The organism is Mycobacterium sp. ITM-2016-00317 (assembly GCF_002968295.1).
Classification (GTDB): Bacteria; Actinomycetota; Actinomycetes; order Mycobacteriales; family Mycobacteriaceae; genus Mycobacterium.
In genome coordinates, this window is the sequence record NZ_CP134399.1 from 969,793 (window position 1) to 1,085,135 (window position 115,343).

Annotated in this window: 79 protein-coding genes, 1 tRNA gene, 9 pseudogenes and 1 riboswitch (2 of these 90 only partly in view); of the genes and pseudogenes, 39 read left to right on the plus strand and 50 right to left on the minus strand. The window is 70.1% G+C overall.

From position 1 onward, the window contains the following. Positions 1–242: the 5' portion of a hypothetical protein gene (locus C6A87_RS04640; protein WP_311116196.1), read on the minus strand. Its footprint begins 49 nt before the window's first position; the window shows 242 of its 291 coding nt (coding positions 1–242); it begins with the start codon at positions 240–242; its stop codon lies off the left edge, out of view. Positions 243–284: 42 nt separating this feature from the next. Continuing rightward, positions 285–1,760: an EspA/EspE family type VII secretion system effector gene (locus C6A87_RS04645; protein ID WP_311116197.1), complete on the minus strand. Its 1,476-nt coding sequence runs from the start codon at positions 1,758–1,760 to the stop codon at positions 285–287. 242 nt (positions 1,761–2,002) lie between these two features. Between C6A87_RS04645 and C6A87_RS04650 the strand changes: the two genes are divergently transcribed. After that, complete coding sequence (locus tag C6A87_RS04650; RefSeq protein WP_311116198.1) at positions 2,003–4,156, plus strand: EAL domain-containing protein; 2,154 nt, start codon at positions 2,003–2,005, stop codon at positions 4,154–4,156. Positions 4,157–4,166: 10 nt separating this feature from the next. Here the strand turns inward: C6A87_RS04650 and C6A87_RS04655 are convergent. From C6A87_RS04655 to C6A87_RS04685, 7 genes and pseudogenes are all read right to left on the minus strand, one after another. After that, positions 4,167–5,173, minus strand: a pseudogene (locus tag C6A87_RS04655) (LacI family DNA-binding transcriptional regulator). 30 nt (positions 5,174–5,203) lie between these two features. After that, on the minus strand, positions 5,204–6,439 hold the full coding sequence (locus C6A87_RS04660) for an alpha-hydroxy acid oxidase (protein WP_311116199.1): 1,236 nt from the start codon (positions 6,437–6,439) through the stop codon (positions 5,204–5,206). Next, complete coding sequence (locus C6A87_RS04665) at positions 6,436–7,917, minus strand: rhamnulokinase family protein (protein WP_311116200.1); 1,482 nt, start codon at positions 7,915–7,917, stop codon at positions 6,436–6,438. The genes C6A87_RS04660 and C6A87_RS04665 overlap by 4 nt, the downstream gene beginning before the upstream one ends. A gap of 28 nt (positions 7,918–7,945) precedes the next feature. Beyond that, the gene (locus tag C6A87_RS04670) at positions 7,946–9,982 is read right to left on the minus strand and encodes a bifunctional aldolase/short-chain dehydrogenase (protein ID WP_311116201.1); all 2,037 of its coding nucleotides are present in this window, start codon (positions 9,980–9,982) and stop codon (positions 7,946–7,948) included. A 3-nt stretch (positions 9,983–9,985) separates the two neighbouring features. Continuing rightward, positions 9,986–11,143, minus strand: coding sequence for an L-rhamnose isomerase (gene rhaI / locus C6A87_RS04675; RefSeq protein WP_311116202.1), 1,158 nt, complete (start codon positions 11,141–11,143; stop codon positions 9,986–9,988). A gap of 5 nt (positions 11,144–11,148) precedes the next feature. Then, complete coding sequence (locus C6A87_RS04680; RefSeq protein WP_311116203.1) at positions 11,149–12,468, minus strand: MFS transporter; 1,320 nt, start codon at positions 12,466–12,468, stop codon at positions 11,149–11,151. Positions 12,469–12,482: 14 nt separating this feature from the next. Next, a complete protein-coding gene (locus C6A87_RS04685; protein ID WP_396837069.1) occupies positions 12,483–12,806 on the minus strand; it encodes an L-rhamnose mutarotase in 324 nt (107 codons plus the stop codon). A gap of 224 nt (positions 12,807–13,030) precedes the next feature. Between C6A87_RS04685 and C6A87_RS04690 the strand changes: the two genes are divergently transcribed. Together C6A87_RS04690 and C6A87_RS04695 are read left to right on the plus strand one after the other, a co-directional pair. Beyond that, entirely contained in the window at positions 13,031–13,909 is an 879-nt protein-coding gene (locus C6A87_RS04690; protein ID WP_311116205.1) for a formylglycine-generating enzyme family protein, read from the plus strand. Between the two features lie 78 nt (positions 13,910–13,987). Next, the gene (locus C6A87_RS04695) at positions 13,988–14,740 is read left to right on the plus strand and encodes a hypothetical protein (protein WP_311116206.1); all 753 of its coding nucleotides are present in this window, start codon (positions 13,988–13,990) and stop codon (positions 14,738–14,740) included. Here C6A87_RS04695 and C6A87_RS04700 read toward each other — a convergent pair. Continuing rightward, the gene (locus C6A87_RS04700; RefSeq protein ID WP_311116207.1) at positions 14,733–16,454 is read right to left on the minus strand and encodes a fatty-acid--AMP ligase; all 1,722 of its coding nucleotides are present in this window, start codon (positions 16,452–16,454) and stop codon (positions 14,733–14,735) included. The two genes, C6A87_RS04695 and C6A87_RS04700, sit on opposite strands and share 8 nt — an antisense overlap. A gap of 362 nt (positions 16,455–16,816) precedes the next feature. Between C6A87_RS04700 and C6A87_RS04705 the strand changes: the two genes are divergently transcribed. Beyond that, the gene (locus C6A87_RS04705; RefSeq protein WP_311116208.1) at positions 16,817–18,991 is read left to right on the plus strand and encodes a molybdopterin-dependent oxidoreductase; all 2,175 of its coding nucleotides are present in this window, start codon (positions 16,817–16,819) and stop codon (positions 18,989–18,991) included. A gap of 3 nt (positions 18,992–18,994) precedes the next feature. On the opposite strand, the gene C6A87_RS04710 is transcribed toward C6A87_RS04705, so the two are convergent. After that, positions 18,995–19,258 carry a hypothetical protein gene (locus tag C6A87_RS04710; protein ID WP_311116209.1) on the minus strand — a complete coding sequence of 88 codons (264 nt, stop codon included), beginning with the start codon at positions 19,256–19,258 and terminating at the stop codon, positions 18,995–18,997. 58 nt (positions 19,259–19,316) lie between these two features. Then, positions 19,317–19,432: riboswitch (cobalamin riboswitch) on the plus strand. A 42-nt stretch (positions 19,433–19,474) separates the two neighbouring features. Between C6A87_RS04710 and C6A87_RS04715 the strand changes: the two genes are divergently transcribed. From C6A87_RS04715 to C6A87_RS04730, 4 genes are read left to right on the plus strand one after another with little or no spacing between them, the layout of a single operon-like run. Then, the gene (locus C6A87_RS04715; protein ID WP_311116210.1) at positions 19,475–20,500 is read left to right on the plus strand and encodes an ABC transporter substrate-binding protein; all 1,026 of its coding nucleotides are present in this window, start codon (positions 19,475–19,477) and stop codon (positions 20,498–20,500) included. Next, positions 20,497–21,510 (plus strand): ABC transporter substrate-binding protein, encoded by a 1,014-nt coding sequence (locus C6A87_RS04720; RefSeq protein ID WP_311116211.1) that lies wholly within the window; start codon positions 20,497–20,499, stop codon positions 21,508–21,510. Before C6A87_RS04715 ends, C6A87_RS04720 begins: the two co-directional genes overlap by 4 nt. Further along, positions 21,507–22,532, plus strand: a complete 1,026-nt coding sequence (locus tag C6A87_RS04725; protein WP_311116212.1) for an iron chelate uptake ABC transporter family permease subunit — start codon at positions 21,507–21,509, stop codon at positions 22,530–22,532. The genes C6A87_RS04720 and C6A87_RS04725 overlap by 4 nt, the downstream gene beginning before the upstream one ends. Further along, positions 22,529–23,362: an ABC transporter ATP-binding protein gene (locus C6A87_RS04730; protein WP_311116213.1), complete on the plus strand. Its 834-nt coding sequence runs from the start codon at positions 22,529–22,531 to the stop codon at positions 23,360–23,362. Before C6A87_RS04725 ends, C6A87_RS04730 begins: the two co-directional genes overlap by 4 nt. Here C6A87_RS04730 and C6A87_RS04735 read toward each other — a convergent pair. The 4 genes from C6A87_RS04735 to C6A87_RS04750 all read right to left on the minus strand — a co-directional run bounded on the left by C6A87_RS04735 (position 23,359) and on the right by C6A87_RS04750 (position 27,103). Next, the gene (locus C6A87_RS04735; RefSeq protein ID WP_311116214.1) at positions 23,359–24,864 is read right to left on the minus strand and encodes a hypothetical protein; all 1,506 of its coding nucleotides are present in this window, start codon (positions 24,862–24,864) and stop codon (positions 23,359–23,361) included. The two genes, C6A87_RS04730 and C6A87_RS04735, sit on opposite strands and share 4 nt — an antisense overlap. A 91-nt stretch (positions 24,865–24,955) precedes the next feature. Beyond that, complete coding sequence (locus C6A87_RS04740; RefSeq protein WP_311116215.1) at positions 24,956–25,534, minus strand: TetR family transcriptional regulator; 579 nt, start codon at positions 25,532–25,534, stop codon at positions 24,956–24,958. Between the two features lie 147 nt (positions 25,535–25,681). Further along, positions 25,682–26,260 carry a TetR family transcriptional regulator gene (locus C6A87_RS04745; protein WP_311116216.1) on the minus strand — a complete coding sequence of 193 codons (579 nt, stop codon included), beginning with the start codon at positions 26,258–26,260 and terminating at the stop codon, positions 25,682–25,684. A gap of 138 nt (positions 26,261–26,398) precedes the next feature. Then, the gene (locus C6A87_RS04750) at positions 26,399–27,103 is read right to left on the minus strand and encodes an ergot alkaloid biosynthesis protein (RefSeq protein WP_311116217.1); all 705 of its coding nucleotides are present in this window, start codon (positions 27,101–27,103) and stop codon (positions 26,399–26,401) included. Positions 27,104–27,334: 231 nt separating this feature from the next. Between C6A87_RS04750 and C6A87_RS04755 the strand changes: the two genes are divergently transcribed. Beyond that, positions 27,335–28,834 carry a SulP family inorganic anion transporter gene (locus C6A87_RS04755; protein WP_311116218.1) on the plus strand — a complete coding sequence of 500 codons (1,500 nt, stop codon included), beginning with the start codon at positions 27,335–27,337 and terminating at the stop codon, positions 28,832–28,834. A gap of 27 nt (positions 28,835–28,861) precedes the next feature. Here the strand turns inward: C6A87_RS04755 and ilvD are convergent, their stop codons facing one another. Beyond that, on the minus strand, positions 28,862–30,703 hold the full coding sequence (gene ilvD, locus C6A87_RS04760) for a dihydroxy-acid dehydratase (protein ID WP_311116219.1): 1,842 nt from the start codon (positions 30,701–30,703) through the stop codon (positions 28,862–28,864). Between the two features lie 89 nt (positions 30,704–30,792). Here ilvD and C6A87_RS04765 point away from each other — a divergent pair, with 89 nt between their 5' ends. Beyond that, entirely contained in the window at positions 30,793–31,617 is an 825-nt protein-coding gene (locus C6A87_RS04765; protein WP_311116220.1) for a helix-turn-helix transcriptional regulator, read from the plus strand. Here C6A87_RS04765 and selD read toward each other — a convergent pair. Next, complete coding sequence (selD, locus tag C6A87_RS04770) at positions 31,614–32,618, minus strand: selenide, water dikinase SelD (protein ID WP_311116221.1); 1,005 nt, start codon at positions 32,616–32,618, stop codon at positions 31,614–31,616. The two genes, C6A87_RS04765 and selD, sit on opposite strands and share 4 nt — an antisense overlap. A gap of 40 nt (positions 32,619–32,658) precedes the next feature. Here selD and C6A87_RS04775 point away from each other — a divergent pair. The 3 genes and pseudogenes from C6A87_RS04775 to C6A87_RS04785 all read left to right on the plus strand — a co-directional run bounded on the left by C6A87_RS04775 (position 32,659) and on the right by C6A87_RS04785 (position 35,777). Further along, a tRNA-Sec gene (locus C6A87_RS04775) sits at positions 32,659–32,753 on the plus strand. A gap of 62 nt (positions 32,754–32,815) precedes the next feature. Beyond that, on the plus strand, positions 32,816–34,096 hold the full coding sequence (selA, locus tag C6A87_RS04780; protein WP_311116222.1) for an L-seryl-tRNA(Sec) selenium transferase: 1,281 nt from the start codon (positions 32,816–32,818) through the stop codon (positions 34,094–34,096). Beyond that, positions 34,087–35,777 (plus strand): annotated as a pseudogene (locus C6A87_RS04785) (SelB C-terminal domain-containing protein). Before selA ends, C6A87_RS04785 begins: the two are co-directional and overlap by 10 nt. Here the strand turns inward: C6A87_RS04785 and C6A87_RS04790 are convergent. Then, entirely contained in the window at positions 35,771–36,784 is a 1,014-nt protein-coding gene (locus C6A87_RS04790) for a TerC family protein (protein WP_311116223.1), read from the minus strand. The pseudogene C6A87_RS04785 and the gene C6A87_RS04790 sit on opposite strands and share 7 nt — an antisense overlap. Positions 36,785–36,951: 167 nt before the next feature. On the opposite strand from C6A87_RS04790, the gene C6A87_RS04795 reads away from it, so the two are divergent. From C6A87_RS04795 to C6A87_RS04820, 6 genes are all read left to right on the plus strand, one after another. Beyond that, positions 36,952–37,101 carry a hypothetical protein gene (locus tag C6A87_RS04795; RefSeq protein WP_311116224.1) on the plus strand — a complete coding sequence of 50 codons (150 nt, stop codon included), beginning with the start codon at positions 36,952–36,954 and terminating at the stop codon, positions 37,099–37,101. Positions 37,102–37,176: 75 nt separating this feature from the next. After that, positions 37,177–40,443, plus strand: a complete 3,267-nt coding sequence (gene fdh / locus C6A87_RS04800) for a formate dehydrogenase (RefSeq protein ID WP_311116225.1) — start codon at positions 37,177–37,179, stop codon at positions 40,441–40,443. Then, the gene (locus C6A87_RS04805; protein ID WP_396837001.1) at positions 40,440–41,402 is read left to right on the plus strand and encodes a 4Fe-4S dicluster domain-containing protein; all 963 of its coding nucleotides are present in this window, start codon (positions 40,440–40,442) and stop codon (positions 41,400–41,402) included. The genes fdh and C6A87_RS04805 overlap by 4 nt, the downstream gene beginning before the upstream one ends. Before the next feature lie 77 nt (positions 41,403–41,479). After that, a complete protein-coding gene (gene nrfD, locus C6A87_RS04810) occupies positions 41,480–42,406 on the plus strand; it encodes an NrfD/PsrC family molybdoenzyme membrane anchor subunit (RefSeq protein ID WP_311116226.1) in 927 nt (308 codons plus the stop codon). 28 nt (positions 42,407–42,434) lie between these two features. Beyond that, the gene (locus C6A87_RS04815) at positions 42,435–43,364 is read left to right on the plus strand and encodes an NAD(P)/FAD-dependent oxidoreductase (protein WP_311116227.1); all 930 of its coding nucleotides are present in this window, start codon (positions 42,435–42,437) and stop codon (positions 43,362–43,364) included. Positions 43,365–43,373: 9 nt separating this feature from the next. Beyond that, positions 43,374–43,919, plus strand: coding sequence for a YceI family protein (locus tag C6A87_RS04820; RefSeq protein ID WP_311116228.1), 546 nt, complete (start codon positions 43,374–43,376; stop codon positions 43,917–43,919). A gap of 95 nt (positions 43,920–44,014) precedes the next feature. Here the strand turns inward: C6A87_RS04820 and C6A87_RS04825 are convergent, their stop codons facing one another. After that, a complete protein-coding gene (locus C6A87_RS04825; RefSeq protein ID WP_311116229.1) occupies positions 44,015–45,607 on the minus strand; it encodes an MFS transporter in 1,593 nt (530 codons plus the stop codon). A 294-nt stretch (positions 45,608–45,901) separates the two neighbouring features. On the opposite strand from C6A87_RS04825, the gene C6A87_RS04830 reads away from it, so the two are divergent. Genes C6A87_RS04830 through C6A87_RS04855 form a run of 6 tightly spaced genes read left to right on the plus strand, consistent with a single transcriptional unit; the run spans position 45,902 to position 55,242 of the window. After that, positions 45,902–47,164: a hypothetical protein gene (locus tag C6A87_RS04830; protein WP_311116230.1), complete on the plus strand. Its 1,263-nt coding sequence runs from the start codon at positions 45,902–45,904 to the stop codon at positions 47,162–47,164. Then, entirely contained in the window at positions 47,161–48,129 is a 969-nt protein-coding gene (locus tag C6A87_RS04835; RefSeq protein WP_311116231.1) for a glutamate ABC transporter substrate-binding protein, read from the plus strand. The genes C6A87_RS04830 and C6A87_RS04835 overlap by 4 nt, the downstream gene beginning before the upstream one ends. 2 nt (positions 48,130–48,131) lie before the next feature. Further along, on the plus strand, positions 48,132–50,276 hold the full coding sequence (locus tag C6A87_RS04840; RefSeq protein ID WP_311116232.1) for a tetratricopeptide repeat protein: 2,145 nt from the start codon (positions 48,132–48,134) through the stop codon (positions 50,274–50,276). Next, positions 50,273–52,546 carry an ATP-binding protein gene (locus C6A87_RS04845; RefSeq protein ID WP_311116233.1) on the plus strand — a complete coding sequence of 758 codons (2,274 nt, stop codon included), beginning with the start codon at positions 50,273–50,275 and terminating at the stop codon, positions 52,544–52,546. Before C6A87_RS04840 ends, C6A87_RS04845 begins: the two co-directional genes overlap by 4 nt. After that, complete coding sequence (locus C6A87_RS04850) at positions 52,546–53,649, plus strand: response regulator (protein ID WP_311116234.1); 1,104 nt, start codon at positions 52,546–52,548, stop codon at positions 53,647–53,649. The genes C6A87_RS04845 and C6A87_RS04850 overlap by 1 nt, the downstream gene beginning before the upstream one ends. A gap of 9 nt (positions 53,650–53,658) precedes the next feature. Further along, positions 53,659–55,242, plus strand: a complete 1,584-nt coding sequence (locus tag C6A87_RS04855; RefSeq protein ID WP_311116235.1) for a peptide ligase PGM1-related protein — start codon at positions 53,659–53,661, stop codon at positions 55,240–55,242. A 34-nt stretch (positions 55,243–55,276) separates the two neighbouring features. Here C6A87_RS04855 and C6A87_RS04860 read toward each other — a convergent pair whose 3' ends face one another. Further along, the gene (locus C6A87_RS04860; RefSeq protein WP_311116236.1) at positions 55,277–57,355 is read right to left on the minus strand and encodes an MFS transporter; all 2,079 of its coding nucleotides are present in this window, start codon (positions 57,353–57,355) and stop codon (positions 55,277–55,279) included. A gap of 143 nt (positions 57,356–57,498) precedes the next feature. Here C6A87_RS04860 and C6A87_RS04865 point away from each other — a divergent pair, with 143 nt between their 5' ends. After that, positions 57,499–58,152, plus strand: coding sequence for a TetR/AcrR family transcriptional regulator (locus C6A87_RS04865; protein WP_311116237.1), 654 nt, complete (start codon positions 57,499–57,501; stop codon positions 58,150–58,152). Between the two features lie 14 nt (positions 58,153–58,166). Here the strand turns inward: C6A87_RS04865 and C6A87_RS04870 are convergent, their stop codons facing one another. Beyond that, positions 58,167–58,790 carry a helix-turn-helix domain-containing protein gene (locus tag C6A87_RS04870; protein ID WP_311116238.1) on the minus strand — a complete coding sequence of 208 codons (624 nt, stop codon included), beginning with the start codon at positions 58,788–58,790 and terminating at the stop codon, positions 58,167–58,169. Between the two features lie 369 nt (positions 58,791–59,159). Here C6A87_RS04870 and C6A87_RS04875 point away from each other — a divergent pair, with 369 nt between their 5' ends. Both C6A87_RS04875 and C6A87_RS04880 read left to right on the plus strand, forming a co-directional pair. After that, on the plus strand, positions 59,160–60,002 hold the full coding sequence (locus C6A87_RS04875; RefSeq protein WP_311116239.1) for an NAD(P)H-binding protein: 843 nt from the start codon (positions 59,160–59,162) through the stop codon (positions 60,000–60,002). After that, entirely contained in the window at positions 59,999–60,421 is a 423-nt protein-coding gene (locus C6A87_RS04880; RefSeq protein WP_311116240.1) for a pyridoxamine 5'-phosphate oxidase family protein, read from the plus strand. Before C6A87_RS04875 ends, C6A87_RS04880 begins: the two co-directional genes overlap by 4 nt. Before the next feature lie 17 nt (positions 60,422–60,438). Here the strand turns inward: C6A87_RS04880 and C6A87_RS04885 are convergent, their stop codons facing one another. The 4 genes from C6A87_RS04885 to C6A87_RS04900 all read right to left on the minus strand — a co-directional run bounded on the left by C6A87_RS04885 (position 60,439) and on the right by C6A87_RS04900 (position 67,065). Next, positions 60,439–63,801 carry an ATP-binding protein gene (locus C6A87_RS04885; protein ID WP_311116241.1) on the minus strand — a complete coding sequence of 1,121 codons (3,363 nt, stop codon included), beginning with the start codon at positions 63,799–63,801 and terminating at the stop codon, positions 60,439–60,441. After that, positions 63,794–64,492, minus strand: a complete 699-nt coding sequence (locus C6A87_RS04890; protein ID WP_311116242.1) for a DUF4194 domain-containing protein — start codon at positions 64,490–64,492, stop codon at positions 63,794–63,796. Before C6A87_RS04890 ends, C6A87_RS04885 begins: the two co-directional genes overlap by 8 nt. After that, positions 64,489–65,937 (minus strand): DUF3375 domain-containing protein, encoded by a 1,449-nt coding sequence (locus tag C6A87_RS04895; protein WP_396837004.1) that lies wholly within the window; start codon positions 65,935–65,937, stop codon positions 64,489–64,491. Before C6A87_RS04895 ends, C6A87_RS04890 begins: the two co-directional genes overlap by 4 nt. A gap of 198 nt (positions 65,938–66,135) precedes the next feature. Further along, the gene (locus tag C6A87_RS04900) at positions 66,136–67,065 is read right to left on the minus strand and encodes a nitronate monooxygenase (protein ID WP_311117819.1); all 930 of its coding nucleotides are present in this window, start codon (positions 67,063–67,065) and stop codon (positions 66,136–66,138) included. 59 nt (positions 67,066–67,124) lie between these two features. Between C6A87_RS04900 and C6A87_RS04905 the strand changes: the two are divergent. Together C6A87_RS04905 and C6A87_RS04910 are read left to right on the plus strand one after the other, a co-directional pair. Beyond that, a pseudogene (locus tag C6A87_RS04905) lies at positions 67,125–67,870 on the plus strand (alpha/beta fold hydrolase). 5 nt (positions 67,871–67,875) lie between these two features. After that, the gene (locus C6A87_RS04910; protein WP_311116243.1) at positions 67,876–68,511 is read left to right on the plus strand and encodes a DUF1345 domain-containing protein; all 636 of its coding nucleotides are present in this window, start codon (positions 67,876–67,878) and stop codon (positions 68,509–68,511) included. A 4-nt stretch (positions 68,512–68,515) separates the two neighbouring features. Here C6A87_RS04910 and C6A87_RS04915 read toward each other — a convergent pair whose 3' ends face one another. From C6A87_RS04915 to C6A87_RS04925, 3 genes are all read right to left on the minus strand, one after another. After that, positions 68,516–69,973: an aldehyde dehydrogenase family protein gene (locus C6A87_RS04915; RefSeq protein ID WP_311116244.1), complete on the minus strand. Its 1,458-nt coding sequence runs from the start codon at positions 69,971–69,973 to the stop codon at positions 68,516–68,518. Then, complete coding sequence (locus C6A87_RS04920; protein ID WP_311116245.1) at positions 69,970–70,893, minus strand: zinc-binding dehydrogenase; 924 nt, start codon at positions 70,891–70,893, stop codon at positions 69,970–69,972. The genes C6A87_RS04915 and C6A87_RS04920 overlap by 4 nt, the downstream gene beginning before the upstream one ends. A 63-nt stretch (positions 70,894–70,956) precedes the next feature. Next, positions 70,957–71,775: a CHAD domain-containing protein gene (locus C6A87_RS04925; protein ID WP_311116246.1), complete on the minus strand. Its 819-nt coding sequence runs from the start codon at positions 71,773–71,775 to the stop codon at positions 70,957–70,959. A 42-nt stretch (positions 71,776–71,817) separates the two neighbouring features. Between C6A87_RS04925 and C6A87_RS04930 the strand changes: the two genes are divergently transcribed. Continuing rightward, complete coding sequence (locus tag C6A87_RS04930; protein ID WP_311116247.1) at positions 71,818–72,495, plus strand: DUF6766 family protein; 678 nt, start codon at positions 71,818–71,820, stop codon at positions 72,493–72,495. On the opposite strand, the gene C6A87_RS04935 is transcribed toward C6A87_RS04930, so the two are convergent. Genes C6A87_RS04935 through C6A87_RS04950 form a run of 4 tightly spaced genes read right to left on the minus strand, consistent with a single transcriptional unit; the run spans position 72,492 to position 76,795 of the window. Continuing rightward, positions 72,492–72,647, minus strand: a complete 156-nt coding sequence (locus C6A87_RS04935; RefSeq protein ID WP_311116248.1) for a hypothetical protein — start codon at positions 72,645–72,647, stop codon at positions 72,492–72,494. The two genes, C6A87_RS04930 and C6A87_RS04935, sit on opposite strands and share 4 nt — an antisense overlap. Before the next feature lie 39 nt (positions 72,648–72,686). Further along, positions 72,687–73,715 (minus strand): beta-eliminating lyase-related protein, encoded by a 1,029-nt coding sequence (locus C6A87_RS04940; protein ID WP_311116249.1) that lies wholly within the window; start codon positions 73,713–73,715, stop codon positions 72,687–72,689. 57 nt (positions 73,716–73,772) lie between these two features. Beyond that, complete coding sequence (locus C6A87_RS04945; protein ID WP_311116250.1) at positions 73,773–76,115, minus strand: AAA family ATPase; 2,343 nt, start codon at positions 76,113–76,115, stop codon at positions 73,773–73,775. Beyond that, complete coding sequence (locus tag C6A87_RS04950) at positions 76,112–76,795, minus strand: TVP38/TMEM64 family protein (RefSeq protein ID WP_311116251.1); 684 nt, start codon at positions 76,793–76,795, stop codon at positions 76,112–76,114. The genes C6A87_RS04945 and C6A87_RS04950 overlap by 4 nt, the downstream gene beginning before the upstream one ends. 38 nt (positions 76,796–76,833) lie before the next feature. Here C6A87_RS04950 and C6A87_RS04955 point away from each other — a divergent pair, with 38 nt between their 5' ends. The 3 genes and pseudogenes from C6A87_RS04955 (at position 76,834) to C6A87_RS04965 (ending at position 81,398) form a co-directional block, all read left to right on the plus strand. Continuing rightward, a complete protein-coding gene (locus C6A87_RS04955; RefSeq protein ID WP_311116252.1) occupies positions 76,834–77,451 on the plus strand; it encodes a hypothetical protein in 618 nt (205 codons plus the stop codon). After that, positions 77,451–80,575: pseudogene (locus C6A87_RS04960) on the plus strand (helicase HerA domain-containing protein). Before C6A87_RS04955 ends, C6A87_RS04960 begins: the two are co-directional and overlap by 1 nt. Beyond that, positions 80,559–81,398, plus strand: a complete 840-nt coding sequence (locus C6A87_RS04965; RefSeq protein WP_311116253.1) for a sulfurtransferase — start codon at positions 80,559–80,561, stop codon at positions 81,396–81,398. Before C6A87_RS04960 ends, C6A87_RS04965 begins: the two are co-directional and overlap by 17 nt. Before the next feature lie 7 nt (positions 81,399–81,405). On the opposite strand, the gene C6A87_RS04970 is transcribed toward C6A87_RS04965, so the two are convergent. Then, positions 81,406–82,167 carry an SDR family NAD(P)-dependent oxidoreductase gene (locus C6A87_RS04970; protein WP_311116254.1) on the minus strand — a complete coding sequence of 254 codons (762 nt, stop codon included), beginning with the start codon at positions 82,165–82,167 and terminating at the stop codon, positions 81,406–81,408. A 10-nt stretch (positions 82,168–82,177) separates the two neighbouring features. Next, positions 82,178–83,190 (minus strand): annotated as a pseudogene (locus C6A87_RS04975) (acetamidase/formamidase family protein). An 87-nt stretch (positions 83,191–83,277) separates the two neighbouring features. Here C6A87_RS04975 and C6A87_RS04980 point away from each other — a divergent pair. Together C6A87_RS04980 and C6A87_RS04985 are read left to right on the plus strand one after the other, a co-directional pair. Continuing rightward, positions 83,278–83,694 carry a pyridoxamine 5'-phosphate oxidase family protein gene (locus C6A87_RS04980; protein ID WP_311116255.1) on the plus strand — a complete coding sequence of 139 codons (417 nt, stop codon included), beginning with the start codon at positions 83,278–83,280 and terminating at the stop codon, positions 83,692–83,694. 35 nt (positions 83,695–83,729) lie between these two features. Next, positions 83,730–84,572: a DUF4344 domain-containing metallopeptidase gene (locus C6A87_RS04985; RefSeq protein ID WP_311116256.1), complete on the plus strand. Its 843-nt coding sequence runs from the start codon at positions 83,730–83,732 to the stop codon at positions 84,570–84,572. 6 nt (positions 84,573–84,578) lie between these two features. Here the strand turns inward: C6A87_RS04985 and C6A87_RS04990 are convergent, their stop codons facing one another. Then, complete coding sequence (locus C6A87_RS04990) at positions 84,579–85,589, minus strand: esterase family protein (protein ID WP_396837070.1); 1,011 nt, start codon at positions 85,587–85,589, stop codon at positions 84,579–84,581. Between the two features lie 151 nt (positions 85,590–85,740). Next, positions 85,741–88,209 (minus strand): glycogen/starch/alpha-glucan phosphorylase, encoded by a 2,469-nt coding sequence (locus tag C6A87_RS04995; RefSeq protein WP_311117820.1) that lies wholly within the window; start codon positions 88,207–88,209, stop codon positions 85,741–85,743. Positions 88,210–88,433: 224 nt separating this feature from the next. Between C6A87_RS04995 and C6A87_RS05000 the strand changes: the two genes are divergently transcribed. Further along, positions 88,434–90,347 (plus strand): diguanylate cyclase, encoded by a 1,914-nt coding sequence (locus C6A87_RS05000; protein WP_311116258.1) that lies wholly within the window; start codon positions 88,434–88,436, stop codon positions 90,345–90,347. Here C6A87_RS05000 and C6A87_RS05005 read toward each other — a convergent pair. The 5 genes and pseudogenes from C6A87_RS05005 to C6A87_RS05025 all read right to left on the minus strand — a co-directional run bounded on the left by C6A87_RS05005 (position 90,276) and on the right by C6A87_RS05025 (position 95,976). After that, positions 90,276–91,298: an NAD(P)/FAD-dependent oxidoreductase gene (locus C6A87_RS05005; protein ID WP_311116259.1), complete on the minus strand. Its 1,023-nt coding sequence runs from the start codon at positions 91,296–91,298 to the stop codon at positions 90,276–90,278. The genes C6A87_RS05000 and C6A87_RS05005 overlap by 72 nt on opposite strands. Further along, the gene (locus C6A87_RS05010; RefSeq protein ID WP_311116260.1) at positions 91,295–91,813 is read right to left on the minus strand and encodes an isoprenylcysteine carboxyl methyltransferase family protein; all 519 of its coding nucleotides are present in this window, start codon (positions 91,811–91,813) and stop codon (positions 91,295–91,297) included. The genes C6A87_RS05005 and C6A87_RS05010 overlap by 4 nt, the downstream gene beginning before the upstream one ends. Before the next feature lie 4 nt (positions 91,814–91,817). Next, positions 91,818–92,891 (minus strand): 3-oxoacyl-[acyl-carrier-protein] synthase III C-terminal domain-containing protein, encoded by a 1,074-nt coding sequence (locus C6A87_RS05015; RefSeq protein WP_311116261.1) that lies wholly within the window; start codon positions 92,889–92,891, stop codon positions 91,818–91,820. Further along, a pseudogene (locus tag C6A87_RS05020) lies at positions 92,888–95,171 on the minus strand (MMPL family transporter). The gene C6A87_RS05015 and the pseudogene C6A87_RS05020 overlap by 4 nt, the downstream one beginning before the upstream one ends. A 73-nt stretch (positions 95,172–95,244) precedes the next feature. Continuing rightward, positions 95,245–95,976 carry a M15 family metallopeptidase gene (locus tag C6A87_RS05025; protein WP_311116262.1) on the minus strand — a complete coding sequence of 244 codons (732 nt, stop codon included), beginning with the start codon at positions 95,974–95,976 and terminating at the stop codon, positions 95,245–95,247. A 122-nt stretch (positions 95,977–96,098) separates the two neighbouring features. On the opposite strand from C6A87_RS05025, the gene C6A87_RS05030 reads away from it, so the two are divergent. Beyond that, entirely contained in the window at positions 96,099–96,359 is a 261-nt protein-coding gene (locus C6A87_RS05030; protein ID WP_311116263.1) for a hypothetical protein, read from the plus strand. An 8-nt stretch (positions 96,360–96,367) separates the two neighbouring features. Here C6A87_RS05030 and C6A87_RS05035 read toward each other — a convergent pair. From C6A87_RS05035 to recC, 7 genes and pseudogenes are all read right to left on the minus strand, one after another. Beyond that, positions 96,368–97,572, minus strand: a pseudogene (locus tag C6A87_RS05035) (SfnB family sulfur acquisition oxidoreductase). Continuing rightward, entirely contained in the window at positions 97,569–98,738 is a 1,170-nt protein-coding gene (locus C6A87_RS05040; protein WP_311116264.1) for an LLM class flavin-dependent oxidoreductase, read from the minus strand. The pseudogene C6A87_RS05035 and the gene C6A87_RS05040 overlap by 4 nt, the downstream one beginning before the upstream one ends. A 145-nt stretch (positions 98,739–98,883) precedes the next feature. Beyond that, positions 98,884–101,604, minus strand: coding sequence for a cation-transporting P-type ATPase (locus C6A87_RS05045; RefSeq protein ID WP_311116265.1), 2,721 nt, complete (start codon positions 101,602–101,604; stop codon positions 98,884–98,886). A gap of 42 nt (positions 101,605–101,646) precedes the next feature. After that, positions 101,647–104,036: pseudogene (locus C6A87_RS05050) on the minus strand (YbhN family protein). Positions 104,037–104,228: 192 nt separating this feature from the next. Beyond that, positions 104,229–105,884 (minus strand): exodeoxyribonuclease V subunit alpha, encoded by a 1,656-nt coding sequence (recD, locus tag C6A87_RS05055; RefSeq protein WP_311116266.1) that lies wholly within the window; start codon positions 105,882–105,884, stop codon positions 104,229–104,231. Continuing rightward, on the minus strand, positions 105,881–109,180 hold the full coding sequence (gene recB / locus C6A87_RS05060; RefSeq protein WP_311116267.1) for an exodeoxyribonuclease V subunit beta: 3,300 nt from the start codon (positions 109,178–109,180) through the stop codon (positions 105,881–105,883). Before recB ends, recD begins: the two co-directional genes overlap by 4 nt. Then, positions 109,177–112,426, minus strand: a pseudogene (recC, locus tag C6A87_RS05065) (exodeoxyribonuclease V subunit gamma). Before recC ends, recB begins: the two are co-directional and overlap by 4 nt. 96 nt (positions 112,427–112,522) lie before the next feature. Here recC and C6A87_RS05070 point away from each other — a divergent pair. Beyond that, positions 112,523–113,626, plus strand: a complete 1,104-nt coding sequence (locus C6A87_RS05070) for an NAD(P)/FAD-dependent oxidoreductase (protein ID WP_311116268.1) — start codon at positions 112,523–112,525, stop codon at positions 113,624–113,626. On the opposite strand, the gene C6A87_RS05075 is transcribed toward C6A87_RS05070, so the two are convergent. After that, a complete protein-coding gene (locus tag C6A87_RS05075; RefSeq protein ID WP_311116269.1) occupies positions 113,604–114,596 on the minus strand; it encodes a magnesium transporter CorA family protein in 993 nt (330 codons plus the stop codon). The two genes, C6A87_RS05070 and C6A87_RS05075, sit on opposite strands and share 23 nt — an antisense overlap. Positions 114,597–114,603: 7 nt before the next feature. Further along, positions 114,604–115,343: the 3' portion of an MSMEG_0565 family glycosyltransferase gene (locus C6A87_RS05080; RefSeq protein ID WP_311116270.1), read on the minus strand. It continues 355 nt past the right edge of the window; 740 of the gene's 1,095 nt are visible here — the last part of the coding sequence; its start codon lies off the right edge, out of view; the stop codon is at positions 114,604–114,606.

The following is a 115,343-nucleotide window of genomic DNA, read 5'->3' on the forward strand; positions in this document are numbered from 1 at the left end:
CCCACCGGCACGATCCCGGTGAGCGGGGCCAAGATCAATCCAGCGCCACGACAACGCTTTTCAGCGGAACCGCCGCGCCGGTAGAGAAGCACCCCGATCGTCAGCAGCGTGGCGCCCACAACCGCGACCGCCACCCACGCGGCGACCGCCCCGTCGGACGCGATCAGCGTGTAGACGGTCACCGCCCAGAACGCCGCCCCCGCCAGCGCCCCGATCACTGCCGCACGCGTCCAGTCGATCACCGCATCAGCCTTCCCATCCGTGGATTGTAGGTACTTCACGCGTCAGCGACCCGGGAGAAACTCGGTGCCCTGCAGCGGTGTGTACACCCGCACCGCCGGTGCCTCACCGGCCGGGCCGAACGGGGTGAAGTTCCCCGGCGGCACGACCGACATCGGCGGCGTCACCGGCACCGGAGCAGGCTCAGCCACGCCCGGTATCGAAGGCGGAACGATCTGCGGAACAACGCTGTTGAAGCTCGGCACCACGGTCGGATCGCCGACGTCCTTGTCGAACGGCAGACCGGCCAGCGGTCCGGCGGCGTTGTCGAAGAACGTCGGCCACTCCTGCAGCAGCGTGGTCGTCGTCCCGGCGCGGTCGCTGTAGGCCTCCAGCGCGGGGAACGTCGTCACGTCATCGCCGCCCATCCGGGGGCCGGTGTCCGACGGGACGATGCCCAGCGCGCCGTTCACGCTGATACCCGATCCCTTGGCCAGACCCTCACCGCCCGGCGAGAACGGATCCGCAGCGTTGTACCGGATCAACACCCCGCCGTCGGAGGTCTGCACCGCACCGATCGACGGCGTGCCCGTGCGCACCTGCCCGGTGTCCACGTTGATCGACGGGTTCTGCCGCGCCACCACGATGCCGTTGTCGAAGTCGGTGTAGATCGCGACCCGCGACGCCTCCGGCCCCGCAGTGGGGGAGAAGCCCCGGTTGTCCCCGAGGTTGTTGTCGTAGGGCGGTAATCCCGCCGTCGGTGCCCACACGTCCTCGCTCGGGATGAACAGATTGGTGCGCACCACCCCCTGTCCGGGCACCGGTTCGATCCGGCCGACCACGACGTTGGCCTCCACGCCCCGGTATTTGGGGTCGTAGCTGTGCGGGTCGAGGGCCGAGGCCGTCAGCCAATCGCTGTCGCTGACCGGGTTGCGCCCGAACACCTCCCGGAACGCGGCGACCTGGTTCTCGGTGCGTTCGGACTCGTCGAGTGCGTCACTGCCGGGTGCCGGGGTCTCCGGCGGGCCGCCGAACTTCTGGCCCGCCCCCAGCGCCTGGAACTCGCCGCCGATGGTGGCGATGGAGCCGCCGACGGTGTTCAGCTCGGCGTTGGCTCGGGTGAGGACCTCGGCGACCTCCGTGAGCCCCCTCTGCACGATCGGCGCCATCATCAGCTCTCCGGCCCGGTTGCGCGGCAGGCTCGCCGCGGCCGCCATCACCCACTCGCGGATCGCGTCCAGGTTCTGCCGCCCGGCTGTCACGATGTGCGCTGACCGGTCGACCTGTTCAGCCAGCCGTTGGTCGAGCGCGCCCAGTTCACGGACGACGCACTGGTGGTCGGTATTCGTCCTGCCGTACGCCGTGGCCGCCCCACCGGACCAGTGCCCGGCGGGCGAGGCCCGGTCGAGCTCGTCGGTCAACCGCTGCAGAGCAAAGCTGTGGTCGTAGGACGCACCCGGCTGCGGGGTGCCGGATCCGAAGGTCGCCCGCGCCTTGGCCCACGTCGACAGGAACGCCCCGAGTGCGCTCACCCCTGCCATGATTCTCATTATCGGCCCGCTCCGGCACCGGCGGCCGCACCAATCTGGAACTGTTCTGAAGCTTGCTGGATCTCCCTCGCGGGGCCGTGAAGTGACGCAACGTTCGACCGATAGCCGGGGTCAACCGTTACGTCGATCAAGGATTTGACCAGCTCATCCAACATCACGTCATGGTTACGTCATTGAAACGGGAACGGTCGTTAGGCGGCAGTGGGTTATTAACACATCTATTATTTTTTGAAATGTGGGTCGAACAGGTGCCGGGGCACCTCTCCGGGGACGAACCGGAGATCCCCGTCGATCTCGTTCGAACACTGCTGGGCGTGCTGCGGCAACGCCTCGGACTGGACGCCGCGTGGCTCTCCGTCTTCGAGGACGGCATGCAGGTGATCGAGGTACTCGACGGCAACGCCACTGATCTCGGCGTTTCCCCAGGTCAGCGCTACCAGTTGTCCGAGTCCTACTGTGTGCGCGTCATCAACGGCCGGCTCCCGGCGGTCATCCCCGACACCTCGGCCGACCAGATCACCGCCGCGTTGCCGATCACCCGCGACTCGGGTCTGGGCGCCTATGTCGGTGTGCCGGTGCTCGGTGAGGCCGGCGCGACGGTCGGCATGGTCTGCGTGGTGAGCCGCGAGGCGAAGCCCGACCTCGCCGAGGAAGACCTGCGCATCGTCAAACAGGTCGCCGATCTGATCGGCACCCTGATCGACTCGCCGCCCGGCAGCGCCGACCCCACCGTCGAGCAGCGCAAGGCGATCCGGCGGGTGGTGTCGGAACGGGACTTCGAGGTCGTCTTCCAGTCCATCCATGACGCCTCCTCCGGCAAGGTGGTCGGCGTCGAGGCGCTCGCCCGCTTCCCGTGCGAACCGTTCCGGCCCGACAAGTTCTTCGAGCAGGCCGCCCTGCAAGGGCTCGGCATCGAGCTGGAGACGGCGATCGTCAGCCGGGTGCTGACGTTGATCCCGCAGCTTCCCGAGGACGCGTTCGTGGCGATGAACATCTCCCCGGCCGCGGCGCTGGCCGTGCCCTGGCATGAGCTGCTCGCCGATGTGGACCCGTCGCGCATCGTCCTGGAGATCACCGAGCACGATGCCGTCCCGAATTACGGGGCGCTCGACGACGCGCTCGACGAGTGCCGGGCGCGCGGTATGCGGGTGGCCATCGACGACGTCGGCGCGGGTTTCGCCTCGTTCTCCCATGTCCTGGAATTGGCCCCCGAGTTCGTCAAGATCGACCAGTCGATCACCCGGCATATCGACGTCGACGACGCCCGCCGCAGACTGGCGCAGGCCATCGCGCAGTTCGCCGGTCAGATCGGGGCGACGGTGATCGCCGAGGGTGTGGAAACCCAGGGGGAACTCGACGCCGTCGTCGCCTCCGGTATCAGTTGGGCGCAGGGTTACTGCCTCAGTCGGCCCAAGCCGCACACTCACGGCTTTCGCGTCGCGCAGGCGACCGCCGCGCCAGTGGAATCCGCGCCCACCGCGGTAGATCTGTTGGGGGAGCGGCCCTTCGAACTGGCGCTGGCGCATTCACCGATCGGGATGGCCGTCGTCGGCCTGGACGGCAAGTTCCTGCGCACCAACCGGGCGCTGCGCACGATGCTGGGATACAGCCGACGGGCGTTGGCGGAGCTCACTTTTCAGGAGATCACCCACCCCGACGATCTGGACTCCGATCTGACCCTGGTCGCCGAGTGTCTGGCCCGTCGCCGCCGCTCGTACCGCATCGACAAGCGGTACATCGCCGCCGACGGGCACGTCGTGTGGTGCGCGCTGACCGCCGTGCTGGTGCACGCCCCGCGGGACCGCCCGCTGTGCTTCGTCTCCCAGATCGTCGACGTCACCGCCGAGCGTGTCCGCGCCGCCGACCTGGCCCGGCAGGCGGCCACCGACCCGCTGACCGCGATCGCCAACCGGTCCGCCGGCTGGAGCAGGCTCGAAGAGCTCGACGCCAACGACGACGGCTACGGCGTGTTGTTCTGCGACATCGAACGATTCAAGTCGATCAACGACAGTCGCGGCCACCACGCCGGCGATCAACTCCTCATCGAAGTCGCCACCCGACTGCTCGCCGCCGTCGGGGACGAGCACCTCGTGGTCCGGTGGGGTGGTGACGAATTCCTGGTCATCACCGACATCGTCGACGACCACGAGCTGGGCCTGCTGGCCGCGCAGATCGCCGGGCAGCTCGGCGCCGAACCCATCGCGCTGACTGGTGGCACGACGGTGCCGGTGACCCTGACCATCGGCGTCGCCGCCCACCGCCCGGGTGACGGCCGAAGCGTCGACGCCGTCCTCGACCGGGCCGACCATGCCATGTACGAACAGCGGCGCCGGCACCGGAACACCCACTGGTACGCGCGCGCCGACGCGATCGGGATGGCGGAGTAGCGGGTCGGCTTCAGGACGCCGACGTGCTCTGGCGCACCACGAGCTCCGGTGCGAACACCGGGTGTTCCGGGTCGCGTTCGGCCGAGCCGGCGGCTGCCACCAGCAGGTCGACCGCGGTGGCCCCGATCAGCGCGGTGGGCTGGCGGATCGACGACAGCGGCACCACCGACGCCCGGGCGAAGTCGATGTCGTCGTAGCCGATCAACGCGATGTCGTCGGGCACCCGCAGCGCGCCGAGCATGGTGAGCGCCTGCAGCACACCGATGGCCACCAGGTCATTGGCGCAGAACACCCCGTCGGGGCGGTCGGCGGGCGCGCGCTGGTGTAGCTGTTCGCCGACGCTGCGTCCATCCAGCACGCCCAGCGCGGGGGTCTCGATCACCTCCAGCCGCGCATCGGACACCTCGTCGACCGCCTGCCGGGCGCCGCGCAGCCGGTCGGCGACCTGCCGCAATCCCAGCGGGCCGCCGACGAACGCGATGCGCCGCCGGCCGGTGTCGAGCAGGTGGCGCGTCGCGAGCCGGCCCCGGCCACGTCGTCGACCGCGACGGAGTCGAAGTCCGTGCCGGTGCCGTCGCGGTCGACCAGCACCACCGGGGTGCCCCGCCGGCGCAGCGCGACCAGCCGGTCCAGATCCTCGCCGAGCGGCGACACCATCAGACCGAAGACCCGCTGCTCGGTGAAGACGTCGACGTAGGCATGTTCCCGGGACTCGTCGCCGTCGGAGGTGCCCAGCAGCACGGTGAGCTGCTGCTGCGCGGCTTGGCGCTCGGCCGCCCGGGCGATGTCGGTGAAGAACGGGTTGCCGATGTCGAGCACCACCAGCCCCACACAGCGCGACCTGCCCGCACGCAGCTGCCGCGCCGCGTCGTTGCGCACGAAGCCGAGTTTGTCGATCGCGGCGTGCACCCGCGCGACCGTGGCGGGTGACACCTTCTCCGGCGAGTTCAGCACGTTGGAAACGGTGCCCAGCGATACCGACGCCGCGGTGGCGACGTCCCGCATGCTCACGGCCATGCGCCCATCACACCAGACCGGGCTCGGGGGTCAGGGCCGGGGACGCGGGATCAGTCGTTCGAACTGCGTGACGTGGCCGGGTTCCAGTTGGTCCAGCGAGTTGACCCCGAGGAGCCGCATCGTGCGGCTGATCTGCTCGGCCAGGATCGTGATGGCCCGGTCCACACCGGCCTCACCGCCGGCCATCAGGCCGTACAGGTAGGCCCGCCCGACCATGGTGAAGCGCGCCCCCAGCGCGATCGAGGCCACGATGTCGGCCCCGGACATGATGCCGGTGTCGAGGATGATCTCGGTGCGCTCACCCACCGCCGCAGCGACATCCGGCAGCAGGTGGAACGGGATCGGTGCCCGATCCAATTGGCGGCCACCGTGATTGGACAACACCAGACCGTCCACGCCGAGGTCGGTGACCGCGATCGCGTCCTCCACCGTCTGGATGCCCTTGACCACGAGCTTGCCCGGCCACTGGGACTTGATCCAGGCCAGGTCCTCGAACGTGACGGTCGGGTCGAACATCGTGTCCAGCAGCTCGGCGACGGTGCCCGACCAGCGGTCCAGCGACGCGAACGCCAGCGGTTCGGTGGTCAGGAAGTCGATCCACCACTGCGGGCGGGGGATCGCGTTGAGCACGGTCTTCGCGGTCAGCGCAGGCGGGATCGACATGCCGTTGCGCTTGTCGCGCAGCCGCGCACCGGCGACCGGCACGTCGACGGTGACCAGCATCGTGTCGAAGCCCGCCGCCGCGGCGCGCTCGACGAGCGCCATCGAGCGGTCCCGGTCCTTCCACATGTAGAGCTGAAACCAGTTGCGGCCGTGCGGGTTCGCAGCCTGCACATCCTCGATGGAGGCTGTGCCCATGGTGGACAGTGAGAACGGGATGCCCGCGCGGGCGGCGGCGTGGGCGCCTGCGTACTCGCCCTCGGTCTGCATCATCCGGGTGAAGCCGGTGGGCGCGATGGCGAACGGCAGCTCCGACCGGCCGCCCAGGATGGTGCAGCTGGTGTCGACCTTGGACACGTCGCGCAGGATCGACGGGTGGAACTCGATGTCCTGGAATGCCTGCCGGGCCCGCGCGATGGACAGTTCGGCCTCGGCGGAACCGTCGGTGTAGTCGAACGCGGCCCTGGGGGTGCGGCGCTTGGCGATGGCGCGCAGGTCCTCGATGGTCAGCGCCCTGTCCAGGCGGCGTTTCCTCGCATCGAACTCGGGCTTCTTGAACTGCATCAGCGGGGCGAGGTCCCTGACGCTGGGTACACGACGTTTCATCGGACTACCTTTCGCGCCCCCACCGGTTCGATGCCGGCCCGGATCCGGGACGTGCGGGGGACGTAGCGTTGTGCCGGGAAGCTGGTGGCCACCTTGCGCCGCAATTCTTCCAGATCCCCGCGGACCGCACCGTGCGCACGGGCGGTGACCAGCACGTTTCCGATCGCGGTGGCCTCCACCGGGCCCGCCAGCACCGGCAGCCCGAGCTGGTCGGCGGTCAGCTGGCACAGCAGCCGGTTCTGCGAGCCGCCGCCGACGAGGTGCACCGTGCGCACAGCGACCCCGGACAGCTCGGCGGCCTGCCGGACCCCGTCGGCGAACGCGACGGCCAGACTCTCCACGATCACCCGGACCAGCTCGGCCCTGGTCACCGGCACCCGCAACCCGCGCTCGTCGTACCACTGGCGGATCCGGGCCGGCATGTCACCGGGCGCGGCGAACCGCGCGTCGGCGGTGTCGAAGACGTCGAAGCGCGACGGCACCTCGGCGGCCTGGGCCAACAGCTCGGACAGGCCGGCCCGGTAGCCGTCGCGCTCGAACTGGCGGACGGTCTCGCTGAGCAGCCACAGACCCATCACGTTGCGCAGGTAACGGATGCGGTCGTCCGCCCCCACCTCGTTGGTGAAGTTCGCGGCCCGGCCGGCTTCGCCGAGCACCGGCCGCGGCAGTTCGACACCGACCAGAGCCCATGTCCCGCAGGAGATGTAGGCCGCCGAGCTCGGGTCCATCGGCACTGCCGCGACCGCCGAGGCGGTGTCGTGCGAGGCGGTGGTGGTCACCGAGGTCCCCAAGGTGAGGCCGAGGGAGTCGGCCAGGTCGGGCAGCACCGGACCCAGCGGGGTGCCGGGGTCGACGAGCGCGGGGAACAGGCCGGGCGGCAGGCCCAGCGCCTCGCACAGATCGTCGTCCCAGAATCCGTCGCTGTGCAGCAGACCGGTGGTCGAGGCGTTGGTCCGTTCGGTCACCTCGCGGCCGGTCAGCCAGTACCCGATCAGGTCGGGGATCAGGAGCGCGCGCTCGGCCAGTGTCAAGAGGTCGCCGTGCCGCTCCGCGGCGAGCTGATAGAGCGTGGTGAACGGCAGGAACTGTAAGCCGTTGCGTTGATACAGGTCATGAGGATCGATCCGGGCGTGGACGTCGTCGACGCCCGTCTGGCAGCGGGCGTCGCGGTAGTGGTACGGCAACCCGAGCAGGGTCCCGTCCCGCAGCAGCGCGTAGTCGACGGCCCACGAGTCCACCGCGACGGCAACCAGGTTCTCCGAGAAGCGGGCGGCCTCGCGCAACCCGGCGCAGGCCTGCTGGAACAGGGCAGGGACGTCCCAGTGCATCGCGGTGCGGCGGCCGTTCCACAGGTGCACCGGGTCGTTCGGGAAGCGGCTCACCTGCGCCAGCTCGATGTGGTGCCGGCTGATGTCGGCAAGCATCACCCGGCCGCTGGTGGCACCGAGGTCGACGGCGGCGAACTGCGCCGAACTCATCGCCGCTGCCTTCTCTTCGCGCGAGCGCTCATCGCAAGAAGGCCGCGGCGACCCCGGCGTCGACCGGCACATGCAGCCCGGTGGTGTGCGAGAAGTCCGACGTGCACAGCGCGAACGCGGCGTTGGCGATGTGTTCGGGCAGCACCTCCCGTTTGAGCAGCGTGCGCTGGGCGTAGAACGCGCCGAGGTCCTCCTCGGCCACGCCGTACACCGCGGCCCGCTGCGCTCCCCAGCCGCCGGCGAAGATGCCGGAGCCGCGGACCACGCCGTCGGGATTGATCCCGTTGACCTTCACCCCGTGTGCGCCCAGTTCGGCGGCCAGCAGCCGGACCTGGTGCGCCTGATCGGCTTTCGTGGCCGCATAGGCGATGTTGTTGGGTCCGGCGAACACCGAGTTCTTCGACGAGATGTAGATGATGTCCCCGCCGAGCTTTTGGTCGATGAGCGCGCGGGCCGCCGCCTTGGACACCAGGAACGAGCCTCGGGCCATCACGTTGTGCTGCAGGTCCCAGTCCTCGACCGTGGTGTCCAGCAACGACTTCGACAATGACAGCCCGGCGTTGTTGACCACGATGTCGATGCCGCCGAACTCGAGCACCGTGGCGTCGACGGCAGCCTGGACCGCGGCCTCGTCGGTCACGTCGGCGGCGACGCCGATCGCCACGTCGCTGGAGCCGATCTCGGACGCAGCCTCCTCGGCCTTCCCGGCGTCGAGATCGGCGATCACCACGCAGGCGCCTTCTGCGGCCAATCGGGTGGCGATGGCCTTGCCGATCCCCGACGCGGCACCGGTGACCAGTGCGATCCGGGTGGCCAGCGGCTTGGGCTTGGGCATTCGCGCGAGCTTGGCCTCTTCCAGGGCCCAGTACTCGATGCGGAACTTCTCGGCCTCGTCGATCGGCGTGTAGGTGGAGACCGCCTCGGCGCCGCGCATGACGTTGATCGCGTTGAGGTAGAACTCGCCGGCCACCCGCGCGGTCTGCTTGTCCTTGCCGTAGCTGAACATGCCGACCCCGGGGATCAGCACGATCGCTGGATCGGCACCGCGCATCGCCGGGCTGTCGGCGGTCGCGTGGCGTTCGTAGTAGGCGCGGTAGTCCTCGCGGTACTGCGTGTGCAGCTCGGCGAGGCTTCTCTTGCACTCCTCGACGGTGGCGTCGGCCGGCAGGTCCAGCACCAGCGGCTTGACCTTGGTGCGCAGGAAGTGATCGGGGCAGCTGGTGCCGAGTGCGGCCAGCCGTGGGTGCTCGGCGCCTTCGAGGAACTCCAATACCGCTGCGGTGTCGGTGAAGTGGCCGACCTGCGGATGGTCGGTGCTGGCCAGACCGCGCAGGAACGGGGCCAGCGCGGCGGCCTTCGCGCGCCGCTCGTCGTCGGGCAGGGCGGCATAGCCGGGCAGCGGCGGCCCGAACGGCTCGTCCTTGCCGGTGGTCGCAATGAACTCGGCGGCGCTCTTGATGATCTCCAGGGAGTGCGCCTCGGCCTGCTCGGAGGTCTCGCCCCAGGCGGTGATGCCGTGGCCGCCCAGGATGCAGCCGATGGCCCGCGGATTGCGTCGCTTGATCTCGGCGATGTCCAGCCCCAGCTGGAAGCCGGGGCGCCGCCATGGCACCCACACCACCCGGTCTCCGAAGATCTTCTGCGTCAGGGACTCTCCGTCGGCGGCCGTCGCGATCGCGATGCCGAAGTCGGGGTGCAGGTGGTCGACGTGTGCGGCGTCGACCAGGCCGTGCATCGCGGTGTCGATCGACGGCGCCGCACCGCCCTTGCCGTGCAGGCAGTAGTCGAACGCCGCGACCATCTCGTCCTCACGGTCGACTCCGGGGTAGACGCCGACCAGCGCACGCAACCGGTCCAGCCGCAGCACGGCCAGTCCCTGCTCGGTCAACGTCCCCAGATCGCCGCCGGAGCCCTTGACCCACAGCAGGTCGACGTCCTGGCCGGTGACCGGGTCGATCCCGGTGCCCTTGGCTGAGGTGTTACCGCCGGCGTAGTTGGTGTTCTTCGGATCCCTGCCGAGCCGGTTGGACCGGGAAATGAGTTCGGCGACAGTGTCGTTGCTCATGTGTCATGCTCCCCAGGAGGATTGAGTACCGCCGACGCGCTCGGCGTTGACGCGTTGCTGGTAGCCGCTGTCTCGGAACGCCGTCATCGGGTTTTCCGGCAGCCCCCGTTCCGCGCGCCACTCGGCCAGCGCCGGGCGGACGTCGGTGTAGAACGCGTCCATCAGGATCGCGTTGGCGGCCAGCACATCTCCGTCATCCTGCGCGCGGCGCAGCGCGTCGGTGTCGACGAGCAGTGCTCTGGCCGTCATCTCCTGGACGTTGAGCACCGAGCGGATCTGGCCGGGAATCTTGTCCTCGACGTTGTGGCACTGGTCGAGCATCAGTGCGACCGGCGAGTTCCGGTCGAGGGCGCCGCCGCGGATCACCTCGAACATGATGCGGAACAACTGGAACGGGTCGGCGGCTCCGACGATCAGGTCGTCGTCGGCGTAGAATCGCGAGTTGAAGTCGAACGAGCCGAGCTTGTTCAGACGCAGCAGCTGCGCGACGATGAACTCGATGTTGGTGCCCGGCGCGTGGTGGCCGGTGTCCAGGCAGACCATCGCGCGTTCGCCCAGTGCGGACACGTGCGCGTACGAGGTGCCCCAGTCCGGCACGTCGGTCATGTACATCGCGGGTTCGAAGAACTTGTACTCCAACACGAGTCGCTGGTTCGCACCGATGTGCTGGTAGATCGCGGCCAGCGATTCGGCCAGCCGGTCCTGGCGGGAGCGGATGTCACCCTGGCCGGGATAGTTGGTGCCGTCGGCGAGCCAGATCTTCAGATCGCGGGAACCGGTCTGGTTCATCACCTCGATGCAGTCGAGGTGGTGGTCGATGGCCTTCTGCCGCACGGTCTTGTCGGTGTGGGTGAGGCTGCCGAACTTGTAGGCGTCGTCCTGGAAGGTGTTGGAGTTGACGGTGCCCAGTCGCAGGCCGAGGTCCTGCGCGTAGCGGGCCAGGGCGGGGTAGTCCTCGACCTGATCCCACGGAATGTGCAGGGCCACCGTCGGGGCCAGTCCGGTGAGTCGGTGCACCTGTGCCGCGTCGGCGATCTTCTCCCGGATGTCGCGCGGGGTGCCGGGTGTGCCGAAGACCTTGAACCGGGTGCCGGAGTTGCCGAAAGCCCAAGAGGGGAGCTCGATGTCGAGATTGTCCAGAACGGTGTCGGTGAAGTTCATGATCCTCAGACGGTCGAGGTGGACGGTGTGGCCGCGGACGGACTCACCGGTGCGCCGTAGCGTTCGTTCTCGATCTGCTGCAACGTCTTGCCCTGGGTCTGCGGAGCCCAGACCGCGCCGATGATCAGCGCGACGGTGAGCAGCCCGACGAGCAGGACGCCGACCCAGGTCAGGCCGATCACCGCGAGCATGGTGGGGAAGAAGTAGCTGAGTAGTCCGGTGGCGGTGCGCACGACGAAGAACATCGTGCCCTGGGCGCTGGCGCGGTACGGCGTGGCGAACAGTTCGCTGGCCCACAGGCTGTAGAAGGCCTGGCAGCCGATGCCCGCCGACACACCCCACAGGATCGCGAAGATCAGCATCGTGCTGATGCCGTTGTCGGTGAAGGCCACCAGCACGATCCAGCCGGCGATGCCCAGCGCGGCGCCGAACACGTAGAGCAGCCGCTGGGACACCCGGTCGGCGTACCGCATGAAACCGAAATACGTTGCGGCGACGGTGCATCCCCACACCAGCACCTGCAACAGGTTCTGTTGCACCGGGCTGTGCAGGCCGGCGGTGTCGTACACGCGGGGCATGAAGATGCCTGCCTGGCCGGCGACGGTGTTCCAGAACAGGTAGATGCCGCCGAGGAACAGCAGCGAGGTGATGTTGACCTTCTTGGAGAACAGGCCGCGCAGGCCCCGCTCGCCCACCCGGTTGGAGAGCTCCCGGCTCTCGTTGACCGCTTCGTCCTTCCATATCTGCGATTCCTGCAGGCCCTGCCGAACCCACCACACGATGCCGGCGACGACGAACAGGTGCAGGAAGATCAGTCGCGAGCCGAGCAGTTCCAGCGGCGCCAGCGCGGCGGCCAGCGCGAAGCCGATGAACGGGCCGACCGACCAGGCCAGCTGGGCGGTGCCGACGTGCTTGGCGCGCTCGACGGAGGGCGCCTGCTCGGCGATGTAGGTCCAGGAGGCGGGCACGCCCGCGCCGACGGCGATGCCGGTGATGATGAAGGCCGCGAGCAGCATCGTGTAGTTGGCCGCGCAGGCGGCCAGCAGCACGCCGGCCATGTAGACCAGCAGGTCGTAGGTGTAGATGGCCTTGCGGCCGAACCGGTCACAGAGCGGGCCGCCGAGGATGGCGCCGATCGCGGCGCCGAACGCGTTGGCGCTCAGCGCGGCGAGCAGTCCGACGGCGAAGTTGCTGATGCCGAACTCGTGCTGCCAGAACCCGAGGCTGGTGGCGATCGCGATGATCGAGCCGGCCTCGATGTAGTTGGACATGGCGACCGCGATGGTGGCGCGCCAGCCGGTGGTGGAGCGTGCTCCGATCTTCATGGGCTTCCTCGGGTTCAGGGGAGGTGGAAGTACTGGGTGAGCTGGTGTCGGACGGTGTCGGGGTTGGCGCCGCCGGCGTCTGTGGGGCCGGATGCCGCGGGCTGGAAGTACTCCGACATCTGCGCCTGCCAACGTTCGTTGACCGCGGTTTCTGCCATCTGCGCGGAGGCGCGCGTGAAGTCGTCGGTCTCCAGGTAGCCGACCACCATGCCGTCCTCAGGCCGGAGGAACAACGAGTAGTTCCGCCATCCGGTGGTCCGCAGGGCGTCGAGCATCTCCGGCCACACGTCGTCGTGAACGGCCAGGTAGTCCTCGACGCGGTCGGGCTTGAGGTACATCACGAAGCACACGCGTTCCACGGTGTCCGGCACTGCCCCTCCTCGCCGTTTGTGTTCTGAAACGTTTCAAAATGTGATGGCGGCTACGTTACGACGGTGGATGTGGTGCGTCAATAGGCACATCGACGGAGCCGCGGCAGACACGCGGCCGGCGACGCGGCGCCAGCCCCAGAACCAGTCGCCGCGCCGGCCGTCGTCGTTCCCCGAACGCCTAACCTGGCTGGGTGCTTACTGAACTGGTCGAGTTGCCCGGTGGCTGGTTCCGCATGGGATCGGTCGACTTCTACCCCGAAGAGGCCCCGGTGCATTCGGTGTCGGTGGCGCCGTTCGCCATCGAGCGGCATCCGGTGACCAACGCACAGTTCGCCGAATTCGTCTCGGAGACGGGCTATCTCACCGTCGCCGAGCGTGAGCTCGACCCGGCCGACTTTCCCGGTGTACCACCGGCCGAGCTGATGCCCGGCGCGTTGGTGTTCCGGCCCACACCGGGTGCGGTGGACCTGCGCGATTGGCGCCAGTGGTGGACCTGGGAGCCCGGTGCGTGCTGGCGGCGCCCGTTCGGGCCGGGCTCATCGTCGGAGGACCGGCCCGACCATCCCGTGGTGCAGGTCGCCTACCCGGACGCGGCGGCGTATGCGCGCTGGGCGGGACGCCGGCTGCCCAGCGAGGCCCAGTGGGAGTACGCCGCGCGCGCCGGTGCGACGACGGTCTACGCGTGGGGCGACGACGTGCGCCCCGACGGGCAGCTGATGGCCAACACCTGGCAGGGCCGCTTCCCGTACCTCAACGAGGGCGCGCTCGGCTGGAGCGGCACCTCCCCGGTCGGCACCTTCCCGCCCAACGGGTTTGGGCTGCTCGACATGATCGGCAACGTGTGGGAGTGGACCACCACCCCGTACAGCCGCCACCACCGACTCGATCAACCCGCCGCGGGGTGCTGTCCGACACCACTGCCGGCAGGCGACCCGACGCTGCACCAGGCGCTCAAAGGCGGGTCACACCTGTGTGCGCCGGAGTACTGCCACCGCTACCGGCCCGCTGCACGCTCGTCCCAGTCTCAGGACAGCGCCACCACGCACATCGGGTTCCGCTGCATCGCCTGACCATCGGGGCACGGTGTCCACGGGCAATCCGACCACTGTCGAGCGGGGGTGGTGCCTGCCCCGAGTAGCGTCCCCACCATGAACGACGGACGCAGGCGCCGCAAAGCCAAGCAGATGCGCCGCGACGCCCAGCGGTCGACCGGGAAGGAACCCGGATCCCCTGCGGAGACACTGCTCGTCGACGAAGTGCACCGGGCGTTGGCCGGTCATCCGCTGGATCTTCTGGGGGTGGTGAGCATGCTCATCGAGGCGACCAAGCCCGCCCCGGCGGGCTGGCTGCCGCCGGACGAACAGCGGGAGTCCGTCGATCTGGCCCGGCTGCTCGACGGCTTCCTCCACACGCCGGCCCACGAGACGACCGCACTGCTGGCGGTGCTGGCCGAGGTTCTCGACGATCCGGAGCTGCGGACGCAGTGTCGCCGGGAGGTCGACGCACGCCGTGACACCGTGCCCCGGTGGCTGGCCGATCTGTCCGCCGTCGAGGTGTACCGGGCGGTCCGGGTGACCCACGCGCCGGGTGCCGATGAGGACGTGCTGATCGGGGCCAGGCTGGCAGACGGCGACGAACTGACGTGCGCCGTGTCGATCGACCGCGACGCCTCGGGAATGGTCAAAGACGCTTTCCTGGTACCTGATTCGATCGGCTCCGTGCTCCGTACCGCCGAGGAACGCAACACCGACCCGGACACCCGTTTCGCCGACATGGCCCTCGTCGATGCGCGGACGTGGCTCGAGCGCGGTCTGGCGCGGACACCGGTCGTCCTGGAGGTGTCAGACACGTGGCCGGCCTGCAGGCCGATCGTGCAGTGGTTGACCCGGCGGATCAGCTGACGTCGGACCGCTGAAACTCGCCGTCTTGATACATCTGGGCGCTGGTCACGCGGCGCACCTTGCCGCTGGTCGTCAACGGCAGCGCGCCGCGCGCGACCAGGACCGCGTCGGCCAGATGGACGTTGTGCTTTTGCGAAAGCACGGCACGCAGTTGCTGTTTGAGCGCGCCCAGTTGACTCGGGTCCATCTGGCTGCGCAGCTCGGCGATCACCACCAGCTTCTCGCCGACGCCGTCGGGGACCGACACCGCCGCGACCCGACCCCCGGTCAGCTCCTGCACGGTCGCCTCGATGTCGTCGGGATAGTGGTTGCGCCCGTCGATGATCAACAGATCCTTGGTGCGGCCGACGAGGAACAGCTCGTCGTCGAACATCACCCCGAGGTCACCGGTGCGCAGCCACGGTCCCTTCGGCGTGCCCGCCGACGGGTGGGCGAGGTGCCCGGCGAAATGCTGGGCGGTCAACTGCGGGTTGTGCCAGTAGCCGCCCGCCACCTGCGGCCCGTGCAGCCACACCTCGCCGATGGTCGCGGCCGGGTTCTCCGTGTACGTCTGGGGATCGACGATCCGCACCGTCGTCGACCGCGGCACGCCGAGGCCGATGTGCTCGGACCCCGACCCGTCCGCGCAGCGCTCGGCGTGTCCGATCGCCAGCTTCTCGTAGTCGAACCACACCGACGTCGGCGCCTGCCCGCCCGCCGACGAGGTGATGTACACCGTGGCCTCGGCCAGCCCGTACGAGGGCCGCATCGCCGACTCGGGCAGGCCGAGCGGGCCGAAACGCTCGTTGAAGCGGCGCACCGTGGCGCCGTGTACGCGCTCGGCGCCGTTGATCATCACTACCACCCCGCTCAGGTCAAGGACGGTGAGCTCGTCGTCCGTGGTCCGCTTCACCGCCAGGTCGTAGGCGAAGTTCGGCGCGGCAGTGAACGTGTGCGGGTACGCGGCCAGATGCCGGATCCAGCGCGCCGGCTTCTGCATGAACGCCACCGGGCTCATCAGCACCGTGGTGCGGCCCAGTCGCATGCCCAGGAACACCCCGGTCAGCAGACCCATGTCGTGGTAGAGCGGCAGCCACGTCACGATCGTCAGATCCGGCGGCGGCGCGTCGTACGCCTCGAAGTAGTCGGGGACGATCTGCTCCATGTTCTCGAAGATGTTCCGGTGGGTCACCACCACACCCGCGGGCCGACGGGTGGAACCGGACGTGTACTGGATGTAACCGGCCTTGGGCAGCGCGACGGGCGTCGGTCCGGCCGGGATGTCGAAGTCCAGAGCGTCGACCTCGACGAACTTCGGGGCCTGTCGGTTGGTCGCGGTCCCGTACCTGCGGATGTCCTCGATGACGTCGGACGTCGTCAGCACCGCGACCGGGGTGGCGTCCTCCATCACGCCCGCGATGCGCTCGTCGTGCCGGCGAAACATCGGCATCGACAGCGGGACCGCGATGAGGCCTGCCTGGATGGCGCCCAGAAACGCGACGATGTAGTCGAGGCTCTGCGGCGCCAGAATCACCGCCCGGTCCCCGGGGCGGCCGATGTTCGCCAGCTTGTCGGCCACGACGCCGACCCGCTCGTGCAGTTCGGACCAGGTTAGGTGTTCGGTGACTCCTGCGGGGTCGAAGTCGTAGTCGACGAACGTGTACGCGAGGTCGTCGGGCTGCTGCCGCGCGCGATCGGCTAATGCATCGGGAATCGAGACTGCAGTCGCTGACATCCGATAAACCCTCCATCGGAACGGTTGGCGGGATTGCCGGCATCGGTGCCCACCGTTTCGAAGCAGGGGCACAGGCGCCGAGTGTCGTCGCGCCTCGGGCTGGACGTGACCGCCCCCGAGTATGCGGACAAGTGCGCCACAGATCAGCGTTTTCACCGTTTTCGCAGTGCAACTACTTTTGTTGCTGCACAACGACTTATCTGTATCTGCACGTAAGCGCGCATAACCTCGCTGATTGACGTAGCTGTAAAAAATGGGGCGGGGGGCGACGGTCACGTCAACTTAATATCGACGAAATTGCGGTGCCACACTCGTGGCCTTCACTGAACGCGTCCGCAGCCCCCCGTCACGAGGACACCACCATGACGCTGGACGCCGTACCGACCTCCGCCAAGCCGCTGACGATCGTGCGCGGCGCCTGCCCCCACGACTGCCCCGACACCTGCGCGATGCTCTACCACGTCGAGGACGGCAAACTCGTTGACGTCAAAGGTGATCCGGACCATCCGATGACCCGCGGCGGGTTATGCGTCAAAGTCAAGAACTTCCACGAACACCACTACCAGTCTGACCGGCTCCTCTACCCGATGCGCCGGGTCGGCGCCAAGGGCGCCGGCGAGTTCGAGCGCATCAGCTGGGACGCGGCGCTCGCCGAGATCAAATCCCGTTGGACGTCGATCATCGACGAGTACGGCAGCCAGGCGATCATGCCGCACGCCTACCTCGGACACCAGGGCGTGCTCAACGGGCTGACCTCGGGGGACGCGTTCTTCAACCGGCTGGGCTCGACGGTCGCGGAGAAGACCTACTGCGAGTCCGGTTCGTCCACCGCCTGGCACATGACCGTCGGCGGCAGCGGCGGGCTGGACGTCGAATCGATGGCGTACTCGAAGTACATCATCGTCTGGGGCATGAACATGACCAGCACCAATCTGCACGGCTGGCCGTTCCTGTTGGAAGCCCGCAGGAACAACGGCGCCAAGATCGTCGTGATCGATCCGGTACTCAACCGCACTGCACGGCAGGCGGATTGGCACATCCCGATCCGGCCCGGCACCGACGGTGCGTTGGCGATGGGGATGATCCACGAGATCATCGCCCAGGGCCTCGCCGATACCGACTACATCGAGCGCTACACCGTCGGCTACGACGAACTCGCCGCTCGCGCCGCGAACTACCCGCCCGAACGCGTCGAGGAGATCACCGGCATCCCCGCCGGCGACGTCCGCAAGCTCGCCTACGAATACGCCACCAGCCAGCCGGCGGCCATCCGGCAGGGTGTCGCGCTGGAACGCAGCCGCGGTGGCGGACAGGCGATCCGGGCCATCACCTGTCTGCCCGCACTCGTCGGGGCGTGGCGGCATGTCGGCGGCGGCACGATGGAGATGCCGATCTGGGAGTTCCCCACCAAGTTCGACGCGATCTGCAAACCGGAGTGGATCCCCGAAGGCACCCGCGTCGTCAACGAACTCGACCTCGGCATGGCGCTCACCGGTGAGATGGAATTGGACCCACCGATCAAGTCGCTGTTCGTGTACAACTCCAATCCGGTCTCCCAAGGGCCCGCGCAGCAGAAGACCATGCGGGGGCTGATGCGCGATGACCTCTTCACCGTCGTCAGTGAGCATTTCATCACCGACACAGCCAAGTTCGCCGATCTGCTGCTCCCGGCCACCATGCAGGCCGAGCAACTCGACATCATGGTGACCTGGGGCCACCTGTACCTCTCGCTGAACCAGCCCGCGATCGAGCCACCCGGGGAGTGCGTGCCCAACGTGGAGCTGTTCCGGCGGCTGGCCAAGACGATGGGGTTCCAGGACGACTACTGGGACCGCACCGACCGGGAGATGCTGATCGACTTCCACGACTGGGATGCCCCGGCGCTGAACGGCATCACCTACGAGAAGCTCGAAGAGGTCGGCTGGATGCGGTTGAACGTCGGCACCCCCGACACCCGCGCCCCGCACGCCGAAGGGAACTTCCCGACGCCGTCGGGCAAGTGCGAGTTCAAATCCAGCCTCGCCGAAGGCGGAAACTTCGTCGTCCCCGTGTGGCGGTCGATGTACGAGGGGATGCAGCCCGGCGGCTATGTGGACCCGGTGCCGGACTACGTCCCGCCGTTCGAGTCTCCGCAGTCCAACCCCGAACTGGCGCAACGGTACCCGCTGTCGATCATCTCACCGAAACCGCACGCGTTCCTCAACAGCCAGTACGGCAACGCCGCGGACAAGCAGCAGATCCAAGGCGGTCAGCGGGTCTTCATCCACCCCGCCGACGCGGCCGAGCGCGGCATCGCCGAGGGCGAGGTGGTGCGCGTCTTCAACGACCGCGGCTCCTTCCAGGGGCCGGCGGCCTACGAGCCGGGACTGATGCCCGGCCTGGTGATGGCCAACGTCGGACACTGGCAGGGCAAGACGTCGGGCACCACGGTCAACGCGATCACCGCGGACCGGCACTGCGGCCTGGGCAACGCCGGCGTTTACGGCGACAACCTCGTCGAGGTCGAGAAGCTCGAGGAGCAGTCCGTCGCCGGCTGAGCGCTACGCCCGCGACACCACAGCCAGAACCTCGGCCAGCTCACGGTCGAAGTAGTACACCTGCTGCAGCGCGGTGAGCCGGGACAGCAGTTCATCCGGTAGGGCCGCGTGCGCGCGGGCAGCCGACTTCAGCGCGATGACCATCGCGTCGTTGTAGTCGCCGACCCCCAACCGCACGAACGCGGTGTTCCGTTCCTCCGGGGTCAGCCACGGCCGGCAGTGGTCCACCAGATCCCAAGCTGCGATGCCCAACTCGGAACTGTCCATACCGCCATCTTCGGTCACCGGGAGTCGCCGCGCTCGGCGAGGTGTCCGGACGTCGGGAAGCTTTTGTTACAGTGCCGGGCGAGATGTCGGGAATCCGGTGCGAATCCGGGACTGACGCGCAACGGTATGGGCCATTCGGGCTCGAGTCCGACCGCCGGCATTTCGGACCATGTCGGCTGGCTCCGCGAACGAGCCTGGCACCGAAGGAAATGCACCGTGCGCTCTGTTGCCGCGTTATTGATCCTGTTCTTCTCGTGCGTGGCATGCGCCCGCGACGACGGCCCGGCCCCCGCCCCCGCCACCGCCGGTACGGAACCGGGCCGCACGGTCTACCCGCTGACCCTGGACAACTGCGGGGTACAGGTCACCTTCGACGGGCCTCCGCAGCGCGCGGTGTCGCTCTACCAGGCCTCCACCGAGATCCTGCTGTCGCTGGGGCTGGCCGAGCGCATGGTCGGCACGTCGACCTGGTTCGATCCGGTCCTGCCGCAGCTGGCCGCAGGGAACGCGAAGGTCCCGAGGCTGGCCGACAACGACCCGTCGCTGGAGACCGTCCTCGACGCCGATCCCGACCTGGTGACCTCGGCCAGCGCGCACACCTTCACACCCGCCGTCGTCGCCGAGCGCAGCCGCTTCGCCGAGCTCGGCATCCCCACCTACCAGTCACCGTCGGTGTGCGTGGGCGCGGAGGTCAACGGCGAGCAGGTCACTCGCACCGAACCGCTGCGCATCGACACGCTGTTTCAGGAGATCACCGAGCTGGCGCAGATCTTCGACGTCCAGCAGCGCGGCGCGGACCTGGTCGCCGAGTTGCAGCAGCGGCTGGACACGGTGCTCCAGGAGGACAGCGACGGGCCACAGCCGACCGTGGCGTTCTGGTTCTCCGGTGTGAAGACGCCCTACATGGCCGGATGCTGTTCGGCGCCGGGCATGTACGCCGAGATCGTGGACGCCGCCAACGTGTTCGCCGACGCCCGCGAGGACTGGCCCGAGGTGAGCTGGGAGGCGGTCGCCGACCGCGACCCCGACGTGTTGGTGCTGGCCGATCTGAGCCGCCAACGCATCGAAGGCGACTCGTTGGCCACCAAGAAGGAGTTCCTGCAGAGCAACCCCGTGACCCGCAGCATGACCGCGGTGCGGGAGCAGCGCTACGTGGTGCTCACCGGATCCGAGCTGGATCCGGGGATCCGGGAGGTCGACGCCGTCGAGAAGCTGGCCGCCGGACTGGACCAGCGCCGATGAAGCGCGCACTCGTGGCGGTGGCGGCGATGCTGGTCGCCGCGGGCTGCAGCACAGCGGACACTCCGGCTGCCGGCACCGCCGAGGCCGCCGACTACCCCCGCACCGTGCACAACTGCGGTCGCGATGTCGTCGTCGACGCGCCGCCGCAGCGCGCGGTGTCACTCAACCAGAGCTCCACCGAGATCCTGCTGTCACTGGGGTTGGCCGACCGCCTGGCCGGCACCGCCACCTGGACGGACCCGGTACGGGAGAACCTGGCCGCCGACAACGCGACGGTGCCGCGCCTCGCCGACAACAAGCCGTCGCTGGAGACGGTGCTCGACGTCGACCCCGACCTGGTCACCGCGTCGTTCGTCGGCACGCTGGGCGCGGGCGGGGTGGCCGAACGCGACGAGCTGGAGAACCTCGGAGTGCCCACCTACATGTCGCCGAGCGACTGTGAGGGCAAGGTCGTCACCGGCGAGGACGGAGAGCGGTCCACCCCGCTGACCATGGACCTGATCTACCGCGAAATCACGGACCTGGCCGAGATTTTCGATGTCCGCGAGCGCGGCGACCAGCTGGTCGACGAGCTGCGGCAACGTCTCGACGCTGTCACCCCGGTCGCGTCCGGCGTCGACGCCGCGTTCTGGTTCTCCGACACCCGCACGCCGTACATGGCCGGCTGCTGCGGCTCGCCGGGGGTGATCGCCGCCCACACCGGGCTGCGCAACGTGTTCGACGACACCCGGCAAGAGTGGCCACAGGTCAGCTGGGAGACCGTCGCCGACCGCGACCCCGACGTGCTGGTGCTCGCCGACCTGAGCCGGCGCACCATCGACGGCGACGCGCTGGACTCGAAAATCGCTTTCCTGGAATCCAACCCGGTGACCAGCCAGCTCAGCGCGGTACGCGGACGGCGGTACCTGGTGGTCAACGGCGCCGACCTGAACCCGTCGATCCGCACCGTCGACGGTGTGGAGAAGGTCGCCGCGGGCTTGAACCGGTTCGGTTTCCCGGCCGCGAGGTGAGGACCCGGCCGTGGCTGTTGCCGGCGCTGTGGGTGTCCGCCGGGGTGCTGCTGGTCCTGTCGGGCGCGGTCGCGATCACCATCGGGCCGGCGGCGATCTCGGTCTCCGATGTCTACGCGGTCGTCGTCCATCATCTGGGCGGCCTCGCCTCCGGGGTGTCGCGGCTGCAGGACGGCATCGTCTGGCAGCTGCGGCTGCCGCGTGCCGTGCTGGCCGCGCTCTGCGGGGCCGGGCTGGCACTGTGCGGGGCGATTCTGCAGTCGCTGCTGCGTAACCCGCTGGCCGACCCGTTCGTGCTGGGCGTGTCGTCCGGAGCGTCCACCGGGGCGGTGCTGGTCGCCGTGCTCGGGGTCGGCGGCGGCGCGCTGACCCTGTCCGGCGGCGCCTTCATCGGCGCGGTGGTGTCGTTCGGGTTGGTGCTGTCGCTGGCCCATTTCGCCGGCGGCGGCACCGACCGGGTGGTGCTCGCCGGGGTGGCAGGCACCCAATTATTCTCAGCCCTGACCTCTTTCGTGGTGTTGTCCTCGGCGAACGCCGAACAGACCCGCGGGGTGCTGTTCTGGCTACTGGGCTCGCTGTCCGGGGCGACCTGGACGGATGTGCGGCTCTGTGCGGTGGTGATCGGATTCGGTCTGGTGTGCTGCCTGCTGCTGGCGCCGACGATGGACGCGTTCGCGTTCGGCCAGGACGCCGCGGCCACGCTCGGAGTGTCGGTGCAGCGCACCCGCGCGGTGCTGCTGGTGCTCACCGCGCTGATGACCGCAACGGTCGTCGCCGCCGCGGGAGCGATCGGCTTCGTCGGACTGGTCCTGCCGCACGCGGCCAGGTTCCTGGTCGGGCCGGGGCACGCCCGCCTGCTGCCGACCGTCGCGCTGCTGGGCGCGATCTTCATGGTGTGGGTGGATGCGGTGGCCCGCACCGTGTTCGCGCCGCAGGAGCTGCCCACCGGTGTCGTCACCGCGCTGGTGGGGGTGCCGGCGTTCGCGTTGATCCTGTTCCGCCGGCGACGTGTCCCGTCATGACACTGCGCGCAGTCGAGGTGACCTGGACACGGTCGGGCAAGGTGGTGCTCGACGCCGTCACCGTCGACCCCCGGCCGGGATCGGTGGTCGGTCTGCTGGGTCCCAACGGATCCGGGAAGTCCTCCCTGCTGCGGATCATGGCCGGGCTCGACACCCCGGATTCCGGCCGGGTCGAGCTGCACGGCCGACCGATCACCGGTGTGCGGCGCAGGGAGGTGGCCCGCAGCGTCGCGATGGTCGGACAGCACGCCGACACCGAACTCGACATCTGTGTCGAAGACGTGGTGCGGCTGGGCCGGTTGCCGCACCGGTCGCTGTTCGGCGCGGACCCCGACGCGGACCTCGCAGTAGGTGACGCGCTGGCCGCGACAGGGCTGTCAGATATGCGGGAGCGCTTCTGGCACAGCCTTTCCGGTGGGGAACGGCAACGCGCGCAGATCGCCCGCGCGCTGGCCCAACGGCCGACCGAGCTGCTGCTCGACGAACCGACCAATCACCTCGACATCGCCCACCAGCTGGAAATCCTGTCTCTGGTAGGGCGATTGGACGTCACCGCGGTGATCGCGCTGCACGACCTGAACCTGGCCGCGATGTTCTGCGACGAGCTCGTGGTGCTCACCGGTGGCCGGGTCGTCGCATCGGGCACCCCCGGCGACGTGCTGACCGAGGAACTGATCGCGACGGTGTACGGGGTCGGCTGCCGGATCGGGACAGACCGCGGGCGGCCGTTCATCCGGTTCGAACGCCCGCATTCCGCGGCGGCCACCGACCGGTCACCCGGCGTTCCTCCAGCGACCTCCCTGCCCGATCAGGCAGGCCATGGCCGCTAGCGGCAGGCGGTGTTGCCGGCGCCGGCAATGGCCAGGAATGTGATGGTGGCCGGTTCCAGGCGGACCTCACCGGCCTCGATCGGGGCACCGGCCGGCTGCGGCAGTGAATCGTCGGGGCCGAGCTCGAGCACCGTGCCGTTGAGCGCGACAGTCATGGAGTCGAGCGGATCGGCGGACAAGGTGTAGCGCTGGGCAACCTGCGGCAGGGTCAGCTGGTGCGACGTGTCGCGGTCGGTGTTGATCGCCAGCACTGTCACGCCGCCGGGGGTGTCACGTTGGCAGTGGGCGTAGACCCGCAGGCCACTATCGGCAGGCACCCCGGAATCGAGCACGGTGACGCCCATCAGTCTGCGCCACAGCAACGCCGCCCAATAGGTGGGTTTCGGGGTGAAATCGTTTTCGTCGACTAGTGCGTAGTCGCTGGATTCCAGCGTGTTGTGCATGACCACCTGAACCCCTTCGCGGGCCAGCAGACCCAACTGGTCCACATACCGGAAGCTGTCTAAAAACGTTCCCGCCCAGGGATTGCCGCCGCAGGCGGCGTCGGCCACCTCGGTCAGCCACATCGGCTTCCCGGGCTCGAAGAGGTCCCGCAGGCCGGCATAGAAGGCCCGGGTTTCGTTGGTCCGGTTCAGGAACTCCGCCGAGAGTGCTTCGTCGCGCGTGGTCTGCGGCAGACCCGCCGACGCACAGCGCTGCGATCCGGCGTTGTAGTGGTGGTAGGAGAATCCGTCGACACCCGGGCCCGCGGCCGCCAGCATGTCCTCGCTGGTGATCATCCCGGCAGCGGCGAAAAGGTCACCGAGATTCGCGCCGGCCGCGCCCCACGACGCGGGTGCTTCACCGACGGAACCTGGGCCCAGGATGGTCGTACCCGGGCTCGCTTGTTCGACGAAGGCCTTGAACAGCTTGAAATCTCGGCCGTAGGCGGCCGCGTCATAATTCCTGGGCGCCCCACCCATCGCAGCCGCGTTCGGCTCGTTCATGAACTCCGCAGCGGCGATCTCACCACCGACCGAGCGGGTGTAATCCAACCAGCGTCGCGCCAGCTCGGGTGTCCACGTTCCGGAGGCATCGCGCGCGCCGGGGCTGATCGCGAACGACGAGACGACCTTGGCGTCGACGCCGTCGGCGAACTCGATTACCCCGCGCCACTGGTCACGGGTCAGCACGCCGTTGAAGCCTTCGGGCGGTGCGACCGGCGGGTTGTCGGTGTCGGCGAAATAGGTGGAGTTGGCCCACGTTCCGCTGACCCGGACATACGCGGGCCCCAACGCTTCGGCCAGTACCCGTAACCGGGGGTTGCTCAGGTCTCGCGGCGGGCGGTACTCGAACAGGTCGGGATTCATGCCCGCAGGTGCATCCGCCGCGGCGGAGGAGGCGTTGGCTGCGGCGCCATAGGGTTTCCAGAACTCCGCACCGGTCACCGCGGCCATTTCGATGTTGTACGACTGAAAACGCTCGTCCACGGTGCCGATCCGCGGCATGCTCGATACGTCCATGCCATCCCCTGTCTGGGCTGTCCGGCGCCTGCCGTGCCGCCCACTTATCGCCAACGTAATCGCGCGGACCGGCGGGGGAGGCGATCGGTGGCTAGTGCAACCGTCTGTCGAGAATCTCCAGGTAGGCGGCCAGTGTGTCGTCAGGCAGCGGGGTGTTGTGCGCGGCGGCGATCAGCACGCCGACGATCGCCCCGGCGATCACCCGGCGCTCCATCTCGCCAGACGGTGTGTCGGGACGCTTGGTCAGACCCTCGGCGATGAGGTCGATCAGCCGGACGTACTCGGTGTAGATCAGCCCCCTGGCCTCCGGGACCGCGTACATCATCCGCTCGCCGGCGACCACGTCGTCGCGCTCCTCCTGTGACAGGCCCGAGTACACCGTGACGACGGCATGTCGGTAGGCCGCCACCACCGACAGTTCGGGCGGCGCGTCGACGAAGGCGCGGACGATCGGGGAGATCTTGTCGTCGGAGAGGAGCAACTTCTCCTTCACCCCGAAGTAGCGGTAGAAGGTGCGCGGCGAAATGTCGGCGGCCTCGGCGATCTGCTCGACCGTGGTGTTGGCATAGCCCTGCGCTTCGAACAGGCGGAAAGCCTCCCGGCGGATGGTCAGCCGGGTGCGGACCTTCTTGCGCGCTCGCAAACTCTGGGTGGGGTCCTGCGCTGACACCGGGTCGCCCTCCTCCCATCGATTGCATCCTCGCCGAGATGGGTCGAGATCAGATCTTCCCACCGTGTCCTGGGCTGCTGCCGCGAAATGCGACCGGCGTCATCCGACTAGTTCCCTCAGTCACGATGTGCGGCTCTGAGCGGGAGCTCAGGCCATTCGGGCGTCGAGAATGGCCAGCGCTTTCGACAACGCCTCATGGGGTAGCGGGGTGTTGTGCGACACCGCGATCAGCACACCGACGATCGCGCCGGCCAGCACACGTCGCTCGACGTCGTCGGCTTCGCCGCCGAGCCGGTCCCGCAGCACCTCGACGAGCGAGTCGATCAGCGCGATGTACTCGGCGTAGATGAGCCCACGCGCTTCGGGGACCTGATAGAGCAGCTGCTGTCCGGTCAGTGCGGCGTCACGCTGGTCAGCGGAGAGATTCCCGAACACCTCGTCGACGGCGTGCCGGTAGGCGGCGACGACGGTGAGCTCACGGGGCGCGTCGGCAAACGCCGCCACGATCGGCGCACTGTGGTCGTCGTTGACCAGCAGTGCCTCTTTGACACCGAAGTACCGGTAGAAGGTCCGCGGGGAAACGTCGGCCGCCGCGGCGATCTGCTCGATTGTCGTGTTCGCATAACCCTGTGCCTCGAACAATCGGAACGCCTGTTGGCGAATCGCCAGACGTGTCAGTGCCTTCTTGCGTTCTCGAAGGCTGCTGGCACGATCAGGTGCTGACACCTGACAAGTTTCCCTTATCAAACACCATTCGCAAAAAGCGGCAGTAATCCAATCGAGTGCATCGCGCAATTCGAAGACCCTGGAAAGTGCGACGAGCCAATACAACTGACTTGCCGCGCAACTGACGGTTCGACGGCTTCAGTGCACGATCTGCCGGCGTGCGCGGGCCAGAAACCTTCTCAGGCTTGTCGGCGGTCGCCCGGTGAGGTCGGCCACCGCGGTGGTGACGAAGTCCTGCTCGCCGGCGCGGATGCGTCCGTCCAGCGCGGCCAGCGCCGCGGCGTACTCGGCGGGATAGCCGGCCCCGGTGAGACGGGCCCCGAGTTCGACGGTGCTCAGATCGACGTGGCGCACCGGCTCCCCGATCGCCTCGGCCGCCAGCTCGGCGGCCTCCGGATAGGACAGTGCCTCCGGCCCCGTCAGCAACAGTTCCCCGCCCGCGTGCTGGGGACGGATCAGCGCCTGCACCGCGACGGCGGCGATGTCGGCCGCGTCGATGAACCCCAGCCGGCCGTCTCCGGTCGCGGTGAGCACCTCCCGGGACCGGCGGATTCCGTCGGCCAGCGGATGGTCGCCGACGAAAATCTGCATGAACCACGACGGCCGCAGCGCGGTGTACTCGGGGAGGAGCCGGGCGCCGAGGTCGTGGATCTCACCGAGCACCGGGTCGCCCCGCTCGACCGCCGACGAGCTCAACTGCACGACGCGGCGCACCCCCGCGGCCGCGGCCGACTCCAGCAACGGCCGCACCATGGGCAGTGGATCCGCCACGCCTACCGGCGCGACCAGGTAGATCGCGCCGACACCGGCCAGCTCGACCGCGTCGTCGACAGCGTGCTGCACGCCCTGGCTCAGCCCTGACGGTCTGACAGGTCTGACCGCGGGACAGCAAGTGTTCTGCGCCACAGGGTTTTCCGGATGTCGCGGGGATGCGAGTAGGGTGCCCATCGCGGGGGACGCCCGGCATCGTCCGGTGGTGTGACCCGATCGCGCTTCGAGTGCGCGCCCCGCACCCCACTTTTCGCGCAACGGTGCGCGGCTGATCGTGCCCGCGTCACGCGAAGGGACCTACCGATGGAGACGGCGGCGAAACCGACACCGCAACAGGAGCAGTCTGTGCTGGCCGCGCTGCGTTCCCCGCGCAGGCTGCGCACCGAGGTGCTCGCCGGCCTGGTCGTCGCGCTCGCGCTGATCCCCGAGGCGATCTCGTTCTCCATCATCGCCGGCGTCGATCCCCGCGTCGGCCTGTTCGCGTCGTTCACGATGGCGGTCACCATCGCGATCGTCGGCGGCCGACCGGCGATGATCTCGGCGGCCACCGGAGCTGTCGCGCTGGTGGTGGCCCCGCTGGTGAGCAGCCACGGCCTGGATTACCTGATCGCCGCGGTGATCCTCGGCGGCGTGCTGCAGGTGGTCCTCGGCGGTCTCGGGGTGGCGAGGCTGATGCGGTTCGTGCCCCGCAGTGTCATGGTCGGCTTCGTCAACGCGCTGGCCATCTTGATCTTCATGTCCCAGGTGCCGCATCTCGTCGGTGTGCCGTGGCTGGTCTATCCGATGGTCGCGGTCGGCGTCCTGCTCATCGCCGTGCTGCCGAAACTGACCACCGCGGTGCCTGCCCCGCTGGTGGCGATCCTGCTGCTGACCGTGGCCGCCGTCGGGTTCGGCTGGTCGGTGCCCGACGTCGGCGACGAAGGCCAACTCCCGTCCAGCCTGCCGTCGCTGCTTATCCCCGATGTGCCGCTGACCGTGGACACGTTGCGGGTGATCGCGCCCTACGCGTTGGCGGTTGCCCTGGTCGGGCTGCTGGAATCGTTGATGACGGCCAAGCTGGTCGACGACATCACCGACACCCACTCGGACAAGTCACGCGAGGCGGCCGGGCAGGGCGTGGCCAATATCGTCACCGGATTCTTCGGCGGCATGGGTGGGTGCGCGATGATCGGGCAGACGATGATCAACGTCAAGGTCAGCGGCGCCCGCACCCGGATCTCCACTTTCCTGGCAGGGGTTTTCCTGCTCGGCCTGGTCGTCGGATTGGGCGATCTGGTCGCGCAGATCCCGATGGCGGCGCTCGTCGCCGTGATGATCATGGTGTCGGTGGCCACCCTGGACTGGCACAGCATCCACCCGAAAACGTTGCGCCGCATGCCCAAGAGCGAGACCTTCGTGATGATCTCGACGGTCGCCGTCACCGTGGCGACCCACAATCTGGCCTACGGCGTGGCCGTCGGGACACTGGCGGCGATGGTGCTGTTCGCTCGCCGCGTCGCGCATTTCACCGAAGTCGTCCCCGTCGACAGCGCTGACGAGGACACCCGCGTCTATGTCGTGACCGGCGAGCTGTTCTTCGCCTCCAGCAACGACATGGTCTACCAGTTCGACTATGCGGGCGACCCCGACAACATCGTCATCGACATGAGCAACGCCCACATCTGGGATGCGTCCACCGTCGCCACCCTCGACGCGATCACCACGAAATACGCCGCGAAGGGCAAGTCGGTCACCATCATCGGGATGAACGACCCCAGCGCCGAGCGGCACGCACGGCTCAGCGGCCGGCTCACCGGTGAGTGAGCATCCGCAGGGTTGGACTACGCGGCGCTACACCGCGTCGACGTCGCGCACCGCGCCCTTGTCCGCCGACAGCGCCAGCGCGGCGTAGGCGCGCAGCGCCGCCGACACCACGCGCTGCCGGTCACGCGGCTTGTAGCCGCCCGCGACCTCCAGTGCGGCCCGGCGGCGGTCCAGTTCGGCGTCGGGCACGTCGACCTGGATCGTCCGGTGCGGGATGTCGATCGTGATCAGGTCGCCGTCCTCGACCAGCGCGATGATCCCGCCGGCCGCCGCCTCGGGGGAGACGTGGCCGATCGACAGCCCCGAGGATCCGCCGGAGAATCGGCCGTCGGTCACCAGCGCGCACACTTTGCCCAGCCCGCGGGCCTTCAGATACGAGGTCGGGTAGAGCATCTCCTGCATCCCCGGGCCGCCCTTGGGTCCCTCATAACGCACCACCACGACGTCGCCGGGCTGCACCCGTCCGGACAGGATCGCGTCGACCGCGTCCTCCTGGGACTCCACCACCAGCGCCGGGCCGGAGAACTTCAGGATCGACTCGTCCACACCGGCGGTCTTGACGATGCAGCCGTCGACCGACAGGTTGCCGCGCAGCACCGCCAGCCCGCCGTCCTCCGAATACGCGTGCCGCACATCGCGGATGCAGCCCTGCGCGGCGTCGGTGTCGAGTGAGTCCCACCGCTCCGACTGCGAGAACGCCGACGCCGACCGCACGCAGCCCGGCGCGGCGTGAAACATCTCGACAGCTTCCGGACTGGCCTGACCGCCGCGGATGTCCCAGCGGCGCAACCACTCCGCCAGCGACTGCGAGTGCACCGAGTGCACGGTCTCGTGCAGGTGCCCGCCCCGCCACAGTTCGCCGAGAATCGCCGGGATGCCTCCGGCGCGGTGCACGTCCTCCATCAGGTAGTGCCCGTTGGGCGCCACCTTGCACAGGCACGGCACCGCCCGACTGCGCTTCTCGATGTCTTCGAGCGTGTAGTCCAGTTCGGCCTCGCGCGCGGCGGCCAGCAGGTGGAGGATCGTGTTCGTCGACCCGCCCATCGCGATGTCCATCGCCATCGCGTTGTCGAACGCCTCACGGGTGGCGATCGCCCGCGGCAACACGCTGGTGTCGTCCTCGTCGTAGTAGCGCCGGCACAGGTCCATCACGGTGGCACCGGCGTTCTCGTACAGCGCGCGCCGTGCGGTGTGGGTGGCCAGCACCGACCCGTTGCCCGGCAGCGCCAGCCCGAGCGCCTCGGTCAGGCAGTTCATCGAGTTCGCGGTGAACATGCCCGAGCAGGAGCCGCAGGTCGGGCATGCCGACTCCTCGATGCGCGCCAGATCCGGGTCGGACACCTCGGTGCTGACCGCGTCGGCGATTGCGGAGACCAGGTTCAGCCGGGTGCGCACGGTGCCGTCCACCAGCACTGCGGTGCCGCCCTCCATCGGGCCGCCGGACACGAACACCGTCGGGATGTTCAGCCGCAGCGCAGCCATCAACATCCCGGGAGTGATCTTGTCGCAGTTGGAGATACACACCAGCGCGTCGGCGCAGTGCGCGTTGACCATGTACTCGACCGAGTCGGCGATCAGCTCACGCGAGGGCAGCGAGTACAGCATGCCGCCGTGGCCCATCGCGATGCCGTCGTCGACGGCGATGGTGTTGAACTCGCGCGGCACCCCGCCCGCGGCCTTGATCGCGTCGGAGACGATGCGGCCCACCGGCTGCAGATGGGTGTGGCCGGGCACGAACTCGGTGAAGCTGTTGGCGACCGCGACGATCGGCTTGCCGATGTCGGCGCCGTCCACTCCCGCGGCGCGCAGCAGCGCGCGCGCCCCCGCCATGTTGCGTCCGTGGGTGACCGTGCGGGACCTCAGCTCCATGGCCTCCACGCTGGGCCGTCGGCGGGTACCGGGGAAGACGGCGCTGATACTGGTATCGCCACCACCACCCTCGCCTACCCTCGGAAGTTGTGGACAGACGCGCGCAGCAACGGCTCGCCCTCGGCGAGTTCCTGCGCGCGCGGCGCCGCGCCGTCGTGAGGGCCGACGTCGGCCTGCCGGAGCTGCCACGGTCGCGCACCAGCGGACTGCGCCGCGAAGAGGTCGCGGTCCGGGCCGGGGTCAGTGTCACCTGGTACACCTGGCTGGAGCAGGGCCGCGACATCAACCCGTCCAAGCAGGTGCTCGACGCGGTCGCGCGTGCGCTGGGGCTCTCGGCCGCCGAGTACGAGTACGTGCTGGCGCTCGGCGGATACACCGTGGACCCCGCGATCTCCGAGGGCCCGCTGCCACCCCAGATCCAACGGTTCCTCGACGCGCTGGACGGCTATCCGGCGTTCGCGATCACCCCGGACTGGGGCATCGCCGCGTGGAACACGGCCTACGCGGCGCTGTACCCGAACATCGAGAAGGTACCGGCGGCCGACCGCAACCTGTTGTGGCTGGTGTTCATGGACCCGTACATCCGAGAACTGCTGCCCGACTGGGACTCCGACAGCCGGCGCTTTCTCGCCGAGTTCCGCGCCGACGCCGGACCGAGGGTGGGGGAGCCGTCCTACACCGCGCTGGTCGCCCGACTGTCCGAGAGCAGTGCGCATTTCGCCGCAGCCTGGCAGGCGGCCAACATCGAACGCTTCACCTCGCGCGAGCGGCTGTTCCACCACCCGGTGGCCGGGGAACTGCGCCTCGAACACCACCAGGTCGCACCCGTCGACGTGCCCGACATCCAGATCGTCGCCTACCTTCCGGTGCCGGGAACGGATGCGGCGCAACGACTTCGCGCGATGAAGGGTTAGCGCACCACGATCGTGTGCTCGCCTCGCGCGACCAGCTCGCCGATCACCGGCGCTCCCGGGATCTCGCCGGCGATCAGCAGCCCACCCGAGGTCTGGGCGTCAGCCAGCAGCAGCGCCTCGTCCTCGCCGACGGCGGACAGGTCGACGTGCGGGGACACCCAGTCCAGGTTGCGGCGGGTGCCGCCGCTGACGTACCCGTCGCGCAACGCTTCCCGGGCGCCGTCGAGGTAGGGGACCGCCGCCGCGTCGAGCACCGCCGTCACGCCGCTGGCGCGGGCCAGCTTGTGCAGATGCCCGAGCAGCCCGAAACCGGTGACGTCCGTGGCGCATTCGACGCCGGCCAGCAGCGCGGCCTCGGACGCTTCGGCGTTGAGGGTGGTCATCGCCTCGATCGCGTGGGCGAACCGCTCACCGGTGTTCTTGTGCCTGCTGTTGAGGACCCCGATGCCCAGCGGCTTGGTCAGCGACAGCGGGATGCCCGGCTTGCCTGCGTCGTTGCGCAGCAGCCGGTTCGGGTCGGCGATGCCCGTGACGGCCAGCCCGTACTTCGGTTCGGGGTCGTCGACGCTGTGCCCGCCCGCGAGGTGACAACCCGCCGCGGCGCAGACGTCCATGCCGCCGCGCAGCGTCTCGGCGGCCAACTCGAACGGCAGCACGTCGCGCGGCCAGCCGAGCAGGTTCACCGCGACCACCGGCCGTCCGCCCATCGCATACACGTCCGACAGCGCATTGGCGGCCGCGATACGGCCCCAGTCGTAGGCGTCGTCGACGACCGGGGTGAAGAAGTCCGTCGTCGCGATCAGCGCGGTGCCGTCTGAGATCCGCACCGCCGCCGCGTCGTCGCCGTCGTCGAGTCCGACCAACAGTTCGCCCAGCGGGTTCTGCGGTGTCGCGGCGGTCAGCCCCCGCACCACGTCTTCGAGTTCGCCGGGCGGGATCTTGCAGGCACATCCGCCGCCGTGGGCGAACTGGGTGAGGCGGAAATTCGCTGCGGAAGTCATGGCAACCATGCTGCCCTGTCATGATGGACGGATGGGTCAGGGAGGCGTTTTCGGTCTGGTGACCGGCACGATCTTCAAAATCGCTGAGCGGCAGATGCTGTCGCTGGCGGGTTCGATTCCCGTCCGCCTCCGCCATATCTCCCGTGAATCGGGCGCGCAATGCGACACGCAGGGTGCACCAACGCGCCGAAATCGCTATGGGCGGTGACCCACGGCGGCGGGTGCCGCGGACCGACGCGCTGCTGGCCGACCCGCGCCTGGCCGACGCCGAACACCGACTGGGCCGCACGCTGGTCAAGCGCGTGATCGCCGCCGCGCAGCAGCGGGCCAGGGACGGCGACATCGCCCCCGAGGATGTCGCCGACCACGCCGTGGCCGCACTGCCCGCCGGTGCCACCACCCTGAAAGCCGTCATCAACGCCACCGGCGTGGTGGTGCACACCAACCTCGGGCGGGCGCCGCTGTCGCAGGCCGCCATCGACGCGATCGTCACCGCCGCCGGCGCCACCGACGTCGAGTTCGACCTCGAGACGGGCCGGCGCGCCCGCCGGGGCCGCGGCGCGCTCACGGCGCTGGCCGCCGCCGTGCCGACCGCCCAAGGCGTGCACGTGGTGAACAACAACGCCGCCGCGCTGCTGCTGGCCGCGATGACGCTGGCACCCGGCAAGGAGATGATCGTCAGCCGCGGCGAGCTGATCGAGATCGGCGACGGCTTCCGGCTGCCCGCGCTGATGGAGTCCGCAGGCGCCCGCATCCGCGAGGTCGGCACCACCAACCGCACCCACCTGCGCGACTACGTCGACGCGATCGGCCCCGACACCGGGTTCGTGCTCAAGGTCCACCCGTCGAACTACCTGGTCAGCGGGTTCACCTCGGGAGTCTCGGTGCGCGAGCTGGGAGAGCTGGACACAAGGCTGGTCGTCGACATCGGCTCCGGGCTGCTCGCCCCGCACCCGCTGTTGCCCGACGAGCCCGACGCCACCACGGTGCTCGCCGACGGCGCCGACGTGGTCACCGCCAGCGGCGACAAGCTGCTCGGCGGCCCGCAGGCCGGTCTGCTGTTCGGCTCCGCCGAGGTGATCGAGCGGTTGCGCCGCCATCCCGCGGCGCGGGCGCTGCGGGTGGACAAGCTGACGCTGGCCGCACTGGAAGCCACGCTGGTAGGGCCACCGACCCCGGTCGCGCAGGCCCTCGACGCCGACGTCGGCGCGCTGCGGGCTCGCGCCGAGACGCTGGCCGCCGCGCTGCCCGACGCCGAGGCCGTCGCCTGTGTCGCCGCGGTCGGCGGTGGTGGCGCGCCCGGTGTCGAGTTGCCGAGCTTCGCGGTGAGCCTGCCCGAGCGGTACGCCGTGGCGTTGCGCGTCGGGGATCCCGCGGTGGTGGGCCGGCTGGAGAACGGCCGCTGCCTGCTCGACCTGCGCACGGTCGCGCCGGCGGACGACCAGCGGCTGCTGGAGGCCGTGCGGGCGTGTTCGTAGTCGCGACTGCCGGACACGTCGATCACGGCAAATCCACACTGGTGCAACGGCTTACCGGGAGGTGGCCGGACCGGCTGGCCGAGGAGCAGCGCCGCGGACTGACCATCGACCTGGGTTTCGCGTGGACGACGATCGGGGGACGGGAGATCGCGTTCGTGGACGTGCCGGGCCACGAGCGGTTCGTCGCGAACATGCTGGCCGGTGTCGGCCCGGTGCCCGCGGTGCTGATCGTGGTGGCCGCGACCGAGGGCTGGATGCCGCAGACCGACGAGCACATCGCCGCGCTGCGGGCCCTCGGTGTCGAGCATGTGCTGGTCGTCATCAGCAAGGCCGACCTCGCCGACCCGGCCCCGGCTGTCGCCGAGGTGCGGCAGCGGCTGCCCGAGGCGCCGGTGGTGCTCGGCACCGACCTGGACGCCGTCCGCACGCACCTCGCCGCGCTGGTCGATGCACTGCCGCCACCAGATCGCGACGCCGACGTCCGGCTGTGGGTGGACCGCGCGTTCACCGTGCGCGGCGCGGGCACCGTCGTCACCGGAACGCTGGCCGCGGGCACCCTGCGCGTCGGTGACGAGCTCGAGCACGCCGCCGGCGCGTCACCGTGCGGGGACTGCAGTCGTTGGAGCGGGACCGCACCGAGGTGGGCGCGGTGGCTCGGGTCGCGGTGAATCTGCGCGGGATGGACCGCCGCGACATCACCCGCGGCGACGCCCTGCGCACACCGGGGGCTTTCCTGGACACCGCCGAGATCGACGTCGCGTTGCGGGCGGCCGGGAAACTGCACGAGCAGTTGGTGCTGCACGTCGGGTCGGCGGCCGTGCCGGTGCGGGTCCGCCCGCTCGGCGACACCGTGGCGCGGCTACGCCTGACCCGTCCCCTGCCGCTGCGCATCGGGGACGTCGGGCTGTTGCGCGACCCCGGCGAACACCGCATCGCCGCCGGTGTGGACGTGCTCGACGTGCGGCCACCGGCGCTGCGTCGCCGCGGCGCGGCCCGTGCGCGGGCCGCCGAGCTCGCCACCGGACGGGTGGCCGCGCCGGTGTGCGCCCGGGCAGAAGAGTTGCGGGCCATGGGTTTCGACGCGTCCGGCCGCCGGGTCGGCGAATGGGTGGTCGACGAACAGTGGTGGGCGCAGCGGCGTCAACAAATGGTGACGGCCGTGGCACGGTGGTCGGCTGCCCACGACATCGCGGCCGGCGTCCCGATGGAAGAGCTGCGCCGCGAGATCGGCCTGCCCGCTGTCGAATTGCTGGCGCCGCTGGTGGCAGGCACCGGGCTGGAGCTGGCCGACGGACGGGTGCGTCGACCCGGCGGGCAGCTGCCCGACCGAGTCGACGAGGCGGTCCGGGCGATCGAGGAGCGGCTGGCGGTCGAACCGTTCCGCGCGCCGGACGCCGACGAACTCGCCGAACTGAAGCTGGGCACCAAAGAACTCGGTGCCGCGATCCGGGCCGGCCGGCTGACCAGGATCACCGACGGCGTGGTGCTGGGCCCCGAGGTCTACCGACGTGCCGCCGACGTGCTGAGGACGCTGCCGCAGCCCTTCACCGCCGCCGAGGCCAAGCGCGCGCTGAACACCACCCGCCGGGTCGCGATACCGCTGCTGGAAGGCCTTGACGCGCAACGGATCACCCGGCGCGAGGAAGACGGCACCCGGGTGCTCGTCGACGACACTCACTGAGCGGTGTCGGGCCGCTCCCGGTCCTTGCGGGAGGCGCGCAGCGAACCGGGGTGGGCCTTGGCCGTCGGATCCTTTCGCGTCTTGATCAGGCTGGCGACGGTGACGATCGCGAGGATTCCGATGATGACGACCAGGCTCAGATAGGTGTTGATCTCGGGGATGCTGGGGTTGATGTCGACATGCGCCCAGTGCAGGATCAGCTTCACACCGATGAACGCCAGGATGATCGACAAGCCCGTCGACAGGTACACCAGACGGTCCAACAGGCCCTTGACCAGGAAGAACAGCGCGCGGAGCCCGAGCAGCGCGAACGCGTTCGCGGTGAACACGATGTACGGCTCGCTGGTGACGCCGAACACTGCCGGGATCGAGTCGAGTGCGAACAGCAGGTCGACGCTGCCGATCGCGATCAGTACCGCCAGCAGCGGGGTGGCCATGCGCCGGCCTTCGCGGCGGGTCAGCAGCTTGCCGCCGTCGTACTCGTCGCTGATCGGCAGGATCCTGCGGGTCGCCCGGATCATGATGTTGTTCTCGACGTCGGGATCCTCGTCGCGGTGGCGGAACAACTGGATCGCGGTGTAGATCAGCAGCACGCCGAACAACAGGAACATGAACGAGAACATCGACAGCAGTGTCGCGCCGACCGCGATGAAGATCGCGCGCATGATCAGCGCCAGGATGATGCCGAACGTCAGCACCTTGTGCTGGTGCTCCTCGGGCACCGCGAAGGTCGCCATGATGATCACGAACACGAACAGGTTGTCGACCGACAGGCTCTTCTCCACGATGTAGCCGGCGAAGTACTGCGTGCCGAAGTCCCCGCCGTAGGCCATCGCGAACCACACGCCGAAGCAGACGGCCACCAGGATGTAGAACACCGACCAGGCGGTGGCCTCCTTGAAGCCGACCCGGTGCGGTCGCAGCGCGGCCAGAATCAGATCCGCCGCGAGCAGTGCGACGATCAACGCGATGGTCAGACCCCACGTCACCGCGCTGATGTCGAGCATGTCCGTGTGACTCCCTATCTGTCGGCCGGTTCGGCATCGTTCCGATGGCGGGTCAGGCGCACGCGGCCCTCGGTCCTTTGTACCTGCGGCTCTCAGGTGCTCGTGTCCGTCGCGCGGTAGATAGTCCGCTGAGCGGGTATGCCCAGCGAAACCCGAGGAGGATTCCCGTGACCCAGCCCGACCATGCGGAGAACACCGGCGACAATCTGCGCCGTGCAGCCGAAGTCCAGCAGCAGGCCCGCGACGGGAGCGCCGACGCCGACGCGATGAACGAACAGAGCGCACCGGTGGAGGGCCTGCCGGATTTCAACACCTAGGCCAGGTTGGATGTGTCCTTGCCGGGTATTCCGCGCCGACACGTCGTAACGTCGAACTGGCGGAAGGGGTGATCGGTGGACATCAGGAAGCTTCTCGAGTCGTGGCCGGTGTACCGGCAACTCACCGGCGGGGACAAACTCGGCCGCGGCAAGGCGGCACAGTCCCCGCGCAGCCTGACGCTGGCTCCGCGCACCGCGGAGGCCGACCATGTCACGCATTCGGTGTGCCCGTTCTGCGCGGTGGGCTGCGCGCAGAAGGTGTATGTCAAGGACGACAAGGTCATCCAGATCGAGGGCAATCCCGACAGCCCGATCTCCCGCGGCCGGCTGTGCCCCAAGGGGTCGGCGAGCACCCAACTTGTCACGGGCCCACAGCGGCTGACCAAGGTGCGCTACCGGCCGCCATATGCCCGCGAGTGGCAGGACCTGGATCTCGACACCGCGATGGACATGGTCGCCGACCGGGTGCTCGACGCCCGCGCCAAGAATTGGCAGGACTTCGACAAGGACCGGCACACGCTGCGCCGCACCATGGGCATCGCCGGCCTCGGCGGCGCCACGCTGGACAACGAAGAGAACTACCTGATCAAGAAGCTCTTCACCGCGCTGGGCGCCCTACAGATCGAGAACCAGGCGCGTATTTGACACAGCGCCACGGTTCCCGGTCTGGGGGCCTCCTTCGGTCGCGGCGGGGCGACGGATTACCAGCAGGACCTCGTCAACTCCGACTTCATCGTCATCATGGGCTCCAATATGGCCGAAGCCCATCCGGTCGGGTTCCAGTGGGTGATGGAGGCCAAGTCGCGGGGCACCGCCGTGGTGCACATCGACCCACGGTTCACCCGCACCAGCGCGCTGGCCGACCGGCACGTGCCGCTGCGCGCCGGCAGTGACATCGCGTTCCTCGGTGGGGTCATCAACTACATCCTGAGCAACGAGCTCGATTTCCGGGAGTACGTGACCGCCTACACCAACGCGTCCTTCCTCGTCGACGAACGCTTCGCCGACGCAGAGGATCTCGACGGCCTGTTCTCCGGCTACGACGACGCCACGGCGTCCTATGACCCGTCGACGTGGCAGTACCAGAGCACGGGTTCCGAGGAGGGCGGCGCCGAGGCCAAGGAGGAGAGCACCGCCTACGAATCGGGCTCCGGCGGACCGCCGATCGAAGGCGCCGCGGGTGACATCCCCAGCGACCCGACGCTGCAGGATCCGCGCTGCGTGTACCAGATCCTGAAACGGCATTACGCCCGCTACACCCCCGAGATGGTGGAGCGGGTGTGCGGCATCCCCGCCGACGTGTTCCTTGAGGTGGCCCGCAAGTGGACCCAGAACTCGGGGCGCGAAAAGACTGCCGCTCTGGTGTATTCGGTTGGCTGGACCCAGCATTCGATGGGCTCGCAGTTCATCCGCGCCGGCGCCATCATCCAGCTGCTGTTGGGCAACATCGGCCGGCCGGGAGGGGGCGTGTTCGCGCTGCGCGGCCACGCCAGCATCCAGGGCTCGACCGACATACCGACGCTGTTCAACCTGCTGCCCGGCTACCTCGCGATGCCCAAGGCCGGGCAGGAGACGCTGGCCGACTACCTCGACGACATCAAGGGCCGTAACCAGAAAGGCTTCTGGCACAACGCCGACACGTACATGGTGTCGCTGCTCAAGGAGTACTGGGGCGACGCGGCGACCCCGGACAACGACTACTGCTTCGACTACCTGCCGCGCATCAGTGGCGACCACGGCACCTACCGCACGGTGATGGACATGGTGGACGGCAAGGTGTTCGGCTACTTCCTGCTCGGCCAGAACCCCGCCGTCGGCTCGGCGCACGGCAGGCTCCAGCGACTCGGGATGGCCAACCTGGACTGGCTGGTGGTGCGCGACCTCGTCGAGATCGAGAGCGCGACGTTCTGGAAGAACGGGCCCGAGGTGGAGACCGGTGAGATCAACCCGGAAACCTGCCGCACCGAGGTGTTCCTCTTTCCGGCCGCCTCGCACGTCGAGAAGTCCGGCACGTTCACCCAGACCCAGCGCATGCTGCAATGGCGTGACCAGGCGGTCGAACCGACCGGTGACGCGCGCAGCGAGCTGTGGTTCTTCTACCACCTGGGCCGCATCCTGCGCGAAAAGCTCTCCGGCTCAACAGATGAGCGCGACCGGCCGCTGCTGGACCTGTGGTGGGACTACGAACTGCACGGCGACGAGCCCTCCGGGGAGGACGTGCTGCGCCGCATCAACGGCGTCGACCTGACCACCGGCCGGGCCGTCAACAGCTACCTGGAGCTGAAGGCCGACGGCTCCACCGCCTGCGGGTGCTGGATCTACAGCGGTGTGTACGCCGACGAGGTGAACCAGGCCGCGCGGCGCACACCGCACACCGAGCAGGGCCCCTACGACAACGAGTGGGGCTGGACCTGGCCGCTGAACCGGCGCGTGCTGTACAACCGGGCGTCGGCCGATCCGCAGGGCCGCCCGTGGAGTGAGCGCAAGAAGCTCGTGTGGTGGGATCCGGACAAGGGGGAGTGGACCGGTCACGACATTCCCGATTTCGAGAAGACCAAGCCGCCGGACTACCGGCCCGCCCCGGACGCGGTCGGGGTGGAGGCACTGCACGGTGACGATCCGTTCATCATGCAGGCCGATGGGAAGGGATGGCTGTTCGCGCCCAACGGCGTGGTCGACGGTCCGCTGCCGACCCACTACGAGCCGCACGAATCGCCGGTGCGCAACCCGCTCTACCGGCAGCAGGGCAATCCGGCGCGCAAGGTCTACGGACGGGCGGACAACCCGTCGAATCCCTCGTGGCCGGACGCACACGGCGACGTGTTCCCGTTCGTGTTCACCGCCGCCCGGCTGACCGAGCACCACACCGCCGGTGGAATGAGCAGGCAGCTGCCCTATCTGGCTGAACTGCAACCGGCGTTGTTCGTCGAGGTGTCACCGGAACTCGCGCGCGAACGCGGGCTCGAACACATGGACTGGGCACACGTGGTGACCAGCCGCGCGGCTGTCGACGCCAGGGTGTTCGTCACCAGCAGGATGAGGCCGCTGCGCGTCGAAGACCATGTGGTGCACCAGATCTGGATGCCCTATCACTTTGGTCACGCGGGCCTGGTCGACGGCGACGTCGTCAACGACCTGCTCGGTGTGGTCGCCGACCCGAACGTGTTCATCCAGGAGAGCAAGGTCGCGACCTGTGACATCCAGCCCGGCCGCCGGCCGCGAGGTCCGCTGCTTCTGGAGTATCTGCGGAGCTACCGGGAGCGCGCCCAGATCACCCCGCACACGGGCACTCATCTCGACACCACCGGGCCTTCGAGTGACCACACCGAGGAGAAGTCATGAGTCACAGCGAGAAGCGCAGCGGATCACGCATCGGGGAAGCCAGTTTCTACGGCCCGCTCGACGACGTCGCCGGCGAGGCCGGATACGACGACCACCCTCCACGGGTCGGCTTCTTCACCGACACGTCGGTGTGCATCGGCTGCAAAGCCTGTGAGGTGGCCTGCAAGGAATGGAACCAGGTGCCCGTCTCGGGAGATGGGGACGGCTTCAATCTGCTCGGCATGTCGTTCGACAACACCGGTGAGCTGGGCGCGAACTCGTGGCGGCACGTGGCGTTCATCGAGCAGCCGGTGGACGAGCGGACCGGGTCGGGACAAGCGGCAGCGCCCGAGGATCTGGGCATGCCCGGCTTCGAGCGCCCGGGTGACGGCAGCGGCGCCGAGACCCGGCAGGACTTCCGCTGGCTGATGTCGTCGGATGTGTGCAAGCACTGCACCCACGCCGGCTGCCTGGACGTGTGCCCGACGGGTGCGCTGTTCCGCACCGAGTTCTCCACTGTCGTGGTGCAGCAGGACATCTGCAACGGCTGCGGCTACTGCGTGTCCGGGTGCCCGTACGGGGTGATCGAGCGTCGCGAGGGCGACGGCCGGGCGTGGAAGTGCACGCTGTGCTACGACCGCCTGCACGACGGTCTGGAGCCGGCATGCGCGAAGGCGTGCCCGACGGACTCCATCCAGTTCGGCGTGCTCGACGAACTGCGCGAGCGTGCCGCGCTGCGAGTCGAGGAACTCCATGAACACGGCGTGACCGAGGCCAGGCTCTACGGGCACGACCCCAACGACGGTGTCGGCGGGGACGGCGCGTTCTTCCTGCTGCTCGACGAGCCCGAAGTGTACGGCCTGCCGCCGGACCCGGTGGTGCCCACGCGCGACATCGGCGCGATGTGGCGCTACGCCGGCATCGCGGCCTCCGCGTTGGTCGGGGTCACGGTGTCGGCCTTTCTCGGAAGGCGCCTGTGATGCGTGAAAAGCTCAGCGACACAGGTGCTTCCGACACACACGCGCAGGTTCGGCATCATCGCCGGGGCAAGGACGACATGGCCGTCCCGCCGGCCGAGTTCCGGTCGTACTACGGTCGGCAGATCCTCAAGACACCGGTGTGGAACTGGATGATCGCGGCGTACCTGTTCAGCGGCGGACTGTCGGCGGGCTCGGCACTGCTGGCAGCGGGAGCGGATCTGACAGGGCGCCCCCAGTTGCGGAAGGTGTCGCGGCTGGGGGCGCTGGCCAGTCTGTTGGCGAGCATGTACTTCCTGATCGCCGATCTGGGCCGGCCGGAGCGCTTCCACCACATGCTGCGGGTCGTCAAGCCCAGTTCGCCGATGAGCATGGGTACCTGGCTCCTGGGCGGGTTCGGGCCGGGCGTCGGCGTCGCGGCCGTCGCAGAGTTGATGCCGGCCCGGATCCGTCGAACTGCGCTGGGCCGCTTGGTGTCGCGGTTGGCTCGCCCCGCGGGACTGGAGGCGGCGGCGGTGGCCCCCGGGGTGGCGTCCTACACCGCGGTGCTGTTGTCGCAGACCGCGGTGCCGGCCTGGCACGAGGCGCACCCGTATCTGCCGTTCGTCTTCACCGGGTCGGCAGCGGCCAGTGGTGGGGGGTTGGGCATGCTGTTGGCTCCGGTGTCGGAGAGCGGACCGGCACGGCGGATGGCGGTGACCGGTGCGGTGCTCGAAGTGGCGGCGTCGCGCACCATGGAACGGCGGCTCGGGCTGGTCGGCGAGGCGTACACGACGGGCCGGCCGCACACGCTGCGGCAGTGCGCGGAGATCCTGAACGTCGCGGGCGCGGTCGGTGCGGTGGTGTCCGGTCGGCGCCGCTGGGCGGTCGCCCTGTCCGGCGCCGCGCTGCTGGCCGGCAGCGCGCTGCAGCGGTTCGGCACGTTCGAGGCCGGTGTCGCGTCGACCAGGGACCCGAAGTACGTGGTGGTGCCGCAGCGGGAAAGACTCCAGGCGCGCGAGGCCTAACCCCGCGATTTCGGGGAACAGAGCGCGTGTGGAATTCGAATGTGCAGTGGTCGGCGCCGGTGCGGCCGGCCTGAGTGCCGCGCTGGTGCTGGGGCGGGCCCGCCGCAAGACCATCGTGATCGACGCCGACGACCCGAGTAACCGGGCCGCGCCGGTGATCGGCGGACTGCTCGGCTACGACCGGCGGCGACCTGATGAGCTCTACGCGGCCGGGCGCGCGGAACTCCGCGAGTACCCGACGGTGGAGTTTCGCCGCGGCGAGGTCCGCAGCGGGCGGGCCGTCGACCGCGGCTTCGTGCTCGAGATCGACGACGGCACCGAGGTGCGCGCCCGGCGGGTGCTGCTGGCGACCGGGATGTCGTACTGTCCGCCGCAGCTCCCAGGCCTGGCCGAGCTGTGGGGCACCACGGTGTTCCACTGTCCCTTCTGTCACGGGTGGGAGGTGCGCGACACCCGGCTCGCGGCGCTGGCCGCCGGGGAGCAGGGGCTGCACACCGCGTTGATGCTGCGCGGCTGGAGCGTCGACGTCGTGCTGCTGACCGACGGCCGCTCGGAGTTGACCTCCGACGACCGGCGGCTGCTGCACCGGGCAGGCGTGAGCGTCGACGAGCGGCGCGTGGTCGAGCTGATCGCGGCGGACGGCCGGCTGCAGAGCATCGCGTTCGCCGACGGTGACCGGCTGGAGCGGGACGCGTTGCTGGTGGAGGCGCCGGTGCGCCAGCGGTCGACGCTGGCCGCGCAGCTCGGTGCGACGTGCACGCCCGGCCCGCTGGGTACCGAGCCGTTGACCGTCGACGAGATCGCCCGCACCAGCGCGGGAGGGGTGTTCGCCGCCGGCGACACCTGCACCGAGCAGCCGCACATCGCCGGGGCGGTGGCGTCGGGGTCCGAGGCGGCGATGATCATCGTCCAGAGCCTGCTCGCCGACGAGGTCGGACTGCCGTATCCGCCGGGGTAGATTCGCCCGGTGGCCGGAGCGGTGTGGGAACTCGATTCGACCGACGGCCAGTTGACGGTGACCACCGCCGTCGCCGGGGCCGCTTCCAGGGTCGGCCACCGGCTGACGATCGCGATGAGCTGGCGCGGCACGGTGGAGTGGGCCGACGAGCCGGTGGCGGTGGAGCTCACGGCTGACGTCGACAGCTTCAAGGTGCTGCGCGGCGAAGGTGGTGCGACACCGCTTACGGGGCCGGAGAAGGCGCTGGTCCGGCTGAACGCGCTGAAAAGCCTGGACGCCGTTCGGTTTCCGCGCATCCGGTTCCGGTCCGACGAGGTGGAGCCGACCGCCGACGGGTACCGGCTGGTGGGCACGCTGCAGATCCACGGCGTGACCCGCGACCACACGGTGGACCTGACGGTGGAACAGCTCGGCGAGCGCGTGCGGGTGTCGGCGCAGGACTCGCTGCGGCAGTCGGACTTCGGGATCAAGCCGTTCTCGATGATGATGGGCGCGCTGAAGGTCGCCGACGAGGTGCGGGTGTCGTTCGCCGCGGAGCTCGAGCCCCGCGACTGAGAGGCGGACTCGCGCGCGAGCGTGCGCATAGTCGGCTGTTTCTGCGGCGTGGCGCCCGCAGACACGCACACTCGCGCTGGAGGTCGCGCCGGGGGTCACTCGGGGTCGCGCACCGCGAGGTAGTGCTGAGATATCGGGATCCCGTCGGTGTAGCTTTCCACCCGCTGCTCGATCAGCTGATCCTGCCCCGTCAGCCGCATGTGGTGCTGGTGCATGTGCTCGCCCCAGGAACGCACCACGAACGTCTCCACGAACGTGCACTCCTCCTCGACACTGCGGAACAGCCGCCACGACGACGCTCCGGTGCGCTGACGGGAGCGGCCCAGCGCCGCCATCACCGACAGGAACCCCGCCTCGTTCTCCGGCGGGACGCGATAGGAGGTGAGCACCAGCACCGGACCGTCCAGCGGCTCGGGTTCGAAGACCAGCGTCGGCTCGGGCCAGTGCGCCGACGGCGTCAGGTCGAGGTTGCCGGTGCCCGCGTGCAGCGGCATCCAGATCGAGGTCAGGGCGCAGGCCGCCAGCAGGCCCACGCTCACCAGCAGGCTGGTGACGCTGGTGGTGGCGCCGGCGAGCAGACCCCACAGCAGCGACCCGACGGCCTGCCCACCCATGAAGATCAGCTGGTACACCGACAGGCCGCGGGCCCGCACCCACGCCGGGAGGCTCAATTGCATGGCGGCGTTGAGCGTCGACAGCGTCAGTAGCCACGCCGCGCCCCCGACCACCAGGGCCGCCAACACGGCGCCGAAGTGGTGCACCAGCGCCAGCACCGCGGTGGCCGCCGCGAAACCGGCCGCACCCGCGGTCAGCAGCGCGTTCTGACCGAACCGGGCGCGCAGCCGCGACAACACGAACGCGCCGAGTACCGCACCCACGCCGAGCGCGCCGAGCAGCACACCGTAGCCGGTGGAGCCTAGGCCGAGCTGGTTGGCCGCGATCACCGGCAGCAGCCCCCACAGCGCGCTGGCCGGCGCGATGAACAACAGTGTCCGCAGCAGGATCCGCCGCACGATCGGCGAACTGCGGATGAACCTGCCGCCGGCGCTGAGCGCCGCCAGGGCCCGCTCGGGCGGGTAGTCACGCTTCTCGGCGGGACGGTGCCAGGCGATCAGCACGAACACGATCCCGACGAAGGACACCGCGTTGAGCGCGAACACCGGCGCCGGGCCGGCCAGCGACACCAGCGCGCCCGCGATGGCGGGCCCGACCGCCCGCGCGCCGTTCATGCTCATGCTGCCCAGCGCGGCGGCGGCCGGAATCTGTTCGGGCGGAACGAGGTCGGGCTGGATCGCCTGCCAGGCCGGCGCGGTGAGCGCCTGTCCGCACCCGATGACGAACAACATCAGCAGCAGCAAGGTCGGCGTGGTCAGGCCGACCCCCGTCAACACCGCGAGCAGACCGACCCCGGCGGCCATCGCACCCTGGGTGGCGATCAGCAGCCTGCGTCGGTCGACGAGATCGGCCAGCACCCCGGACGGCAGCGCCAGCAACATCACCGGCAACGTGGTGGCCGTTTGCACCAGTGGGACCAGGACCGCAGCGTCGGGACTCTCGACCAGCATCCACTGGGCGCCGACGGTCTGCATCCAGGTGCCCAGGTTGGAGACGAACTGCGCGATCCACAGCGCGCGGTAGGTCGGGGATCGCAGCGGTGCCCACGTCGAGATCGACACTGCAGATGTCATCCGCCGCTTCCCGTCTGTGGCTGTCAGGGCCACTGTAGGTCCGAATCAGGGGCCCCACTGTCGGTACCCACTGAGGGGCGCCGCGCCAACAATTCACGGCGCGCGTCCGCAGAACACCGCAGTCAGGTAGTGCTCTACGTGCGCCGTTGCCGCCGGACCGGACGACTATCGACCTTGAGGCGTCCCAATGTCCCCCAATACCCCGGTAGTGCTGAAACGGGAGGCCGGTATGAGAGAGCATGAGGTTGCCCTTTCGCTTGTGCCGGCGAAGTGGGCACGGGATCGGTGATCGTGATGAGCTCTGCCGTCACAGTGGACGCCCGCGCCTCTGGCGCGTGGGTGCGACGATATGCCCGCACCACGCCCGGCGTGGTGGTGCTGATCGCCGTGGCGGTGGCTGCTCTCGGTCTCGCCGCCGGGCTGGTGTGTGCCGCGGCGCTCAACGACCGGATCAACCAGCAGAAGGCGGTTCTCGTCGAGCTGGAGCCGGTGGCCTACGCGGCGCAGAACCTCTATGCCGCCTCGTCGGCGGCCGATGCCGCCGCCGCGACCATCTTCCTGTCCGGTGGCACCCAGACTCCGCTGATGCGGGCGCGCTATCAGCAGGCTCTCGCCGCGGCGGCCGGGGCGCTGGCCGACGCGACCGCAGGCGCACCCGATGTCGCCACCCGCACGACGCTGGCCGGGGTGTCTGCACACTTGACCACCTACACGGGTCTGGTGGAAGCCGCCCGCGCCAACAATATTCAGGGATTCCCGGTCGGATCGGCGTACCTGCGCGAGGCGTCGTCATTGATGCAGACCCGACTCCTGCCCGCTGCGGAATCGGTCTACGCCGCCGACCTGGCCCGGGTCGACGAGGGTCAGCGCCGTGTCGCGGACCTTCCGGCGATCGGGCTGTTGTTGTGGGCGGCGACTCTGGTGGTGATCGGGGCCGGCTCGGCGGTGCTGTCCCGCCGCACCCATCGCGTGTTCAACGTCGGGCTCGTGGTCGCGGCGGCGATCGTGCTGGTGGTGATGGGCGGTGTCGTCGGCGCCGTTCGCCTGGCCGGCGACGACATCGCACGCGCGCGCAGCGAGGGGACGGCCAGGTTCGGCGCGCTCTCCGAGGCCCGCATCCTGGCCCAGCAGGCGCGTACCGAGGAGACTCTGCAACTGATCACCCGCGGCGACATCACCGCCGGCGAGACAGCGTTCTACGGCCGCATCGACGAACTGCTCGCTCTGGCCGGCGGGGAGGTCCCGGCGGTCACCGAAGCCGTCGACAGCTGGGTGGACAGCCATCGCCGTCAGGTCGAGGCCTACCGCGCCGGCGACTATCCCGCGGCGGTCGACCAGGCGCTCGGCATCGACCGGCGTGCCTCGGGCGCACAGTTCGCGCTGGTGGAATCGGCGCTGCGCGACGCGATCGAACAGGCCCGCGGCACCATGCGCGGATACGTCGCCGGCGCAGCCCGGTATCTCGGCTGGACGCCCACGGCCGTGCTGGGGTCGACCATCGCCGTGATCGCGGTCGCGGTGGCGGGGCTGTGGCCGCGGCTCAAGGAGTTCCTGTGAGCGCCCGGACCGCCGCGGCGGCGGTCGCGGTGGCTGTCACCGTCGCGGCGTGCGGTGCGTCGGCCACCCCGCCGCCATCGGTGTCGGTCGCACCGGTGCCGGTGCGCCCCGCCGGGGCGCAGGAGATCACGGCTCCGCCGGTCACCGCGGTGGCCGATTGCGGCGATCCCGAGGCCAGCCTGCGTCCCGGACCGCTGGCCGGAGCCGGCGCGATGCCCGCCGGGTCCAGCATGGCCCGGATCCAGGCCCGGGGGCGGCTGATCGCGGGGGTGGACCAGAACACGTTCATGTTCGGGTTCCGCGACCCGCGGTCGGGCCAGCTCGTGGGATTCGACATCGACCTCGCGCGCGAGATCGCCCGCGCGGTCTTCGGCGAACCCGGGCGGATCGAACTGCAGGTGGTCGACGCCGGTCAGCGTGAGCTGGCGTTGCAGTCCGGTCAGGTCGATGTGGTGGTGCGGACCTTCTCGATCACCTGCGAGCGCAAGCGCAACGTCGGGTTCTCGGCCGTCTACTTCTACGCCAACCAGCGCATCCTGGCCCGTAAGGGATCGGGGATCGACGGTACCGCAGACCTTTCCGGAAAACGGGTGTGTGCCGTCGCGGGGACGACGTCACTGGGGCGGATCTTCGCACTGCGGCCGCGGCCCACGTTGATCGGGGTGACCAGCTGGACGGATTGCCTGCTGATGCAGCAGCAGGGTCAGATCGACGCCATCAGCACCGACGACGTCGTCCTGGCCGGGCTGGCCGCCCAGGATCCCGCCGTCGACGTGGTCGGTGCCAGCCTCGGCGTGGAGCCGTACGGCGTCGGGGTGCGGCGGGGCGACGACGACGTGATCCGCTTCGTCAACGGGGTGCTGGAACGGATCCGGGCCGACGGCACCTGGGAACGGCTCTACGCGTCATGGCTGCGCAGTCTCGGACCCTCACCCGGTCCGCCGCAGGCACGGTATCAGGACTGACCATGGACCGAACCGTCGGCGCGGCACGCGAAACAGATTCCGGGGCAACCGAAGTCGGGGCACCGACGTCGACGTTCGCGTCGGTGTCGGCACCGCGGTCGCGTCCCGATCCGGGGCGGCGTCCGCAGTCCGGTGGCGGCCGAGGCCGGCTGGGCGCCGGCGTGGTGACCGTCCCCTCCGTGCCCCGCGGCGACCCCGCCGACGCGGTCCTGGCCGATCCCCGGGTGCCCGAACATCAGCGCTCCTGCGGCAACGTCGACTGCAACCGGCCCGTCGGCCGGTCACGCGACGGCATCCCGGGCGTCACCGAGGGTTTCTGTGGCGCCTGCGGCACGCCGTTCTCCTTCGTTCCCCGGCTGTCCCGCGGCGAGGTGGTCGGCGGCCAGTACGAGGTGCGCGGCTGTATCGCCCACGGTGGGCTCGGCTGGATCTATCTGGCCACCGACCGCAACGTGCACAACCGGTGGGTGGTGCTCAAGGGCCTCGTCCATTCCAGCGACCCGGCCGCGATGGCCGCGGCGGAAGCCGAGGCACTCGCGCTGGCCGAAGTGGAGCACCCGAACATCGTGCGGATCCACAACTTCGTCAACCACGCCGATGCGAACGGCACGGCCGTCGGCTACATCGTGATGGAGTACGTCGGCGGCATCTCGCTCAAACAAATCCGCAACGCGCGCAACGGTCCACTGCCGCCTGCCCATGCCGTCGCCTACATCGTCGAGATCGCGCCCGCGCTGGGGTACCTGCACGATCAGGGGCTGGCGTACTGCGATTTCAAACCCGACAACGTGATGCAGGCCGACGAGCAACTCAAGCTGATCGACCTGGGCGCCACCGTGGCCATGGACGACGTCGACTGCGTCATCTACGGCACCCGCGGCTTCCAGGCGCCCGAGGTCGCGCACACCGGGCCGACGGTCGCCAGCGACATCTACACGGTCGGGCGCACACTGGCCACGCTGGTGGCCGACCTCCCGCGCAGTACCGTGCTGCTGCCGGGCCGTGCCGAGGTACCGGCTTTCGCCGAGCACGAGTCGCTGTACCGCGCCGTCGCGCGGGCCACCGAGGCCGACCCTGCGCGGCGGTTCCCGTCGATCACCGAACTGGTGGACCAACTGACCGGGGTGCTGCACGAGATCGCCGCCGCCGACAGCGAGAGCCCGCGACCCCGGATCTCCCGTCATTTCAGTCCCCAGCGGGCGATCTACGCCGCCGGCGCGGACGCCCCGCCGGCACCGGCCTCGGTGATCGCCGCCCTCGCGGTGCCGCGGGTCGACCCAGCCGATCCCGGCGCCGCCCTGCTCGCCACGACCAGTGGGACCCCGCCGACACAGTTGGAACAAACCCTGCAGTACGCGATGGGCGGTTCGACGCCGTTGCGCGCCTCCGTGGAGATCCCGCTTCGGCTGGTGCGCGCCGCGTTGGAGATCGGGGCCGCCGCCGACGCGCGTCGGCGGATCGGCGAACTGGCCTCGGTGATCCCGGATGACTGGCGGTTGCTGTGGTACCGCGGCCAGTGCAGCCTGTTGGACGGCGACTTCGACGCGGCCGCAGCCGATTTCGACCGGGTGCTGGACCAGCTGCCCGGCGAGCTCGATCCGAAGCTGGCGCTGGCGGCGGCCGCGGAGCTGCGCGGCGACCACGACGTCGCCGCCCGCCACTACACGACGGTGTGGCGCACCAGCCACACGTTCTACAGCGCCGCGTTCGGTCTGGCCCGGTACCGGGCCCGGTCGGGCGACCGCGCCGGCGCGGTGCAGGTACTCGACCAGATCACGCCTGCCTCGGCGCATTTCACGTCAGCCGGGACAGCGGCGATCGACGTGCTGCTGGCCGCACCTCCCGCCGAGGCATTGGGCGAGGACACGCTGCGCGACGTCGACCGGCGCACCTGTGCGTTGGCGCTCGAATCGACGGCCAGACGTGCACGCGTACGGCTGAAAGTGTTCGAGGCCGCGCTGGACTGGCTCGCCGCCGGGCACACACCGGATGCCACCCATCTGCTCGGCGCCGAGTTCGACGAGGCAGGGATCCGCACCGGCATGGAACAGTGCTACCGCGCGCTGGCCCGCGAGACCACCGACCTGTGGGAACGCGTGGCGCTGGTCGAACGGGCCAACACCGTCCGCCCGAGGACCCGGCTGTGACCGCCACGGAGCACCCCGAGGACGCGATGACCACGCCGGTCAACCGCGAGTTGGCCTATGCGCGACAGCAATTGGCCGCCACCCGGGAGATCCTGGCTGCTCTCGGCCGCGACGCCTCCGACCCCGGGGCCGTTCTCGACACCGTGCTGCAGTACGCCACCCGGCTGTGCGGTGCGACCGCGGCGCAGTTGTTCATCCGCGACGGCGACGTGTACCGCCTGTCCCGGGTCTCCGGCAAGACACCCCAGGACTACCGCACCCACCTGACCGAACATCCGATCACCGCCAACCGGAGATCCACGGTCGGCCGCGCCGCCGAGGACCGGCGCACCGTCCAGATCGCCGACGTGCTGGACGACGCGGGCTACGGACGCCTGGACCTTCAGCGCCTGACCGGCTTCCGCACACTGATGTCCACACCGATGATGGTGCAGGACAGGGTGATCGGGGTGCTGTCGCTGTGGCGTACCGACGTGGCGCCGTTCAACGCCAGGGAACGCCGGGTGCTCGAAGAGTTCGCCGTCCAGGCCGCGATCGCACTCCATCAGGTGGACCTGCTGCGCACACTCGAGATCCGCGGTCACGAGCTCGCCGACAAAGTGACCCAACTGGAGGCGCTGCGGGAGGTCGACAACGCGATCGGTTCCACCCTCGACCTCGACGAGGTGCTCGAGCAGACCGTCACCAACGCGGTGCGACTGGCCAACCTCGGGGTGGGAGACCTCACGCCGACCACCGACGGCGGGTCGATCCTGGAGTACCACGAGGCGACCGACTCGTACGATCTGCGAGGAACATCCGGCCTGGGTCCCGCGCTGCTGGAGCGCCTGCACGCCGTCGCCGTCGACGCCGATTCGGCCCTGGTCCACCATCCCGTCACCACCCGGCGGCCGTTCGAGGTCCCCGATCTCGAGCAAGCCGACCGCGACGACGTTCTCGACATCCTGTTCGACGACGGGTGGCGTTCGGTGCTCGCGATACCGCTGACGCACGGCGACAGCACGATCGGCGTGCTGGTGATCCACCGCAGGGACGCCGGCGGGTTCCCGCCCGACATCGTCGACCTGCTGGAAACCTTCGCAGGCCAGTCCGCGCTGGCCGTCGTCAACGCCCGCCTGTACCGGGAGCTGCAGACCAAGTCTCGCGAGCTGGAGATCGCCAGCAACCACAAGTCGGAGTTCCTGGCCAGCATGTCGCATGAACTGAGGACACCGCTGAATGCGGTGATCGGCTTCTCGGAAGTGTTGCTGGACCGCATGTTCGGCGAGATCAACGAGCGGCAGGAGGAGTACCTGCGCGATATCTGGAAGTCCGGTCGCCATCTTCTTGAGCTGCTCAACGAGATCCTGGACCTGTCGAAGGTGGAGGCCGGCCACATGACGCTCGACCCGGTGGTGTTCGACGTCGGCGCGGCGATCGACTACGCCTCGGCGATGGTCCGCGAACGCGCCGCGGCACACGCCATCGCACTGTCCGTCGAGGTCGCCGACGACGTCGGCGCCGTCGACGCCGACGAGCTGCGCTTCAAACAGGTCGTGCTGAACCTTCTGTCCAACGCGGTCAAGTTCACCCCCGACGGCGGCCGGGTGTCGGTGCGTGCCTACCGGCTCGACGCCGACCTCGTGGTCACGGTGACCGACAACGGGATCGGCGTCTCGCCGGAGGACCGGGACCGGATCTTCGACTCCTTCCAGCAGGGGCACCGCGGACCCGCCAAGGAGGAGGGCACCGGTCTGGGGTTGACGCTGTCGAAGCGGATCGTCGACCTGTTCGGCGGCCGGATGTGGCTGCACAGCGTGGTGGGGCAGGGAAGTACGTTCGGGTTCTCCATCCCCGCGCCCCGGCCGTACTCGCCGACGGCCGTCGCGCCGGCCCGGGGCGAGTTCCCGGTGCTCCTTCTGGTCGACGACGACCGGGCGTCGCTGGAGCTGATGAGCGCCTATCTCGACGACGCACCCGTGCAGGTGCTCCGGGCATCCGACGGGGTCGAAGCCCTCGCGATGCTGCGCGCGGTGGCACCCAGCGCGGTGGTGCTCGACATCCTGCTGCCCCGGCTGGACGGATGGGAGGTCCTGCGTGAGCTCAGAGCCGACCCGGCCACCGCGGACGTCCCTGTGGTGATCGCCTCCGTCGTCGACGACCGGGCCCGCAGCGGCGCGGCCGGCGCGGACGCCCACCTGCTCAAGCCGGTGAGCCGGGACGACCTGCTGGGCGCGCTGCACGCCGTCGGCGTTCGGGTGGAACCCGTTCGGGGCGAGGGGAAACCGTGATGGACGAGCCGGTGACGGTGCTGGCGGTCGACGACCAGCCGGTCAACCTCCGCCTGCTGGACGCGGTGCTGACGCCACGGGGGCATCGCGTGGTGCGGGCGGCATCGGGAGCCGAGGCGCTGGACGCCTTGAGAAGCGGCGACATCGACATCGTGCTGCTCGACGTCGTGATGCCCGAGATGGACGGCTACCAGGTGTGCCGCCAGATCCGGTCGGACCCGGCCACCGGGTTCCTGCCGGTCGTGATGATCACCGCCAGTGGCAGCGAGCAGCGGCTGAACGCCCTGCTCGCCGGCGCAGACGATTTCGTCACCAAACCGTTCGACCAGGCCGAACTGCTGGCCCGGGTGGCGTCGCTGGCCCGGATCAAGCGTTACCACGACACCGTGCGCCGTCAGGCCGACGAACTCGCCGCGTGGAACGCCGAACTGGAGAGCCGGGTCGCCGCGCAGGTGGCCGAACTGGAGCGGACGAACAGGTTGCGCCGTTTCCTGTCACCGCAACTGGCCGACCTCGTGGTCTCCGACGAGCACCTGTTGGAGAGCCACCGGCGCGAGATCGTGGTGCTGTTCGGGGATCTGCGCAACTTCACCCCGTTCGCCGAGACCAGCGAGCCCGAGGAAGTGATGGGCGTGCTGGCCGAGTACCACCATGCGATGGGTGCACTGATCCACCGGTACGAGGGCACGCTGGAGCGTTTCACCGGCGACGGCGTGATGGTGTTCTTCAACGACCCGGTCCCGTGCGCGGACGCTGCCGAGCGTGCCGTGCGCATGGCACTGCAGATCCGCGATGCGGTGACCGAACTGGCCCGCGGATGGCGTAGGCGGGGACACGATCTGGCGCTGGGCATCGGTATCGCGCAGGGATTCGCGACCCTGGGCCGGATCGGCTTCGAGGGCCGCTTCGACTACGCGGCGATCGGCAGCGTCACCAACCTCGCTGCCCGGCTCTGCTCGGACGCCGGACCGTGGCAGGTGCTGGTGACCGACCGCGTGCTGGCCGCGGTGGAGGACAGCGCCGTCGCCGAACCGGTCGGCGACGTGCAGCCCAAGGGTTTCAGCAAGACGGTATGCGTCCACAACATCCGTGCCATGAACTGAGGTGACCACATGACCGATCTCCAAACCGCCCGCCGCACATTAGGTCAGCTGGACGACGAGCAGCGTTACCGGGCGTTCGACGACCTTCAGCTGGCGATGCGTCCGGCGTGGGATTCCATCCAGAAGAACCTGGCCGACGAATCGGTGGTGGTGGTGCCCTCGATCAGCGTCGAGCGCACCACCGCGGGCAGCGTCACGGTCACGCAGGCGCTGGAGGAGCGGGCACTGTTCCTGCTCCTGCTGCTTCGGCAGCCGCGGTTACGCATGATCTATGTGACCTCGCAGCCGATCCCGGAACTCGTCATCGAGTACTACCTCGGCCTGTTGCCCGGGGTGATCCCCAGCCATGCCCGCGCGCGGCTGACAGTGGTGGCGGTCGGCGATGCGTCGCCGATGTCGTTGAGCGAGAAGCTCCTGGCGCGCCCGCGACTGCTGCACGAGATCCGCGAGCTGATCCCCAACCCGGCGCGATCCCATTTGATCCCGTACAACACCACCGCGCTGGAACGTGATGTCGCGCTTTCGCTGGGGATCCCGATGTACGGAGCGGATCCGCGGCTGATCGAGTTGGGCAGCAAGACGGGATGCCGACGGATGTTCGAGGAGTGCGGCGTGCGGTGCCCGGTCGGTGCGGAAGACCTGCACACCGTCGACGACATCGTCACCGGGGTGCAGCACATGCGCCGGCGCCGCCCGTCGCTCACGCTGGCGATCGTGAAACTGAACGAAGGAGTGTCGGGCGCGGGTAACGCGTCGCTGGATCTGGTCGCGTTGCCGGAACCTGGTGCGCCCGACGAGGCGCGCGCGATCGCCGACCGGGTGCGCGCCCTGGTGCCGGAGAGCGTGGCGCTGTCGGTCGACGCCTACCTCGCGGCCTTCGAGAAGAACGGCGGGATCGTCGAGGAACGGATCTGCGGCGCGGCGCTGGAAAGCCCGAGCGTGCAGATGCGGGCGCTGCCCGACGGCACCGTCGAGCTGTTGTCCACCCACGACCAGGTGCTGGGCGGCGCCACCGGCCAGCAGTACCTCGGCTGTGTGTTCCCGGCGAACCCGGCCTATGCGGCGAGGATCGCCGAGCCGGCGATGGTGATCGGGCACCACCTCGCGCAGCGCGGTGTGCTGGGCCGGTTCGCCGTGGATTTTGTGGTGGTGCAGGATGATTCGGGAGAGTGGACCCCGTATGCGATCGAGCTGAACCTGCGCAAGGGCGGCACCACCCATCCGTTCCTGACCCTGCAGTTCCTGACCGGCGGCCGCTACGACGGTGCGCGCGGGGTGTACCTCACGCCGGACGGGACGGCCAAGCATCTCGTCGCGACCGACCACCTCGAAGACGACCGGCTCAAGAGCCTCACCGTGGCCGACCTGTTCGACGTGGTGGCCCAGCACGGGCTGCACTTCGACCAGTCCCGTGGCACCGGTGTGGTGTTCCACATGATCAGCTGCCTGACCGAGTGCGGTCGGGTCGGGATGACCGCGGTCGGCGACAGCGCCGACGGGGCTTGGCAGATCTATCAGCACGCCGAGGCGGTACTGCTGCGTGAGGCGGAGCTGGCGCTGCGCGAAGAGGCCGTGATCGGGGTTCCGGGTTGACCGGAACCGGTGGAGACCGCGATGTCCTGCGGGGTCAGCGGCGATGCCGCAACACCTCGGTGGGGGCGGCCGGGTCCACCGCGCCGCCGGGCTGGTTGCGCACCGGACGGCCGGGACCCGCCGGTCTGCGGGTCAGCCGCGGAGCCCGCATCGGTGCCGTCGGCGCATGAGCGGTGACACCGGGCACGACGGCACCGCTGGGGCCGGTGGCGTCGCGCCGCCGGCGGAGCTCCTCGTCGATCCCGTCGGACAACCGCCCGAGATAGCCGATCAACGCGGCGACGTCGCCGTCGTCCCAGCGTGACAGCACCGACTCGAGGCCGCTGATGTTGGCCGAGCGCTGGCTCTCGAACATCGCCCGCCCCCGGGAGGTGAGCGAGAAGCGCGGCGGCGCAGCCTGATCCGCGGCCGGTGCCCGCCCGGCCAGACCGTCGCGGATCAGCGCCGAGATGCGTTCCTCGACCGGTCGTTCGTCGCTGGTCAGCGCGGCGGCCAGGTCCGGCACCGACATCGCGCCGGCACCGCCCAGATAGGCGGCGATGACGTAGTCGCCGCGATCCAGTCGATGGGACGCCGACGGCACACCCAGAGCCACTGCGGACTGGCGCCCGACCGCGGTCATCACGTTCTCCAACCGCTGTGCCCGCCGGCGGATCGCCGATGGGGACAGCACCGGTTCGACGGCGTCCGGAGCGGGCGCGGGAGTGGGCGTCGCCGCCGGGATGGCGATCGCGATCATCGCGGCGACCGCGGCCGCCACCCCGGCGATGACCAGCGCGATCCGGAACCCGTTCAGGGACGGGATCATATGACCGCCGACCACCATGCCGGTCTGCACCAGAACCGCGGCCATCGCCGCGCTCGACACCGAGGTGCCCAGCGCGCGCGCCAGCGAGTTGATGCCGTTCGCCGCGGCGGTCTCGGACACCGGCACCGCGGCGTTGATCAGCGTCGGCAGCGAGGCGAACGCGAAACCGACACCGATGCTGACCAGGATGCTGAACGTCAGCACGCCCGCCGGACTACCGAGAAGCTGTGTGCCACCCAGGTATCCGACGGCGATGACGATGCAGCCGGCGACCAGGGTGAAGCGCGGCCCGCGCGAGGCGATGATCTTCGCCGCGATCGGCGCCGCCGCCATCATCGCCAGACCGCCCGGCGCCATCCACAGCCCGGCCGCCACCATGCTCTGGCCCAGCCCGTACCCGGTCGCGTCGGGCAACTGCAGGATCTGGGGGCCGATCAACGACATCGCGAACATCGCGAAGCCGACCGCGATCGAGGCCAGGTTGGTCAGCAGCACAGGGGTTTTGATCGTCGTCCGGATGTCCACCAGCGGTGCCGGGGTCCGGAACTGCCACCACCCGAACACCACGAAGACCGCCAGGGAGCCGAGCAGCAGGCCGATCGTCGTCGGGTTGCCCCAGCCCCAGCTCGCGCCCTTCGAGATGGGCAGCAGCAGCATGATCAGGCCCGCGGCCAGGCCGACGGCACCGAGGAAGTCGAAGCGGCCCATGGTCTTCGACGGGACGATGTCGGGAACGAACAGGCTGAACAGCACCCCCGACGCCAGCCCGAGGAGCGCTGCGCACCAGAACAACGCGTGCCAGCTCAGGTGCTCGGCGATCACGGCCGACAGCGGCAGTCCCAGCGCGCCGCCCACTCCGAGCGAGGCGCTCACCATGCCCATCGCCGCGCCCACTCGCTCCGGCGGCAGGGACGCGCGCAGCACGCTGATGCCCAGCGGGATCACCGGGGCGCCGAACCCCTGCAGCGCCCTGCCGATCACCAGCGGGATCAACGAGCTCGTCAGCGCGGCGACGACGGAGCCGACGGTGAGCAGCACCGCACAGGCCACCAGTACCCGTTTGGCGCCGAACATGTCGCCCAGCCGGCCGAACATCGGGGTGGCGACCGCACCGGTCAGCAATGTCGCGGTCACCGCCCACGAGGCGTTGGCCGACGAGGTGCCCAGGATTTCGGGCAGCTGCGGCACGAGCGGGATCACCAACGTCTGCATCAGCGAGACGCTGATGCCGCCGGCGGCGAGCACGGCGATGAGCGCTGCACCGCCTCGGGGCGCCGACGGGCGCTCGACCATCTGTTCAGGCACGGAGAACTGTCCTCGGGGGTTTCGGGGTCCGGGAAGGCGACGGCGGGGCCCGACTCGTCGTTGAATCGCAGAAAGGCACCTCAGCCGTTTCAATACTTGCGAAAGAATAGCACCGCCTGCGTTTCATTAGTCATACTGGCGGGGTGACTCACTCCGCCCCGGCCGCGTCGCCGCGCCGCGCCGCCGGCCGACCCACGCGCGCGCAGGCGCTGCTGCGTGCCGAGGAACTGCTGGACTGCGCGCTGGAGGTGTTCCTGGACCGGGGATTCGACCACGCCACGATCGACGGGATCGCCGCGACGGCCGGGATGGCCAAGCGGACCATCTATGCCCGCTATTCCGACAAAGAGACCCTGTTCCGTGCGGCGGTGCAGCGCGCGATCGACCGGTGGGCGGTCCCGGCAGAGGAGCTTCGCAAGCTGGACACCGGCGACCTGGAGGAGACGCTGATCGCGGTGGCCGGGGCGCGCTTGCGCACCGCGGTGAGTCCCGACGGGGTCCGCCTGCAACGCATCCTCAACGCCGAGGCCTACCGGTTCCCCGAGCTTCCCCGCATCGCCTACGAGCAGGGCAGTCGGCCCGCGGTGCGCTTCATCGCCGAGGTGCTGGCGCGGCACGCGGCCACCGGCAGCATCGCGATCGACGATCCCGAACTTCTCGGGACATCGTTCCTGAGCCTGGTCATCGGCGGTCCCGCGCACGGTGTGCTGTGGGGAGCGGTGCTGGACGACGACGCCGTCGCCGACCGGATCCGGGTCTGTGTTCGGCTGTTCCTCGACGGCGCCCGGCCGCGCTGAAATCGCGTCCCGCGCTAGGTCGTGCGGCCCGGCATCGACTCGGGGACCGCCATGACCCGTTCGGTGTAGCCCAGGATCGGCTTCTTCAGCGCGGTGACCGCCTCGGCGTCCTGGTCGGCCAGCGCGTTGGTCACCAGTGCCGAGATCGCCGCGACCAGCATCTGGCACGCGAACCGGTCGGCGGTGCTGCGGGCGTTGAACACTCTCGCCACTCCCGCCACGAAATCCTGCTGCAGATCGACGCGCCTGCGCATGGCCTCCGGTCCGGCGGCGTACACCTCGACCAGGAACAGCCGCGCCGTGGCCGGGTCCGCGGCGAGGAAGCTCAAATACCGGTCGAGCATGACGTCGAAGCGCTGCATCGGTGTGCCGGTCGACGGCAGTGCCTCGACGCCGTCGATCACGTGCTGCTGCATCCGCGCGTACGCCGACATGAAGCAGTCCTGCTTTGACGTGAAGTGCTGGTAGAAGGTGGCCTTGGAGACCCCGGCCTCTCTGATCAGATCCTCGACCGTGGTCTTGCTGTACCCGTTCTCGGCCATGACGGTGGCGAGTGCCTTGAACAGCCGCTGTCTCTGATGGGCGGCGACCTGTTCCCTGGACAGCCGGTGCCGTCCGGAGGCGAGCCGCTCGGCCATGCGGCCTCCTCTGCCCGGTGTGCGTTGCGCCGAGAATTATAGGGGCGCCGAACCACGGGTCCGGCGAGGTCTCGACATGATCGTCCCACGCCTTCAGGTACGTGCCGGTTTTTGGGAAACGCTATCGTTTATGTACCATCCCTGTGGCCCGTCTCACAGGCGGCCTGCTTTGCGCAACGAGGGGTGTGCGGAGCGGTCATCAGGGGCGCAACGGTGTCTGGTGGCGCCGCACAGGGGGAGTGGAGTCACCAGAGCCGGCGCACCGGAACGTAGCCCGCGGAGACATCCGCCCGTTCTAGCAGACGATCACAAAGGCATTTCGGCCTTTCACCCATGGAATCGTCTGGCGGTGTCGCGTTCCATGGAGCCATGACTGATTCGACCAACCCTTTCCTGGTCCTCGGGGCCACCGGCAAGACCGGACGGCGAGTGGCCGCCCGACTGCGCATGCTCGGGCTGCCCGTGCGAGCCGCTTCACGGACCAGCCCAGCGCCGTTCGACTGGGCAGACCCCGGCGGCTGGGATGCGGTGCTGCAGGGCGTGACGGCTGCGTATGTGGTGCCGCCACCGGTCCAGGGACCCGCACCCGAGTTCGTCGCGAAGGCCGAAGCCGCCGGGGTGCGGCAGCTGGTGCTGCTGTCCGGGCGCGGTGCCGACGACTGGGGCGACTCGCCGTTCGGGCGCGAGATGAGAGAAGCCGAGGACGCCGTCCGCGGATCCTCCATTCCGTGGACCGTCCTGCGCCCGAACAACTTCGCCCAGAACTTCGACGAGGAGCTGTGGCACGCGCCGCTGCTGCACGGCGAGCTGGCGCTGCCTGCCGGTGACGTGCCCGAACCGTTCGTCGACCTCGAGGACGTCGCCGAGGTCGCGGTGCGGGTGCTCACCGACCCCGACCGGCACGCAGGTCTCACTCACGACTTGACCGGGCCCCGGTCGATCGCTTTCGGTGAAGCCGTCGAGTTGATCTCCCGCGCGACGGGGCGGCCGATTTCCTACCGCCAGATCTCCACGGCGGAGTACGTCGACGCGCTGGTCGAGCAGGGCGTCGACCGACACGTCGCCCACGATGTGGCAGAGATGTTCACGCTGATGGACAGTGGGCTGATCGCCAAGACCGCCGAGGGGGTCGCCGACGTGCTGGGCCGTCCGCCCCGGCCCTTCGAGGACTACGTGGCGCGCGTCGCCGCGGCGGGAGTGTGGAATCGGTGAGCACGGAAACGCTGACAGCCGAGGACATCTCGTTCCTGGCTCGCCCTCTGTACGGCTTGTTCACCGCCGCGGGCGGACCGCAACCGCCGCAGCCGCGGCCGGTGTGGTTCGAAGTGACCGCCGACGGGGCGGTGCAGCTGTTCACCGGCCCGGACACCGTGAAGGTTCGGCGCCTTCGCCGCGATCCCCGCGCGTCGCTGGTGGTGACCGCACCGGTCGGTGAGCGGGAACGTTGGGTGTCGGTGGCCGGGCCCGTCACGATCGTCCCCGACGGTGCCGACGCTCTCGTCGAACGCCTCGCCGCCCGGTATTGGGACCCCACCGATCCCGTCCGCGCCGACGACCTCACCGCCATGCGCGCCGAGCAGTGGGTACGTGTGGTCATCCGTCCCGACGCCGTGATGCGTTACAAGGCTTAGGTTCCCGTCGGCGGTACCTACACGCCGGCGGGAACCTTGGCGGTGGCCCGCATCTCCCGGCGCAACTGCCCGAACTCGGAGATGGTGCGCGTGGACACCGTCGCCACCGGACGGGCATTGCGGCCCGTCGCCTCGGTCTTGGACACCATCACCACGCTGTCGATGTAGGGCTGGATCGTCGTCGCGTTCTGCACCGTCGCGACGATCACCAGCTGGAACCCGAACTTGCGGAACGCCTGCAACGCCTGCTGGGCGAACTGTGGATCCGACTTGCTGAACGCCTCGTCGAGCATCAGCTGCGCGAAAACCGGTCTGTTGTCCGTGCTTTCGGGGCTCGCAAGGTTGAAGCTCAGTGCACCCGCCAGGCAGAACGCCATCAGCTTCTCCTGCTCGCCGCCGGAGTTGTCACCGGCGTTGGAATGCGTCCGGATCAGCTCCTCGGTGCTGACATCCCATTCCGCGCAGTCGAACGTGAACCGGTTGCGCACGTCGAGGGCGTCGCGCGTCCACGCCTTGTCCTCCGGCGCCGTCGACGCCAACCGGTTGCGCAGCCGCAGGATGTCGGCGTACTGATCCAGGATCGCCTGCTTGTCGCCCAGGCCCACCTCGGCGATGCGCCGTGAGATGGCCCGCACGATCTCGGTCAGCTCCGACACCGCCGTCAGGCTGCGCGGTGTGGCACGCAGGGTCAGGCGGGTGCCTCGGTTGAACTCCACCGCCCCCAAACCCGTGTTCACGCGGGCGATCTGGTCGCTGATCCGGCGGGCCTCCTGCTCGGCCACCCGGTGCAACGTCAGGATCGCATCCGGCGCCTGCTCGGTCACCAGGCGCATCATCCGCTCGTAGGCTTCCGGCAGCTCACGCTCGTCGATGTGCCGGCACAGCGCGACGTAGTCGTGCACCCGCTCGTCGAAATCGTCCGAGTTGTTCGGCACGGCGTCCGGGAAGGACGTGTCGAAGGTGTTCAGGATGCGCGCCAGCTCGTCATAGGAACGACGGCGGCTCTCCCGCAGCTGTTCGCGTTCCTTCTTGATGGCGCCGAACAGCGCGTCGCGGTGCGGCTCGGGATCGAGCAGCTCCAACGACACCGGAACCTGACCGGCGTACCGGTTCAGAAGCTCGGTCAGCGGCTCCGACACGAATGCCGGCCGGAGCCGTTCGGACAGCTCGAGCAGCCTGGTCCGCCGCCCGTCCAGATCGTCGCGGCGGGTCTGGATCGCGCCGCGGCGCGTCATCAACTTCTGGATCTGCGACCAGCACTCGTCGGCGCGCGCGTTGAGCGCCTCGATGTCGGGGTGGTCGGCCAGCAGCAGCTCGTACTGCTCCCGCAACCGGTCGGCGTGCCCGTCGGCGGTTTCGGTGTCGATCTGGCTCCACTGCGGGAACTGCTCGCAGATCGCCTTGCACGCCGCGGCCCGGTCGCGCCACTGCTGACGCTGGGCGGCGATGTCGTCGGCGACGCGGCGGGCCTTCTGGTACGCCTCCTCGGCCGCGGCCAGGTCGACGGTCAGCGCGTTGATCTTCGCCGACACATCGCCCTGGTACAGGTACTCGGACTGCTTGAGCGGACGCCGGTCGTCCTTGATCGCGAGCCGGTCGGAGTCCTTGTACAGCCCGGTGTCGGTGACCGCGCGGCGGAACCGCGCGAACACCTCCGGGGTGTCGACGCAGACGTGGTCCCCGGCGGCGGTCACCACGTCGACCGCCTCGGCCGCGCACGGATGCGTCGGATCGACCGGGAAGAGCTTGCCCGCCAACGTGTTCGGCTCCGGATCGACCGGTTCGGCGCCGAGGAACTTCGCCCGGACGTGGTGCAGCTGCAGCCGTCCCCGCATGTTGGTCTCGTTGACGAACGCCAGCACCTTGGTCCAGTGCTGATCGGGCACCATCAGCCGCAGCCCGACACCGCGCAGCACCTTCTCCACCGCGGTGCGCCACCGCGTCTGGTCCGGTCGCAGATCCATCAGCTCGGCGATGTAGGGCAGGTCGGCCGAGTCGAGACCGACCGCGGCGCAGATCTGCTCCCGCATCGTCAGCGCGAACTCGGGCAGCGCCGACCCCACATGCTCGACCCGCTTGAGTTCCTTGGCGGCCTCGTCGCGGACCAGCCGGGCCGACTTCTGCGCGTACTCGGCGTCGGTTGAGGCCTCGCGGTTGCGCTCGACCTTGGCCAGCAACTCGGTAGCCTGGGCGAGCAGTTCCTCGCGCTGGTTCCAGAAGTCGTCCGCGGTCTCCGGAATGTCGAGGCCCTGCGCAGCCAGCATGTCCTCGTACGCGCCGCGCCTGCGGGAGATCTGCTCGGCCTCGGTCTCGGCGGCGGTGACCTGAGACTGCAGCGGGCCGATGCTCGCGCTGGATCCGCTGATCTGCGCGTTGAGCGAATCCGCCTCGGCCTTGGCCAGATTCAGGCTTCGGGTGACGTCCTCGTACTCGTTGTCGAGCTGCTCGATCGTGGTGTCGAGCTGCTCGACCTGAGCCGGGCACTGCGCGACCCGGACGTGGTCGGTGTAGGCCCGCACCATCGGCAGATCCACCAGGTCGATGATGCCCAGATCGGTGGACTCCGAGGCGTAGCGCTGCTGGATCTTCTCGATGTCGCCGAGGATCTTGCGCTTCTTCTGCGCGACCGCCAGCAGCTCACGCGCCTCCACCAGCGGGTCGATCTGCTTGAGCGCCTCCGGCAGCCGGGTCACGCTCTCGGGTTCGTCGAGCATGAACTCGCGGACGAACTGCTCCAGCCCGCCGACGCTCTTCAGCGACTTCGCCTTGCCGAGCAGCTGCTGGGCGGCATCGGAGGCACGGATGCCGATGGTCGCGTACAGCTGGGCCAGATACTGCGACTCCACCTTGGTGGTGAACCGCCAGCCGTTCTCCTTGAACACCCCGGTGTCGAAACGTCCTGCCGCCCAGCGGTTGCAGATGTCCTCGATGTCGAAGTCGCCGTCGCCGAGCACGAACCGGCTCGACGAGTCGTTGCGGGACTCGCCCGTGAGCCATTTGAGCACCAGGCCGGTCACGGTGCGCCCGGAGTCGCTGGAGTAGGTGACCGCCACCGCCGACCACGCGGTGCCGTCGCCGCGCAGGTACATCACTCGGCTGGTGCCGCCGTCGCTGCGCTGGCCCCACGCGCCGCGCACGTACTTGTCGACGGTGCGCCTGCCCGCGCTCGAACCCGCGGCGGTGTTGTCGCCGGAGGCGTTGAAGTTGCGCCGGTTGAACGGCAGGAAACCCAGCGAGATCGCATCCAGCAGAGAGGATTTACCGCTGCCCGAGGCACCGGCGATCAGCGCGCCGCCCTCGCTGAACGGAATGTCGTGGTAGCCGTCGAAGACTCCCCAGTTGATCACCTGGAGCCGGGACAGGTGGAACTGCTCAGTCAACGGCGTCTTCCTCCTGGTCCACTGCCGCGGTCCCGCCGCGCAGCAGCAGCTCGAACTGTTGCTGCAACTCGGTGATCACGCCGGCCGTCATCACCGCGGTGATCACCGGGGAGATGGTGTAGCTGTGCTCGTCGTCGCGGCTGCGGCGCAGGATCTCCAGGCCGGTCAGCCGGGCGATGGCGGCGTCGATGCGTCCGGTGAACGTGACCGCGTCGCGGTCGGTGTCGTTGAGCACCCCGGAGAACAGGTTGTGCATCTCCTCGCGGGAAATCAGCACGCTCTGCCCGCCCGCGGCGCGCATCATCTGTGCCAGGTGCAGAGCCAGGATGGAGTCGTAGGTGCCAAGCGGCTCGCGACGGAGAAGCTTCATGCCCCTGGCGGATTCGTAGCGGGCCTGCTCGACGTAGGCGACGTCGGTCCCGTCCACGATGCGCAGCATCAGGTCGAGCTCGGACAGCCGCACCGACAGCTGGCCGCGGTACTCGAGCACCCACGCGTAGATGTCGCTGTCGGTCTCGGCGCTGATGTAGCGGCGGGTCAGCAGATGCTGCAGCGCCCAGCAGGCGCGGTCGGGCAGCTCGGAGACGTCGCCGTCGAACCGCGGCCGGCGCTGGTGCGGCGGCCGGGCGTTCTGGTCGACCTCGGGCAGCGCGGAGAACGCCGCGAAGTCAGCCTCGTGTTCGGTGGTCACGCGGATGCTCCAACAGTGATCGGTTCGGTGAATTTCAGTGCGGGGACGGCAATTTCGCGGTCCTTGCCGTCCAGCGAACGGAACCGGACGGTCACTGAATCGTACCGAGAATCGTTGGGCTGCTTGAGAGCCCAGGACCACAGCACGATGACATGGCCGAGGTAGGCGCCCTGCCCTGAACGGTCGAGCATCGCCACGGCCTCCGGCAACGACACCGGGCCCTCGGCGACCGCGGCGTTGAGCATGTCCGACATCGCCGGCGCGTCGACCTGGGTGGTCAGCGCGGCGAAGCTGGCCAGGTCGACCTCGCCCTCGGCGGCCTTGGCCGGCTTTGGGCTGGACAGCTCGCCGATCTTGAAGCTCAGTGCGCCGACCGAACTGATCGCGTGCCGGGCCAGCGGCAGCTCGATGTCCAGCCGCGAGTCGATCAGGCTCGACCTGAGGAGATTGCGGGCCGCGCCGATGGCCTCGTTGAGCTGGCGGGCCACCCCGCGGCTCTGCTCCAGCGTGCCGAACGCGGTGAACCGCTTGACCCGCTGCGCGCAGCGCTGCTGGATCCGTTCGACCTCGTCGATCTGATGTCCGACAAGCTCGAAGAAGCCGGCCATCACCTTGCGTAGCGCCGGGTCCAGCGCGGGCAGCGCGTCGGCGACCGCGGCCACGTCGGCCTCGAACTCCGCCCGCTGATCCGGGTCGTTGATCATCCGCAGGAACGCGCGGTGGCTGTCGCGTCCCTGGGAGTCCCAGGCGGCCTGGTAGTCGGCGTACATCTGGCGCTGACGGTCGCGGTACTCGACGTTGGAGTCGATCGGCTCGTCGAGGGCGGCGGTGGCCTTCTCGATCATCGAGCCGTACTGGCCGATGTCGGTGATCAGCCGCTCCATCTGCAGCGCGATCGCGCGGGCCTCGTCGTAGGCGTCGGTGACATCGGGCGCGGGCCGCTCGCCGGCATCGAGCTCGTCGAGCTCGCGGTGCAGTGCCTCGATCTCGGCTTCGATGCTCTTGCGGATCCTGGCGGGGTCGTTGCCGACCTTGAGGGCCACGTGCTTGAGCCGGGACGCGATGCCGTTGATGGAACCGCCGGTGGCGATGGTGTCCTGCCGGCGCATGCCGCGCAGGAAGTCCAGCGCGCGGCGGGCGTCCTGGGTCAGGTAGCAGACGTTCTGGTCACTGCGGGGATCGACGATGCGGTGCAGCCAGCCCTGGCTGGCCCACGACTTGATCAGCGCCAGGCCGGACTGCGGATCCCCGAGGTCGTCGAGGTCGCGTTCCAGGCGCACGACCAGCTCGGTCTCCGGAGTCACACCGTCGGCGAGGTGCCGCTCCATCAGCGTCGCGTACAGGCTCAGATTCGTGGTGGCCAGCAGCCGGATCGCCTGGGAGGACTGCAGGTCGCGGTTGAGTTCGAGCAGGTCGACGGCGGACAGGGTCGAGTTGTCGTCCACCAGCCCCCTCGCTCTGTGCGCGTCGTGTTCGTCATGACCTCGGACGCCCCAACATAGGGCACGCCGGCGACAACGACGGGCCCGGGGAGGGGAGTGTCGCGGCCTTTTCCCCTCGGCTTGTGACGTATGTGACCAGCGGGATTGCAGTGCGTTCTGGGGTTTCGCGAGGGTGCTCTCCGGGTCGTGCTGCGGCGGAAATCACGACCGTGGTGGCACGTTCGCGAGGATCCGGCGGGCGTCCCCGACGAGCCGGCCGACGACCACCGCGGCGGGTTCGCTGACGGTCACCTCGCCGACGCCCTGCCCGGCGTTGACCGGGGCCCACCGGTAGTCGTCGGCGGCGATGGCGCTGCCGAGCAGCGCGCGCGCATCCGCGTCGAGGTCGTCGACCCGGCCGTCCCAGGCGTCGGTGAACGCGTTGCGCAACACCCGCTCGGGCAGCTCGGCCGGCCACGGGTAGCCCAGCGCGACGTCGAAGGCCCGGGTCGTGACGGTGTCGGTGGCGCCCGCGTCGAGCATCCGCTGCCGGGCTGGCGCGGGCAGCGTCGACTCGGGGCACACCGCGAACGCGGTGCCGATCCACGCACCGGCGGCCCCGGCGGCCAGCACCGCCGCCAGCGCCCGCCCCGAGGCGATGCCGCCGGCGGCCAGCACCGGCACCGGCAACGCGTCGAGCAGCTCGGCCAGCAGCGGCAGGGTCGCGACGGCGGGCCGCCCGTGTCCGCCCCCTTCGGCCCCGCGGGCGACGAGCACCTCGACTCCGGCGTCCACCGCACGCCGCGCGGCGGCCAGATCGGCGACCTGTACCGCCGTCACACACCCGGCGTCCTGGGCGCGCCGCACCCAGGACCAGTCCTGCCCGAAGCTGACCGACATCAGTGCCGGGCCGGCGGCCAGCGCGGTGTCCAGCAGCGCGGGATCCTTCTCGACCACCCAGCTGATCAGGCCGATACCGAAGGGCCGCTGCAGGTTTGCAGTATGCCCGAGGTGCTCCCGGAGTCTTGCCGCCGAACCGGAACTGCCGATCCCGATCATCCCCAGCGCACCGGCGCGGCTGACCGCGGCCGCCAGCTCGCCGCCGGCCACCCCGCCCATCGGCGCGTTGATGATCGGCGCGTCCAGGTTCATCGCCGCCGACCACTGCGTGTTCACCGTCCCATTATCGGCGGCGTGCCAGGATGAACCCCATGACAGCGGTGTTCGTCCACGGCAATCCCGAGACCGACGCGATCTGGGGGCCGCTCACCGCCGTGCTGGGCCGCGACGACGTGGTGCTGCTCTCGCCACCTGGATTCGGCGCACCGCTGCCGGACGGGTTCGGCGCGACGATGACGGAGTACCGCGACTGGCTGGAATCCGCACTGGAGAAGATCGACGGACCGATCGATCTGGTCGGCCACGACTGGGGCGGCGGCCACGTGGTCAACGTCGCGATGCACCGGCCGGAACTGGTGCGCAGCTGGGCCAGCGACTCGGTCGGGTTGTTCGACGCCGACTACGTCTGGCACGACATGGCCCAGGTCTGGCAGACACCTGGGGCCGGGGAGGAATCCCTGGCCGCGATGATGGATGGCGGGGTGCCCGCACGGACGGAAGTGATGGTGTCCTTCGGCATTCCGGCCGACATCGGCGCCGCGCTGGCCGAACAACAGAACGACGAGATGCGCACCGCGATCCTGGCGCTGTACCGCTCGGCCGCTCAACCGGCGATGGCCGAGGCCGGCCGCGCGCTGGAGTCCGCGGCGGCACGGCCCGGTCTGGCCCTGCTGCCGACGGCGGATCCGTTCATCGGCCCCAACGAGAACCGCCGCCGCGCCGCCGAACGTCCGGCGCGCGCGTCGAGCTGCTCGAGGGGCTCGGGCACTGGTGGATGGTCGAGGACCCCAAGCGCGGTGCGGCGGCGCTGACGGAGTTCTGGGCGACGCTCGGATAACGTCCGTGAGACCGTCGCTGCCGCACCGCCCTACCACGCGGGTGCTCGGTGCGGTCGTCGTCGGCTGTGTGGCGGCAGGCGTCGCGGCGCTGCTGGAATTCCGCTGGTATGCGGCGCTGGTCGGCTGGGATGCCCTCGCGCTGACCTACCTGGTGTGGACGTGGGTGGTGATCGCGCCCTGCGACGCGGAGCGGACCGCTGCGCACGCCGCCTACGAGGAGCCGGGCCGCCGGACCGTGGTCGCCCTGATCCTCGGCGGCGCGCTGGCCAGCCTCGCCGGTGTCGGCATGCTGTTGGCCGAAACCTGGCCCGACCGTTTCGGTTTGGTGGTTCCGGCGATCGGCATCGTCACCGTGGTGCTCTCCTGGTTCGTCGTGCACACGCTGTACACGGTGGCGTATGCACGGGTCTACTTCCAGGAAGAGCCATGCGGGGGAATCAACTTCAACACCGATACACCGCCCCGCTACAGTGATTTCGCCTATGTCGCGTTCACCGTCGGGGTGAGCTTCGCGATCGGCGACACCAACCTGACGTCGTCGAGGATGCGGGCCACCGCCCTCGGCCACGGCCTGCTGTCGTTTCTGTTCGGCTCGGTGATCGTGGCCTCGGTGGTGAACCTGATCGCCGTCGTGCTGTGACGGGCTAGATGGCGTAACGGCGCGGCTGGTGCTGCACCGAAACCCAGTGGTCGGTGGTGAATTCGTCGACAGCCCACTGACCTCCGAACCGGCCGACACCCGAATCCTTCACCCCGCCGAAGGCGGTGTTGGCGTCGTCGTTGACCGGTGAGTCGTTCACGTGCGTCATGCCGGCCCGGATCCGGCGGCCGAACCGCACCGCACGGTCGACGTCGCGGCTGAACACCGCCGACGACAGCCCGTACTCGGTGTCGTTGGCCAGCCGCAGCGCATCCTGCTCTCCGTCGGCGCGCAGCACGGTGATCACCGGTCCGAACACCTCCTCGCGCGCAGTGGCGACGTCATTGCCGCCGGCAAGCACATGCGGCGGCAGGCACAACCCGGTCGGCCCGAACGGATCCCCACCCAGCAGCACCTGCGCGCCGTCGTCGCGGGCACGCTTGAGCTTGTCCTGAATGCTCTCCAGCTGAGACGAATTGATGATCGGCCCGAGCTGCACGTCCGGGTCGCTGGGATCACCGACGGTCAACGCGCCGACCTTCGCCAGGAACCGGTCGAGGAACTCGTCGTGCACGGCGGCGTCGACGATGACCCGGTTCGCGATCATGCACACCTGGCCCTGGTGGAAGAACGACCCGAACACCGCCGCGCGCACCGCCAGATCCAGGTCGGCGTCGTCGAGGACCACCAACGGCCCGTTGCCGCCGAGTTCCAGCGCCAGCTTCTTCACGCCGGCCTTCTCCGCGATGCCCTTGCCCACCGGCGTCGACCCGGTGAACGACACCACCCGCGCCGCCGGGTGGGCCACCAGCGCGTCCCCGATATCGGAACCGGCGCCGACGACCACCGACAGCAGCCCGGGTGGAAGACCGGCCTCCTCGAAGATCCGGGCCAGCAGCAGGCCGCCGGTCACCGGGGTGTCACCGGCGGGCTTGAGCACCACCGCATTCCCCACCGCCAGCGCCGGTGCGACCGAGCGGTTCGACAACTGCATCGGGAAGTTCCACGGCGAGATCACCGCCACTACGCCGACCGGTTCGCGGTAGACCCGGTTCTCCTTGCCCGGGATGTCCGACGGCATGATCCGACCCTCGACATGGTGCGGCATCGAGGCCGCCTCCCACATCACCGAGCGCACCAGCCCCCACTCCAGCTCGGCCTTGGCCAGCGTGCCGCCGGTCTCCCGCACCAGCCAGCCGACGATCTCGTCCTTGCGGTCGGTCATCACGTCCGCGGCCGCGCGCATCACCCTGGCGCGCTCGGACGGCGGCTCATCAGCCCAGTCTTCTTGGGCGGCAACCGCACTGTCGTACGCCTCGGTCAGGTCGCGTTGGTCGGCCTGGGCGATCTCGGCCAGCGTGGCACCGGTGTACGGGTCGGTGCTGGCGCGCGTCTTGCCGGACTGGCCGGCACGCCAGCGCGCACCGATCGGCATCGCGTCGAAAGCGGGGTACGCGCTCACGGAATCGCCACTCCGATCTTGACATGCGGTCCGTCAGCCTGTGCCTGCCAAGCCTTTTCGGCGTCGTCCAGGCGGTAGCGGGTGGTCTCGACGTGGATGCGCCCGTCGGCGGCCAGCATCAGCAGTTCCACGTACGCCGCGTGCAGCACGTCGGCGGACATGAAGTCGTTCATGTGCCCGATGTGCGTGCGGCCCATCAGTGTCATGAACGGCACCGCGGGTGCGGCGCCGGCACCCTGTCCGACGGTGATCAGCGTGGCCCCGGGATCGGTGGCGTCCAGCGCGGCGAGGAACGGGTCGCCGTAGACCATGTCGAGGACCACGTCGAAGCCGCGGTCCTGACCCGCGGCGGATCTCAGCGCGCCGGCGTCGTCGTCGCCGCCGAGCTGGACGGTCGCGTCGGCGCCCAGTTCGCGGGTCTTGGCCAGCGCGTCCTCGTCGCGCCCGGCCGCGACGACGCGTCCCGCGTCGAGGATTCTGGCCGCCTGCACCGCGATGGCGCCGACGGTCCCGGTCGCGCCGAGGATCAGCACCGAATGGTCGGGGGATAGCTGGGCGTGCCTGGTCAGCGGCAGCCAGGCGGCCAATCCCGCGATGCCGAGCGCGACGGCGAGGTCGTCGTCGACACCGTCGGGCACCACGTAGGCCTTGTCCGGGTTGATCCGGGTGCGTTCGGCCCATGACCCGAACGGGGCCGGCGGGGAGTCGAAGTAGACCCGTGCGCCGTCCGCGGTGATGCCGATGCCCTCTTTGCCGACGACCCGGGGGACCACGGGATCGCCCATCTCACCGGAGGCCAGCGCGAGGTCCACCGGGTTGCAACCGGCCAGGGTCACGGTGACGACGTCCTCGCCGCGGGGCTCTTCGAAGTCCCTGACCACCGGCGGCCGTCCGGACGCCTCCAGTACCGCTGCCCGCATTGCGTTCTCCGTTTCCTTGCTGCTCAGGTGCGGCTACCCACACGTACGGCGGCGAAACAGCGGCTACAGCCGGGCGACTTCGCGGCGGCACTGGTCGGCGAGCTGTTCCTCGCGGGCGTAGAGCAGGCCGAAGGTGAACCCGTTCTCCTTGGCCCGGCTGCCTGCGCCGGCACCCATCTGCCGCAGTATCGATCGGGCCACCACGGTGTCCTGCAGATCACCCAGGACACTCTGAATCTTCTTGTAATGCTTCTGCTTTCGCGCCGCCTTGGTCGATGGCGCACCGGTCTGGATCAGTTCGGCGGCGTATCGGGCCCGTTTGGCGGCTTTGCGGGCACGGTGGAGCAGCGCGTCGTCGACGCTGTCCAGGGCTTTGGCCAGCCTGCGGTCAGCCTTCGCTGCGGCCCGGTGCGCCTTCTTCTGCAGCTGCTTGGCGGCGGCCTTCGCGCGCACCGGCGGGGTATCGCTCCAGCGTTGCAGTTCGGCGACCAGGTCCTGGTAACGCGGGGTCGTCATCGCCTCGGCGACCCGGTCCCGGGCCGGCGCCTCCATCCGGCGCAGGTCGCGTTTGATCCGGTCTGCCACCCGTCCCAGCACCAGTTCGTCGGGAAGTTCGCCGAGCGCGTCGCTCAACCGGCCCCGTTGCACCTGCACGTCGCGCACGTCACCCAGCACCCCGGCGAACCACTTCAGTTCCTGCTCCACCGCGTGCGCCCGGTCGTCGAGCAGCGTGCCGAAAACCCGCACGGTGCTGCGCACCCGGCGGATGGCGACCCTGGTGTCGTGGATGGGATCAGTGCCGTCCCGCAACCCGTCAAGCCCCTCGAGCACGAGTCCGGTCTGCTCGGTCAGATAAGCGTGCAGCGGTGTCGGCGGGGCCATCCAGGGCGCATACCCACGCCCATCGGGGGTACACCTGACCAGGTGAAAGCCCGAAACGGCAACTGGTTGCGCGACCACGGCCTCCTGCTGGCGTGCCTGGGTCTGTTCGTGGTGTTCTTCGCCGGGATGGTCGTCTCCGGCGCCGCGACCTACAACCAGGAACAGCGCGAACACGGGTCACAGGAGACGGTCTCGGTCCTCGGGTACCTGGCCAGCGGTGACTTCGTGGAGGCGACGTTCGAGAACTGGGAGTCGGAGTTCCTGCAGATGGGCATGTACGTCGTGTTGACGGCTCTGCTGTATCAGCGGGGTTCGGCCGAGTCCAAGCAGATCGACGAGCGCGCCCCGCAGGAGGAGGATCCGCGGCTGGCCCGACTCGACCCCACCGCCCCGTGGCCGGTGCGACGAGGTGGCGTGGTGCTGCGGATCTACGAGAATTCCTTGGCTATCGCGTTCTTCGTGCTGTTCTTCGCCTCGTGGGTGCTGCATGCGGTGGGCGGGGTCGCCGCCTACAACGACGAACAGGTGCAGCACGGGCAGCGCGCGATATCGCTGCCCGAATACATGGCGTCGTCGCAGTTCTGGTTCGAGTCGATGCAGAACTGGCAGAGCGAGTTCGTCGCGGTGGCCGCGATCGTGGGGCTGTCCGTGTTCCTGCGTCAGCGAGGCTCGGCGGAGTCCAAGCCGGTGGCCGCACCCGACCGCGAGACCAGCGCCTAAGCCCGGTGCGCGGGCCCAGGATCCGGGGTCGTGGACGGGCCCGGTGGGGTCTCGGGGACGTCGTCGGGGACCAGGCGTTCGGGCACCTCGGTCGGGGTGAGGCGTTCGGGGGGGTCGGACGGCGCGCTGCCGCGCGCCAGGGTGCTGTTCATCACCAGGGCGTACCCCGGGCGGGCATCCGGTAACCCGGCTCAGCGGTGCCGGCGCAGCGCCGCGAGCGCGTCGTCGGCCTCGGCTTCGGTGGTCGACCACGAGCAGACGAACCGCACCACCGGTTCGGCCGGGTCGGGCTGGTGCACGGCGTAGGAATCGGATAGCCCACGGCAGGCGTCGGGGTGGAGCCGGACGAACACCTCGTTGGCTTCGGCCGGGCACGCCAGCTCGAGCCCCAGCTCGGTCATGCCTGTGCTGAGCCGGTGGGCCATCGCATTGGCGTGCGCGGCGTTGCGCAACCACAGCCCGTCACCCAGCAGCGCGGTGAACTGCGCCGCGACGAACCGGTGCTTGCTCGCCAGATGGCCGATCTGCTTCTGCACGTAGTGGATCCCGTCGAAGTGCTCCGGGCGGCGGACCAGGATCGCGTCACCGAACATCATGCCGTTCTTGGTGCCGCCCACGCTGACGACGTCGGCGTCGCCGATCGCCTCCGACGGTGAAAAACCCTCTGCTGCAATGGCGTTGGCGACCCGTGCGCCGTCGACGTGCACCAGCAGCCCGAGTGCGTGGGCGCGGTCGACGAACTCCTTGATGGCCGGTCCCGTCCACACGCGGCCGTTCTCGGTGGACTGGGTGACCGAGACGATCAGGGGCTGCGAGTGGTGTACCGCGCCGCGGCCGAACACCCGGCGCTCCAACTCCTCCGGTGCGATCAGCCCGTCCGCGCTGGGCAGCCTGGTCAGCTGTGCGCCGGACAGTCGGACGGGACCGCCTGCCTCGTCGACGAGGACGTGCGCGATGTCGCTGCAGAGGATCTCCTGCCACGGCCGCACCGCCGCCGCGAGCGCGATGATGTTGGCCGCGGTGCCGGTGAACGCGAACAGCACGTCGGCGCCGGGCGAGTCGAACGCGGTCCTGATCGCCTCGGCGGCTTCGGCGGTCACCGGGTCGGCGCCGTAGGAGGGGGCGGGCCCCCGGTTGACCCGGGCGAGCGCGTCGAGAACCGTCGGGTGTGCGGGAGCGGCGTTGTCGGAGGCGAAGGCGGCAGAAGGCACGCGCTCCATTGTGCGCCGAGTGAGAAACCAGGGCTGTGCTCGCGGCGTCGAGCGCAGCCAGGAATGCTATTCCGCGGGGGCGTGGGTGAGCCAGCCGAAGAACTCCTCGGCGGTGAACACCGGCTTGCCGTACTCCTGGGCCTTGCGGGCCTTGCCCGACTGCGTGCCCGCCTCGGCCGAGACCAGCACGTCGCACCGGGTCTTGGTCACCGTCTTCACCGGCGTCAGGCCCGCCGCGGCGGCGCGGCGCTCCATCTCGTCGCGTTCGACGATGCGGCCAGACGGATCCGACGCGGTGCCGGTGAAGCACACGCGCATCCCCGGCGTCAGCGTGGCCCGGATGTCGTGGCGGGCCAGAAGCTCTGCACCGGTGAGGATCTCGACACCGAGCAGCTCCTCGGCGCTGCCCAGCCGGGCCACCACCTCGTCGGTGAGCTGCACCCGGGCCGCCGCTGCGCGCAGCTGGTCGGCCACCGACTGCCGCGCCGCGGGTTCCCAGTCGGTGTCGTCCCGGCGGGCCGGCGCCGGGCCGCCCAGCAACACCGCGGCCACGTCGCGGCTGATCCGCAGCAACGCCGACAACCCGGGCAGGTGCTCGGCCACCGGCGTCACGATCGACGCGTCGCGACCGACCAGAAGCCCTGACACCTCGACGGATTCAGGCTCGTCGAACGCCGACGAGCCGTCCTCGGCGTCGGCCGCGCGGTGGGCCTGCAACGCCGAACGGGCCTGCTCCAGCGCGGTGCGGCCGGTCACCCGCGTCCCGCGCAACTCCACCCCCAGCGGCATCGCGGACACATGGCCGAGCCGTTTGAGCTCGAAGTCCAGCAGACCCAGCTGCTCGTCCACGCCGACCCCCACCGGGGTGCACCCGGCCAGCATCGGCGCGATCACCGCCCACGCTTCCCGCAGCGTGGGCGCCAGCAGCACGTCCGACACCGTGATGCCGAATCGCGTTCGTGCGTCGGCGAGATCGCGCTGCGGGTTGACCAGCGTGCTGACCGCAGTGCCGTCGTCGAACGCCACCGCCAGCTCCACCGGCCGCGGACGCGACATCCGGCCCTCGTCGCCGACGGTCAGCATCCCGATCGCGCAGTACCGCCGCGCCTGCGCCCCGCCCGTGGAGGTGCGCAGGAACCGGGCGACCCGCCGGTCGGTCTTCAGATCCTTGGGCAGCACAGGCCTTCTCAGCACGAGGCCCGCCAGCGACGTGCACCGGCTCAGCGCGACGTAGAGCTGGCCCGTCGAGAACATGCCGCCGGTCAGGTCGACGACCACCCGCTCCAGCGTCTGCCCCTGGCTCTTGTGGATCGTGATGGCCCACGCCAGCTTGAACGGCAGCTGGGTGTACGCGCCGACCACCTCGCGGCTCAACGACGACCCCGACATCACCGGCCGGGTCACCTCCCAGGTGAACGGGGTGACCTCCGCGGCGGTGCCGTCGGGGAACTCCACCTCGACCACCGCGCCGTAGCGGTCGTAGCCGACGCCGACCACCCGGCCCACCGTGCCGTTGACCCAACGGCCGCCCTGGTCGTTGTTGAGCATCATCACCTGCGCGCCGACCTTGAAGCGCAGCGTCTCCTCGACCGGCGGGTCGAACAGCGCCAGATCACCGGAAGCCTTGGCGTGGTGGGTCATCTCGTCGCCGGGCAGCCGCTCCAGCTGCTGCCGGTTGCGCGCGGTGACCAGGCGGTTCGTCGGGGCCAGCGTCAGCCAGAACTCGTCGTCGGGCGGCACGAAGTCCTTGTCGGCGCGGGCGTTGAGCTGCTCCTGGGCATGCCCCAGCAGCACGCCTTCGCGAATCTCGTTCAGGATGGCCGTCATCCGGTCGTCGCCGAGCTGACGGAACACCGTCGTCAACGTCACCGTCGGGAAGTCGGCGCGGTCGAACGACCGGGCGGAGAAGAAATACGGTGTTTCGTAGGTTGTCGAAAAATAGGCGACCTCGTCCTCACGGACCACCGGCGGCAACTGGTAGAGGTCTCCGACGAGCACGATCTGCACCCCGCCGAACGGCGTGCCCGGCGCCGGCCCGAACCGCTCGAGCGACGCGGCCACCATGTCGAACACATCGGCGCGCACCATGGACGCCTCATCGACGATCAGCGTCTGCAGCGAGGCCAGGGTCCTGGTGAACGGGCCCGGCCGGTAGCTCCCGGTGCGGATGTCCTCCAGCGTCGTCGTGGACCGGAAGCCGAACAGCCGGTGGATGGTGTAGCCGTCGACGTTGAGCGCCGCGATGCCCGTCGGTGCGACGACCACCACGTTGCGGTCGGTCTCGGCCAGGAAACGGCGGATCAGCGTCGACTTGCCGGTGCCGGCCTTACCGGTCAGGAACAGATGCCCGCCGCCGGCCAGCCGCGCCAGCGCGTCGCGGAACTCCTCGGTGAGGACGAAGCCCGTCATTCCCGGGAGCGCCATTTCCGCCAGCCGCGGTGGGCCGCGAACGCCCCCACCACTGCGGTCACGCACCACACGGCGATCGCGGTGAACGCCAGCGGCGCCGAGAACTCGCCGATCGAGGACCCCAGCGCGGTGTACACGAAGGCCCGCGGCATCGACCCGATGAACGCGCCGGCCGCCATCTGCCACAGCGGCACGCCGAACGCCCCGAACGCATACGACGCCAGTGCGTCCGAGACACCGGGGACGAACCGCTGCCCGACGACCGCCCACAGCCCGCCGCGCTCGATGAGCCGGTCGATCCGGTCCGAGCGCTCGGCGCCGAGCAGGGCGCGCGCGCTCTCCCGTCCGGCCCGGCGACCCGCATAGCTGGAGATCAACGCGTTGCCGACGGTGGCGCCCAGAGTCACGAACGTGCCCACCAGCGGACCGAACAGGAACCCGCTGCCCGCGGCCAGCAGCGGCCCCGGGACCAGCAGCGCGCCGAGGACCGCCGAGACCGCGACGTAGGTCACCGGCGCCAGCGGCCCCGTCGACTCGATCAGCCCGCGGACGTAGGCGACGTCGACGACACGCGCGATCGCGGTCAGATAGAACAACACCGCCAGCACCGCCACGAACAGCGCAAGCCGCGCGATGTGTCTGCGCCGGGACGGCCCCGGGGTCTCTTCGGTCTCATCCATGCCGGACCAATCCTGCCGTACCCCGTTAAGTTGGCACCGTGAGTGTGACCGCGACCGACCTGACCGGAACCGAACGGGCGGTGCTGCTGGTGCTGATGGCCGAATCGCGGCCGGTGCCCAACCCGGAGCTGGCCGTACTGGGCCCCGCGCTGGACAAAGCCGGCCGCGACAAACTCAACCGGCTCGGGCTGATCGAATCCGAGCGCGTCGCCAACCGGTTCGTCCACGAACTCACCGACCGCGGCTGGCGGTTGTGTCGCGACATCATCGCCGCGGGCGCCCCACCCCGCTCGACGGGTCCGGCGAAGACGCTGTACACCGTGCTCGGCGCGCTGGGCCGCCACCTGGACCGGGCGGACCTGAGCCTGGCCGAGGTGTTCGCCCCGGCGGGGCCCGTCGAGTCCGTTGAGTCCCGGGTGCGCGCCGCGTACCGCAGGCTGGCGGAGCGGCCCGGCGGCTGGGTGTCGCTGACCGAACTGCGCGCCGAACTCGACCTGCCCCGCGCCGAGGTGGACGCCGCGCTGGCCACACTGCACCGCAGCCCGGGCGTCGCGGTGATCCCGCAGGAGGATCAGAAGGTGCTGACCGAAGCGGACCGCGCGGCGGCGGTGCTGATCGGGGACCGGCCCAAGCATCTGATCGCGATCGAGGCGTGATGGACACACTGCAGCGCGACGCGCTGGCCTCGCTGCGCCTGACCTGGGCGCCTACCTCCGACGACCTGTGGCGCCCGCAGACCGCGACCCACGTCGACGGTCTCAACGACCACGCCGTCGACGACGTGATGGACGCCTTCGGCGACGCGGCGCGCGACCAGGCGTCCAGCCCCCTCGGGGTGGTCATCCGCGGGCCCGCCGGGTCGGGCAAGACGCACCTGCTCGGCCAGATCCGCGAACGCGTGCAGGACGGCGGCGGTTACTTCTTCGTCGTCGAACTCCTCGACGCGGCCAGCTTCTGGCAGTCGGTGCGCACCGGCATGCTGGAAAGCCTGGGCCGTCCCGGGGCTCGACGTGAGACGCAGCTGAAGGACCTGCTGTGGGAGCTGGCATCGCTTGCGCACGTGTCGCGCGCGGACCGGCGTGCGGTCATCGGCGACGACGACCTGGAGCCCGAGACCCTGGACCGGTTCATCACAGCGCTCGCGCCGGTGGCGAAAGAGACTGTCCGGCAATGCCATCAGACGCTGCGTGCGCTGGTTCTGCTGGGCGCCAACGACTTCACCGCACACGACATCGGTGAGGCGTTCCTGCAGGGCGGCGACGAGTTCGGCGCCGACGAGCGGGCACCGTGGGGCCTGCGCGCGGTGCCGGCGTCGGCGCAGGCGTGTGTCCGCGACATCTCCCGGCTGGCCGCGCTGGCCGGGCCCGCGGTGCTCGCGGTGGACCAGATCGACACGCTGCTGGCGCAATCGCTGGCCGGCGCCGGTGACGGCGGCGTGCTCGAACAGGTCGCGCACGGGTTGATGGCACTGCGCCAGACCGTGCGGCGCACGGTGCCGGTGATCGCGTGCCTGCCCGCGGTGTGGGAGCACATCCGGGACCGGGCGGCCGCCAGCGTCGCCGACCGGTTCCGGACCACGGGCATGCTGAACCCGCTGCCCAGCGCCGACGTCGGCCGCGCGATCCTGGAACGCCGCTTCGGCGCGGCCTACGCCTCGGTGGGTTTCCCGCCGCCGTACCCGAGCTGGCCCATCGCGGCGGCTGCCTTCCAGGACGCGCCGTCCTATACGCCGCGGCAACTGCTGATCCGCGCCGACACCCACGTCCGGGAGTGCCTCAAACACGGTGAGGTGGTCGAGCTGCGGCGCCTCAGCGCCGACGCGCAACCGACGTGGGAGGTCAAGCGCCACAACGAGAGCGACGCGGTGTCCGCGGCACTGGACCAGCGGTTCGCGCAGTACCGGCGCCGCGCGGTGGTCGAGGCCGCACTGGCCCCCGACGGCGAGGACATCACGATGCCCGAGCTGCTGTCGGCCGCGCTGACCGCCTGGATCGCCGAACGTGACGGCGACCAGACCTTCGTGTGCGATCCGCCACCCGGCGCGCACGTGGTGCTGCACGCCCGGCTGCGCGAGACCTTGGACCGCGCGACCGACGACGAACGGCACTGGGCCTTCCGGGCCATCTCGGCCACCAAGGCGCTGTCGGTGCAGAGCAGGATCCGCAAGGCCTGCACCGCAACAGGAATCGGCTCGGACCGACGGACACTGTTCCTGTTGCGCAACACCGCGTGGCCGACCGGACCCAAGACCGTCGCGCTGATCGAGGAGTTCCTGGCCGCGGGCGGGCGCGTGCTGCCGCTGACCGACGACGACGTCCGCACGATGACCGCGCTGCGCGACCTCATCCACGACGACGACCCGGGCCTGCCCGCCTGGCTGCGCGCGCGCCCGCCCACCGAATGGCCCTGCTCGCCGAGGCGCTGGGGGACGGGCCCGCCGCACCGGACGAGGCGGGCGCCGAATCCGCCCCCGAGGTCGAACCCGAACCCGCGCCCGAACCCGCGCCCGAGCCCGTCGGCGAGGTGCCCGACGGTGAGATCCCGCTCGGGACCGACCTGCGCACCGAAAAGCCGGTCACCGTGGCGCTTTCCGCGCTGCGCAAGCATGTCGCGATCTTCGCCGGCTCCGGCTCGGGCAAGACGGTGCTGATCCGCAGGCTCGTCGAGGAGTGCGCGCTGCGCGGGGTGTCGTCGATCGTGCTCGATCCCAACAACGACCTGTCCCGGCTGGGCACCGCCTGGCCCCAGCAGCCGCCGGGGTGGCGACGCTCCGACGACACGCGCGCCGACGACTACCTGCGCAACACCGAGGTGACGATCTGGACCCCACGACGCAGCACCGGCCGCCCGCTGGCGTTCCAGCCGCTGCCCGACTTCGCCGGCGTCGTCGACGACTACGACGAGTTCACCGACGCCGTCGAATCGGCCTGTGAGGCACTGGAGCCACGGGCGCTGATCTCCGGCAAGACGCAGAAGGCCAACCGGGCCCGCGCGGTGCTGCGCGAAGCGTTGCGCCACCACGGCCGGACACCGGCGCCGACCCTGTCCGGGTTCATCGACCTGCTCGCCGACCTGCCCGACGACATCAGCGACATCGCCGGCGCGCGTCACATCGCCGGCGAACTGGCCCAGGATCTGCGCGCCGCGATGGTTAACGACCCGCTGTTCGGCGGTGCCGGCGCACCCGTCGACCCGGGCGTGCTGCTGACCCCGTCCGAGGGTTACCGGGCCCGGGTGTCGGTGATCAGCATGATCGGCCTGTCCTCCGACGAGCAGCGGCAGGGCTTCGTCAACCAGCTGCAGATGGCGTTGTTCGCCTGGATCAAGCGCAACCCGGCCGGAGAGCGGCCCCTGGGCGGACTGCTGGTCATGGACGAAGCCCAGAACTTCGCTCCGGCACGAGGTTTCACGTCCTGCACCCGCAGCACGCTGGCGTTGTCGTCGCAGGCGCGCAAGTACGGGCTGGGACTGGTCTTCGCCACGCAGGCGCCGAAGTCACTGCACAACGGCATTCCGGGCAACGCGGCCACGCAGTTCTACGGGCTGCTCAACGCGCCGGCCCAGATCGAGGCCGCGCGTGAGATGGCCCGCGCCAAGGGCGGTCTCGTCGACGACATCAGCCGGCTGCGGGCCGGCAACTTCTACGTCGCGACCGAAGGGGAGGCGTTCCACCGGATCGTCGCGCCGTGGTGCCTGTCGTATCACCCGTCGAGCCCGCCGTCGGCCGAAGACGTCCTGGAGTTGGCGATTTCAGGGAGGAATCATGAGTACCCGTCATGACGTGCTGATCACCGCCGCCGAGCTGGCCCGGCTGTTGGCCGCCGGGGAGCCGGTGACGCTGCTGGATGTCCGGTGGACGCTGACCGAACCCGACGGCACGGCCGCCTATCAGGCCGGCCATCTTCCGGGCGCGGTGTATGTGTCCCTCGACGACGAGCTGTCCGACCACAGCGTGCCCGGCCGCGGACGACATCCGCTGCCGTCCGGGGCGGCACTGCAGCAGGCCGCCCGCCGCTGGGGGGTGCGCCGCGGCGTGCCCGTGGTGGTCTACGACGACTGGAACCGCGCCGGCTCGGCGCGCGCCTGGTGGGTGCTGACCGCCGCGGGCATCCCGGACGTACGCATCCTCGACGGCGGCCTGGCCGCATGGACAGGCGAACTTCACACCGGCACAGTCGTTCCCGAGCCCGGCGACATCGCCGTCGAGCACGACGACCTGTACCACGGCGCGCGCAAGACGATCACCGCCGACAACGCACTCGGCGCGCCCACGCTGCTGGATGCGCGGCCACCGGAGCGCTACCGCGGTGACAGCGAGACCGTCGACCCCGTCGCCGGCCACATCCCCGGCGCGATCAACCTGCCCAGCACCGGCCTGCTCGGCGGCGACGGCACGCTGCTGCCCGACGCCGACCTGACAGCCCTGTTCGACGCGCGCGGAGTGGGTTCCTCGGACGTCGCGGTCTACTGCGGGTCGGGGGTGACCGCGTCGCTGGTCGTCGCGGCGCTGGCCACCGCCGGCGTCGACGCGGCACTGTTCCCGGGGTCGTGGTCGCAGTGGAGTTCGGAGCCGACCCGACCGGTGGCCCTCGGCAACGAGTGACCGCGCGTCAGAGTTGGACGCCGCGGGTGAGCGCGCCGTCGACCAGCAGGTTGGTGCCGGTGATGAAGCCGGCCGCCGGACTGGACAAGAACACCACCGCGTTGGCCACCTCCTGTGGGGTGGCCATCCGGCCGGTCGGGTTCAGCGCCAGCGCCGCGGCGAACAGGTCCGGGTCGTTCTGCTCGATCGACGGCCAGACCCCACCGGGAAAGTAGGTGTTACCGGGGCTGACGGTGTTGGCGCGCACGCCTCTTCCGGCCAGCTGGAAAGCCAGGCCCTGGGTGTAGTGGATGATCGCGGCCTTCATCGTGCCGTAAGGGCCTGCGGCGAAGTCGATCTCGCGGCCCGACACGCTGGAGATCGTCACGATCGACGCGGAGTCGGACTCCAGCAGATACGGAAGCGCAGCGTCGACCAGGCCCACCGTGCCCATCAGGTCCACCTCGAACGAGGCGCGCCAGTTCTGCGGCGTCTCCGGGATCGCGAGCGCGCTGACGTTGGCCACCACGCCGTCGAGCCCGGAGAACCTGTCCGCGGACGCGTTCACCCATGCCTCCACCGCGGCGCCGTCGCCGACGTCGATCGCGGCACCCACCGCGGTGGCGCCTCCTGCGGTCAGCTCGGCCTGCGCGTCGGCCACCGCGTCGACGGTGCGCGCACAGAAGGCGACCGACGCGCCCTCGGCGAGCAGACCCTCCACCACCGCGCGGCCGATGCCGCGGGTACCGCCCGTGACGACGAAGCGCTTACCTGAGAGTCCGAGATCCATGGCAGTCCTCCTAGTAGTTGACGGTGCCCAATGACCGTGCTGCCGAACGCAGTGCGGCGTGGATACCGTCGTATGCGGACGCTGCAGGCAGCAGCCGCTTGTCGATCTTGGTGACCGCGCTGTAGTTGGTGTCGACGACGTTGGCGATCGGCGCGAGCGAGATCTGGGTGAGCAACTGATAGGCGTCCAGGCGGTCCAGGCCGTAGAGCTCGCCCAGCCAGGTGATCATCTCCACCTGCCCCGCCCGCCACGCCTCCTCCAGCGGCGGCCCGACCCCACACACATCAGATGGGTGTCGTTCTCCAGCCGCGGCCACGCCGGCCCGCCGCCCTTGACCAGGTCGACGATCGCGGTGACGTGCATCGCGCCCTCCACCGCGGTCCCGCACGACTCGCCCTCACCCTGGCGGTAGTGCCCGTCGCCGAGCGAGAACAACGCGCCGGGCACGTTCACCCGCAGAAAGCACGTCGCACCCGCCGTCATCTCCGGGGTGTCCATGTTGCCTCCGAACACGTCGGGCACCAGCGACGTGCGCACCTCGCGACGCGCCGGCGCCACCCCGACGGTGCCCAGCATCGGGTTCGACGGCAGCGCCACACTGAAGTCGCTGCCCCGGGCGTTGAACGCCAACGTCTTTGCCGCCGAGTCATATTCATAGATCCACGTGCGCTCGGGCAGCGGATCCTGCAGCGTGGGGCTGACAGGGACGCTGGTCAGTCCACCGAAGAACGGGATCAGCGTGGACGCGCCCCATGTGCGCGCCGGGGTCAGGTCGACCAGGTGCACCGCCAGCGTGTCGCCGGGTTCGGCGCCCTCGATCCAGAACGGGCCGGTCTGCGGGTTGAGGTCCTCGGTGTCCAGAGCTGTCGACGCGACGTCATCTGCGCTGGTGATGCGGCCGCCGTAGGCGTCCTCGGTCCACAGCGTCAGCACCGTGCCCGGCCGGATCCGTCGCACCGGCTCCGCGCCGCCGAAGGTGAAGCTGAACTGATCGGCCGTCGGGACGAAGGTGAGGTGGTCCATGCCGACCATCCTGGCCCGGCAACGCCGCCGCCGCCATACGATCGACGACATGGGCGACCAGAGGGCCCGAACGAGTTCGGGCCAGACATGGCGAAGATGACCAAGGACGAGCGTGAGCAGTACCTCGCTGGTGTACACGTCGGGGTGATCGCGGTGGAGCGGCCGGGCCGTGCCCCGCTGGCGGTGCCCCTCTGGCACGACTACCGGCCCGGCGGCGAAGTGCTGCTGTGGACCGACACGGACTCGGTGAAGCACAAGCTGATTCGCGATGCGGGCCGGTTCGCGATCACCGTCCAGGACGAACAGCCGCCCTACAAGTACGTCAGCGCCGAGGGCGACGTCACCGATATCGGGCCCGCTCAGGACGCGGAGGTGCGCGCGCTCGCGGTGCGCTACCTCGGGGAGCAGGCCGGCGGACAGTTCGCCGGCGAGAACCTGACGTCGACCTCGATCGTCATCCGGATGCGCCCGCAACATTGGCTGAGCACGGATTACTCGAAGTAGGCCCCGCACGGCCGTCGATCTGAGAACGTCTAACCGTGCATCCGCAAATAGCTCCCGTGCTGATCGCCGCGCTGCTCGTGGCAGGGTGCGGCGGCGCCCAGCAGGCGGCCCCCTCCGACCAACCGTCGGCGAAGGTGTCCGCCGACTCCGGGGAAAGCCCCGCAGCAGACGGCAACGGGCGAATGACGGTCACCTACGAAGACGCGCACACCCCCGAGGCCGAGAACGGTCGCGCGCTGCTGCAGGACAACACGGTGCTCGAAGACCTCGCCGACGACATCAACCAGTCGCTGGCGCTTCCCCACGACGTGGCGCTGATCGGCGCCCAGTGCGACGAGGCCAACGCGTACTGGGATCGCGCCGCCTCCAGCGTCACGATCTGCTACGAGGACGCCGACCTCGCCGAGTACATCTTCGCTGAGGCAGGTGACCCGGATCCGATTGCGTCAGCGGTCAACTCGGAGTACGCGACGTTCTACCACGAGGTCGGTCACATGGTGATCAGCCTGTACAACCTGCCGGTCACCGGCCGCGAAGAGGACGTCGCCGACCAGCTCGCCGCCTACGTGCTGCTCGCCGAGGGGGAGGACGGCACCATCGATCCCGTGTCGGTGCAGGCCGTCAAGGACTACGCCCGCACATTCGGCGCGGCCGGCGCCGAGCGCACCGAGCTCGACAACGACGACTTCGCCGACGTCCACTCGCTGGACGAGACCCGCAATATCAACCTGCAGTGCTGGATCTACGGCGCCGACCCGGAGGGCAATGCCGACCTGGTGGGCGGCGAACTACCCGAGCGGCGGGCCGACGGCTGCTCCGAGGAATGGGCGCAGCTGCAGAACGCCTGGGCGACGCTGCTCGACCCGCACTTCAAGTAGCCGCGGTCAGCCCGCCGGTGCCGCCGGTGCCGCCGGTGGTGGTGGCGCGGGCGCCGGAGGCGGCGGGGGTGGAGGCGGCGGCACGAGCAGCCGGACCAGGTCGGCTTTCATCGCCTGCAGCTGGGCGCCCCAGTACCCCCAGCTGTGGGTGCCGTTCGGCGGGAAGTTGAACACCGCGTTGCGCCCGCCCGCCGCGAGGTACTTGTCGCGGAACTCCTTGTTGGTGCTCAGCGTGATCGTCTCGAGAGAGCCGGCGCTGACGCTGCGGCCGAAGTCGCCGCCGGTGTCCAGGTCCGAGGTCACCCCGTTGCCGCAGTAGATCCACAGCGCGGTGCGGTTGGCGACCAGCCGATTGATGTTCAGCATCGGGTCCGCACGCAGCCAGGCCGGCGAACCCGGCTTGCCCCACATGTCGAACGAGTCGAAGCCGCCTGCATCCTGCATCGCGATGTCGATCAGCGGCGGCCACAGCTTCTGCGACGGCGCCAGATACCCCGACAGCGATGCGGCGAACTTGTACTGGCGCGGATGCCAGGCCGCCATCGTCAACGCCGCGCTGCCCGACATCGACAGCCCGACAACGGCATTGCCGAAGGGATCCTGAACCCGGTTGGCGGCCAGCCACGTCGGCATCTCGTTGGTCAGGAACGTCTCCCACTTGTACGTCAGCGTCCCGGCGTTGTTCTTGGCGGGTCGGTACCAGTCGGCGTAGAAACTGGACTGTCCGCCGACCGGCATGATCACCGACACCCCGGACTCGTGGAACCACTCGAACGCCGCGGTGTTGATGTCCCAGCCGTTGAAGTCGTCCTGGGCGCGCAGCCCGTCGAGCAGCAGCACCGAATGGGGGCCGCCGCCCTGAAATTCGACGCGGATGGTGCGGCCCATCGACGGCGACGGGATGTCGAGCTGTTCGATCGGCAGTCCGGGCCGGGAGAACGCCTGGGCCGCCGGCGGGGCGCTCACCGTCACTCCGGCGGCAAGCAGCAGCGCGACGGCGAGGCGCGCGAAGAACATCACGCGCGCGAAGTTAACAGCGCCGAGGGGACGGGACGTTCGGGCGCGCAGAGGCGGTGACCGCCTTGTTATCGACTCATGACCCGGCCGAGATTGCGTTCAGCGCGCGATCTTCCCGACTTGACGCGCGTGGAATGCAATTTCGGCGGGGTCAGTCCAGGTCGACCGACATCGGGCCGACGCCCCAGATCTCGTCGCAGTACTGCCGGATCGCGCGGTCGGAGGAGAACTTGCCGCTGCGCGCGGTGTTGCGGATCGACATCCGCGACCACGCGTCCCGGTCCAGCCACACCCGGCTGACGTCGTCCTGGCAGTCCACGTACGCGCGGTAGTCGGCCAGCACCAGGAACGGGTCGTGGTGCAGCAGGTTGTCCACGATCGGGCGCAGCACCTCGGTGTCGCCCTGGGTGAACTCACCGCTGGCGATCAGCTCCAGCACCGCCGCGAGCTCCGGATCGGACTCCACATGGGCCATCGGGCGGTAGCCGTCGGCCTTGACCCGCTCGACCTGGCTCTCGGTCAGCCCGAACAGGAAGAAGTTCTCCGAGCCGGCCTCCTGCCGGATCTCGACGTTGGCGCCGTCGAGGGTCCCGATCGTCAGCGCGCCGTTGATCATGAACTTCATGTTCCCGGTGCCCGAGGCCTCCTTGCCGGCCGTCGAGATCTGCTCGCTCAGGTTGGCCGCCGGATACACCAGATGCGCGGTCTTGACGTTGAAGTTGGGCAGGAACACCACCTTCAGGAACCGGTTGACCCGCGGGTCGGCGTTGACCGTGTCGCCGACGGCGGTGATCAGCTTGATGATCCGCTTGGCCATGAAATAGCCGGGCGCGGCCTTGCCGCCGAAGATGAACACCCGCGGCGGGATCGACAGACCGGGGTTGGCCTTGAGCCGGTGGTACAGCGCGATGATGTGCAACACCATCAGGTGCTGGCGCTTGTACTCGTGGATGCGCTTGACCTGGACGTCGAACATCCAGGACGGATCGAGCTCGATGCCGGTGATCGAGTGCACATGCTCGGCCAGCCGGGCCTTGTTGGCGCGCTTGACCTCCCGCCAGCGGGCTCGGAAAGCCGGGTCGTCGACGAACGACTCGAGGCCGTGCAGCCGGCCCAGGTCGGTCAGCCAGCCGGGCCCGATGGTGTCGTCGAGCAGCGCGCGCAGCCCCGGGTTGGACAGCGCCAGGAACCGTCGCGGCGTCACCCCGTTGGTGACGTTGCCGAAGCGCTCCGGCCACATCTCGTAGAAGTCCTTGAGCACGCTGGCCTTGAGCAGTTCCGAATGCAGCGCCGCGACCCCGTTGACGGCGTGGCTGCCGACGGTGGCCAGGTGCGCCATCCGCACGCTTTTTCCGCCGTCCTCGCCGATCAACGACATCCGGCGCACCCGCTCCTCGTCGCCGGGGAAGCGGGCCCGCACCTCGTCGAGGAACCGTTCGTTGATCTGGTAGATCAGCTCCAGATGGCGGGGCAGTGCCTCGCCGAAGATGTGCAGCGGCCAGGTCTCCAGCGCCTCGGGCAACAGCGTGTGGTTGGTGTAGCCGAACGTGCGCACCGTCAGGTCCCAGGCTTCGTCCCAGCCGAGCTGATGCTCGTCGATGAGCAGCCGCATCAGCTCGGCCACCGCGATCGACGGGTGGGTGTCGTTGAGCTGGATGGCCCACTTGTCGGGCAGCGTGTGCAGCGGCAGGTGCGCCCGCTGCAGATGGATGTTCAGGATGTCCTGCAGCGAGCACGTGACGAAGAAGTACTGCTGCAGCAACCGCAGCCGCTTGCCGGCCTCCGGTTCGTCGTTGGGGTAGAGCACCTTGGACACGGTCTCGGAGATGACCTCCTCGTCGACCGCCTTGTAGAAGTCGCCGGTGTTGAACGCCTCCAGCGCGAAAGACTCGACCGCCCGCGCGCTCCACAGCGTCAGCGTGTTGCAGGTGGTGACGCCGTAGCCCTGCACCGGGGTGTCGTGGGAGACGCCTTTGAGCACCCGCTGGGGCACCCAGCGCACCCGCAGCCGGCCCGTGACGTCCTCATAGGTCTCGGTGTGCCCGCCCCAGTTGACGATGTAGCTGGCGTCCGGCTTGTCGATCTCCCACGGATTGCCGTGCACCAGCCAGTTGTCGGTCTTCTCGACCTGCCAGCCGTCGACGATCTCCTGGGTGAAGATGCCGAACTCGTAGCGGATGCCGTAGCCGATCGACGGGCGCTCGAGGGTGGCCAGCGAGTCCAGGTAGCACGCGGCCAGCCGGCCCAGGCCGCCGTTGCCCAGCCCCGGCTCGCCCTCGCAGGCCAGGATCACGTCGAGGTCCTGGCCGAGGTCGGCCAGCGCTTCGCGGGCCGCGTCCTCGATGCCGAGGTTGAGCAGGTTGTTGCCCAGCTGCGGGCCCATCAGGAACTCCGCCGACAGATAGCAGGTGACCTTCGCCGACAGGTCCAGCCAGTTCTGTGTGGTGCTCATCCAGCGCTTCTGCATCCGGTCCCGCACGGCCAGCGACAGCGCCTGGTAGTAGTGCTCGGGGGTCAGCACGGCGGCGGGCCGGGCGATCGAGTACATCAGGTGGTCCTTGACCGCGGCGCGCAGCGCGTCGGCGGTCAGCCCGGAGCGGGTCTGCCCGGTCGGCCCCATCGGGGCGCCGTTGATCTCCGCGGACGTGTCCGGGACGGGATTCACGACATCAGTCACTAGCTCTCCTGCGGTCGCAGACTCGGGGGTGCGGACCCGTCATTGTGTCGCGTGCGCGTTTCCGATCCGGGTCCGGGATGTGAACGACACGTTCGCCCCCGTTTTCGGCAAAGGATTGCCGAGACATTATTAACGGGGTTGACTGTTTGAATGTCGAAGGGCCTGCAGTGCCGCTGACGGGCGGGTTGACCCGCCCGCAGCAGTGGGCTGCGCGCCTGCGCGCGGCCGACCTGTTGCCCCCGTTGTGGGGGCTGGTGGGCTGGACCGCCGCCGTGGTGCTGGCGTCCTCCCTGGTCCGCTGGCTGGCTTCGGTGGACGGCCGGACCTTCACGGTGGTGTGGCTGGCTGCCGCCCCACAGCTGGTCGCGCTGCTGCTGGCGCGCCGCAGGCACTGGCCTGTCTACCTGGTGACGTTCGCCTTCTTCCAGTACGTGCCGGCCTGGCTACTGCTGAACCGGCCGCCGGAGCTCGCCGCGCTGTCCACGCTGAGCACCGTGGTGTTCGCCGCGGCGATGCTGCACTCCGACCAGGACTGGATCCACGGCCGCACCGACTCGCTGCACAGCTGGCGCCGGTTCGTGCTGTACGCGGTGATCGTCGCGCCGGCGTTCGCCGGCACCATCGGGGCGTTCAGCGTGCTGGTGCACCAGCAGGGCCGCACCGACCCGAAGTCACTGTGCATCGTGGCGCTGATCTGGTATCTCGCCGAGGCGGTCGGCATCGCGTTCCTCGCGCCGGTGCTGTTGCGCTGGCGGCGGTACTGGCGCAGGCACACCGCCCGCCAGGTGGTCATGACGGGCGGTTTCACGGTTCTGATGGTCGTGCTGGGCACCATCGCGGCCTACGAGTCGAACTTCGTGCTGATGTTCCTGACCGCGGTGCCCGCGCTGCTGGTGCTCATCGAGTTCGGAATCGCGGCGGCGTTCTGGCAGATGGCCGTCGGCGCGGTGATCCTGCTGAGCGCCACGTTCGCCGGGATGGGGCCGTTCGCGGCGACGGCGTCCGATTCGACCGAGGCGATGATCCACACCCAGGTGTTCCTGCTGACCGGCTACGCGATGGTGGTGCTGGTGGCCGCGGCGCTGGAGGAACGCAACCGGCTGACCGCGCTGGACCGCGCCAGCCACGAGGTCTACGACCTGGTCGCCGACCTCACCGGAGACCTGGTGATCGTCGTCGACGCGCGCGGGGATGTGCTGCACCACGCGTTCACCGGGCACAGCAACCTGAACCTGCCGCCCGGCCGTATCAGCCGGCGTCAGTGGCAGGCCGAGGTACACCCCGACGATCTGCATCTGCTCGCCGACCACTGGCTGGCCCCGGGCACCGGGGCGTCGCAGCCGTTCCGGATCAAGGCCCGCGACGGCTCGTGGTGCTGGTTCGTGATGCACACCCGGCGCGCCGCCAAAGGCCTGTCGGCGGCCGTGCTGCGCGACGTCACGCTGGAGCGCGAGGCGCAGGAGTCGCTGACCGACATGGCGAACTCCGACCCGCTCACCGGGTTGGCCAACCGGCGCGGCATGGCCCGGCGGGCCCGCGAGATCTGGCTGCACGCACTGGAATCCGACGAACCACTGACCGCGCTGTTCATCGACGTCGACCACTTCAAGGCCTACAACGACCAGTTCGGCCACCAGGCCGGCGACGTCTGCCTGCGCGAGGTCGGCGAGGTCCTGGCCCACCTCGCCGATCCCAGGACCTGTGTGGCGACCCGCTACGGCGGCGAGGAGTTCGCGGTGGTGCTGGCCGGGTGCGACGACCCGTACACGTTCGCGACCGGACTGGCCTCGGCGATCCGCGCGCTGTCCATCACCCACCCCGCCTCACCGTCGGGCGTGGTCACCGTCAGCATCGGCGTCGCGACGGTGGCGCCGCGCGACGAGGTCCGGTTCGGCGGCGCAGACCCCGACGCCGCGGTCAGCGAGCTGCTCGACCGTGCCGACAAGGCGCTCTACGCGGCGAAATCCCAGGGACGCAACAGGATCTCGGTGGCCCACGACGACGCTCTGCTAGTCGGCGAGCATGTTCACCACGCCGGTGAACACCCGCGGGAGTCCGCCGGCGGCGGGCACGATGAGTGAGCGCAGCGGTGACGTACCGGCCCGCAGCACCGCGGCGGTCAACAGCCGGTAGCGGCGGGTGGCGTGGCGCCACTGGTGCTCGTAGCCGTCGGGCCGGTCGGCCAGCACGCTGTCCACCAGCAGCCGGGCCGCGGCGAACGCCAAGCCCAGGCCTTCGCCGGTGAGCGCGTCGACGTAGCCGGCCGCGTCGCCGACCAGCAGCACCCGGCCCGCGACCCGGCTGCGCACCCGCTGACGCAGCGGTCCGGCGGCCCGGTCGGGCTCGTGCGGCAGACCCGCGAGGCGTTGCCGCAGCGCGGGAAACGCGTCCAGGTGGTTCTCGAAACGGCCCTGCCGGGAGGTCAGGATCGCGATCCCGACACAGTCGTCGGCCACCGGGGTCACATACGCTTCCCCGGCGCCGGGATCACGTGACCAGTACACCTCGACGCAGTCGCTCCACGGCGCGATGGCGACGTGACGCTTGAGGCCCCAGCGCCGGTCCCCGGCCGCGGGCCGCTCGAGGCCGAGCCCGGCACGGATCGGGGAGTGCAACCCGTCGGCGGCCGCCAGGTAGCGAGCCCGGATCCCGTTCACCGTGACCGAATCCGCGTCCTGGCGCAGCGCGCCGACCTTGTCGTGCACCAGGGTCACCCCGGCGTCGGCGGCGGCCTCCAGCAGCGCGGCGTGCAGCGCGGTGCGGCGCACCCCGAGCCCGGCGCTGGACCCGAAACTCGCGGTGACACACCGCCGGTGGTCGAAGTAGGTGACCCCGTGGAAGGGTTTGCCGGCGGGCTGCGCGCCGAGCCGCCCCAGGTGGCGCACGGCGTGCGGCATCAGGCCCTCGCCGCACGCCTTGTCGATCGGACCTGTGCGCTTCTCGACCACGACGGTGTCCAGGCCCGCCCGCGCGGCGTGGATCGCGGTGGCCAGGCCCGCGGGCCCGCCGCCGGCGACCAGCAGGTCGATCATGCCGGCTGTGACGGTGTCAGGGACTGCAAGGCCTTGTCCTCCAGCGTGATCCGGGTGCGCAGCAGGGCGGCGTTGAGCGTGGTGAACACCAGCGCCGTGATCCAGGCGCTGTGCACCAGTGGCAGCGCGATGCCCTCGACGACCACCGCGACGTAGTTGGGGTGGGACAGGAACCGGTACGGCCCGCCGGTGACGCGCCCGGCGCCCGGCACCACCACGACGCGGGTGTTCCACTGGTGGCCGAGGGTGGTGATGCACCACCAGCGCAGACCCTGCGCGGCCACCACGAGCGCGAACATCGACCAGCCCAGGACCGGGACGAACTCCCGGTGCGCGGCCTCGAACAGGCAGGCCACCAACAGCCCGGTGTGCAGCACCACCATCACCGGATAGTGGCCTGCGCCGAACTCGACCCCGCCGCGTTCCCGGCTCCATCTGAGGTTCCGTTGTGAGACAACCAGTTCTGCGACGCGTTCGAGCGCGACCGCGGCGATCAGCAGGGTGTAGGCGAACATGTCGTCAGTTCCACCGCAGCAGCACGAGCTCGGCGCAGAAGCCAGGCCCCATCGCCATCAGCAGCCCGGCGCTGCCCGCCGGCGGCTCCTTGGCCCTGGTGTCGCGCAGGATGTGCAGCACCGACGACGAGGACAGGTTCCCGACCTCGGCCAGCGACCGCCAGGACAGCTCCAGTGCGTCGACGGACAGGTGCAGCGTGTCGGTCACGGCCTCCATGACCTTCGGACCGCCGGGGTGTGACACCCACGCGGCGATGTCGTCGACGGTGAGGTCGTGATCGCCGAGGAAGCCGGCGACGTCGCCCTCGAGGTGGGTCTCGATCAGCGCGGGCAGGTCCGGAGACAGGATCAGTTCGAAGCCCGAACTGCCGACCCGCCACCCCATGGTGTCCAGTGAGTCGGGGTACATGCGGCTGCGTGAGTCGAGCACCGCGGGTCCGGTCGCGCCGATCCGTGCGGCCCGGCCAGCGCCGGCGGCGATGACCGCAGCGGCGCCGTCACCGAACAGCGCGCTGCCGACCAGGCCTGCCATCGTCGGCCCGACCGCCGGGTAGGTCAACGAGCACAGCTCCACCGAGACCAGCGCGGCGATGTGGCAGGGTGCGCCGCGCAGATAGTCGTGCATGCGCGCGATGCCCGCCGCCCCGGCCACACAACCCAGTCCGAACAGCGGCATCCGCCGCACGTCGGCGCGCAGACCGAGCCGCCCGGCGATGCGGGCGTCCAGCGACGGCACGGCCACCCCGGTGACCGTGGTCGTCATGATCATGTCGAGATCGGCCGGTTGCAGCCCGGCCTCGTCCAGCGCGGCGGTCAGCGCCGCGCATCCCAGCTCGAGGGCGTGCTCCAGGTACAGGTCGTTGGCCTCGCCGAAGTCGGCCAGCTCCGGGTAGCGCTCCAGCGGGAGCACGAAGTGGCGGGTGTCCACTTTGGCGTGCTCGTGCAGGGCGCGCACCACCTCCTCCGACCCGGCGAACGCGGGCAGCCCGACGAACTGGTCGGTGATCTCGGCCTGGGAGTAGTGGTGGGGCGGCAGTGCGCCCTGCACCCCGGCGATGACGCTGGCCTGGTTGTTCATGAGGTGATCCGTTCGGGGTGGGGGACTTCGGGGGCGGGAAGGGGCGCCTCGGCGAAGCCGAGGCGTGCGTGCACGCGGGTGAGCCACCGTGGCGCCCACCAGTTGCGTCCGCCCATCAGGCGCATGAACGCCGGGACGAGCACCATCCGCACCAGGGTGGCGTCGACCAGCACGGCCAGGGTGAGGCCGAGGCCGAACATCCGCATGAACGACACGCTGGCGGCGATCAGCGCGGCGAACGAGATGGACATGATCAGTGCGGCCGCGGTGATGATGCGGCCGGTATGGGCGATGCCCAGTGCCACCGCCTCGTCGGAATCACCTGTCTTGAGCCAGAACTCGCGAATGCGTGCGACGAGGAAGACCTCGTAGTCCATCGACAGCCCGAATGCGATGCAGAACAGCAGCACCGGCATGTTCGCCACCAGCGTGCCCGTCGGGGTGGTGCCCAGGCCCGACAGGTGCCCTTCCTGGAAGATCCACACCAGCGCGCCGAACGCAGCTGAGAGCGAGAGCGTGTTCAGCACAAGGGCTTTCAGCGGCACCACGACACTGCCGGTGAGCAGGAACAGCAGGACGAACATGATGACCGCGATCAGCCCGAGGACCGTCGGCAGCGTGGAGGTGATCGCGTCCACGCTGTCGCGGTTGACCTGGGCGGTGCCGGTCATCTGCACCTCGCGCCCGTCCGGGCCGGCCACGGCGTGCAGCCGGTCGAGCTGGGCCTCGGAGGCGTCGGAGAACAGCGGCGCGTCGCTGGCCACGGTCAGGAACACGCTGCCGTCGCGTTCGCCGGCGCCGACGGCGGCCCCGCCCTGACGCCGTCGACGAACGTGCCGGTCGGCGCGGAGACGGCGGGCACGTCGGGCACCCGCGACAGTTCGGCGGCGTAGGCCGACAGCTCGGTCGTGCTCACGTTCGTGCTGTCGGGCAGCACGACGGTCACCGCGGTGTCCACGTTGCCCGCGGTCCGGCGAACTCGCTCCGCAACTGGTCGCCGACCTGGTGGGCGGAGGCGGACGGCGGCAGCACCCGCTCGTCGGGGAACCCCCATCTGACCCCGAGGAACGGTGTGCCCAGTAGTAGCAGCAGCGTGACCACGGCGAGTCCCAGCGGCAGCGCGCGGCGCATCACCGCCTTCGCGCAGCGGTACCAGAAGCGCTGCTCGACGGGCACCGGCGGCGGGTCGGGCCGGTGCAGCAGCCGCCGCGCCAGCTTACGGACGTCCAGCGCGTCGACCCGGTCTCCGAGCAGCGCCAGCGCCGCCGGCGTCACCACCACGGCGGCCACGGCGGCGAAGGCGACGGTCGCCACCCCGGCGTAGGCGAACGACTTCAGGAAGTGCATCGGGAACAGCACCATCACCGCCATCGACAGCGCGACCGTGGTCGCCGAGAACAGCACGGTGCGCCCGGCGGCGGTGACGGTACGCCGGATCGCCTCCGGGCGCTCGGCGCCGGTGGCGAGCTCGTCGCGGTAGCGCGACAGGATCAGCAGGGTGTAGTCGATCGCCAGCGCCAGGCCCAGCGCGGTGGCCAGGTTCAGCGCGAAGATCGACACGTCGGTGGCGAACGTGACCAGGCGCAGCACGGCCAGCGCGCCGACGATCGCCATGCCGCCGATGGCCACCGGCAACGCGGCGGCCGGCAACCCGCCGAACACCCAGACCAACACCAGGAAGCTCAGCGGGATCGCCAGCGACTCCATCACCAGCAGGTCGCGCTGGGAGTGCTCGGTGATCTGCACGTTGACCATCGCGGGGCCGCCGGTGGTGACGGTGATGTCGTCGGGGCCGTCCCGGTCGCGGGTGAGGTCCTTCGACAGCTGCGCGGCGTAGGTCTGCTGTTGGGCCTCGTCGCCGTTGATGCCCGCGACCACCAGGCCGGCGGTGCGGTCCCGGCTGACCAGGTCGGCGGCCGCAGCCGGCGGCGAGGTCCACGGCGACGACACGTCGGTCACGTGCGGATCGGTGTCCAGCCGCCGCACGACGTCCAGGCCGGCGTCGCGCACCCGCGGGCTGTCCACCCCGGCCGGGGAGGACACCACGATCAGCATCTGGACGTCGCCCTGGCCGAACTTCTCGGTGAGAAGCGCCGACGCCTGGGCGGATTGGGAGCCGGGATCGGAGAAACCGCTCGGCGACAGGCTTTTGGCGACCGGCACCCCGAACACCGCCAGCACGGCGGTCAGCAACGCCGCGGCGAGCAGTACGCGTCGCGGAGCGGCGAGCGCGAGAGAGGCGATTCTGGGAAGCAGCGGAGTCTCCAACCACGAGGGCATCTAGACCTACGACACGTAATACGCCCGGCGAGGGTTCACGTATTGCACAGGCCGGTCCGCCCGGCCCGGTGGGTCAGCCGATCTCGAAGTGCTGGTAATCGAACGGGGTGCGCCAGTGCCCGCCCCAGCGCCACCCGCGGTCGGTGAACGCGCGCACCGCCGGGTCGCCGTCGTGCAGCATCCCGGCATCGGTGCGGGTGCGGTCCACCCACGGTCCGGCGTTGGCGGGCTGGAAGTCGCCGCGCCGGTCGATGTACGGGTTGAGTCGCGGGTTCACGTCGACCGCGCGGCCGTAGGCGTGCAGCGACCAGTTGCCGGTGCCCGGGATGTCGCGGCAGTTGAACGCCGAGGTGTTGTTGTCGCGCATCGACAGCTCGTCGTCGGCGCCGGGGTAGCGGTCGGCGGTGTCCATCTTCTCGATCGGGTAACGCAGCCGGTGCAGTTCGGCGAAGACCTCGATCACCTCGTCGGTCAGCTCGCGGTGCACCATGAGCCGCCCGCGGTGGGTCTGGCCGTCGAAACCCCAGTGGTCCAACTCGATTCGGCGCAACTCCTTGGGCTCCAGTGGGCAGCCCGGCCGCCACGTCGTCCCGAGGTCGGCGGCGGTCACCGTGTGCACCTCGGCCGGGCGCGGCCGGGGCGCGGCCGGCGTGACGGTGCGGACGGTCTCCGCGGGCAGCGGCGCGGCGGCCGGGGAAGGCGTGCTGGACGCCTGTACCGACGGGGTGGGGGCGTCGTCCGCGGGCGCGCACTGCACCAGTACCGCTGTCGCGACCGCCAGTGCGGCCAGCCCTGCACACCTCACCGCGGACCAACCTACCGCAGCCGGATGTGCCGTTAGTGGCGCTAATCAGTTCTGTTAGTGGGGCTTTGGAATTTGACGGTCAGGTCACAAGATCGGTGCCATTGCTGTGACATGCGTCATCGGTGAGCTATATTGTGTGCGTCATCACAGAAGGGGTGGACATGGTCGGTATCGGCGAGGGCGCAATGGTCCCGCAGGCTGTCGAGTCGCACCGCGTTGCGCATGCGTCCGGCTCGGTCAACTGGGCGGTCGCGCTGTTGATGGTGTTGCTCCTGATCGCGGCGACCGCGGGCGTGGTGGTCGCGCTGTTCAGCGGCATGCCGACGATCGCGTTGGTGATCGCGCTGGTCACCGGCGCGGTGTTCGCCGGCGTCGCCTGCTGACGAACGCCTCAGAGCTGCCCGTGTCGGGGTGGCCTGATCCCTGACACGGTGTACCTGCCGATGTGCTGCAGCTTCCACCGCGTCGGATCGTGCAGCGTGTGCGTCCGCGCGTCCCGCCAGTGCCGCGACAGGTTCGCCGACGCCGACGCGCTCCTGGTACCACCAGCTCGAACAACACGTCGGCCGCCGCCAGCGCCGCCCGCGCCGCGGCCACCTTCGCCACCGCCACCGCAATCGACGCCGCCGCGGCCGTCTCTTCGGTGAGGTCGGCGCTCGCCGCGTCCACCTGCCGGGCCGCGTCGGCCAGCAACGCCTGCGCGCCGCGCACCGTGACCGTCAGCTCACCGGCGACGGTGAGCAGCGTCGGATCCTCGGCCGCCGTGGCGACCGCCGCCTCGAAATGGGGACGGGCCCGCGCGATCTGACGCACCCCGGCCGCCAGCGCCCCGGTGGCGATGCCGACGTCGATCGCGGCGTGCCACAACTGGGCGCGCGCCCCGTAGGTCGTCGGCACCGAGAAGATCGGCGAGAACGGGACCACGTGCTCGGCGGGCACCGCGACGTCGGTGAGGGTCACGGTGCCCGACGCGGTGGTGCGCTGCCCCATGCCGTCCCAGTCGTCGACGACCTCGACCCCGTCGGCGTCGCGCCGCACGAACGCCAGCGCCTTGGGCGTCGAGGCTGTCGGGGCGGCGCCGGATCCGTCGGACAGCGAGGCGCGCACGACCACCCAGTCGGCGAACAACGCCCCGGTGGAGTAGAACTTGCGGCCCGACAGCGTGTAGTCGCCGCCGGCCCGCCGGCTCAGCGTGGTGGTGTCCACGTCGACGGTGTGCGGTCCGCGTTCGGACTGCGCGTTGGCCAGCAGCGCCCCGGCCCGCACCTGCTCGTAGAAGTACGCCTGCTGGTCCGCGGTGCCCTGCAGGCGTAGCGCCTCCAGGAACACGAAGTGCGAGTGCGGGATCTGAGCCAGCGACGGGTCGGCGTGGGCCAGCGACCGGAAAACCTCGGCCAGCACCTCCGCGGGTGCGTCGACCCCGCCCAGATGCCGCGGCACCGACAGCGCCAGCAGGCCGGATTCCTTGAGCGCTTTGACCTGGTCGTGGGGCAGCAGTCGTTCGGCGTCCCGGACATCGGCCTCGGCCGCGAAATCCTCGGCCAGCCGTGCCGCGTCGGCCAGCACGCCGTCGAAAGTTGCGGCGTCCAATGTCACCGGGCCGCGCCGATGAACGGAATCGACGCCGCGGCAGTGCTTTTCACATCCCGGGTGAACAGGCCACGCTCGCGCAAGATCGGCACCACGCCCTCGCCGAACCAGAACAGCTCCTCCAGGTGCGGGTAGCCCGAGAAGATGAACTCGTCGATCCCCGCCTCGGCGTACTCGGCGATGCGGTCGGCGACCTCGGTGTGGCTGCCCACCAGCGCGGTGCCCGCGCCGCCGCGGACGAGGCCGACGCCGGCCCACAGGTTCGGCGCGATCTCCAGCGAGCGTGCGTCGTGCCAGCTGCCCTCGGCGCGGTGCGCCTCGTGCAGGGCCAGCATGCGCTTCTGTCCCTCGGACTCGCTGCGGCCCAGACCCGCCTGCGCGTTGCGCACGGTCTCCTCGTCCAGTGCGCCGATCAGCTTGTCGGCCTGCGTCCAGGCTTCGCCTGCGGTGTCGCGGGTGATCACGTGCAACCTGATGCCGAACCTGATCTGCCTGCCCTGCTTGGCCGCGAGCCGCCGGATCCACTCGATCTTCTCGGCCACCGCAGCAGGCGGCTCACCCCAGGTCAGATATACGTCGGCATGCCGCGCTGCCACCGGGCCGGCCGCGGCCGAGCTGCCGCCGAAGTACAACGGCGGCACCGGATCCGGCAGCGTCGGAATCGCGGCCTCCTCGATCTGGATGTGCTCGCCCGCGTGCGTCACCGTCTGCCCGTCCCACAGCCGGCGGACCACGTCGAGGAACTCGTCGGCGCGCGCGTAGCGGCCGTCCTTGTCGAGGTGGTCCCCGAACGCGCGCTGTTCGTGCGCCTCGCCGCCGACCACCACGTTGAGCAGCAGGCGCCCGGGTGCGTGCCGGGCGAACGTGGCCGCCATCTGCGCGGACAGCGTCGGGCTGACCAATCCCGGCCGGAACGCCACCAGGAACGCCAGCGACGTCGTCTCCCTGGCCAGCAGCGCGGCGGTGATGAACGCGTCCTCGCACCACGCGCCGGTCGGGATGAGCGCCCCGGTGAAACCGAACGTCTCGGCAGCGCGCACGATCGAGCCGAGGTAGTCGATGGACGCATCCCGGTCACCGCTGGCCGATCCGGCCGGCGTGCCGTGCCCGCCCCCGACGATCAGCCGGCTGTCTCCGTAGGTCGGGAGAAACCAGTGCAGTTGCAGGCTCATTCGTGCTCCTAAGACGTGTTGCGGGTAATGCATCCCGTGTCGCAGCGCGCGCAGCGCCGGGCACAGGTCACCGCGGGATCCTGCCCGCTGCCACGGCGACGTTCACGGGTTTGCGTCACGGTGAACCGAAGGACGGCCGCGCCGGTCAGTAGCCGAGGCGGCGCCCGACGGCCTTGGCGACCTCCACGACCAGGAAGATCAGCACCGAGAAGCCCAGCGCCACCGCCCAGCTCTCCCAGCCGATCGGCGCGGAATGGAACCACGAGTTCAGTAGCGGCGTGTAGATGAACAGCAGCTGCAGCACCAGCAGCGCCGCGCCCGTCCGCCACACCCACGGGTTGCCCCGCAACGCGGACCTGCGCAGGCTCGACCCGGTCAGGAACCGGCAGTTGAACAGATACGCGAACTGGCCCATGGCCAGCATGTTCACCGCGGCGGTCTGGGCCACCGCCTGCGGATAGCCCCCGGTACGGCCGAGGAAGAACAGCGCCAGCGCGGCGCCGGCCACCAGCACCGACACCAGAGCGATCATCGACACGTCGGCCAGTCGCACCACCGGCTGCTCGGCCGGCCGCGGGGGCCGGTTCATCAACCCCTCCTCGGCGTCCTCGAACACCAGCGCCAGCGCCAGCGTCACCCCGGTCACCAGGTTGACCCACAGGATCTGCACCGGCTGCAGCGGCAGCGCGAAGCCGAACAGGACCGCGACGAGAATGACCAACGACTGGGAACCGTTGGCGGGCAACAGGAAAAGCACCGACTTGCGGATGTTGTCGTAGATCCGCCTGCCCTCTTCCACCGCCTTCTCGATCGTGGCGAAGTTGTCGTCGGCCAGCACGATCCCGGCGGCCTCCTTGGTCGCCTCGGTGCCCTTGATGCCCATCGCCACCCCGATGTCGGCCCGGGTCAGCGCCGGAGCGTCGTTGACACCGTCGCCGGTCATCGCGACGACGTTGCCTTCGGCCTGCAGCGCGCTGACGATGCGCAGCTTGTGCTCCGGGCTGGTGCGGGCATAGATGTCGACCTCGCCGACCACCTCGCGCAGCCGCGGCTGACTCATCGCCTGCAGGTCGGACCCGGTCAGCGCGGGCGGGTCCGGCCGGTCGACGATGCCCATCTCCCGGGCGATCGCCCGCGCGGTGCCGACGTGGTCGCCGGTGATCATCTTCACCCGGATGCCGGCGCTGTGGCAGTTGGCGATCGCGTCGACCGCCTCGGGGCGGGGCGGATCGACGATCCCGGCCAGGCCGAGGAACTCCAGGCCGGAATCGACGTCGTCGAACGCGATCTCGTCCCCGGTGCCCGCCGGGCGCCGGGCCGCGGCGAGGACGCGGAGCCCCTGACCGCTGAGCGTGTCCACCCAGCCGTCCCAGAAGTCGCGGTCCAGCGGTTCGGCCACCCCGGCGCGCAGCTGGGTGGCCGAGCGGTCCAGCAGACGGTCCGGGGCGCCCTTGACGTGCAGCCACCGCGCGCCGTCGGGCGCCTCGTCGAGGGTGACCATGAACTTGTGCGCCGACTCGAACGGGATCTCGGCGATCCGGTTCATCGGCGCGTCCACCCCCGCTTTGCGGGCCAGCGCGCGCAGCGCGCCCTCGGTGGGTTCGCCGACCAGCTGCCAGCGGCCGTCGGTCTCGGTGAGCCGGGCGTCGTTGCACAGCGCCATCGTGACGACCACCTCGGTCAGGTCCGGGTGGTCGGCCAGCCTCGCGGCGACGCCGTCGAGTTCGAGGTTGCCGTCGGGGGCGTAGCCGGCGCCGGTGACGGCGTAGCGGTGCCGGGCGGTGACCACGCTGCGCACCGTCATCTCGTTCTGGGTCAGGGTGCCGGTCTTGTCCGAGCAGATCACGGTGACCGATCCGAGTGCCTCGACCGCGGGCAGCTTGCGGGTGATCGCGCGGCGGCGCGCCATCTGCTGCACGCCCAGCGCCAGCGTCACCGTGACCACCGCGGGCAGGCCCTCCGGGATGGCCGCCACCGCGAACCCGATGGCCGCGGAGATCAGCTCCTCGATGGAGAACTGGTAGCGCAGCCGGCCCACCACCAACATCACCGCTGCCATCACCAGGATCAGCACCGACAGCTGCCTGCCGAACTGCGCCAGTTTGCGGGTCAGCGGGGTGTCGATGGTCTCGACCTCGGTGATCAGCGTCTGGATGCGCCCGATCTCGGTGGCCGTGCCGGTCGCGGTGACCACCCCGACGCCGGTGCCTGCCGCCACGATGGTCCCGGAATACACCATCGACGTGCGGTCGCCGATTCCGGCGTCGAAGTCGACGCGGGTGACGTTCTTGGCCGCCGGCACCGACTCACCGGTCAACGCCGATTCCTCCACCTGCAGGTTGTTCACCTCGAGCAGGCGCAGATCAGCCGGGATGCGGTCTCCGGACCCGATGCGCACCACGTCGCCGGGCACCAGCGTCTCGGCGTCCACGTCGACCCAACGCCCGTCGCGGCGCACCCGGGCCGACACCGACAGCATCGCGCGGATGCTGTCGAGCGCCTGCTCCGCCTTGCCCTCCTGCAGATAGCCGACGACGCTGTTGATCACCGCGACCGCGCCGATCACCGCGGCGTCGATCCAGTCGCCCAGGATGGCCTTCAGGACGGCGGCCGCGATCAGCACGTAGATCAGCACGTTGTTGAACTGCGCCAGGAAGCGTTTCAGCGGCGAGCGCCGCGGCGGCTCGGGGAGCCGATTGGGACCGGTGGCGGCGAGCCGGGCCGCCGCGTCGGCGGAATCCAGACCCTCCGGTGTGGTGTGCAGGGCGGCCAGGATGTCGGCGCGGCCGTGGGCGTGGGCCAGTCCGGCGAACTCGGAATCCTCGACGGCCCGCTGGGTCTGTGCTGCCTCTGATCCCCGCGCCATCCCACGATGCTGTCTGCTCGGAGGTGGCCGTGCAACCGTCGTCTAGATCATGTCCCTGCGGGTGAGCCAGCGCATGATCGGCCAGCCGATGAACACCGGTAGCCAGCACGTCAGAATCCGGTAGAGCAGCACCGCGGGCACCGCGACGCCGGCAGGCACCCCGAAGGCGGCCAGCCCGCCGATCAGTGCGGCCTCGACCGCGCCGACGCCGCCGGGGGTGGGGGCCGCCGACGCCAGCGTCCCGCCGATCATCGTGACGATCGTGACGGTGACGAAGCTGGCGTCACCGCCGAACGCCTCGATGCTCGCCCACAGCGCCAGCGCGCCGCCGAGTGTGGTTGCCGCGCAACCGATCACGATCAGCGCCAGCCGGCGGGTTCGCGGGCCAGCGCCACCAGGTCGTTGACCACCTCCTGCAGCCGCGGCCGCACCGCGGTGGCGAGCCAGTGCCGCAGCTTGGGCACGAACAGGAAGATCCCGACCGCGCCGAGCGCGGCACCGGCGATCAGATACAGCACCGTCGCGCCCGGCACGAACCGCGACAGGTCCGCCGAGACGCCCACCAGTGTGCTGAAGAAGATCAGCAGCGTGATGTGGGTGATCACCTGGACCGACTGCTGCAGCGCCACCGCCGTGGTGGCCCGCAGCGCGCCCAGTCCGCCCTTCTGCAGGAACCGGGTGCTCAGCGCGAGCCCGCCCACCCCGGCGGGCGTCGTCGTCGCGGCGAACGTGTTGGCCACCTGCATGATGGTCAGGTTGCGGAAACTGACCAGCCGGTCGGCGCACGCCCACAGCGCTGCCGCCGCACCCAGGTACTTCAGCGCCGAGACCCCCAACCCGGCCAGCGCCCACCACCAGTTGGCCGACCGCAGCTCGGCGAAGAACACCGGCACCGAGCTGATGAACGGGTACGCGACGTAGACCAGCGCGACCAGCAGCACCATCTGGATCAGCTGGTTGCGGGTGAACCGGGTGATCGTCGCGGTCTTGATCTGCTCGGCGCCGGTCTGGTTCTTCACCTCGTCGCGGACCGCCGACATCACCGTGCCCGCTTCGGGCACCGACTGCCGCACGCGTTTGGGCAGCGCGGTCTTGGTCAGCCGCCGCGACGCCGCGAGCACCTGCTCGAAGCCGAACACGGTGATCGCCGCGGCGACGGCCTTGTCGACGCCGTACAGATGCGAGGTGGTCAGCAGCAGCTGCGCGATGTCGGTGTGCAGGTGCGCGTCCGACGCGCCGTACTCGGCGTGGGTGAAGCCGCCGAACTGTGGGGTGCCGTCGACCACCGTGATCGACTTGCAGCGCAGGTCTCCGTGCGAGATCTGCTGGCTGTGCAGCACGCCCAGCGAGTCCCACACGCGGGCGACCGGGGTGGCGCCGGCGCAGTCCTCGAGCGGGGTGCCCCGGGCCGGCTTGTGCGCGTACACCGTCCAGCCGCGTTCCAGTGTCGCCACCGCGATCGGGGAGGTGTTGGCCATCCCGAGGTTGCCGATGGCCAGCGCCATCAGCGCACGGTGTTCGACCGCGCGGCGCATCGAGGTCTGCAGCGGCGCGGTCTCGCTGTCGCGCAGCCGCAGCTTGCCCCAGAACTGGCGCAGGAAGCCGCCGCCGCGTTGGTGCGGGCCGTACAGCTCGACGATCGCGGTCCCCGGTTCGGCGTCGGCGCCGGTCGCCGCCTCGGTCGCGTCGAGCACCAGCGGACCCTGCCCGGCCGGGCGCACCACCTTCAGCGTCGTGGCCGGGAAACCGCGGCGGGCCATCGCGCGGACCGCCCCGTCCAGCGGCACCTCGAGCGCGGGTGTCCCGACCACCAGCACCACCAGCGCGCCGACGAACCACCCGACCGCCAGGCCGAGCAGCGAGCGGGCCGGGACGACGGCGCTGACCACCAGATGGATCGGGACGAACGCCAGCAGCAGTGCCCACCACCAGCGCCGCCACCGGCCGGGCAGCCACGGCCCCGAGACCGTCAGCACCGCGGCCAGCATCGCGATCCAGCGCGGGTCGTCGAGGAACTGCGACAGCACGGTGTCGAGGCGTTCGCTGAGGTCCAGATGCCACCGCGGGGCCGCGATGCCGTTGCCGGTGATCGACAGCGCCAGGATCGCGATGAGCCCCGCCGCGGCATACGCGCCGAGCAGCTTCCACTGCCTCGACACGATCAGCCCGATCAGGATGATGAACGGCAACGCCAGGATCGTGACGCCGTAGATCAGATAGACGGTGTTGGACTGTGCGGGGCTGAGCACGCCGACGATCTCGGAGATCGACCGCTCCAGCGCCTCCCACTCATATCGGGTGATCAGCGAGCTGGTGACCACCACGACGAGGAACACCCCCGACACCGCCAACCGCACGATGTCGTTGGTCCGGCGGGTCAACGGTTGCAGAAGGCTGCCCGAGACAGCGACGTCCCGCCCGTCAACTCGCATATGTCAACGATCTCTTCCGGTTGGCTCCGAGCCCTGATCGGCTCACCGACAAAATAGCGACTCTTCGGTGACGATCGGTACCTGCGCGGCGGCGGGTTCAGCACACCGTCACCTGCCGAGATTGCATCTGCGTCGCGAAAAGTCGAGAACAGGCCGCGTGGAATGCGATTTCGGCGGGGGTCTGGTCGGCGGTCAGGGGCGGGTGCGCAGGCGCTGGGCCAGGCCCGAGGCGCGGGTGGCGCGCCGGCCGATCGCCGCGCGCACGGCGTCCTCGGTCCCGACCACCTGCACGCGCTTCTTGGCGCGGGTGACCGCGGTGTAGAACAGCTCGCGGGTCAGCAGCCGCGAATCCGGCGGCGGCAACAGCACGGTGACCTCGTCGGCCTGGCTGCCCTGGCTCTTGTGGATGGTCATCGCGAACATCGTGTCGACCTCGCCGAGCCGGCCGGGCGCGAACCGCTGCGCGCCGACGTGGGCGCGCAGCCCGTCCGGGGAGGCCACCACCACGCCCGTGTCGCCGTTGTACACGCCCAGCCCGTAGTCGTTGGCGGTCACCAGCAGCGGCCGCCCCGGATACCACTGCGCCCACACCGGCTGGCCCGTCGCCTCGGCCAGCCAGCGCTCGACCTGACGGTTCCAGTGCGCCACCCCGAACGGCCCGCGCCGGTGCGCGCACAGCAGCCGGTGACCGTCCAGCACGTCCAGTGCGGCGGGCCCGTCGCCCAGCAGCGCGGCCCGGCGCAGCGCCTCGGCCCGCGCGGTCAGCGGCGCGCGCAGCACGGCGGACGGATCGCCGGTGTCCAGCCACCCGACCGCGTCCCCGCCGGCCCCGAGCAACTGCACCGCGGCGTCGGCGTCCCCGGCGCGGATCGCCTGGGCCAGCGCGCCGATCGCCGCGCCGTAGCGGTGCGGGGTGGTGAGCTCGACGACCCCCGCGTCGCCCAGGCCCTCCACCAGGTCGGCCAGCACGGCGCCGGCGTCGACCGAGGCCAGCTGGTCGGGATCACCGACGAACAGCAGCCGCGCATCGGGGCGCACCGCCTCCAGCAGCCGGGCCATCATCGTCAGCGACACCATCGAGGTCTCGTCGACGACGATCACGTCGTGCGGCAGACGGTTGTCGCGGTGATGACGGAACCGCGACGACGTCCCCGGCCTGCTGCCCAGCAGCCGGTGCAGCGTGGTGGCCCGCAGCCCCGCCAGCCGGGTCCGGTCGACCGGGTCGAGTCGGCCCACCTCGTCGGCGACCGCGTCCTGCAACCGGGCGGCCGCCTTGCCGGTGGGTGCGGCCAGCGCCATCCGCGGCGGCGCGCCGCCCGCGATCTCGGCCTGCTCGGCGATCGCGGCCAGCAGCCGCGCCACGGTCGTGGTCTTGCCGGTGCCGGGCCCGCCGGTGAGCACCGTCAGTGACTGCCGCAGAGCGACTTCCGCCGCGTCGCGCTGCTCCTCCCAGCCGTCGGGGAACAGCCGCCCGACCCCCGGGACCGGATGGCGCGGCGGCGCGGCCAGCAGGGCCAGCACGTCGTCGCACACCTGCTGTTCCTCCCGCCAGTAGCGGTCGAGATAGAGCAGGTCACCGTGCAGGCGCAGCACCTGCTCCTCGGCCAGCGGGCTGGCCCGCACCGCCGCCGACCACTGCTCCGGCGACGGCCATGGCAGCTCCGGCATGCCGGCCGTGGCGGCGACGGTGGAGAGGTCGACGCACACCGACCCGCCGCGCAGCGCGCGCACCGCGAACGCGACGGCCAGCGCCACCCGGTGGTCGTCGTCTTTCCCCAGTGCGGTCAACCGTTGTGCCACATGCAGATCCGCGGGCTCGAACAGCTCGGCGAACGCGTCGATGCTCATGCCGCCGCACCCGCGTCCAGCAGGTCCGACAGCGCCTCGATCAGCGCGGCCGGGGGCTGCCAGCTGAAGACGCCCGCGGGATGGCCGTCGATCACCGGGGTGTCCGGGCCGCACATGCCGCGCACGAACAGGTACAGCACGCCGCCCAGATGCTCGCCGGGCTGGTAGCCGGGTTGCCGCCAGCGCAGAAACCTGTGCAGCACAACGCAATACAGCAGCGCCTGGAGCGGATAGTCCGAATGCAGCATCGCCTCGGTCAGCCGGGCCGGGGTGTAGTCGGCGGCCGTCAGCGGGCGGGCCGGATCGCCGAGCCAGTTGGTCTTGTAGTCGACGACCAGGTACCGGCCGCCGACCCGCAGCACCGCGTCCAGCGAGCCGTTGAGGTAGCCCTTCAGCGACTGCCCGGCCAGCGCGCTGCCGGTCAGCCGTTCGGCGTAGCGGGCCAGCGGGTCGTGTGCGGGCAGATGCCGGGCCAGCAGCCGGCCGACATCGGCCAGCGAGATCGGCGGCGCGTCGGCCCGCCGGTCGCCGCCGGCCAGCGGAAACTCGAACTCCATCTCCCGCAACCGGTCCCGCAGCCCGATGTCGCGCAGCGTCACGCCGGGGGCCAGCGGTCCCAGCGGAGTGTCGTGCATCGGCACCAGCGCGGCCGCCAACTCGGCCGGCGGCACGTCGACCGGCCACCACACCGAATGCTCGGCGATCGCCGTCTCCAGTTCGGCGGCCAGGTCGGCGGCGAACGGGTCGGCGGTCTCCAGCACCGCGTGCACCAGCGTGCCGAACTTGGCGCCCATCGGCAGGTCGGCCATCGGGGACGGCACCTGCTCGCCGGCCGCGGGGGACTCGTGGACCGGGACCTCGCCGGCCTCGTCGTCCAGCTCGACGACCTCCGGTTCGCTGCTCACCCCGCCGCTCTCGTCGGATTCGGCGGCGCGGATGAGGCCCGAGTACGACGTCCGCCGCCACGACGTGTCGATGCGCCGGTGGAAGTGCCGGACGTCCAGATCCTCGGGCGGAGCGGGCAGTTCGACCGCACGTGGCGGGGCGATGACCGACTCCTCGAGGGCGGGGCCGCCCGCGTCGGACCACGCGCGCAGCAGCGCCATCGCGTCGGCGTCGTCGATCCGGGGCGGGTCACAGCGATCCGGCACCACGTCCTGGCCGGGGCGGCGCCCGCGCAGCAGCCGGGACAGTCCGCCGTTGGGTTCGTCGTTGGACGGCGCCCACCACGCGACCACCTGGGACTGTGCGCGCGTCAACGCGACATAGGTGAGCCGGACGTCGTCGCCGGCGGCCTCGCGCCGGCCCTGCGCCTGGGCGGCGGCGTGATCGGGGCTGAGCTCGCCGCCGATGTGCAGGCAGCGGACGTCCCCGTCGTGGAACGTCACCACGTCGCGGGTCTGGATGTTGCGGTTGAACGCGAACGGCAGGTACACCACCGGGAACTGCAGTCCCTTGCTCACCCACACCGTCATGATCTGCACCGCCGCCGCGTCGCTGTCGAGCCGGCGGTTGCGTTCGACCGCACCGTTGCGTTCCTCGCGCTGGGTGCGCAGCCAGTCCCGCAGCGCGGGCAGGCCGAAGTGCTCGCGGTGGGCGGTGGCGTGCAGGATCTGGGTCAGGTGCGCCAGGTCGGTCATGTGCCGCTCGCCGTCCACCCAGGACAGCACCCGCTCACCCATACCGCCCAGCTGCGCGGCCTCGAACACCGCCGCCACGCCGCGGTCCCGTGCGAAATCGGCCCACTGACGCAGAGTCTCGGCGATCCGGTCGGTCAGCGTGTCGTCGTGCGCGGCCAGCGTCTCGGCGGTCTCGCCGAAGAACATCGTGGTGGCCGCGGCGCGCACCAGGCCGGACCGGTGCGGCTGGTCGAACGCCTCCAGCAGGCACAGCCAGTCGTCGGCGGCGGGGGAGGAGAACACATCGGAGTCCCCGGTGTAGACCGCCGGGATACCTGCGGTGGTGAGTGCGTCGAAACAGGCGTGGCCGTCGCGGTGGCTCTCCACGATCACCGCGACGTCGCCGGGCTGCAGCGGCCGGTCGCAGAACGTCGCCCCGCCGGCGAGCAGCGACGAGACGTCGGCGGCGAGGTCCGTCGGGATGTGCCTGCGCAGCCTGTCGATCGGGATGGGCTTGTCGGGGCGGGTGCCGAACTGGTCCCGGCGGACCACCCGGAGCCGGAACGGCGCGTTGTGCGGCGCGCCCTGCAACCGGTGCGTGCGGTGGTGGGCCTCGACCGGGTGCACCACGATGCGCGGGTCGCCGAGCCGGGCACCGCGCATCACCGCCTGCAGGCTGTCGACCAGCGGACCGTCGCTGCGGTAGTTGGTGGCCAGCGTCTTCTGCTCACCGGCGGTCGACGCGGCGTGCAGGTAGGTGACGATGTCGCCGCCGCGGAACGCATAGATCGCCTGCTTCGGGTCGCCGATCAGGATCACCGTGCAGTGCCCGCTGAACGCGCGGTCGATCACCTGCCACTGCACCGGGTCGGTGTCCTGGAACTCGTCGACCATCACGATCGACCAGCGCTGCCGCATCCGCGCCCTGGCCGCCGAGTCCGGCGACTCCAGCGCGTCGGCCAACCGGGACAGCAGGTCGTCGTAGTGCAGGATGCCGAGCCGGCGCTTGCGGGTCTCCAGCTCGGCGCACACCGCCTGGGCGAACTGCACCCGCACATGCGGGTCGAAGCCGGGAGCGGGGTCGGCGGGCCGTAACTCGGTGTGCGCGTTGCGCACCACCTCGCGGGCCAGGTTCAGCGCGGCGTCGTAGGTCAGCAGCGGCTCGTCGCGCTGCTGGCCGAAATGGGCGAGGTACAGGTCGTCGACGATCTCGGTCACCAGGTCGTCGAGGCTGTCGACCAGCTCGACCCCGGAGTCGGTGTCCCCGGCCACGCCGAGCGAGCGCAACACCAGCTGACAGAACTGGTGGGTGGTCGCGATGGTCGCGGCGTCGAAACCGGCCAGCGCGTCACGCAGCCGCTGTCTGCGCTCGACCAGTTCCTCGGCGGTGCCGTCGAGCAGATGCGCGATGATCTCGTTGCCCGTCGCGCCGTCCGGATCGTCGAAAGCCCTTACCGCATCCACGATCTGTGCGCGCACCCGTTCGCGAAGCTCCTGGCTGGCGGCGCGGCCGAACGTGATGAGCAGCATCTGGTCCAGGGTGGCCACACCCTCGGCGACATACCGGGTGACCAGACCGGCGAGCGCGAACGTCTTGCCGGTGCCCGCGCTGGCCTCCAGCACGGTGGTGGTCTTCGCCGCCGGAAGCGGGCCGAGCAGGTCGAACGGCTCCGTCACTCGGGGTTCCTCTCGGCGCGCAGCATCGGCGACCACAACCGCGCGGCGTAGTCGGGCAGGCCTGCCTCGACCAGACCGGACAGCGGGAAGTGCGGGCCCCACACCCTGACGTGGGCGCGATCCTGATCCTCGCCCGGGTAGCGGCCCGACTTCCACTTCCAGCCTGCCTCGCGGCTGGGCGCACCCCGGCGGTGCTCCGTCTCGGCCCAGGCATAGGACGTCTTGGGCGGCAACGGGATCGGCGCGCGGCGGCCCGCGTCGTACATCGCGACCAGGTCGGCCAGCACCTCGGCGGCCGAGTCCGGCGGGCCCAGCAGCCGTTGCCGGACGTCGCCGTCTCGGGCGCCCCGGCCGATGCACACCGCGGTCCACTCCGTCCCGGGATGGTGAGCGGTCAACGCCACCAGACGAATCCACGACTCCAGCAGGTGCCTGCCGTCGAGCTTCGAGTACGTCACGGCCACCAGCCGGTCGCCGTACAACCTCGGTACCGTGCCGGCGACCCGCCGCGCCGGTGCGATCGGGACGTCGACGTCGACGGCCCGCGGGTCGGGGCCGCGGTGCCGCTGCGCCACCGCCGCCAGCGCACCCGACCGGGCCGCGATCTGCTGCGCCTTGCGCCAGCCGAGCCGCCCCGGCGGCAACGAGCCGCGGCGCCATTCGGCCTGCTGCGCTTGGGCCGCGGTCATCCCGCGCAGCATGTCCTCGAGCATGCGGTCGCCGATCTTCCACTCCGCCAGCGCGTCGATCTCCACCGGCATCGCGTCGTCGATCGCGTCGACGTCCCACGGCAGCGTGTAGTCCAGCGCCCGGAAGAAACCCTTCACCGGATCCTTGAAGAAGCCGATCAGCTCGTCGAGCGCGACGTCGGCAGGCGCCGGGGCGGGCAGCGGCGCGCCGAGCAGGCCGGGCCGCGGGTCGCGGTGCCCGGCCGCCACCCGCGCGGCGGTCAGCGTGGTCGGGTCGAACGTGAACGGCTGCCCCGCAGGCATGCCGAGCTTCCCGGGCGTGACGTTGTCGATGTCGAACGGCTGCAACGGATGCTCGACGAGCACCCGGTCGCGGACCGGGACCGCGGTGGTGACGTCGAGGGTGTCGAGCAGTTCGACGACCGGCACCGCGGGCGGCATCCGCTGACCGCTGACCTCGTTGGCGCCGGTATAGGTGATCACCAGCTTCTCGGTGGCCGAGCCGATCGCATCGAGCAGCAGTTGCCGGTCCTCGGAACGGATGTCGCGCTCACCGGTCCTCGGGTCGCGCGCCAGCGCGTCGTCGCCGTCGACCACGCCGATCCGAGGGAACACGCCGTCGTCGAGGCCGACCAGGCAGACCACCCGGTGCGGGACCGAACGCATCGGCACCATGGTGCAGACGGTCAGCGTGCCGGTGCGGAAGTTGGCCCGGGTCGGCCAGGCCCGCGAGATGGCGGTCGAGCAGCGCCTTGACGTCGGACAGCCGCAACTCGGTGCCTGCATGCGTGCCCGCGGCGGCCAGGATGTCGTTGAGCTCACGCTGCACCTGGCTGACCTGCCACAGGTCGGCATCCGACACCGCGGTCAGCGCGTCCAGGCCGTCGAAGAGCCGCTGCACCCAGGTGCTCACCGGCGCTGCGCCCGAGAGTGATTCGACCGTGCGGTGCAAGCGGTCGACGTATTCGGCCAGCCAGGCGAGCTCGACCCGATTGCTGCCCACGTCGTCCAGCGGCAGCGTGGTGTCCAGCCAGGCTCGGGAATCCTCGGACATCGCCACCCCGGCCAGCACCCGGTCGATACCGAACCGCCAGGTGTTTTGCAGGAAGTCGACGCCGTAGGGGTGGCGGTGGTCCCGGTCGAAGCCCCAGCGGATGTTCGACTCGCGCACCCAGTCGCCCATCGTGTCGAGGTCGTCGTCGGAGAACCCGAACCGGGACCGGACCGGCGCGGCCTCGGCGAGGTTGAGCACCTCACCGGCGGTGGCCCGCCCCCCGGCCAATCCGAGCAGTTGCCGGGCCACCCCCAGCAGCGGGTTGGTCTGGGTCAGGGCCCGGTCGGCGAGCTTGACGCGCAACCGGTGCGCGGGATGGGCGCCGGTGACGACGTCGCCGAGGCCGAATCCGGCGACGATCAACGGCGCGTAGGTCTCGATGTCGGGACACATCACCAGGATGTCGCGCGGTTCCAGCGTGGGATCGTCGGCGAGCAGACCCAGCAGCACCTCACGCAGCACGTCCACCTGCCGGGCCGCGCCGTGGCAGCTGTGGACCTGCACCGACCGGTCCCCGGGGTCGGGGGTACGGCCTTGTGGGCGAACCGAATCGGCGCCGATGTCGGACTGCAGCCAGCCCAGCAGGCTGTCGGGGCGCTCGACCGGGCCGAGGCTCTCGTCGGTCTGCGCCCCGGTCGGCAGCGCGCGCTGCAACTCGCGCAGGTCGCGGCCCAGCGTGGCCAGCAGCGGATGGCCGACCTCCCGGTGGGAGGTGTCCGCGCGGCGGCGCACCACGCCGCGGACGTCGCCGAGGGCGTTCCACAGCCGGGCGCTGGGGTGCGGCAGCCACAGGTGCAGCTCGTGATGGGTGCTCAGCGCGTCGAGCAGTTCGATCTCGGTGACCGGCAGCCGGGTGTGGCCGAACAGAGACAGCCGCTCCGGCAACGCGCACGGCCCCTCCCGGAGCCGGGCCACGGCGGCCGCGTGGCGGTGGTGCGGCGGGTCGGCGTCAACGGCGGCCAGCAGTGCGCGGTAGAGCTTCGGCTGCCACAGCAGGTCGTCGTCGAGGTCGCCGTCGCGGCCGTCGATCCAGTCGATCAGCAGGTGCGGACGCTGCCTGGCATAGGAGTCGAACAGCCCGGCGAGGCGGCGCGCCACGGCATAGCGCCTGCCCTGCCGCAGCGACCTCTCCTCGCCGTCGGCGAAGTGGCCGAGGTGGCCGGCCAGCGTGGCGCACCACGGTTCGCCGACACAGTTGTCGATGACGGTCAGCAGCGGCCACACCATCGCCTCGGGTGACCACGGGTCGTCCTTGTCGGTGCCGGTCAGCTCCGCGATCAGCGAGCGTGGGTGCCGGAACGTGACGCCCGCGCAGATCCCGTCCTGGCCGGTGCCGCGGCCGAGGACGTGGGAGAGCCGCTGGCTGAGCCAGCGTTCGGTGCCCCGTGCGGACACCAGCACGAGATCCTCGGCGAACGGATCGGCCGGTGGATCGGCCAGCATCGCACCCAGGCCGTCGGCCAACAGGTCGGTGCGCTCGGCCCGGTGCAGGTGCAACCCCATCGTGCGGTCAGACTACGACAGCTCCCCGACACCCACGACGACCCCGCACGCGCGCAGGCCCGGATTGGACCGCAGGCCTGCGGGTATCCGCTGCCCATGGTGGCACCCGGATTCCTGGCCATCGGAAGTGGACCCGCGGGCGTCAGCGCGGCCGAGACCTTCCGCCGCAGGCATCCCCGTATTCCCGTGCGCATCCTGTCGGCGGACCCGGCGCTGCCGTACGCGAAGCCGCCGCTGAGCAAGGAGTTCCTCGGCGGCGGCCACCCCGACCTGGACCTGCACAGCGCCGGCTGGTTCCGCCGCCACGACATCGACCTGGTGCTGGGCATCACCGCCGAGCACATCGACGTCGACGCCCAGGAGGTGGTCACCGCCGGGGGTGCGCGCTACCCGTACTGGCATCTGGTGCTGGCGCCCGGCTCGACCGCGGTGCCGTTGACCGTGCCCGGTGGGCACTGCGCGCAGCGGTTGCGTTCCCTCGCCGACGCCGTCGCGCTGAAGATGGCGGCCCGGTACGCCGAGAGCGCGGTGGTGATCGGCGGCGGGCTAGTGGGGTGCGAGGCCGCGTCCCAGCTGGCCGCGCTGGGGGCGGCCACCACCCTGGTGGTGCCCGAATCGGCGCCGCTGCAACGCCGGTTCGGGGTCGAGGTTGGCAAGCGGGTCGCCGAGATGCTCTCCGACGCCGGGGTGCGGGTGCTGCTGTCGACGACGGTGGCCGCGGTCGACGACACCGGCGTGACGCTGACGCCGGGGAACAGGGTCGACGGCGACGTCGTCGTCGCCGCCACCGGTGTCCGCCCCGACATCCGGCTGGCCACCGGTGCGGGGCTGGCCACTCGGCAGGGCCGGGTGGTCGCCGACGAACACATGCGCACCTCGGCCCACAACGTCTATGCCGCAGGCGATGTCACGATCGCCTACAACGTGGCGGCCGCCCGCCCGGTGGTCTCCGAGCACTGGCGCGACGCCGCCCAGCAGGGCCTGGTCGCCGGCCTCACCGCGGCCGGCCAGCCCGCCGCCTGGCACAAGGTGCCCCGATTCAGTTGCCGGATAGGCGATTTCACGCTGTCCTACCGGGGCTGGGGCGGCGACTTCGACACGTCGACGCTGACCGATGCCGAGGGCGGCTTCTCCGTGGTGTACCGGTCGGGACGCTCGGTGGTCGGGACGCTGGCCGCTAGATCCAGTCCCGCTTCCTGAACAGCCAGTACAGGAGCACGACGAACACCACGATCACCGCGCTGCTGGTGATGAAGCCGCCGAACGTGTCGATGCCCGGGTAGTCGACGTTCTGGCCGTAGAAACCGGTGATCGCGGTCGGCACGGCGACGATCGCCGCCCATCCGGTGAGCTTCTTCATCACGGTGTTCAGTCGGGCGTCCTGCAGCGAGAGGCTCGTCTCGAACACCGCGGTGACCATGTCGCGCAGCGACTCGGTCCACTCCGAGGCGCGCTGCACGTGGTCGTAGAGGTCGGCGTAGAGCGGATCGAGTTCGCCGGTGGCGTTGGAGTCCCATCGGCGATGCTGGATCGCCAACACCACCTCCCGCATCGGCAGGACCACCCGGCGCAATGCGACCAGATCCTTGCGCAGCTGAAAAGTCCTGTGCTGAAAGTCTTTTCCGGGTGCAACACCGTCGAACAGGACGTCCTCCAGAGCCTCGATCCCGTCGTCGAGCACCTGCACCGCGTTGAAGTGCCCGTCGACGATCACGTCGAGCAGGCCGTGCACCAGCGACCCGACGCCGTACTCCTGGCCGCCGAGTTCGTCGAACCGCCGGGACACCTCATCGATGTCGAACCGGTCCGACAGTCGCACCGTGATCAGGCCGCGCGGCAGCACGAAGGCCGAGACCCGGTGCTTCTCCAGTGCCGAGTCGGAGTAGGACTGCGGCGGGGGATCTTTCACGGTCACGCCGTAGGCCGTGAAGAACGTGTGGGTTCGGTAGGTGACGGCCTTGGTGCGCTCCACGTCGGCGAGTGCGTCCTCGACCGCCCAGGTGTTCAGGTTCAGTTCCCGGGCCAGCTCCGACAGGATCTCGTGGTCGGGGTCGTAGATGTCGCACCACACCAGGGTGTTGTCCGAGCACAGGCACTCCGAGATCGCCGAGAACCGGAAGTCGTCGGTGGGTTGACCATCGCGCCAGATCCGGCCCCGGACTCGTGTCACCCGACCATCATGGCACCGCTGCCCTCGGGGCCGGGTGTGCGGCGTAGAAGGCCAGATGGGCCCGCGCCGCGGCCTCCCAGGTCATGGATTCGGCCAGTGCCCGACCCGCCTCGGCCCGCGTCGTCCCGCCGAGCGCGGCGGCGAGCTCCGCCGCGAAGCCCTCGACGTCGGCGGCGTAACGCACGGTGTCGCCGAAAACCTCACGCAGAACCGGGAGTTCGCGTGCCACCACCGGGCGGCCGGCTGCCAGGGCCTCCATCGCGGCCAGCCCGAAGCCCTCCTTGACCGACGGGAACGCGAAGACCTCCGAGGCGGCCACCAGGCTCGGCAGGTCCGCGTCGGGAACGGCGCCGAGGACGACCGGTTGCACCCCCAGCTCGGCGCAGCGCCGGTCGAACCGGGCGCGGTAGTCGCGGTAGTCGAACAGCGTCTCGCCGCCGGCGATCACCAGCGTGAGGTCGGCGTGCCGCCGTCGGAGCAGATGGTAGGCCTCCAGCAGGTCGAGGGTGCCTTTGCGGGGTTCGATCCCGCCGACGGCCAGCACGTAGCGGCCCAGTTGGTCGCGCCATCTGCGCTGGTCCTGCACGGCCGCGGCGGCGGCGACGAAGCGGTCGGCGCGCACCCCGTTGGGGATCACGGTGGGGTGCAATCCCCAGCCTGCGGCCACCTCGGCCGCGACGGCGGCCGACACGCAGATCCGGGCGTACGGCTCCACGACGGCTCGCTCGTGGCAGCGGGCCAGGATCG

Coding starts and splice junctions, on each gene's coding strand:
- C6A87_RS04645 (WP_311116197.1), bottom strand. CDS start 1,760: ATGGCAGGGGTGAGCGCACTCGGGGCGTTCCTGTCGACGTGGGCCAAG.
- C6A87_RS04650 (WP_311116198.1), top strand. CDS start 2,003: ATGTGGGTCGAACAGGTGCCGGGGCACCTCTCCGGGGACGAACCGGAG.
- C6A87_RS04660 (WP_311116199.1), bottom strand. CDS start 6,439: ATGAAACGTCGTGTACCCAGCGTCAGGGACCTCGCCCCGCTGATGCAG.
- C6A87_RS04665 (WP_311116200.1), bottom strand. CDS start 7,917: ATGAGTTCGGCGCAGTTCGCCGCCGTCGACCTCGGTGCCACCAGCGGC.
- C6A87_RS04670 (WP_311116201.1), bottom strand. CDS start 9,982: ATGAGCAACGACACTGTCGCCGAACTCATTTCCCGGTCCAACCGGCTC.
- rhaI (WP_311116202.1), bottom strand. CDS start 11,143: ATGAACTTCACCGACACCGTTCTGGACAATCTCGACATCGAGCTCCCC.
- C6A87_RS04680 (WP_311116203.1), bottom strand. CDS start 12,468: ATGAAGATCGGAGCACGCTCCACCACCGGCTGGCGCGCCACCATCGCG.
- C6A87_RS04685 (WP_396837069.1), bottom strand. CDS start 12,806: ATGTACCTCAAGCCCGACCGCGTCGAGGACTACCTGGCCGTTCACGAC.
- C6A87_RS04695 (WP_311116206.1), top strand. CDS start 13,988: ATGAACGACGGACGCAGGCGCCGCAAAGCCAAGCAGATGCGCCGCGAC.
- C6A87_RS04700 (WP_311116207.1), bottom strand. CDS start 16,454: ATGTCAGCGACTGCAGTCTCGATTCCCGATGCATTAGCCGATCGCGCG.
- C6A87_RS04705 (WP_311116208.1), top strand. CDS start 16,817: ATGACGCTGGACGCCGTACCGACCTCCGCCAAGCCGCTGACGATCGTG.
- C6A87_RS04710 (WP_311116209.1), bottom strand. CDS start 19,258: ATGGACAGTTCCGAGTTGGGCATCGCAGCTTGGGATCTGGTGGACCAC.
- C6A87_RS04720 (WP_311116211.1), top strand. CDS start 20,497: ATGAAGCGCGCACTCGTGGCGGTGGCGGCGATGCTGGTCGCCGCGGGC.
- C6A87_RS04730 (WP_311116213.1), top strand. CDS start 22,529: ATGACACTGCGCGCAGTCGAGGTGACCTGGACACGGTCGGGCAAGGTG.
- C6A87_RS04735 (WP_311116214.1), bottom strand. CDS start 24,864: ATGGACGTATCGAGCATGCCGCGGATCGGCACCGTGGACGAGCGTTTT.
- C6A87_RS04755 (WP_311116218.1), top strand. CDS start 27,335: ATGGAGACGGCGGCGAAACCGACACCGCAACAGGAGCAGTCTGTGCTG.
- ilvD (WP_311116219.1), bottom strand. CDS start 30,703: ATGGAGCTGAGGTCCCGCACGGTCACCCACGGACGCAACATGGCGGGG.
- selD (WP_311116221.1), bottom strand. CDS start 32,618: ATGACTTCCGCAGCGAATTTCCGCCTCACCCAGTTCGCCCACGGCGGC.
- selA (WP_311116222.1), top strand. CDS start 32,816: ATGGGCGGTGACCCACGGCGGCGGGTGCCGCGGACCGACGCGCTGCTG.
- C6A87_RS04790 (WP_311116223.1), bottom strand. CDS start 36,784: ATGCTCGACATCAGCGCGGTGACGTGGGGTCTGACCATCGCGTTGATC.
- C6A87_RS04805 (WP_396837001.1), top strand. CDS start 40,440: ATGAGTCACAGCGAGAAGCGCAGCGGATCACGCATCGGGGAAGCCAGT.
- nrfD (WP_311116226.1), top strand. CDS start 41,480: ATGGCCGTCCCGCCGGCCGAGTTCCGGTCGTACTACGGTCGGCAGATC.
- C6A87_RS04825 (WP_311116229.1), bottom strand. CDS start 45,607: ATGACATCTGCAGTGTCGATCTCGACGTGGGCACCGCTGCGATCCCCG.
- C6A87_RS04830 (WP_311116230.1), top strand. CDS start 45,902: ATGAGCTCTGCCGTCACAGTGGACGCCCGCGCCTCTGGCGCGTGGGTG.
- C6A87_RS04840 (WP_311116232.1), top strand. CDS start 48,132: ATGGACCGAACCGTCGGCGCGGCACGCGAAACAGATTCCGGGGCAACC.
- C6A87_RS04850 (WP_311116234.1), top strand. CDS start 52,546: ATGGACGAGCCGGTGACGGTGCTGGCGGTCGACGACCAGCCGGTCAAC.
- C6A87_RS04855 (WP_311116235.1), top strand. CDS start 53,659: ATGACCGATCTCCAAACCGCCCGCCGCACATTAGGTCAGCTGGACGAC.
- C6A87_RS04870 (WP_311116238.1), bottom strand. CDS start 58,790: ATGGCCGAGCGGCTCGCCTCCGGACGGCACCGGCTGTCCAGGGAACAG.
- C6A87_RS04875 (WP_311116239.1), top strand. CDS start 59,160: ATGACTGATTCGACCAACCCTTTCCTGGTCCTCGGGGCCACCGGCAAG.
- C6A87_RS04900 (WP_311117819.1), bottom strand. CDS start 67,065: ATGAACCTGGACGCGCCGATCATCAACGCGCCGATGGGCGGGGTGGCC.
- C6A87_RS04920 (WP_311116245.1), bottom strand. CDS start 70,893: ATGCGGGCAGCGGTACTGGAGGCGTCCGGACGGCCGCCGGTGGTCAGG.
- C6A87_RS04925 (WP_311116246.1), bottom strand. CDS start 71,775: ATGGCCCCGCCGACACCGCTGCACGCTTATCTGACCGAGCAGACCGGA.
- C6A87_RS04935 (WP_311116248.1), bottom strand. CDS start 72,647: ATGAACAGCACCCTGGCGCGCGGCAGCGCGCCGTCCGACCCCCCCGAA.
- C6A87_RS04940 (WP_311116249.1), bottom strand. CDS start 73,715: ATGGAGCGCGTGCCTTCTGCCGCCTTCGCCTCCGACAACGCCGCTCCC.
- C6A87_RS04945 (WP_311116250.1), bottom strand. CDS start 76,115: ATGACGGGCTTCGTCCTCACCGAGGAGTTCCGCGACGCGCTGGCGCGG.
- C6A87_RS04950 (WP_311116251.1), bottom strand. CDS start 76,795: ATGGATGAGACCGAAGAGACCCCGGGGCCGTCCCGGCGCAGACACATC.
- C6A87_RS04965 (WP_311116253.1), top strand. CDS start 80,559: ATGAGTACCCGTCATGACGTGCTGATCACCGCCGCCGAGCTGGCCCGG.
- C6A87_RS04970 (WP_311116254.1), bottom strand. CDS start 82,167: ATGGATCTCGGACTCTCAGGTAAGCGCTTCGTCGTCACGGGCGGTACC.
- C6A87_RS04980 (WP_311116255.1), top strand. CDS start 83,278: ATGGCGAAGATGACCAAGGACGAGCGTGAGCAGTACCTCGCTGGTGTA.
- C6A87_RS04990 (WP_396837070.1), bottom strand. CDS start 85,589: ATGTTCTTCGCGCGCCTCGCCGTCGCGCTGCTGCTTGCCGCCGGAGTG.
- C6A87_RS04995 (WP_311117820.1), bottom strand. CDS start 88,209: ATGGGGCCGACCGGGCAGACCCGCTCCGGGCTGACCGCCGACGCGCTG.
- C6A87_RS05005 (WP_311116259.1), bottom strand. CDS start 91,298: ATGATCGACCTGCTGGTCGCCGGCGGCGGGCCCGCGGGCCTGGCCACC.
- C6A87_RS05010 (WP_311116260.1), bottom strand. CDS start 91,813: ATGTTCGCCTACACCCTGCTGATCGCCGCGGTCGCGCTCGAACGCGTC.
- C6A87_RS05015 (WP_311116261.1), bottom strand. CDS start 92,891: ATGAACAACCAGGCCAGCGTCATCGCCGGGGTGCAGGGCGCACTGCCG.
- C6A87_RS05040 (WP_311116264.1), bottom strand. CDS start 98,738: ATGAGCCTGCAACTGCACTGGTTTCTCCCGACCTACGGAGACAGCCGG.
- C6A87_RS05045 (WP_311116265.1), bottom strand. CDS start 101,604: ATGGCGCGGGGATCAGAGGCAGCACAGACCCAGCGGGCCGTCGAGGAT.
- recD (WP_311116266.1), bottom strand. CDS start 105,884: ATGAGCATCGACGCGTTCGCCGAGCTGTTCGAGCCCGCGGATCTGCAT.
- C6A87_RS05070 (WP_311116268.1), top strand. CDS start 112,523: ATGGTGGCACCCGGATTCCTGGCCATCGGAAGTGGACCCGCGGGCGTC.